Source organism: Pseudomonas sp. NS1(2017) (assembly GCF_002269425.1).
GTDB classification, from domain to species: Bacteria; Pseudomonadota; Gammaproteobacteria; order Pseudomonadales; family Pseudomonadaceae; genus Aquipseudomonas; species Aquipseudomonas reactans.
Map to the genome: position 1 here is coordinate 790,703 of NZ_CP022960.1, position 113,449 is coordinate 904,151.

107 protein-coding genes, 1 pseudogene and 1 riboswitch (2 of these 109 cut by a window edge) are annotated in these 113,449 nt (G+C 60.7%); of the genes and pseudogenes, 53 read left to right on the plus strand and 55 right to left on the minus strand.

The genetic code is table 11. From position 1 onward, the window contains the following. Positions 1-482: the 5' portion of a two-component system response regulator CreB gene (gene creB, locus CI807_RS03840; protein WP_028618212.1), read on the minus strand. The gene continues 187 nt to the left of window position 1, outside the view; the window shows 482 of its 669 coding nt (coding positions 1-482); the start codon lies at positions 480-482; its stop codon lies beyond the left edge, outside the window. A gap of 8 nt (positions 483-490) precedes the next feature. Next, positions 491-991, minus strand: a complete 501-nt coding sequence (locus CI807_RS03845) for an ATP-dependent zinc protease (RefSeq protein ID WP_095013790.1) — start codon at positions 989-991, stop codon at positions 491-493. A 173-nt stretch (positions 992-1,164) separates the two neighbouring features. On the opposite strand from CI807_RS03845, the gene CI807_RS03850 reads away from it, so the two are divergent. Beyond that, positions 1,165-2,049 (plus strand): acyltransferase, encoded by an 885-nt coding sequence (locus CI807_RS03850; RefSeq protein WP_095013791.1) that lies wholly within the window; start codon positions 1,165-1,167, stop codon positions 2,047-2,049. Here CI807_RS03850 and CI807_RS03855 read toward each other — a convergent pair whose 3' ends face one another. Next, on the minus strand, positions 2,050-2,622 hold the full coding sequence (locus CI807_RS03855; RefSeq protein WP_095013792.1) for a DUF2780 domain-containing protein: 573 nt from the start codon (positions 2,620-2,622) through the stop codon (positions 2,050-2,052). 151 nt (positions 2,623-2,773) lie between these two features. Here CI807_RS03855 and CI807_RS03860 point away from each other — a divergent pair, with 151 nt between their 5' ends. The 5 genes from CI807_RS03860 (at position 2,774) to CI807_RS03880 (ending at position 5,692) form a co-directional block, all read left to right on the plus strand. After that, positions 2,774-3,400: an RNA polymerase sigma factor gene (locus CI807_RS03860; protein ID WP_256578706.1), complete on the plus strand. Its 627-nt coding sequence runs from the start codon at positions 2,774-2,776 to the stop codon at positions 3,398-3,400. Beyond that, positions 3,397-4,074: an anti-sigma factor domain-containing protein gene (locus CI807_RS03865; protein WP_095013793.1), complete on the plus strand. Its 678-nt coding sequence runs from the start codon at positions 3,397-3,399 to the stop codon at positions 4,072-4,074. Before CI807_RS03860 ends, CI807_RS03865 begins: the two co-directional genes overlap by 4 nt. A gap of 76 nt (positions 4,075-4,150) precedes the next feature. After that, the gene (locus CI807_RS03870) at positions 4,151-4,609 is read left to right on the plus strand and encodes an anti-sigma factor domain-containing protein (protein WP_095013794.1); all 459 of its coding nucleotides are present in this window, start codon (positions 4,151-4,153) and stop codon (positions 4,607-4,609) included. 135 nt (positions 4,610-4,744) lie between these two features. After that, positions 4,745-5,146: a DUF3757 domain-containing protein gene (locus tag CI807_RS03875; protein ID WP_095013795.1), complete on the plus strand. Its 402-nt coding sequence runs from the start codon at positions 4,745-4,747 to the stop codon at positions 5,144-5,146. Between the two features lie 153 nt (positions 5,147-5,299). Further along, complete coding sequence (locus CI807_RS03880) at positions 5,300-5,692, plus strand: hypothetical protein (protein WP_256578707.1); 393 nt, start codon at positions 5,300-5,302, stop codon at positions 5,690-5,692. Between the two features lie 50 nt (positions 5,693-5,742). Here CI807_RS03880 and fdhA read toward each other — a convergent pair whose 3' ends face one another. The 8 genes and pseudogenes from fdhA to CI807_RS03920 all read right to left on the minus strand — a co-directional run bounded on the left by fdhA (position 5,743) and on the right by CI807_RS03920 (position 15,442). Beyond that, positions 5,743-6,942 (minus strand): formaldehyde dehydrogenase, glutathione-independent, encoded by a 1,200-nt coding sequence (gene fdhA / locus CI807_RS03885; RefSeq protein ID WP_016977809.1) that lies wholly within the window; start codon positions 6,940-6,942, stop codon positions 5,743-5,745. 196 nt (positions 6,943-7,138) lie between these two features. Then, on the minus strand, positions 7,139-7,996 hold the full coding sequence (purU, locus tag CI807_RS03890) for a formyltetrahydrofolate deformylase (protein ID WP_095013796.1): 858 nt from the start codon (positions 7,994-7,996) through the stop codon (positions 7,139-7,141). A gap of 10 nt (positions 7,997-8,006) precedes the next feature. Beyond that, positions 8,007-8,639, minus strand: a complete 633-nt coding sequence (locus CI807_RS03895) for a sarcosine oxidase subunit gamma (RefSeq protein ID WP_095013797.1) — start codon at positions 8,637-8,639, stop codon at positions 8,007-8,009. A gap of 56 nt (positions 8,640-8,695) precedes the next feature. Next, positions 8,696-11,713: a sarcosine oxidase subunit alpha gene (locus tag CI807_RS03900; protein WP_095013798.1), complete on the minus strand. Its 3,018-nt coding sequence runs from the start codon at positions 11,711-11,713 to the stop codon at positions 8,696-8,698. Continuing rightward, positions 11,710-12,012: a sarcosine oxidase subunit delta gene (locus CI807_RS03905; RefSeq protein ID WP_010207083.1), complete on the minus strand. Its 303-nt coding sequence runs from the start codon at positions 12,010-12,012 to the stop codon at positions 11,710-11,712. The genes CI807_RS03900 and CI807_RS03905 overlap by 4 nt, the downstream gene beginning before the upstream one ends. A gap of 15 nt (positions 12,013-12,027) precedes the next feature. Then, complete coding sequence (locus tag CI807_RS03910; RefSeq protein WP_010207084.1) at positions 12,028-13,278, minus strand: sarcosine oxidase subunit beta; 1,251 nt, start codon at positions 13,276-13,278, stop codon at positions 12,028-12,030. A gap of 22 nt (positions 13,279-13,300) precedes the next feature. Beyond that, positions 13,301-14,554, minus strand: a complete 1,254-nt coding sequence (glyA, locus tag CI807_RS03915; protein WP_016977805.1) for a serine hydroxymethyltransferase — start codon at positions 14,552-14,554, stop codon at positions 13,301-13,303. Positions 14,555-14,691: 137 nt separating this feature from the next. Then, a pseudogene (locus tag CI807_RS03920) lies at positions 14,692-15,442 on the minus strand (TraX family protein). A gap of 90 nt (positions 15,443-15,532) precedes the next feature. Here CI807_RS03920 and CI807_RS03925 point away from each other — a divergent pair. After that, the gene (locus tag CI807_RS03925) at positions 15,533-16,573 is read left to right on the plus strand and encodes a low specificity L-threonine aldolase (protein ID WP_028618222.1); all 1,041 of its coding nucleotides are present in this window, start codon (positions 15,533-15,535) and stop codon (positions 16,571-16,573) included. Positions 16,574-16,749: 176 nt separating this feature from the next. Next, positions 16,750-16,950 (plus strand): hypothetical protein, encoded by a 201-nt coding sequence (locus CI807_RS03930; protein WP_095013799.1) that lies wholly within the window; start codon positions 16,750-16,752, stop codon positions 16,948-16,950. Between the two features lie 74 nt (positions 16,951-17,024). Here CI807_RS03930 and CI807_RS03935 read toward each other — a convergent pair whose 3' ends face one another. Continuing rightward, positions 17,025-18,845 (minus strand): FAD-dependent oxidoreductase, encoded by a 1,821-nt coding sequence (locus CI807_RS03935; RefSeq protein WP_095013800.1) that lies wholly within the window; start codon positions 18,843-18,845, stop codon positions 17,025-17,027. A gap of 283 nt (positions 18,846-19,128) precedes the next feature. Here CI807_RS03935 and CI807_RS03940 point away from each other — a divergent pair, with 283 nt between their 5' ends. Both CI807_RS03940 and CI807_RS03945 read left to right on the plus strand, forming a co-directional pair. Beyond that, entirely contained in the window at positions 19,129-20,568 is a 1,440-nt protein-coding gene (locus tag CI807_RS03940) for a cytosine permease (RefSeq protein WP_095017496.1), read from the plus strand. Next, a complete protein-coding gene (locus CI807_RS03945) occupies positions 20,565-21,380 on the plus strand; it encodes a nitrilase family protein (protein ID WP_095013801.1) in 816 nt (271 codons plus the stop codon). Before CI807_RS03940 ends, CI807_RS03945 begins: the two co-directional genes overlap by 4 nt. Positions 21,381-21,383: 3 nt before the next feature. Here the strand turns inward: CI807_RS03945 and gbcB are convergent, their stop codons facing one another. After that, positions 21,384-22,484 (minus strand): glycine-betaine demethylase subunit GbcB, encoded by a 1,101-nt coding sequence (gbcB, locus tag CI807_RS03950; protein WP_028618224.1) that lies wholly within the window; start codon positions 22,482-22,484, stop codon positions 21,384-21,386. A 280-nt stretch (positions 22,485-22,764) separates the two neighbouring features. On the opposite strand from gbcB, the gene gbcA reads away from it, so the two are divergent. Together gbcA and CI807_RS31235 are read left to right on the plus strand one after the other, a co-directional pair. Then, on the plus strand, positions 22,765-24,060 hold the full coding sequence (gbcA, locus tag CI807_RS03955) for a glycine-betaine demethylase subunit GbcA (protein ID WP_095013802.1): 1,296 nt from the start codon (positions 22,765-22,767) through the stop codon (positions 24,058-24,060). Between the two features lie 163 nt (positions 24,061-24,223). After that, positions 24,224-24,478, plus strand: a complete 255-nt coding sequence (locus CI807_RS31235) for a hypothetical protein (protein WP_157741995.1) — start codon at positions 24,224-24,226, stop codon at positions 24,476-24,478. Between the two features lie 339 nt (positions 24,479-24,817). On the opposite strand, the gene CI807_RS03960 is transcribed toward CI807_RS31235, so the two are convergent. From CI807_RS03960 to CI807_RS03985, 6 genes are all read right to left on the minus strand, one after another. Then, complete coding sequence (locus CI807_RS03960; RefSeq protein ID WP_033898046.1) at positions 24,818-25,588, minus strand: electron transfer flavoprotein subunit beta; 771 nt, start codon at positions 25,586-25,588, stop codon at positions 24,818-24,820. 10 nt (positions 25,589-25,598) lie between these two features. Continuing rightward, positions 25,599-26,819: an electron transfer flavoprotein subunit alpha/FixB family protein gene (locus tag CI807_RS03965; protein WP_095013803.1), complete on the minus strand. Its 1,221-nt coding sequence runs from the start codon at positions 26,817-26,819 to the stop codon at positions 25,599-25,601. Beyond that, entirely contained in the window at positions 26,819-28,762 is a 1,944-nt protein-coding gene (dgcB, locus tag CI807_RS03970; protein ID WP_095013804.1) for a dimethylglycine demethylation protein DgcB, read from the minus strand. The genes CI807_RS03965 and dgcB overlap by 1 nt, the downstream gene beginning before the upstream one ends. Positions 28,763-28,894: 132 nt before the next feature. After that, the gene (gene dgcA / locus CI807_RS03975; RefSeq protein WP_016977794.1) at positions 28,895-30,955 is read right to left on the minus strand and encodes a dimethylglycine demethylation protein DgcA; all 2,061 of its coding nucleotides are present in this window, start codon (positions 30,953-30,955) and stop codon (positions 28,895-28,897) included. Positions 30,956-30,970: 15 nt separating this feature from the next. Further along, positions 30,971-31,501 carry a DUF5943 domain-containing protein gene (locus CI807_RS03980; RefSeq protein ID WP_033898043.1) on the minus strand — a complete coding sequence of 177 codons (531 nt, stop codon included), beginning with the start codon at positions 31,499-31,501 and terminating at the stop codon, positions 30,971-30,973. Positions 31,502-31,578: 77 nt separating this feature from the next. Continuing rightward, positions 31,579-32,556, minus strand: coding sequence for a dipeptidase (locus CI807_RS03985; protein ID WP_005792153.1), 978 nt, complete (start codon positions 32,554-32,556; stop codon positions 31,579-31,581). A gap of 219 nt (positions 32,557-32,775) precedes the next feature. Here CI807_RS03985 and CI807_RS03990 point away from each other — a divergent pair, with 219 nt between their 5' ends. Beyond that, on the plus strand, positions 32,776-33,177 hold the full coding sequence (locus CI807_RS03990; protein ID WP_095013805.1) for a lysozyme inhibitor LprI family protein: 402 nt from the start codon (positions 32,776-32,778) through the stop codon (positions 33,175-33,177). A gap of 3 nt (positions 33,178-33,180) precedes the next feature. Here the strand turns inward: CI807_RS03990 and CI807_RS03995 are convergent, their stop codons facing one another. After that, a complete protein-coding gene (locus CI807_RS03995; RefSeq protein ID WP_095013806.1) occupies positions 33,181-34,419 on the minus strand; it encodes a type II toxin-antitoxin system HipA family toxin in 1,239 nt (412 codons plus the stop codon). Further along, positions 34,416-34,712, minus strand: a complete 297-nt coding sequence (locus CI807_RS04000; protein WP_095013807.1) for a helix-turn-helix domain-containing protein — start codon at positions 34,710-34,712, stop codon at positions 34,416-34,418. The genes CI807_RS03995 and CI807_RS04000 overlap by 4 nt, the downstream gene beginning before the upstream one ends. 217 nt (positions 34,713-34,929) lie before the next feature. Between CI807_RS04000 and CI807_RS04005 the strand changes: the two genes are divergently transcribed. Next, a complete protein-coding gene (locus tag CI807_RS04005) occupies positions 34,930-35,346 on the plus strand; it encodes a DUF3010 family protein (protein ID WP_095013808.1) in 417 nt (138 codons plus the stop codon). Between the two features lie 99 nt (positions 35,347-35,445). Here the strand turns inward: CI807_RS04005 and CI807_RS04010 are convergent, their stop codons facing one another. Beyond that, on the minus strand, positions 35,446-36,630 hold the full coding sequence (locus CI807_RS04010) for an AAA family ATPase (RefSeq protein WP_095013809.1): 1,185 nt from the start codon (positions 36,628-36,630) through the stop codon (positions 35,446-35,448). A 68-nt stretch (positions 36,631-36,698) separates the two neighbouring features. After that, on the minus strand, positions 36,699-37,643 hold the full coding sequence (locus CI807_RS04015; protein WP_028618233.1) for a GlxA family transcriptional regulator: 945 nt from the start codon (positions 37,641-37,643) through the stop codon (positions 36,699-36,701). Positions 37,644-37,836: 193 nt separating this feature from the next. Between CI807_RS04015 and CI807_RS04020 the strand changes: the two genes are divergently transcribed. The 6 genes from CI807_RS04020 to CI807_RS04045 all read left to right on the plus strand — a co-directional run bounded on the left by CI807_RS04020 (position 37,837) and on the right by CI807_RS04045 (position 42,913). Beyond that, positions 37,837-38,781 carry a choline ABC transporter substrate-binding protein gene (locus tag CI807_RS04020; protein WP_028618234.1) on the plus strand — a complete coding sequence of 315 codons (945 nt, stop codon included), beginning with the start codon at positions 37,837-37,839 and terminating at the stop codon, positions 38,779-38,781. Positions 38,782-38,854: 73 nt separating this feature from the next. Further along, entirely contained in the window at positions 38,855-39,742 is an 888-nt protein-coding gene (locus CI807_RS04025) for a 3-keto-5-aminohexanoate cleavage protein (protein WP_038848894.1), read from the plus strand. Between the two features lie 30 nt (positions 39,743-39,772). Then, on the plus strand, positions 39,773-40,738 hold the full coding sequence (locus CI807_RS04030; protein WP_095013811.1) for an L-carnitine dehydrogenase: 966 nt from the start codon (positions 39,773-39,775) through the stop codon (positions 40,736-40,738). Between the two features lie 13 nt (positions 40,739-40,751). Continuing rightward, positions 40,752-41,231 (plus strand): thioesterase family protein, encoded by a 480-nt coding sequence (locus CI807_RS04035; RefSeq protein ID WP_095013812.1) that lies wholly within the window; start codon positions 40,752-40,754, stop codon positions 41,229-41,231. A 9-nt stretch (positions 41,232-41,240) separates the two neighbouring features. Next, the gene (locus CI807_RS04040) at positions 41,241-42,401 is read left to right on the plus strand and encodes a gamma-butyrobetaine dioxygenase (RefSeq protein WP_095013813.1); all 1,161 of its coding nucleotides are present in this window, start codon (positions 41,241-41,243) and stop codon (positions 42,399-42,401) included. 248 nt (positions 42,402-42,649) lie between these two features. Continuing rightward, a complete protein-coding gene (locus CI807_RS04045; protein WP_010207120.1) occupies positions 42,650-42,913 on the plus strand; it encodes a hypothetical protein in 264 nt (87 codons plus the stop codon). Positions 42,914-43,023: 110 nt separating this feature from the next. On the opposite strand, the gene CI807_RS04050 is transcribed toward CI807_RS04045, so the two are convergent. Both CI807_RS04050 and CI807_RS04055 read right to left on the minus strand, forming a co-directional pair. Further along, positions 43,024-44,127: a GlxA family transcriptional regulator gene (locus CI807_RS04050; RefSeq protein ID WP_005792167.1), complete on the minus strand. Its 1,104-nt coding sequence runs from the start codon at positions 44,125-44,127 to the stop codon at positions 43,024-43,026. Between the two features lie 508 nt (positions 44,128-44,635). Then, positions 44,636-46,012 carry an L-serine ammonia-lyase gene (locus tag CI807_RS04055; protein WP_095013814.1) on the minus strand — a complete coding sequence of 459 codons (1,377 nt, stop codon included), beginning with the start codon at positions 46,010-46,012 and terminating at the stop codon, positions 44,636-44,638. A gap of 405 nt (positions 46,013-46,417) precedes the next feature. On the opposite strand from CI807_RS04055, the gene CI807_RS04060 reads away from it, so the two are divergent. From CI807_RS04060 to choV, 3 genes are all read left to right on the plus strand, one after another. Continuing rightward, on the plus strand, positions 46,418-47,365 hold the full coding sequence (locus tag CI807_RS04060) for a choline ABC transporter substrate-binding protein (RefSeq protein ID WP_095013815.1): 948 nt from the start codon (positions 46,418-46,420) through the stop codon (positions 47,363-47,365). A gap of 66 nt (positions 47,366-47,431) precedes the next feature. Beyond that, the gene (gene choW, locus CI807_RS04065) at positions 47,432-48,277 is read left to right on the plus strand and encodes a choline ABC transporter permease subunit (RefSeq protein ID WP_016972877.1); all 846 of its coding nucleotides are present in this window, start codon (positions 47,432-47,434) and stop codon (positions 48,275-48,277) included. Then, entirely contained in the window at positions 48,274-49,452 is a 1,179-nt protein-coding gene (choV, locus tag CI807_RS04070) for a choline ABC transporter ATP-binding protein (RefSeq protein WP_095013816.1), read from the plus strand. The genes choW and choV overlap by 4 nt, the downstream gene beginning before the upstream one ends. 64 nt (positions 49,453-49,516) lie before the next feature. On the opposite strand, the gene CI807_RS04075 is transcribed toward choV, so the two are convergent. Then, positions 49,517-51,451: a BCCT family transporter gene (locus CI807_RS04075; RefSeq protein ID WP_256578780.1), complete on the minus strand. Its 1,935-nt coding sequence runs from the start codon at positions 51,449-51,451 to the stop codon at positions 49,517-49,519. A 379-nt stretch (positions 51,452-51,830) separates the two neighbouring features. Between CI807_RS04075 and betI the strand changes: the two genes are divergently transcribed. From betI to yccS, 10 genes are all read left to right on the plus strand, one after another. Next, the gene (gene betI / locus CI807_RS04080; RefSeq protein WP_016977777.1) at positions 51,831-52,424 is read left to right on the plus strand and encodes a transcriptional regulator BetI; all 594 of its coding nucleotides are present in this window, start codon (positions 51,831-51,833) and stop codon (positions 52,422-52,424) included. A 110-nt stretch (positions 52,425-52,534) separates the two neighbouring features. Beyond that, positions 52,535-54,007, plus strand: a complete 1,473-nt coding sequence (gene betB / locus CI807_RS04085) for a betaine-aldehyde dehydrogenase (protein ID WP_016977776.1) — start codon at positions 52,535-52,537, stop codon at positions 54,005-54,007. A gap of 130 nt (positions 54,008-54,137) precedes the next feature. Further along, positions 54,138-55,841 carry a choline dehydrogenase gene (gene betA, locus CI807_RS04090; protein WP_095013817.1) on the plus strand — a complete coding sequence of 568 codons (1,704 nt, stop codon included), beginning with the start codon at positions 54,138-54,140 and terminating at the stop codon, positions 55,839-55,841. Between the two features lie 140 nt (positions 55,842-55,981). Beyond that, positions 55,982-57,424 (plus strand): TldD/PmbA family protein, encoded by a 1,443-nt coding sequence (locus CI807_RS04095; RefSeq protein WP_095013818.1) that lies wholly within the window; start codon positions 55,982-55,984, stop codon positions 57,422-57,424. Then, the gene (locus CI807_RS04100; RefSeq protein ID WP_095013819.1) at positions 57,424-58,740 is read left to right on the plus strand and encodes a TldD/PmbA family protein; all 1,317 of its coding nucleotides are present in this window, start codon (positions 57,424-57,426) and stop codon (positions 58,738-58,740) included. The genes CI807_RS04095 and CI807_RS04100 overlap by 1 nt, the downstream gene beginning before the upstream one ends. 163 nt (positions 58,741-58,903) lie before the next feature. Beyond that, positions 58,904-59,752: an alpha/beta fold hydrolase gene (locus CI807_RS04105; RefSeq protein ID WP_095013820.1), complete on the plus strand. Its 849-nt coding sequence runs from the start codon at positions 58,904-58,906 to the stop codon at positions 59,750-59,752. A 37-nt stretch (positions 59,753-59,789) separates the two neighbouring features. Then, positions 59,790-61,217, plus strand: coding sequence for a multidrug transporter subunit MdtD (gene mdtD, locus CI807_RS04110; RefSeq protein ID WP_016977771.1), 1,428 nt, complete (start codon positions 59,790-59,792; stop codon positions 61,215-61,217). Between the two features lie 198 nt (positions 61,218-61,415). Continuing rightward, complete coding sequence (dbpA, locus tag CI807_RS04115) at positions 61,416-62,753, plus strand: ATP-dependent RNA helicase DbpA (RefSeq protein WP_232289440.1); 1,338 nt, start codon at positions 61,416-61,418, stop codon at positions 62,751-62,753. 152 nt (positions 62,754-62,905) lie between these two features. Beyond that, positions 62,906-64,084: an NAD(P)/FAD-dependent oxidoreductase gene (locus CI807_RS04120; protein WP_095017497.1), complete on the plus strand. Its 1,179-nt coding sequence runs from the start codon at positions 62,906-62,908 to the stop codon at positions 64,082-64,084. 105 nt (positions 64,085-64,189) lie between these two features. Beyond that, positions 64,190-66,364, plus strand: coding sequence for a YccS family putative transporter (yccS, locus tag CI807_RS04125; protein WP_095013821.1), 2,175 nt, complete (start codon positions 64,190-64,192; stop codon positions 66,362-66,364). Positions 66,365-66,454: 90 nt separating this feature from the next. Here the strand turns inward: yccS and CI807_RS04130 are convergent, their stop codons facing one another. Next, positions 66,455-67,192, minus strand: coding sequence for an ABC transporter substrate-binding protein (locus CI807_RS04130; RefSeq protein WP_095013822.1), 738 nt, complete (start codon positions 67,190-67,192; stop codon positions 66,455-66,457). A gap of 201 nt (positions 67,193-67,393) precedes the next feature. Between CI807_RS04130 and CI807_RS04135 the strand changes: the two genes are divergently transcribed. After that, a complete protein-coding gene (locus tag CI807_RS04135) occupies positions 67,394-67,846 on the plus strand; it encodes a GNAT family N-acetyltransferase (protein ID WP_095013823.1) in 453 nt (150 codons plus the stop codon). Here the strand turns inward: CI807_RS04135 and CI807_RS04140 are convergent. The 3 genes from CI807_RS04140 to CI807_RS04150 are packed head-to-tail and all read right to left on the minus strand — an operon-like array spanning position 67,843 to position 70,806. Further along, positions 67,843-68,139: a helix-turn-helix domain-containing protein gene (locus CI807_RS04140; protein ID WP_095013824.1), complete on the minus strand. Its 297-nt coding sequence runs from the start codon at positions 68,137-68,139 to the stop codon at positions 67,843-67,845. The two genes, CI807_RS04135 and CI807_RS04140, sit on opposite strands and share 4 nt — an antisense overlap. Positions 68,140-68,158: 19 nt before the next feature. Beyond that, the gene (locus tag CI807_RS04145) at positions 68,159-68,659 is read right to left on the minus strand and encodes a M48 family metallopeptidase (RefSeq protein ID WP_010207148.1); all 501 of its coding nucleotides are present in this window, start codon (positions 68,657-68,659) and stop codon (positions 68,159-68,161) included. Positions 68,660-68,700: 41 nt separating this feature from the next. After that, a complete protein-coding gene (locus CI807_RS04150; RefSeq protein ID WP_095013825.1) occupies positions 68,701-70,806 on the minus strand; it encodes a bifunctional diguanylate cyclase/phosphodiesterase in 2,106 nt (701 codons plus the stop codon). 310 nt (positions 70,807-71,116) lie between these two features. Here CI807_RS04150 and CI807_RS04155 point away from each other — a divergent pair, with 310 nt between their 5' ends. After that, positions 71,117-71,782, plus strand: coding sequence for a polysaccharide lyase family 7 protein (locus tag CI807_RS04155; protein ID WP_095013826.1), 666 nt, complete (start codon positions 71,117-71,119; stop codon positions 71,780-71,782). Between the two features lie 56 nt (positions 71,783-71,838). Here CI807_RS04155 and fba read toward each other — a convergent pair whose 3' ends face one another. From fba to tkt, 6 genes are all read right to left on the minus strand, one after another. After that, complete coding sequence (gene fba, locus CI807_RS04160) at positions 71,839-72,903, minus strand: class II fructose-bisphosphate aldolase (protein ID WP_003177554.1); 1,065 nt, start codon at positions 72,901-72,903, stop codon at positions 71,839-71,841. Positions 72,904-73,027: 124 nt separating this feature from the next. Continuing rightward, positions 73,028-73,363: an MliC family protein gene (locus CI807_RS04165; protein ID WP_095013827.1), complete on the minus strand. Its 336-nt coding sequence runs from the start codon at positions 73,361-73,363 to the stop codon at positions 73,028-73,030. Between the two features lie 47 nt (positions 73,364-73,410). Next, a complete protein-coding gene (locus CI807_RS04170; protein WP_095013828.1) occupies positions 73,411-73,638 on the minus strand; it encodes a hypothetical protein in 228 nt (75 codons plus the stop codon). Positions 73,639-73,667: 29 nt separating this feature from the next. Next, on the minus strand, positions 73,668-74,831 hold the full coding sequence (locus tag CI807_RS04175) for a phosphoglycerate kinase (RefSeq protein ID WP_095013829.1): 1,164 nt from the start codon (positions 74,829-74,831) through the stop codon (positions 73,668-73,670). 17 nt (positions 74,832-74,848) lie between these two features. Next, positions 74,849-75,904 (minus strand): erythrose-4-phosphate dehydrogenase, encoded by a 1,056-nt coding sequence (gene epd / locus CI807_RS04180; RefSeq protein WP_095013830.1) that lies wholly within the window; start codon positions 75,902-75,904, stop codon positions 74,849-74,851. 159 nt (positions 75,905-76,063) lie between these two features. Beyond that, on the minus strand, positions 76,064-78,061 hold the full coding sequence (gene tkt / locus CI807_RS04185; protein ID WP_095013831.1) for a transketolase: 1,998 nt from the start codon (positions 78,059-78,061) through the stop codon (positions 76,064-76,066). A 259-nt stretch (positions 78,062-78,320) separates the two neighbouring features. Here tkt and CI807_RS04190 point away from each other — a divergent pair, with 259 nt between their 5' ends. The 5 genes from CI807_RS04190 to CI807_RS04210 all read left to right on the plus strand — a co-directional run bounded on the left by CI807_RS04190 (position 78,321) and on the right by CI807_RS04210 (position 83,283). Continuing rightward, on the plus strand, positions 78,321-79,316 hold the full coding sequence (locus CI807_RS04190; protein ID WP_095013832.1) for a metalloregulator ArsR/SmtB family transcription factor: 996 nt from the start codon (positions 78,321-78,323) through the stop codon (positions 79,314-79,316). Between the two features lie 19 nt (positions 79,317-79,335). Beyond that, positions 79,336-80,526, plus strand: a complete 1,191-nt coding sequence (gene metK, locus CI807_RS04195) for a methionine adenosyltransferase (RefSeq protein ID WP_028618258.1) — start codon at positions 79,336-79,338, stop codon at positions 80,524-80,526. A 211-nt stretch (positions 80,527-80,737) separates the two neighbouring features. Continuing rightward, a complete protein-coding gene (locus tag CI807_RS04200) occupies positions 80,738-81,088 on the plus strand; it encodes a hypothetical protein (protein ID WP_095013833.1) in 351 nt (116 codons plus the stop codon). Positions 81,089-81,183: 95 nt separating this feature from the next. Beyond that, entirely contained in the window at positions 81,184-82,848 is a 1,665-nt protein-coding gene (ligB, locus tag CI807_RS04205) for an NAD-dependent DNA ligase LigB (RefSeq protein WP_095013834.1), read from the plus strand. A 39-nt stretch (positions 82,849-82,887) separates the two neighbouring features. Beyond that, a complete protein-coding gene (locus CI807_RS04210; RefSeq protein ID WP_095013835.1) occupies positions 82,888-83,283 on the plus strand; it encodes a DUF1090 domain-containing protein in 396 nt (131 codons plus the stop codon). A gap of 6 nt (positions 83,284-83,289) precedes the next feature. Here CI807_RS04210 and CI807_RS04215 read toward each other — a convergent pair whose 3' ends face one another. Then, complete coding sequence (locus CI807_RS04215) at positions 83,290-83,739, minus strand: cytochrome c (RefSeq protein ID WP_028618262.1); 450 nt, start codon at positions 83,737-83,739, stop codon at positions 83,290-83,292. A 129-nt stretch (positions 83,740-83,868) separates the two neighbouring features. On the opposite strand from CI807_RS04215, the gene CI807_RS04220 reads away from it, so the two are divergent. Then, the gene (locus CI807_RS04220; protein ID WP_095013836.1) at positions 83,869-85,053 is read left to right on the plus strand and encodes a murein transglycosylase A; all 1,185 of its coding nucleotides are present in this window, start codon (positions 83,869-83,871) and stop codon (positions 85,051-85,053) included. Positions 85,054-85,166: 113 nt separating this feature from the next. On the opposite strand, the gene CI807_RS04225 is transcribed toward CI807_RS04220, so the two are convergent. Continuing rightward, positions 85,167-85,553: an MAPEG family protein gene (locus CI807_RS04225; RefSeq protein ID WP_095013837.1), complete on the minus strand. Its 387-nt coding sequence runs from the start codon at positions 85,551-85,553 to the stop codon at positions 85,167-85,169. Positions 85,554-85,746: 193 nt separating this feature from the next. On the opposite strand from CI807_RS04225, the gene CI807_RS04230 reads away from it, so the two are divergent. Continuing rightward, positions 85,747-86,982, plus strand: a complete 1,236-nt coding sequence (locus CI807_RS04230) for a sodium:proton antiporter (protein WP_095013838.1) — start codon at positions 85,747-85,749, stop codon at positions 86,980-86,982. A 20-nt stretch (positions 86,983-87,002) separates the two neighbouring features. Here CI807_RS04230 and CI807_RS04235 read toward each other — a convergent pair whose 3' ends face one another. After that, positions 87,003-87,872: a LysR substrate-binding domain-containing protein gene (locus CI807_RS04235; RefSeq protein WP_095013839.1), complete on the minus strand. Its 870-nt coding sequence runs from the start codon at positions 87,870-87,872 to the stop codon at positions 87,003-87,005. Positions 87,873-87,963: 91 nt separating this feature from the next. On the opposite strand from CI807_RS04235, the gene CI807_RS04240 reads away from it, so the two are divergent. Together CI807_RS04240 and CI807_RS04245 are read left to right on the plus strand one after the other, a co-directional pair. Then, positions 87,964-88,377, plus strand: a complete 414-nt coding sequence (locus tag CI807_RS04240; RefSeq protein WP_095013840.1) for a VOC family protein — start codon at positions 87,964-87,966, stop codon at positions 88,375-88,377. A gap of 34 nt (positions 88,378-88,411) precedes the next feature. Continuing rightward, positions 88,412-89,701, plus strand: a complete 1,290-nt coding sequence (locus CI807_RS04245) for a cation:dicarboxylate symporter family transporter (RefSeq protein ID WP_256578710.1) — start codon at positions 88,412-88,414, stop codon at positions 89,699-89,701. A 55-nt stretch (positions 89,702-89,756) separates the two neighbouring features. Here the strand turns inward: CI807_RS04245 and CI807_RS04250 are convergent, their stop codons facing one another. The 3 genes from CI807_RS04250 to CI807_RS04260 form a co-directional block, all read right to left on the minus strand. After that, positions 89,757-90,641 (minus strand): formate/nitrite transporter family protein, encoded by an 885-nt coding sequence (locus CI807_RS04250; protein ID WP_095013841.1) that lies wholly within the window; start codon positions 90,639-90,641, stop codon positions 89,757-89,759. Between the two features lie 71 nt (positions 90,642-90,712). Continuing rightward, entirely contained in the window at positions 90,713-92,623 is a 1,911-nt protein-coding gene (locus CI807_RS04255) for a patatin-like phospholipase family protein (protein WP_095013842.1), read from the minus strand. A 100-nt stretch (positions 92,624-92,723) separates the two neighbouring features. Further along, on the minus strand, positions 92,724-93,116 hold the full coding sequence (locus CI807_RS04260) for an acyl-CoA thioesterase (RefSeq protein WP_016977737.1): 393 nt from the start codon (positions 93,114-93,116) through the stop codon (positions 92,724-92,726). A 198-nt stretch (positions 93,117-93,314) separates the two neighbouring features. After that, positions 93,315-93,420: riboswitch (S-adenosyl-L-homocysteine riboswitch) on the plus strand. A 21-nt stretch (positions 93,421-93,441) separates the two neighbouring features. Here CI807_RS04260 and ahcY point away from each other — a divergent pair. From ahcY to CI807_RS04285, 5 genes are all read left to right on the plus strand, one after another. Beyond that, the gene (gene ahcY / locus CI807_RS04265) at positions 93,442-94,851 is read left to right on the plus strand and encodes an adenosylhomocysteinase (protein ID WP_016977735.1); all 1,410 of its coding nucleotides are present in this window, start codon (positions 93,442-93,444) and stop codon (positions 94,849-94,851) included. Positions 94,852-95,023: 172 nt separating this feature from the next. Then, positions 95,024-95,869, plus strand: a complete 846-nt coding sequence (gene metF / locus CI807_RS04270) for a methylenetetrahydrofolate reductase [NAD(P)H] (protein ID WP_095013843.1) — start codon at positions 95,024-95,026, stop codon at positions 95,867-95,869. Positions 95,870-95,950: 81 nt separating this feature from the next. Beyond that, the gene (locus tag CI807_RS04275) at positions 95,951-97,033 is read left to right on the plus strand and encodes a hypothetical protein (RefSeq protein ID WP_095013844.1); all 1,083 of its coding nucleotides are present in this window, start codon (positions 95,951-95,953) and stop codon (positions 97,031-97,033) included. A 63-nt stretch (positions 97,034-97,096) separates the two neighbouring features. Further along, positions 97,097-97,888, plus strand: a complete 792-nt coding sequence (locus tag CI807_RS04280) for an ABC transporter substrate-binding protein (RefSeq protein ID WP_095013845.1) — start codon at positions 97,097-97,099, stop codon at positions 97,886-97,888. Between the two features lie 221 nt (positions 97,889-98,109). Further along, a complete protein-coding gene (locus CI807_RS04285) occupies positions 98,110-99,996 on the plus strand; it encodes a DEAD/DEAH box helicase (RefSeq protein WP_095013846.1) in 1,887 nt (628 codons plus the stop codon). A gap of 67 nt (positions 99,997-100,063) precedes the next feature. Here the strand turns inward: CI807_RS04285 and CI807_RS04290 are convergent, their stop codons facing one another. Together CI807_RS04290 and CI807_RS04295 are read right to left on the minus strand one after the other, a co-directional pair. Then, positions 100,064-100,642: a YceI family protein gene (locus CI807_RS04290; protein WP_021492687.1), complete on the minus strand. Its 579-nt coding sequence runs from the start codon at positions 100,640-100,642 to the stop codon at positions 100,064-100,066. A 32-nt stretch (positions 100,643-100,674) separates the two neighbouring features. After that, the gene (locus CI807_RS04295; protein WP_028618276.1) at positions 100,675-101,226 is read right to left on the minus strand and encodes a cytochrome b; all 552 of its coding nucleotides are present in this window, start codon (positions 101,224-101,226) and stop codon (positions 100,675-100,677) included. Positions 101,227-101,498: 272 nt separating this feature from the next. On the opposite strand from CI807_RS04295, the gene CI807_RS04300 reads away from it, so the two are divergent. Further along, positions 101,499-102,905, plus strand: coding sequence for an adenosylmethionine--8-amino-7-oxononanoate transaminase (locus CI807_RS04300; RefSeq protein WP_016976075.1), 1,407 nt, complete (start codon positions 101,499-101,501; stop codon positions 102,903-102,905). Between the two features lie 120 nt (positions 102,906-103,025). Then, positions 103,026-103,745: a 16S rRNA (uracil(1498)-N(3))-methyltransferase gene (locus tag CI807_RS04305; protein WP_095013847.1), complete on the plus strand. Its 720-nt coding sequence runs from the start codon at positions 103,026-103,028 to the stop codon at positions 103,743-103,745. A 3-nt stretch (positions 103,746-103,748) separates the two neighbouring features. Here the strand turns inward: CI807_RS04305 and CI807_RS04310 are convergent, their stop codons facing one another. The 3 genes from CI807_RS04310 to CI807_RS04320 are packed head-to-tail and all read right to left on the minus strand — an operon-like array spanning position 103,749 to position 106,270. Next, positions 103,749-104,651 carry a transporter substrate-binding domain-containing protein gene (locus CI807_RS04310; protein ID WP_095013848.1) on the minus strand — a complete coding sequence of 301 codons (903 nt, stop codon included), beginning with the start codon at positions 104,649-104,651 and terminating at the stop codon, positions 103,749-103,751. Between the two features lie 25 nt (positions 104,652-104,676). Then, complete coding sequence (locus tag CI807_RS04315) at positions 104,677-105,027, minus strand: RidA family protein (RefSeq protein ID WP_095013849.1); 351 nt, start codon at positions 105,025-105,027, stop codon at positions 104,677-104,679. Positions 105,028-105,037: 10 nt separating this feature from the next. Next, positions 105,038-106,270, minus strand: coding sequence for a D-amino acid dehydrogenase (locus CI807_RS04320; protein WP_095017499.1), 1,233 nt, complete (start codon positions 106,268-106,270; stop codon positions 105,038-105,040). Between the two features lie 99 nt (positions 106,271-106,369). Here CI807_RS04320 and CI807_RS04325 point away from each other — a divergent pair, with 99 nt between their 5' ends. Next, a complete protein-coding gene (locus CI807_RS04325; protein WP_095013850.1) occupies positions 106,370-107,272 on the plus strand; it encodes a LysR family transcriptional regulator in 903 nt (300 codons plus the stop codon). Here the strand turns inward: CI807_RS04325 and CI807_RS04330 are convergent. Continuing rightward, on the minus strand, positions 107,267-107,884 hold the full coding sequence (locus CI807_RS04330) for a hemolysin III family protein (protein ID WP_010207192.1): 618 nt from the start codon (positions 107,882-107,884) through the stop codon (positions 107,267-107,269). The two genes, CI807_RS04325 and CI807_RS04330, sit on opposite strands and share 6 nt — an antisense overlap. 144 nt (positions 107,885-108,028) lie before the next feature. Between CI807_RS04330 and CI807_RS04335 the strand changes: the two genes are divergently transcribed. Further along, positions 108,029-108,943, plus strand: coding sequence for a LysR substrate-binding domain-containing protein (locus CI807_RS04335; RefSeq protein ID WP_095013851.1), 915 nt, complete (start codon positions 108,029-108,031; stop codon positions 108,941-108,943). A 56-nt stretch (positions 108,944-108,999) separates the two neighbouring features. On the opposite strand, the gene madM is transcribed toward CI807_RS04335, so the two are convergent. From madM to CI807_RS04370, 7 genes are all read right to left on the minus strand, one after another. Further along, positions 109,000-109,764: a malonate transporter subunit MadM gene (gene madM, locus CI807_RS04340; protein WP_010207194.1), complete on the minus strand. Its 765-nt coding sequence runs from the start codon at positions 109,762-109,764 to the stop codon at positions 109,000-109,002. Position 109,765: 1 nt separating this feature from the next. Continuing rightward, the gene (madL, locus tag CI807_RS04345; RefSeq protein ID WP_095013852.1) at positions 109,766-110,170 is read right to left on the minus strand and encodes a malonate transporter subunit MadL; all 405 of its coding nucleotides are present in this window, start codon (positions 110,168-110,170) and stop codon (positions 109,766-109,768) included. Between the two features lie 67 nt (positions 110,171-110,237). Beyond that, complete coding sequence (mdcH, locus tag CI807_RS04350; protein ID WP_095013853.1) at positions 110,238-111,137, minus strand: malonate decarboxylase subunit epsilon; 900 nt, start codon at positions 111,135-111,137, stop codon at positions 110,238-110,240. Next, positions 111,134-111,721, minus strand: a complete 588-nt coding sequence (locus CI807_RS04355) for a malonate decarboxylase holo-ACP synthase (protein ID WP_095013854.1) — start codon at positions 111,719-111,721, stop codon at positions 111,134-111,136. Before CI807_RS04355 ends, mdcH begins: the two co-directional genes overlap by 4 nt. Next, positions 111,715-112,485 (minus strand): biotin-independent malonate decarboxylase subunit gamma, encoded by a 771-nt coding sequence (mdcE, locus tag CI807_RS04360; protein WP_095013855.1) that lies wholly within the window; start codon positions 112,483-112,485, stop codon positions 111,715-111,717. The genes CI807_RS04355 and mdcE overlap by 7 nt, the downstream gene beginning before the upstream one ends. Further along, complete coding sequence (locus CI807_RS04365) at positions 112,482-113,324, minus strand: biotin-independent malonate decarboxylase subunit beta (protein ID WP_095013856.1); 843 nt, start codon at positions 113,322-113,324, stop codon at positions 112,482-112,484. Before CI807_RS04365 ends, mdcE begins: the two co-directional genes overlap by 4 nt. Further along, positions 113,317-113,449: the end of a malonate decarboxylase subunit delta gene (locus CI807_RS04370; protein WP_095013857.1), read on the minus strand. It continues 167 nt past the right edge of the window; 133 of the gene's 300 nt are visible here — the last part of the coding sequence; the start codon falls outside the window, past its right edge; its stop codon occupies positions 113,317-113,319. Before CI807_RS04370 ends, CI807_RS04365 begins: the two co-directional genes overlap by 8 nt.

Here is a 113,449-nt window from a genome sequence, read left to right on the forward strand (position 1 = left end):
GGTTGTTCCAGCAGGCTTTGCAGCAGGCGGAACTCGTGTCGTGTGAGGCTCAACGGTTGGCCGCGATAGCTGATCTGCATACGCTCCAGATCCACCTGGAACACCGCGGGCGCAGCACCTGGACCAATACGTTTCAGGATCGCCCGGACCCGTGCCGTCACTTCGCGTGGGCTGAAGGGCTTGACCACATAATCGTCGGCGCCGATCTCCAGGCCGACCACACGGTCGATCTCGCCATCCCGCGCGCTGAGGAACATCACCGGCACTTCACTGAACCGGCGCAGTTGCTTGCAGGTTTCAAAGCCGGTGATATCCGGCAGGCCGATGTCGAGGATGATCAGGTCGGCAGGCGTCTGGCGCTGATGCTCCAGCGCCGCCTGGCCGAGGGTCAGCCAGGTGGTGGTGAAGCCCTCGCCTTGCAGGGCGAAAATCAGCGTGTCGGCTATCGCCGCTTCGTCTTCGACAATCAGGATATGCGCCATGTGGTCCGTCAGCAGTCCGGTTTGTCGGCAGTGTAACGACGGGCAGGGTTTACCGCAGCGCCGAATTCACGCAGGGCCTTGGCGCCGATCAGCAACGGGTAGTTGAAGCTGCTGCGGTCGGTGAGGTTGACCTCGACAGTGCGCTTGACGTCGCCCAGGCACATTTCCAGGTCGATCACCGGGCGCTTGGCCACAGTGGCTTCGTCCTTGTCGTCGTCTTCGTCGGCGCGGCTCTTGATCTTGCTGATGCGCGAGACTTTGTGTTCGTAGACTTTGTTGGAGGCATCCTTGCCGCCGAGGCGGAAGCGCACCCAATCGTCGCCGTTACGGGTGAAGGTCTGGATGTCGCGGGCCGACAGCGAGGCGGTCAGCGCGCCAGTGTCCATCTTGGCCTTGAAGGTTTCGCCGATTTCCGGCAATTGGATGTATTCGTAGCGACCGTAGAGGGTCGGTTCGGCGGCCATGACCGGCAGGGCAACCAGGGCGAGCGAGGCAAATAGCAGTTTCACGAAGTGATTTCCTCGAAAAGAAGTAGGCGGATTCTAGACCGCAAAGGCAGTACTTAGTTAGCTCGCCCCAGCATAGCCGGCACATTGTGAAACATTCGTCCGGCGAATTGGGATTTGGCCTCTAGACTCAAGCTGCTTATCATGGCCCGCCCACAGGATTTCAAGAGTTACTTATGCGCCGCCTGCTCACCGGCTGTTTTGTCTCATTGCTACTGCTGCTCAACACCCTGATCCTGATCGGGCCGTTGATGGTGTTTGCCCTGCTCAAGCTGGTGGCTCCCGGCCGCTATCGTGACTACATGTCGTGGGCGGTAATGTGGATCGCCGAGACCTGGGCCGAGATCGACAAGTTGATCTTCGCGCTGTGCATCCCGACCCAATGGGATATTCGCGGCGGAGAGGACCTACGGGGCGATACGTCCTACCTGGTGATCAGCAACCACCAATCCTGGGTGGATATACCGGCACTGATCCAGGCCCTGAACCGCCGCACGCCGTTCTTCAAATTCTTCCTGAAAAAAGAGCTGATCTGGGTGCCCTTCCTCGGCCTGGCCTGGTGGGCGCTGGATTACCCATTCATGAAGCGCTATACCAAGGCCTTCCTGGCCAAGCACCCGGAACTGGCGGGGCAGGATTTAAAAATCACCAAGGAAGCCTGTGAGTTGTTCAAGCGCCAGCCGGTAACGGTGGTCAATTACCTGGAAGGCACGCGCTTCAACGAAACCAAGCGCAAGCAGCAGGATTCACCCTTCACCCGCTTGCTCAAGCCCAAGGCGGGCGGCGTGGCGTTCGTATTGGCGGCGATGGGTGAGCAGCTGGATGCGGTGCTCGACGTGACCGTGGTCTATCCGCAGCAAAAGATTCCGGGGTTCTGGGATTTGATCAGTGGCGATGTGCCCAAGGTGATCATTGATATCCGCACCCGCGAACTGGATCCGGCGTTGTGGCAAGGGGATTACGAGAATGATCCGGCGTTTCGCCAGACCGTCCAGAACTGGGTGAACCAGCTCTGGATGGAGAAGGACGCGCGCATCGAGCAACTGCGCGCGGAACGTTAGTTAGCCGCCAGTGCCCCAGGCCGAGGCCAGCTTGCCCAGCACCGACTGGTCGGCGCCCTGACCGCCCAGGTATTGCAGGATCACGGGGGCAAATTTGCCAACCATGCTGTTGTCCATGCCCAGTGCGCTGAAGGCGGTGTTCAGGTCGTTAGTGTTCTTCACGTTACCCAGCAAGCCATCCAGGCCGCTGGTCTTGCTGCCGCCGGTCTGGCCGAGCATCCCGCTCAAGGCGCCGAGGCTGCCCAAGGCGTTGTTGCCCGACAACTGGTCGAGGCCCGGCACGCTGTTGCCCAGTTGTGAATAATCGTTGCCGCTCAGTTTGTTCTTGGCCAGGCCCAGCATGGCGCCCGTACCGCCGACCGCTTGTTCGGGGGTGATGTTCAGTTGCGAGGTCAGTGCGCTCAACAAGCCGGCCGTCTCGGACGACGGTGCCGCAGCGGCTGCCTTGTTGTTGCCGCCCTGCATGCCGGAAATCGCATTGGCTGCGTCGCCAAGGCTGAAGCCTGCAGCGAATACCGGGCCGGCTGCCAGGGTCATCAGGCAGGAAAGGGCGAAACCGCGTGAAATCTTCATCGAAACAACCTCTGGGTGTAGGAGCTGAAAGCAGGCGTTTGACTGACAGTCTGGAACGATTGTTCCCACACCAGGGTTAGTTCAGATTTTTCTGCATCCGAATGGCCTCGGCCCGCGTATAGCCTGCATACGCCACTCGGAGTTGGATGGAATGAATGCCCAGGCTGAACTACCCTCCGCTTACCGCGTGCCGTCCCGTCACCCTCGAACGAGGGTCTGGAGAAGCCCTATTAGCGCCGATGATGCTGACCCCTTGCGCCCTTTGCTGGCGCAATGTGCCCTGGGTAACCGCCAAGCGTTCGAAACCCTCTACCGCAGCGTTTCGCCGCGCCTGCACGGCGTGGCCCTGCGCTTCATGGGCCGTACGGACCTGGCCGAAGAAGTGCTGCAGGAAGCCTTCGTGCGTATCTGGTACAACGCTTCGCGCTACGAGGCGCACCTGTCTGCGCCGATGACCTGGATGGTCAACATCACCCGCAACCTGGCCATCGACCAGTTGCGCAAGCACCGCGAACAGCCGCTGGCCGACGGTCAGCAAGACGCCTTGGTCGACGACGCCCCCAGCGCCCACGACCAACTCGACCATGAACGCCAAGCCCACGCCCTGAACCGCTGCCTGGACACCCTCGACGGCATGCAACGCCGGTCGATCAGCGTGGCGTACTTCCAGGGCCTGTCGTACTCGGAGCTGGCGACACAGTTGGCAGCGCCCCTGGGCTCGGTCAAATCCTGGATCCGCCGCGGCATGGAACGCCTGCGCAGGTGCCTTGAATCATGAACTACCAGACCACCGCCCGGCGCCGCGCCCTGGCCGCCGACTACGCCATCGGGCTGATGCCCGCCACGGCGCGTCGACGCTTTGATGCACTGTTGCTGGAGGATGCCGCGCTGCGCGTCGAGCTCGGCCATTGGCAGGACGCGCTCGCCAGCCTGACCGGCGCCGTGCCCGAACGGCCGGTGCCGGCGCACGTATGGGCAGGTATCAAGGCACGCATCGAGCCGCAGGTATTGCATGTGCCGGCGAAGCAAGCGTTCTGGAAAAACATCCGTGTCCTGTCCGCCGCCTGCGCGGTGCTCGTCGCCATTACCGTAGGTGTGCTGTACCAACGTGACACGGGGGCGCAATACAACGCCACCCTGGTCAACGCCAGCCAACAGCCAGCCCTGCAGATCAAGGCATTCGCTGACCACCTGCAAGTGGAACCGCTGACACTGGCCGCGATAGCACCGACGCTGAGCCTGGAATTGTGGGCGATTGCGCCGGGTGGCAAACCGATCTCACTGGGCCTGCTGCCCGCTGCGGGCAAAGGCCGGATTCAACTGAGCGAGGCACAGCGAGCCTTGCTCACCGCACCTGTAACCCTGGCCGTGAGCTTGGAGCCCCAGGGTGGTTCGCCTAGCGGCCAACCCACCGGACCGGTGTTGTATCAGGGCCAATTGGCATCACTTTGAGCTGAACCGGGGCCAGGAACCCATCGCGCATACCAGGGTCCATGGCAGGACTGAAAGCCTTGCCAGGAATAGCCCCATGAGTGCGACCCGCCCCCCTGTGATTGAGCCAAAGCCCCCATTCTGGAGCCGCCCACGCCTGTTTATCGGCGTCTGCGTGGCCATCGTCACCGGCCTCGGTGCCGCGCTCTACACCCAGGACAACGTCAAGTCCGCCGCCACGCTGGTGACCACCGCCCAGCAGCCGGCCGCGCAGATAATGGCGCACAAGGACTACCTCGAAGTCGAACCGATCGCGACGGGGGCGCCTGAGCCCGACCGCAGCCTGGAACTCTGGGCCATGCCCGAAGGTGGCGCGCCGGTTTCGCTAGGGCTTTTACCGGAGGATGGCAAAGGCATTATCGGCCTCAACCCGCGCCAGCAGAAAAGCATTAGCGAGCCGGTGGAGTTGATGGTGAGTTCGGAAACCAAGGGCGGGTCGTTGAGCAAGCAGCCCACGGGGCCGACGGTTTACCAGGGAGCGTTGGCCGCTCGCTGAATCGATGCGCTGCATCTCGGAATGAAAACCCGGTTGCTAATCACGAATCACTCTAGATAACTGTCACTTTTAACAGTTGCCGTCACTGAATATTCACTTGCAGCATGATTCCTCCCAGCCCCACCGGAGGTCGTCATGAAAAGTGCAATGCTTGCAGGTGTATTTGCCGCCACGGCACTGCTGAACACATCGTATGCAGCGACCTCCACCTGTCCGACACCCCAGCAGATCAAACAGAACCCCATGGACAACGGCGGCTATCGCTACGAGATGCGCCAGCCTGATGGACACACGTGGTCAGGTGAGAACCCGCAAGCTACAGCGTCCTACCTGACTGACTCAACATTCCACGATGCCCGTTACACAGCAGAGGACCACTCCGTCACCTGCACCTACAAAGGACCGATGAATAACGACGCGAGCTTTTCGGTCACGCTCAAACCTGTCTTGAATTGGAACCTTATCCCTAAAGGCGATTGGAGAGGCACGTATTGCGAAGCGCTGGAAATTGCCAAGTGCTCATTCACGCATCAGTGAAAAACGCCACCGAATAATTCCTACAGTGACTGTCCACACGTCCACGACCCGCGGTCCAGGTTCTGATGGAACTCACCCATCGATACAGCCCACCCAAGCTAGCCTTCCCATTCACATTCAACGGGTAGGCTCACCACACTACAAGGAGCTGTAATGATCACGATCGGATTGATTCCCAATTTTTATGTTGCCTTCAGCGCACTCAACCATTTGCCATCTCGCAGCCAAACCCAGGCTCCACAGCCCCTGGCTACCGGCATCGACCAATGCCCTTCCCCCCGCGACATCCAATCCAAACCCTACACAGACCCTGATGTTCCCGCGCCCTATGGCGAGGGCTACCAATACACTGCCACCACCAACGGCAAGCCCTGGACAGGGCAAACGGCAGCCACTCAGGATGACTACCTGGCGCCGGAGTACGAACTCAAGGCCGAGGCCATCAATGAACGAAACGGCAAGATCCATTGCGACTATGGTGGCAAACGCCTGATCAAGAACGGTGAGGTGGCCGATCCCAACCTGCGACTCACAACCACCCAGTAACCCATAAAAAATGGCGACCTCCAGGGTCGCCATTTATTCAGCCTTGAACCTTACGCCGCACTGAACAGCTTGTGCGGATCAATCACAAACTTCTTCGGCACACCCGCATCGAACTCGCCATACCCACGTGGCGCATCATCCAGGCTGATGACCTGCACGCCGACGATTTCGGCAATGTTGATACGGTCCCACATGATCGCCTGCATCAGCGCGCGGTTGTACTTCATCACCGGGGTCTGGCCGGTGTGGAAGCTGTGGGACTTGGCCCAGCCGAGGCCGAAGCGAATGCTCAGGCTGCCCATCTTGGCAGCGGCATCCACCGCACCTGGATCTTCGGTGACGTACAGGCCCGGAATACCGATCTTGCCGGCCACGCGCACCACGCCCATCAGCGAGTTGAGCACGGTGGCCGGGGCTTCGGCTTTCACGCCTTCATGGCCGTGGCCACGGGCTTCGAAACCAACGGCGTCGACGGCGCAATCCACTTCCGGCTCGCCCAGCAGCGCAGCGATCTGTTCGTGCAGTGGGGTATCGGTGGACAGGTCGGCCACTTCAAAACCTTGGGCCTTGGCGTGAGCCAGGCGGATCGGGTTGACGTCGCCGATGATCACCACCGCCGCGCCCAACAGGCGTGCAGAAGCCGCAGCGGCCAGACCAACCGGGCCAGCGCCCGCGATGTACACGGTGCTGCCTGGGCCAACGCCAGCCGTGACGGCGCCGTGGTAGCCCGTCGGGAGAATGTCGGAGAGACACGTCAGGTCGCGGATTTTCTCCATGGCCTTGTCGCGGTCCGGCAGTTTCAGCAGGTTGAAGTCGGCATACGGCACCAGCACGTATTCAGCCTGGCCGCCGGTCCAGTCGCCCATGTCGACATAGCCGTAGGCACCGCCGGCACGGGCCGGGTTGACGGTCAGGCAGACGCCGGTGTGTTGCTCTTTGCAGGAACGGCAGCGGCCGCAAGCCACGTTGAAGGGAACCGAAACCAGGTCGCCGATCTTCAGGTTCTCGACGTCGCTGCCCTTCTCGATCACTTCACCGGTAATTTCATGACCGAGCACCAGGCCGGTCTGGGCAGTGGTGCGGCCGCGCACCATGTGTTGGTCGGAGCCGCAGATGTTGGTGGAGACCACGCGCAGGATGACGCCGTGCTCAATCTTCCTGCCACGGGGGTCCTGCATTTTGGGATAGTCGATTTTCTGTACTTCGACCTTGCCGTTGCCGAGATACACGACACCACGATTACCAGACATGCTTTCACCTCGCTGTTGTTTTTATGGAACTGCGTTGCCCGTTGGGTGGGCAGCGCGTTAAGTGCTCGGGTACAGATGCTGTTTTTGCGTTGTTTGTTAGAGCCTCTTCGCGAGCAAGCCCGCTCCCACATTTGGATGCATTCCAACTTTGGAACACGGTCGAATGTGGGAGCGGGCTTGCTCGCGAAGGCGTCCATCAGAGCACCACTGTTCTATTGGCGTTAAGAAACACCCGCCGCTCAATGTGATACCCAACGGCTCGGGCTAACGTCAGCCCTTCAATATCCCGCCCCTTGGCAATCAAATCCTCGGGATAGTGGCTGTGATCCACCACCTCCACGCCCTGGGCAATGATCGGGCCTTCGTCCAGATCGTTGTTGATGTAATGCGCCGTGGCGCCCACCAACTTCACGCCCTTGTTGTACGCCTGGTGGTACGGCTTGGCGCCCTTGAACCCCGGCAACAACGAGTGGTGAATGTTGATGGCCTTGCCATCCAACTTGCGACACAGCTCCGGCGACAGCACTTGCATGTAGCGCGCAAGGATCACCAATTCCGCGCCGGTGTCTTCCACCACCTGCCACACCTGACGCTCCTGGGACGGTTTGTCGTTGGGGTCGAGGGGGAAATGGTAGTAGGGAATCTGGTGCCAGTCGGCCAAAGGCTTCAAATCAGGGTGGTTGGACACCACCGCGACCACGTCCATCGACAGTTGGCCGATGCGCTGGCGATACAGCAGATCGTTCAGGCAGTGATCGGCCTTGGAGACCATGATCACCACTTTTGGTCGGTAATTCGGCGCCGTCAGCTCGAAGATCATGCCGAAGGCGTCACCACGCGTGGCCAGGCCATCGCGGAAACCTTGTTCGTCAAAACCGTCGGGCTGGCGGAACTCCACACGGATGAAGAACCGGCCCGAAAGCCGGTCATCGAACGAGTGGTGCTCGGTAACGTAGCAACCCTGCTCGAACAGGTAGCGGGTGACCGCGTCCACCGTGCCGAGCACGCTGGGGCAGTCGGCGGTCAAAATCCATGTATCAGGTGCGCGGCTCATGGGGTATTCCTCAGGCTTGGACGCTCAGGCCGAATTCGGCGGATGCATCCTGTAACCACAACCACCAGTAATCCGAGAAGCTGCGACGGATCAGCAGTTCCCAGGTGTCTTCAGCCGTGTGGCGGATCACCAGTTGCGACTTGGCGAACACCGTGCCCACCGCCTTGCCCACCGGGAAGTTGTTGGGGTGCACGTCGTAGCTGGTGGACTTCATCAGCACGTCGCGTACGTTCGGGCCGCTCAGTTCAAGGATCTGCTGGCCGCCGCTGACGTTGACGACCTGGATGTGCAAATCACCCAGGGCGGCACGCAGGTTTTGCTCGGCGGCGAACTCTTCACCGCTTGGCACGATCAGCAGCCACTCATCCGGGCCGAGCCACTGCAGGCTGGTTTCACCCTTGACGATCACTTGCAAGGCGCCGGGCAACTCAATGCCCAGGGCCTTGTGCACGCCGGCGGCGAACGCTGCGTCATGGCCGTCGCCCCGGATAGTCAGGTGACCCAAGAGTTTCTTTTCACGCACGGTCACGCCGGCGTTCTTGCGACCCTTGCCAACCAGGCTGGCGAGGTCGGCATGGTGCAGCGACGACTCGGCCTGGGCGCCGGTGGTGGGGCGTTGTTGGTAAACATTGGCTGCTGTCATAAAGCACCTATCCAAATTCTGTTGTGAGGCTACTGGCGTCTTCGCGACACGGTCCGTCAGATATTTTGACGATCGCCCTTAGGATCGAAGAACACCGAAGACACAATCTCCGCCTCGATCACGCTGCCATCCGCCTGCGGTGAAAACACCCGCTCGCCGATGCGCTTCAAGCCACCCTTCACCACCGCCATCGCAAACGAATAACCCAGGGAGTTATGCGCATAGCTCGATGTCACGTGGCCGACCATCTTCATCGGAATCGACTGCTTCGGATCAAACACCAACTGCGCGCCTTCCGGCAGCCAAACGGTCGGGTCGATCGGTTTCAAGCCCACCAGTTGCTTACGCTCCTCACGCACGCAGTCTTCACGGTTCATGCCGCGCCAGCCGATCCACGAGAACGGTTTGGTGCGACCCACACACCAGCCCATGTTCAGGTCATCCGGGGTCATCGAGCCGTCGGTGTCCTGGCCGACGATGATGAAGCCCTTCTCCGCCCGCAGCACGTGCATGGTTTCGGTGCCGTACGGGGTCAGGTTGTACTTCTTGCCGGCGTCGACGATTTTTTCCAGTACGCCCATGGCGTAGTCGGCCTGCACGTTGACTTCGTACGACAGCTCACCGGTAAACGAGATCCGGAACACACGGGCCGGTACGCCACCGACCAAACCTTCCTTCCAGGTCATGAACGGGAAGCCGTCCTTGTCCAGGTCGATGTCGGTGACTTCCGCCAGCAGCTTGCGGCTGTTGGGGCCGGACAGGGTCATGGTGGCCCAGTGGTCGGTGACCGAGGTGAAGTACACCTTGAGGTCTGGCCATTCGGTCTGTTGGTAGATTTCCAGCCACTGGAGTACGCGGGCGGCGCCGCCGGTGGTGGTGGTCATCAGGAAGTGGTTGTCGGCGAGGCAGGCGGTCACGCCGTCGTCGAAGACCATGCCGTCTTCCTTGCACATCAGGCCGTAACGCGCCTTGCCCACGTCGAGCTTGGTCCAGGCGTTGGAGTAGATGCGGTTGAGGAACTCACGCGCGTCCGGGCCCTGGATGTCGATCTTGCCGAGGGTCGACGCATCCAGCAGGCCGACGCTGTCGCGCACGGCCAGGCATTCGCGTTTCACCGCCGCATGCAGGTCTTCACCGTTGCGTGGGAAGTACCACGGGCGTTTCCACTGGCCGACGTCTTCAAACTCGGCGCCGTTCTTCACGTGCCAGGCTTGCAGCGCGGTGTAGCGCACCGGTTCGAAAATGTGCCCACAGTGACGACCCGCGACGGCGCCGAACGTGACCGGCGTGTAGTTCGGGCGGAACATAGTGGTGCCCATCTGCGGGATGGTCACGTTCAGCGAGCGGGCAGCAATCGCCAGGCCGTTGACGTTGCCCAGCTTGCCCTGGTCAGTGCCGAAGCCCAGCGCGGTGTAGCGTTTGACGTGCTCTACCGACTCGAAACCTTCGCGGGTCGCCAGTTCGATGGCGGCGGCGGTCACGTCGTTTTGCAGGTCGACGAATTGCTTTGGCGCCCGTGCGGTTGGCTTGTCGTGCGGCACTTGGTAGATCGCCAGCGTCGGCTCTTCCAGGCGGCTGAGGGCTTTTGGCAGGGTGCCTTCCACCGGCGCGAAACCGGCTTCGCTGGCTGCGCGCACGCCGCCTTCAAAACCGTCAGCCAGGGAATCGCCAAGGCCATAGACGCCGTTGATACCACCGACGCACACGCGTTTCTGCGGTGCTTCGCCCGGCACAAAACCGAGGATGTCTTCACGCCAGGTCGGCTTGCCGCCCAGGTGCGAAGCCAGGTGGACCACCGGGCTGTAGCCGCCGGAGCTGGCGACCAGGTCGCAGTCCAGCCACTCGCCAGGGCTGGTGACTTTATGCGCTTTCACATCGATCGCAGCAACGCGAGCGGCGGTGACGTGCTTGCTGCCACGCGCCTCGATCACAGCGCTGCCGGTGAGGATTCGAATACCTTTGGCACGGGCTTCTTCAACCAGTGCGCCGCGTGGGTTGTGGCGCACATCGGCCACGGCCACCACTTGCAGACCAGCGTCGAGCCAGTCCAGCGCAACGCGGTAGGCGTGATCGTTGTTGGTGGACAGCACCAATTTCTTGCCCGGTGCCACTCCGTAGCGGCGCACGTAGGTAGAGACTGCGCCGGCCAGCATGTTGCCTGGTACGTCGTTGTTGCCGTAGACCAGTGGACGCTCGCACGCACCGGTCGCCAGCACCACACGCTTGGCCCGCACACGGTGGATGCGTTGGCGCACCACACCAATCGGCGCACGGTCACCGAGGTGGTCGGTGAGGCGCTCGTGAATGGTCAGGAAGTTATGGTCGTGGTAGCCGTTGACGGTGGCGCGGGGCAGCAGCACCACGTCCGGCAGGGCTTTCAATTCAGCAATGACGCTGGCAACCCATTCCGCCGCCGGCTTGCCGTCGAGGCTTTCGCGCGAGTCCAGCAGCGAACCACCGAACTCTTCCTGCTCATCGGCGATGATCACGCGGGCACCACTGCGTGCGGCGGCCAATGCTGCGGCCAAACCCGCAGGGCCCGCGCCGACGATCAGCACATCACAGTGACGGTTGAAGTTGTCATAGGTGTCCGGATCGTTCTCGGTCGGCGAGCGGCCAAGGCCAGCGGCCTTACGGATGTACTTCTCGTATGTCATCCAGAACGATTGCGGGTACATGAAGGTTTTGTAGTAGAAACCCGGCGGCATCAGCTTGCCGCCGACCTTGCCAAGAATGCCCATCACGTCATTGTTGACGTTCGGCCAGCCGTTGGTGCTGGTGGCGACCAAACCTTGGTACAGCGCCTGTTGCGTGGCGCGCACGTTAGGAATCTGGGTGGCTTCGGTAGCGCCGATCTGCAGCACCGCGTTCGGCTCTTCGGCGCCCGCAGCGAAAATGCCGCGAGGGCGCGAGTACTTGAAGCTGCGGCCGATAATGTCGACGCCGTTGGCCAGCAGCGCTGCGGCCAATGTGTCGCCTTCAAAGCCTTTGTAGCTTTGGCCGTTGAACGTAAACGTGAGGACTTTATTACGGTCGATCCGGCCACCGTTGGACAGGCGATTGGTCTGGCTCATACCTTCTCTCCAGAGGCCTTGGCGGTGAATTGTGGCTTCTCACCGATCTTGTAGGTTTCAAGAATTTCGTAGGTCAGGGTGTCGCGGGTCGCGTTGAAGTACTGGCGGCAACCGGCGGCGTGAATCCACAGTTCGTGGTGCAGGCCACGGGGGTTGTCGCGAAAGAACATGTAGTCGCCCCACTCTTCATCGGTGCAGGCGTTCGGGTCCAGCGGGCGCGGTATGTGCGCTTGGCCGGACGCGTGGAATTCCTCTTCGGAGCGCAGTTCGCCACAGTGAGGACAGAAGATATGCAACATAGGGAATTTCTCCTGTTAGTGGGCGACGGCCGCAGCGCCGTGTTCGTCGATCAACGCACCGTTGTGGAAACGGTCGATGGAAAAAGGTGCCGCCAACGGGTGCATCTCACCCTTGGCCAGGCTCGCGGCAAACACGTTGCCTGAGCCCGGCGTGGCCTTGAAGCCACCGGTGCCCCAACCGCAGTTGAAGAACATGTTCGGCACCGGCGTTTTGGAGATGATCGGGCACGCATCCGGCGTGGTATCGACGATGCCGCCCCACTGACGGTTCATGCGCACGCGCGACAGCACCGGGAACATCTCGACGATGGCCTGGATGGTGTGTTCGATCACCGGGTACGAGCCGCGCTGGCCGTAGCCGTTGTAGCCGTCGATACCGGCGCCGATCACCAGGTCGCCCTTGTCGGATTGACTGATGTAGCCGTGCACGGCGTTGGACATGATCACGCTGTCGATAATCGGCTTGATCGGCTCCGACACCAACGCTTGCAGCGGGTGGGATTCGATCGGCAGGCGAAAGCCCGCCAGCGAGGCCATGTGCCCGGAGTTACCGGCAGTGACCACACCGACGCGCTTGGCGCCGATGAAGCCCTTGTTGGTTTCCACGCCGATGCACACGCCATTTTCCTTGCGGAAGCCGATCACTTCGGTCTGCTGGATCAAATCCACGCCGAGGGCGTCGGCGGCACGGGCAAAGCCCCAGGCCACGGCATCGTGACGGGCCACGCCGCCGCGACGTTGTACAGTGGCGCCGAGGACCGGGTAGCGAGTGTTCTTGGAGCAATCGAGGTACGGGATCTCGTCGGCCACTTGCTTGGCGTTGAGCAGTTCGCCGTCCACGCCATTGAGGCGGTTGGCGCTGACGCGGCGCTCGGAATCACGGATGTCTTGCAGGGTGTGGCACAGGTTGTACACGCCACGCTGGGAGAACATCACGTTGTAGTTCAGGTCCTGGGACAGGCCTTCCCACAGTTTCATTGCGTGTTCGTACAGGTGGGCCGACTCATCCCACAGGTAGTTGGAACGCACGATGGTGGTGTTGCGCGCGGTGTTACCGCCGCCCAGCCAGCCTTTCTCGACCACGGCCACATTGGTGATGCCGTGCTCCTTGGCCAGGTAGTAGGCGGTCGCCAGGCCATGCCCGCCGCCGCCGACGATGACCACGTCGTAGACCTTTTTAGGGGTCGGCGTGCGCCACATTTTCTGCCAGTTTTCGTGGTGGCTGAGTGAGTGCTTGAAGAGGCCGAAGCCCGAGTAGCGTTGCATAGTCATTACTCCAAAACCGCGCTCAGCGATAAACCGGGAAATCAGCGCACAGGGCAGACACGTGCTTGGCCACGTTGGCCTCGACATCGGCGTCGCCGAGGTTGTCGAGGATGTCGCAGATCCAGCCAGCCAGTTCGATGCATTGCGGCACCTTGAAACCACGCGTGGTCACCGCTGGGGTGCCGATGCGCAGGCCCGAGGTCACGAACGGCGACTGCGGGTCATTCGGCACCGCGTTCTTGTTGACGGTGATGTGGGCGCGACCGAGGGCGGCGTCCGCCTCTTTGCCGGTGAGGCCCTGACGGATCAGGCTGACCAGGAACAGGTGGTTATCGGTGCCGCCGGACACCACGTCATAGCCGCGCTTGATGAACACCTCGGCCATGGCCTGTGCGTTGTCGATCACTTGTTGCTGGTAAGCCTTGAAGCCTGGCTCCAGCGCTTCCTTGAAGCACACGGCCTTGCCGGCGATGACGTGCATCAGCGGGCCGCCCTGGGCACCTGGGAATACCGCAGCGTTGAGTTTCTTTTCGATTTCTTCGTTGGACTTGGCCAGGATCAAGCCACCACGCGGACCGCGCAGGGTCTTGTGGGTGGTGGTGGTGACCACATCAGCGTAGGGCAGCGGGTTCGGGTACAGGCCAGCGGCAACCAGGCCGGCGACGTGGGCCATGTCGACGAACAGCAGTGCGCCCACCTTGTCGGCGATCTGACGGAAACGTGGAAAATCCAGCGTCTTGGAGTAGGCAGAGAAACCGGCTACGACCATTTTAGGTTTGTGCTCCACCGCCAGGCGCTCGACTTCGTCGTAGTCGATCAGGCCGGTGTCGGTGTTGATGCCATATTGCACTGCGTTGTACAGCTTGCCCGAGGACGACACTTTGGCGCCGTGGGTCAGGTGACCACCGTGGGCCAGGCTCATGCCCAGGATAGTGTCGCCGGCTTGCAGCAGGGCCAGGTACACCGCGCTGTTGGCGGACGAACCGGAGTGTGGCTGCACGTTGGCGTAATCGGCACCGAACAGTTGCTTGGCGCGTTCGATGGCCAGGGCTTCTACTTTGTCCACGTGCTCGCAGCCACCGTAGTAGCGCTTGCCTGGGTAACCTTCGGCGTATTTGTTGGTAAGGCCGCTGCCTTGAGCTTCCATCACGCGTTTGCTGGTGTAGTTCTCTGACGCGATCAGCTCGATATGATCTTCCTGGCGCTGCTCCTCGGCGTTCATGGCCGCCAGCAGTGCGTCGTCATATCCCTGAATCTGGTCTTGTTTGCTGAACATCGCGTCTCTCCCAGCCTTTCGTATTGTTGAGGCCCGTGCAGGGCCCTTTGATGCGATGGTAGGGCTGGCGTCAGCAGGTCAAATGCCTACGCACGCCACGCAAAGGTGCGTTTACGACATGGAATGAATTCTGCGACTCAAGCAAGGCTGTGGCGCAGAGCCAGCAGTAGCAGGAAATGCGCGGGATAGAGGGCGTACGCCCAGCGGCGCATAGGCGGCGGGGAGGCGGCGGGGAGGCGGCGGGGAGGCGTTTTTGGCGTGTCGCAACAGGACCAGGCCGAGTAGTGGCGCAATCAGGCAAGTGGCCAATCCCGCCAACGCGACGAGGGAGCCACTAGCGAGCAGAACCTGCCATTGATTGGCCGCGACGCAGACCACGCCAGGTAATACGCTTAAATACCAGGGACGACGGAACACCAGCAGCATCGCCAGCGGCAGTAATACGCCAAAAAAACCGAACATCAGCTGCGTGGAAAACACGGCGGCAATCGTGACGGCAATCAGCGCCAATCCTCGATCAAAAAACGCTTTCTGCTGCCATCCTCGGGCAACCAACAAACCCAACGCCAAGGTCGGCAATACGTTCAACGTATCGACATCCTCGATAAACATCCGATACGGCACTTCACTGATCACACTAAACAGCAACAGCCAGCCCAAGTAGCGCCATTGGCCTGTCACAGGCGCGCTCCTGACCCGGTGCAGATTCGCCGCAATCGCCAGGCAAAACCACGGGAACGCCAGGCGCCCCGGCACATACAGGCCATCCAGGCTCAAACCGACATAGCGCAAGTGGTCCATCACCATGCTCAACAGCGCCAGCCACTTGAGCAAATCCAAAGCGCCATCACGGACACGTCCGACAGGAATTGTTTGAGTACCGTGCATAATTCCCCAGTGACTTTGCATTTACAGTACGTGCGCACCCGCGACAATCTTGGTTACAGTGCGCACCAACATCGACCACAGGAATGGGCCATGACCGACAAGAGCCAACAATTCGCCAGTGACAACTATTCGGGTATCTGCCCGGAAGCCTGGGCCGCCATGGAACAAGCCAACCAGGGCCATCAGCGCGCCTACGGCGATGATGAATGGACCCACCGCGCCGCTGACGGTTTCCGCAACTTGTTCGAAACCGACTGCGAAGTGTTCTTCGCCTTCAACGGCACCGCCGCCAACTCCCTGGCGCTGTCGTCCTTGTGCCAGAGCTACCATAGCGTGATTTGCTCGGAAACCGCCCACGTCGAGACCGACGAATGCGGCGCGCCGGAGTTTTTCTCCAACGGTTCCAAGCTGCTTACCGCTCGCACCGAAAACGGTAAGCTGACCCCGGAGTCGATCCGCGAGATCGCCCTCAAGCGCCAGGACATTCACTACCCCAAACCACGCGTGGTCACCCTGACCCAAGCCACGGAAGTCGGCAGCGTGTATACCCCGGATGAAATACGCGCCATCAGCGTGACCTGCAAAGAGTTGGGGCTGAACCTGCACATGGACGGCGCGCGCTTCTCCAACGCCTGCGCGTTCCTCGGCTGCTCGCCCGCCGACCTGACCTGGAAAGCTGGCGTGGACGTGCTGTGCTTTGGCGGCACCAAGAACGGTATGGCCGTGGGTGAAGCGATCCTATTCTTCAACCACAAGCTGGCCGAAGACTTCGACTACCGCTGCAAACAGGCCGGCCAACTGGCCTCGAAAATGCGCTTCCTGTCCGCGCCGTGGGTAGGCCTGCTGGAAAACGACGCCTGGCTCAAACACGCGCGTCACGCCAACCACTGCGCTCAACTGCTGAGCAGCCTGGTGGCGGATATTCCTGGCGTGGAGTTGATGTTCCCGGTGCAGGCCAACGGCGTGTTCCTGCAACTCTCGGAACCGGCGATTGCCGCGTTGACCGCCAAGGGCTGGCGTTTCTACACCTTTATCGGCAAAGGCGGCGCACGTTTCATGTGTGCGTGGGATACCGAGGAAGAACGTGTAAGAGAATTGGCGGCGGATATTCGGAAAGTGATGGAAGCCTGAAAACACGGGGCTTTCAGCGCTTCTTCAGAGACTGTTTGTACGTATTTCTGACAGTATCTATCTACCCCCTGTCTTGGATAGGATCTTGTCACCCCGAACAAACGGACGCGTTACTTCGGGGCTGACTGCCTGCCGAATAATCGGTCGGAAATGGAAATCCAGCAGAGGGTTACATCATGGAATATCAGAACAACGGCAACAGCCTGCAGAGCGACGGCACGATCAGCACCACCGTCATTGATTGGGATGAGTTCAGGAAATACGCAAAAGTCGGTGACACCATCCGAGAGCCATCAAGGACATTGAGGATCTACGAAAAAGCCTATGAATTGACAGCATCAGGCCAGCACTTCGTAATCCATATCTACGCCCAATAACCTTTAACGCCTAAGGCCCGCGCCGGAGACTCATGACCTCCGACGCGGAACCGAAATGGCTTACAACGCCTTACTTACAACGCCTTCGGCTGGAGCGCCGTCCATTGTTCGATGGGGCCGGGGTTTTCGAGAGGGGTTCCACCGTTGAATTTCACCGCCAGTTTATTTACGGCGTTCAAGGCTGTCGTCACCGCCCCTTCCGCCCACCCCCCTGTCCACGAAACGTCGTCACCCGCGAGAATGAACCCGTCGGGATTCGAGCTCGACACACCGTTCATGAACTGAGAAAACAACAGGCGCTGGTATTCATACTGCCCCGGTAGGTTCATTTTGAAAGCGCACAGAAAGAACGGCTGCTCTTCCCAGTTGATTTCGACAAAGGGGTTGGTCATGCCGAACTCATTCGCCAGGTCCAACTGATGAGGGGCATACATACTGTCCAGCAGGGTTGTGCACAGTTGCACGTGGGACGGCAGCGGCGCACTGCGATCCCCCTGGAATTTGAGGCTGTCGTCATTCCAGGTGTATGACAAAAACATGCCGCTCCCCCTGTAAGGTCCAAGGCTTTGGCCATAGTCCAGCAGGTAGGTGCCACGGGTGATTCGATCCGATAAGGTCACGCTCATTTTGTGTTGAACATCACTACCGACATCGGTCCAGAACGGCCGTTTTGTCTGGGCGAAGATTTTTGCTGACTGCATGTAATGGGTATACATCACCGCTTCCCATTCCTTTGGGGATAACAGGTCATTCATTTGGTCGAAGCGCGCCGCGCCATCCATATAGCGGAATTTGTCGAGGATCCGTTTATGAGGCGTGTAGACCACGGCAGGAAAAGTGTATTGACGGGCGCCTCCGATATTATGGTCATACACCCACACGTCGAACTCGCCATCCGGCCGCCTTATGATCTGCCGCACTTCCTGTTTGAAAGGCTGGGCAATGACCTCGGTAGTCAGACTTTGGACGGTGGTGTCTGCAGGCCAATGGACCATAGCGTCGCCGAGGGCATCCGGGGCACGGTTCCACAGTCGTGTAGGCAGCTCGCTGGAGCCGTCGTACATCAGCTTGTGGTTGGTATCCAGCCCGGTATACAGCACCCGCAACACTTCCAGGAAACAGTTCGGATAGTCGGTGTTCCAACCGCCGGTGCCGAAGCCGATCTGACCGAACAGATCGATGTCTTCACGACTCCAACCAGCTTGTTCGACCATAGCAGCAAAAAAGCTGAGGTTGTCCCAACCTGCATCCAGAATGGCATTCCACAAGGTCTTGATCTTGACCTGATCAATGCTGCCCTCGGACATCGCCGTTTCCATTTCAGTGAAATTAATCGGGTCCTGCTCAAGGAAAACCTTGAATAACTTGTCCTCGATATCGGCATACTCCAGCGGCAGGTTATCGCCTTCGTAATAGACTTGTCGTTGCTGATAGTCCACCACGGTACTGGGGGTTGCAGGCGAACCTGGGTTGGGAAAGTCAGTCGAGTTGGCCGTCATGCCAACCTTGTCGAAATAGTGCATCAACGCCTTGCCTGACACAGGAAAGCGCATGGCACCCATTTCGCAGATCATACTGTTGTCGGGATCTTGCGGATCGCCCGTCACGTAGGCATACAGCCGCCCACCGATGCGGTCACTGGCCTCCACCACCACGGGGTGCAACCCCATGCGCATGGCTTCATAGGCCGCGACCATTCCCGCGACGCCGGCGCCGACGATCAACACCTTGCTGCCATACGCCAGACTGGAAACCCGCGCCAACGGCGTGCCGTTGCTGGAGGCGGTCTCTAGGAACTTGGCGTAATGAAAAGGAAAGTCTGGGGGAAGTGCAGTGACATCGTTGGCAAGCAAGCGCGCAGCGCCTTTACCACTGCGGGAGGGAATAGCAGACATGGTAATCATCCTTGAGATTTAAATAGGATGTCCACCTACTGCTTCACTGCGAAGGGCGACTACGACGAATCTGTTCACGAGCGTAGTCAATCGTAGGAGATTTCTCTATATCATTTAGGAATAAAAAATGAATCCGTAAGGCAAGCCTCATTCCAGGGGTGTTTGCACGCTCAGTTCAAAGATTCATGAAGTGATTATTTGAGAATGCCGATTCAATTGTTTTTTTTCTTACAGGACTCTGCGCAGCTCACTCAATAAAAAACAGACCGTGATACCTATGAACATGCCCTCTGACCGATCGGCTGCTCCCCCTTCCAGCACGCTTAAAATCGAAACCCGCTCCATCGACTACGTGCCGCGCAATGAACGCCACGGCAAGGTCTGGCACCAGGCGCCGTTCTGGTTCACCGGCAACTTCGTACTCACCACCATGGTCACCGGGTTTACCGGCGCCGCCTTGGGGCTGAGCCTGGTATACGCGATCCTGGCGATCGTAATCGGCGTATGTCTGGGCACGTTTGCCATGGCGTTCCACGCCAACCAGGGACCGCGCATGGGCTTGCCGCAGATGATCCAGTCGCGCGCCCAGTTCGGCCTGCGGGGTGCCATCGTGCCGTTTATCGCGGTGGTCTTCGTATATATCGGCTTCAACGTGTTCAACGTGATCCTGGCCACGGACGCCATCAATACCGTGCTGCCGGGCAACCGCGCGCCTTGGTATGCGTTGATGATCATCCTCGCCGTGGTGATCGCGGTCATCGGTCATGACCTGCTGCACACCGTGCAACGCTGGCTGACCTACGTGATGATCAGCGTGTTCGCGGTCCTGACCGTTGCGGCCTTGCTGCACCTGCAAGCCGATTCAGCCGTGGTCGACGCACATTTTTCCTGGTCCGCCTTCTTGATCCAGTTGTCAGCCGCTGCGGGTTACCAGATCAGCTACGCCGTGTATGTCTCGGATTATTCGCGCTACCTGCCCCATAACACGCCGTCGCGCAGTGTCATCCTCTGGACCTACCTGGGGGCAGCCGGGTCGGCGCTATGGTTGATGTCGCTGGGCGCCCTCCTCGCCTCGGCGCTGCCCTCGCCCGACGCTATTGGCAGCGTGCAGGCCGTGGGCAACCAGCTGCTACCTGGGTTTGGCACCTTTACCGTGCTGATTGCAGTGCCGGCGCTGGTCGGGATCATGGCCGTCAACTGCTATGGCGCGATGCTCACCGGGATCAGCGCCATTGACGGCTTTGTACCGATCAAGCCACGCATCAAGAGCCGCATCGTCGGGATCAGCCTGGTGGCCGCCGTCATTTTCGTGATCGCCTTGAGCATCCCCGAAAGCTACTTGCACAGCTTCAACACCTTCGTGCTCTTGATGCTGTACTTCCTGGTGCCCTGGACGGCAGTCAACCTCGCTGACTTCTACGTCGTGCGAAAAGGGCGCTACGCCATCAGCGACATTTTCAACCCGGCCGGCATCTATGGCCGCTGGTCGAGTGCCGGCCTTGTTGCGTATTTCCTAGGCCTGGCGGCAATGATTCCGTTTATGTCGCTGGGGTTTTATCAAGGCCCGATCAGCGTGAGCCTGGACGGCGCGGATGTTGCGTTCGTGGTCGGCCTGGCCGTCTCGGCAGTGATTTACTGCGTGATGAGCCGCCGACTCGATCACGCCGCGGAGTCACGGGCCATGCAAGCCAGTGAGCGCGTGCTGGAAGGAGACATGTCGTGACACAGCTGCGCGTCGTTTGCCATCAACTGGCGCCGCGTATCGGCGATGCCGAGTACAACCGGGCACTGACCGAACGCGCGATTCGTGAAGCGGCCAGCCTAAAGGCTCAGTTGATTATCCTGCCGGAACTGATCCAGAGCGGCTACGCGTTCACCGACCGGAAGGAAGCCCACACGGCCTCCGAAGCACTCGACGGACCGACCTTGAGCCTGTGGAAAACCCTGGCGCGCGAACTTGGGATCATCATCGTCGCAGGGTTTTGCGAGCGCTTGAGCGGCGGACATGTCGCCAACAGTGCGGCGCTGATCGAACCCACCGGCCGGTTGACGGTGTATCGCAAGGCCCACCTGTGGGACCGCGAGAAACTGATCTTCACCCCCGGTGATGCGCCACCTCCGGTGGTCGACACCGCCATTGGGCGGATCGGCATGATGATTTGCTACGACCTGGAACTGCCCGAATGGGTGCGCCTGCCGGCGCTGGCGCAAGCCGACCTGCTCTGCGTCCCGGTAAACTGGCCCGACGGGCCGCGCCCCGTGGGTGAGCGCCCGGCTGAGATCGTAAGAATCCAGGCCAACGCGGCGGTCAACCGCATGTTCATTGCCGCGTGCGACCGTTATGGCGAAGAACGTAGCGTCAACTGGGTGGGCGGCTCGGTCATTGTCGACGCTGATGGCTACCCGCTGGCCGGGGCAGCCTCACACCCAGAGGAACAGCGACTGGTGGCGGACCTGCCGCTGGAACAGGCCCGGAACAAGTCAATCAGCGCCCGCAACAATGTCCACCAGGATCGTCGTCCAGAACTCTACTGAGGGTCAGAACTCGATGCGCACATCCCCCTTCGGCACACTGCAGCACGACAGGATGTAACCCTCGGCTTCGTCTTCCTCAGTGATGCCGCCGTTGTGGTCCATTTCAACCTCGCCGCCCAGCTTCATCACCTTGCAGGTGCCGCAGATGCCCATGCCGCAGGCTTTCGGGATCAACAGGCCAAGCTTGGCGGCTGCGGCATGCACGGTTTCACCGGGGGCGACGCGAATGCTTTTGCCCGACGCGATGAACTCCACTTGGTGCAGATCCGCCAAGTCGATTTCCGGCGCGTCGGCGGCTTGTTCGGCTTGTTCGACCGCATCCGCACGGGCTTCCGGCGGCGTAGCGCCGAAGGATTCCTCGTGGTAACGCGTCATGTCGAAACCCGCCACTTCCAGCAGGCGCTTTACAGCGTTCATGTACGGCGTAGGGCCGCAGCAGAACACTTCGCGCTCCAGGAAGTCCGGCACCATCAGTTCGAGCATCTTGTGGTTCAGGTAACCGCGATACCCCGCCCAAGGCTCACCCAAGCCGTGTTTCTCACAGATCAGGTGCAGGCTGAAGTTGTCGATCCGCGACGCCATGTGCTCCAGCTCGCGGTGGTAGATGATGTCCTTGGGCGAACGGGCGCTGTGGATAAACGTCATGTCGACGTTGGCGTTGGTGTCGTAGAACCAGCGCGCCATGGACATGACTGGCGTTATCCCCACGCCGCCGCTGAGGTACAACACTTTCGGGCTTGGGAAATCGATGGCATTGAACAAGCCTACCGGCCCGTGCACCGCAAGCTCTTGCCCTTCATGCAGAGTGTCGTGCAACCAGTTGGACACCTTGCCGCCTGGCACGCGCTTGATGGTCACCGAGAAGCTGTAAGGCACCGACGGTGAACTGGAAATGGTGTAGGAGCGCATGATCGGCTGGCCTTCGATTTCCAGCTCCAGGGTGACGAATTGCCCCGGCTTGAAAAAGAACAGGATCGGCTGGTCAGCCATGAAACAGAAGGTGCGCACGTCCCAGGTTTCCTGGATGACTTTGACGCAACGGACAATGTGCCGGCCATTGGCCCAGGTCTGGGTGGTTACCGGATTCAGGAAATTATTGGACATGTTGTTCTCCACCGCCGACATCGGCCTTATGGTGGCGATTCTGCGTAACGCCAGAACCACCCATTTACCTATCTGCGACATTCACATACTTATCGCGACCAGCCCCCAACGACCTAGGGTTGCGCGTCGGGAACAGATTGGGCCATGTCGCCCATGGATAAGGTTCGGCCCATCGCCGGCCCCACACTCGCTCCCAACACAGACGCTTTTTTTACGCCTTGCTGCAAACCTGATTAGCCACTTATCTCGGCCACACAGAATGGCCATGAGGACACACACGATGGACGTCACCGCAACCTTAAGCTTGGGCGATCCGCTGGAACCCGCACGCAAGGCCACCGCGCAAATGCTGCAAGAGCGCGAGCGCACTTTCTCGCTGCCGCAGCCGTTCTACTCTGATGAGCGGTTGTTTGATATCGACATGCAGGAGATCTTCCAGAAAGAGTGGTTGATCGCCGGCATGACCTGCGAAATCCCCGCCAAGGGCAACTACCTGACCCTGCAAATCGGCAAGAACCCGATCATCGTGATCCGGGGCGCCGAAGGCGTGGTGCACGCGTTCCACAACGTGTGTCGTCACCGTGGCTCGCGCTTGTGCACCAGCGACAAGGGCAAGGTCGCCAAACTGGTCTGCCACTACCACCAGTGGACGTATGAGCTTGATGGCCGCCTGCTGTTCGCCGGCACCGAGATGGGCGCCGACTTCGACATGAAGCAGTACGGCCTCAAGCCGGTCAACGTGAAGACCGCCGGCGGCTATATCTTCATCAGCCTGGCGGAGAACCCGCCGGCCATTGATGACTTCCTGTCGACGCTGAACCATTACATGGAACCGTACGACATGGAGAACACCAAGGTGGCGATTACCACCACCTTGATGGAGAAAGCCAACTGGAAGCTGGTGCTGGAAAACAACCGCGAGTGCTACCACTGCAACGCGTCGCACCCGGAACTGCTGAAAACCCTGCTGGAATGGGACGACGTCACAGACCCCCGCGCCGACCAGGCGTTCAAAGACCATGTTGCCGCCTCTGCTGCTGCCTGGGATGCGGAGAAGATCCCTTACGCCCACGCCAGCTTCGGCCTGCGTAACCGCATCGTGCGCATGCCGTTGCTCAAGGGCACCGTGTCGATGACCCTGGACGGCAAGCAAGGCTGCGCCAAACTCATGGGCCGCATCAAGAACCCGGACCTGGGCTCGATGCGCATCTTGCACCTGCCGCACTCCTGGAACCACTGCATGGGCGATCACATCATCGTGTTCACCGTGTGGCCAATCAGCGCCCAGGAAACCATGGTCACCACCAAGTGGCTGGTGCACAAGGACGCCGTGGAAGGCGTGGACTACGACGTGGAACGCATGCGCCAGGTGTGGGACGCCACCAACGACCAGGACCGTCGCCTGGCCGAAGAAAACCAGCGCGGCATCAACTCCACCGCCTACCAGCCAGGTCCGTACTCCAAGACCTATGAGTTCGGCGTGGTGAACTTCGTGGACTGGTACAGCGAGCGCCTGTTGAACAACCTGGGGGCTGAACCAGCACCGTATCTCAAAGGTGTTGCAGTTCACGAGTAACCTTTAGATCTTCAGGGGGCTGGATTGTACAAAAAACACCCAACCCTCTGATAACCCTTGATTCTCCTGCCCTCCAGCCTTTACCCAACAACTTATCCACAAAGCCACCCACAGCAATTGTGGGCAACTACGCTTGCCTTCTGAAATTAAGTGAAGAAAATCCGTGACTTATTCAAGCCAGTCGGTTTTAACCGGCTTTGTTCATTTATTGACCAATCCAGCACAAGCCACGACTTACGTGGCCTGTCGCGGTACGCGAACACCTTATCCACAGAAGCACCAACAGACTTTGGGGGCAACTTGGACAGTGCTGTGGAAAACCACCTCAAACCTTCACAAATCGGGGTTTCCAGGGTTTTTAGCCGGTAAAAAACCAAATCGATCACATTTTGATCAATTCGGTGAAAGCCTTGATTAATAAGGGCTTCAGCCGAGAGCGAACATGTTATCCACAGAAGCGCCAACAGACTATGGGGGCAAGTCGGACCGGAGAAATGCACAGGAACAGCGAAAAACCCGAGTAAAAACCGTCAGTTAGCTTGGTTATTTTTCGTACAGAGGGCTGCAGGGCTTGATTCACAGGGGGTGTGGACAACCGCGAACAGGTTATCCACAGACGGATCAACAGGGATTGTGGGTAAGCCACATTTCCTTGTAGGAGCGAGCTTGCTCGCGAAGAACCTGAGGGCGCCGCGTCAAATCGGGCACGTTGCGTTATCGTTAACGTTCTTCGCGAGCAAGCTCGCTCCTACAAGGTTCAGCGAACCACACCCTCCTCAACCAGCAGCTTGAGGATGGCTTCGGCGCCCGCTTCCGGGCTCAGGCCCTTGAGCACTTGCCCACCACCACCACTGGCCTTGGCCGTGGCGGCTTTCATGCGATCAGCACCGCTCTTGGCCTTGATCACCTTGAGGCGCTTGGGGCGCGGCTTGGCCGGTTGCAGCACGGCGCCTGTGAATAACTCGTCTTGTTCGATTTCGACTTCATGGGCCGCCAGCTCACCGCGCTGCGCTGGGCCGTACGCACTCTGCCGAGGCTTGGGCGCGGCGTTATCAACTGTCGCCAGAAACGGCAGGCGCACCTTCAGGCGTCGCCGCTGGCCGCGTGGCAAGGCTTGCAGCACATGGGCCACGCCGCCGTCGATGGACTCGACCTGCGCCAGCCCGACAATCAACGGCCAACCCAATTGCTCGGCCAGCAGGTACGGCAGCATGCCCGAGCCCTCGCCGGTTTCGGCCTGGCTGCCGGCAAGCACCACCTGGGCACCGGCGTCGCGCAGGTATTCGCTGAGCACGGGCAAGGCATCGCTGCCCGCCGGTTGCTCCAGTACGTGCAACTGCGGCAACCCCATGCCCAGGTAGCTGCGCAGGGTCGGCTCAGCAATGTTGCCGGCGTGCAGCACCTGCAACTTATCCCCAGCCATTTGCAGGCCCAATTCCACTGCGCGCGCGTCTTGCTCGGCGCGGCGCGGGCGACCGGAGGTCGGGTGGGCGCCGATGGATACCAGGCTGATAACATTCGTATTCATGCTCATATCCTCAAGCCGCATCGCGCTTGGCGCCGTTGCGGTAGGCCTCTACCGCCGCGATCAAGGCGTGCAGAATCGCGGCGCTTTCGCCGATGACCGAGAGATCGGCCCGCTTGATCATGTCGCAACCAGGGTCGAGGTTAATCGCCACCACCTTGTCGCAGGCACCGATGCCTTGCAGGTGCTGGATCGCGCCGGAAATACCCACAGCCACGTAGACCCGCGCCGTCACCCAGGTGCCGCTGGCGCCGACTTGGCGATCACGCGCCATGAAGCCATCGTCCACCGCCACCCGCGAGGCGCCTTCGGTGGCGCCCAGGGCCGCAGCGGTCTGGTGGAACAGGGCCCAGTCCTTCACGCCGTTGCCGCCGGAGAAAATGAATTCTGCCTCGGCCATGGGAATCGCCGCCGGGTCCACCGCCACTGCGCCGAGGTCTTCGATGCGTGGCAGGCTGCGCGCCAGGGGTGTGGATAACTCCACGGGCAACACTTCATGCCGTGTCTCACTGACAGGGTCGGCGCATTCAGCGGCGGCCAGAATCAGGCGTGGCAGCGGACGAGCCAAGTCTTCCTGGCCCGCACCGGCGCGGCCGATGCATTCGTTGCCCTTGATCTGCCAAACCCGCGTAGCCGGGCGTTCCTTGAGGCTGGCAGCAAAACGTCGGCCCAGTTCGCCACCACCGCTGCGGCTGTCGGGCAGCAACCAGTGGCGCGGGTTGAACTGGTTATCCACAGCACGCAAACCCTGCACGCGTTGCTCCGGTGAATAACCGTCGAATTCGTGGCCTTCCAGCACCAGCAGGCGATCAACGCCTGCGGTGGCGAACGTGCCTTCCTTGTGTTCGCCAAACACCACCGCCAGCACCGCACCGTCGCTGCCCGCCAGTTGTCGGGCCAGGCCGAGCAAGTCACGGTCGTGGCTGCTCAAGCGGCCACCGACCATGTCCGGCACCACGTTGATGTAGAACGCAGGCGCCGCCACCTGATGCAGCGGCAACTGCACTTCCACTGCCGCCGTACGCTTGGCAGCGCCGCCCTGTTGGGCGCCGCTGCGGTCGATACGCTTGATGCCATTGGGGCCGATGAAACCGATGCCATGGACGTTCTTGCGGATGACGCCGTTGGGGCCCATCCAACTGTGTAGTACCGGTTGCATCGCTGCGTGCAATGGGTGCAGACGGTTGCGGGCGATCCACTCAGCGCGTGGGTCGCGGCGGATAATGTCGCTCATTAATGCACCTCCGCAGGTTCACGCTTGATAGGGGTTTTGACCGGTGCGGCGTCTTCAAGCAACGCGTCGGCAACCAGCTCGGCGATATCCTTGATCAGCGGACGTGGCTCAACCACACCCTCAAGCATCGCCGTGCACTGTGGACAACCCACCGCCACCAGCTCGGCGCCGGTTTCGCGGATGTCTTCCATGCGCATATCCGGGATCCGTTGCTTGCCGGGAATGTCGGTGATCGGCGCACCGCCGCCGCCACCGCAGCAGCGTGAACGGAAGCCCGAGCGTTGCATCTCCTTGACCTCGATGCCCAACGCCCGCAGCACTTGGCGCGGCGCCTCGTACTCGCCGTTGTAGCGGCCCAGGTAACAAGGGTCGTGATAGGTCACGCTGTTGCCCTTGTGCTGGCCCAGGTTCAGCGCGCCTTCGCCGATCAGCTCGGCCATAAAGGTGCTGTGATGCTGCACCAGGTAGTTGCCATTGAAGGCACCATATTCGTTTTTCAGCACATGGAAGCTGTGCGGGTCGCAGGTGACGATGCGCTTGAAGCTGTATTTGGCCAGGGTCTGGATATTGCGCGAAGCCAGCAACTGGAAGGTCGCTTCATCGCCAAGACGACGGGCCACGTCGCCGCTATCGCGTTCTTCCAGGCCCAGCACCGCAAAGTCGACCTTGGCGGCTTTGAGCACTTTGACGAAGGCGCGCAGGGTACGTTGGTTACGCATGTCAAAGGCACCGTCACCGACCCAGAACAGCACCTCGGCGCTGCCTTTTTCGCTGAGCAGCGGCAGGTTCAGGTCGGCCGCCCAGTTCAGGCGACCACCTGGTGCGAAACCGCCCGGGTTGTCGGTGGCGATCAGGTTTTCCAGGACTTCCGCGCCCTTGTTCGGCGTGGCGCCTTTTTCCAGGGTGAGGTGGCGGCGCATGTCGACGATGGCGTCGACGTGCTCGATCATCATCGGGCACTCTTCCACGCAAGCGCGGCAGGTGGTGCACGACCACAGGGTCTCGGCGTCCACCAGGCCATTGACGATCGGCTGGTGCGGGTTGCCGCTGTGTTCGCCCACCGGTTTGCCGGGATAGGGGCTACCGGCGAATTTGGCATCGGTGCCACCGGCCAGGCCGACCACCATGTCCTGGATCAGCTTTTTCGGGTTCAGCGGCTGGCCGGCGGCGAAGGCCGGGCACGCAGCTTCGCACTTGCCGCACTGCACACAGGCGTCGAAACCCAGCAGTTGGTTCCAGGTAAAATCCTTAGGTTTCTCCACGCCCAGCGGCGCGGATTTATCGCTGAGGTCCAGCGGTTTCAAGCCGGTGGAACGGCCGCCGCCAAAGCGCTCGGCGCGACGGTGCCAGGCCAGGTGCAAGGCACCGGCGAAAGCGTGTTTCATCGGGCCGCCCCAGGTCATGCCGAAGAACATCTCGGACACGCCCCACAGCACGCCCACGCTGAGCAACGCGGCGAGCAACCAGCCGCCGAAGTCCGCCGGGAGGATTCCGGCTACCGGCAGGGTCACCAGGAAGAAACTCACCGAGAACGCCATCAGGCTTTTCGGCAGGCGCATCCATGGGCCTTTCGAAAGACGTGCAGGCGGATTGCGGCGGCGCAGGTAAACGAAGGTGGCGCCGACAAACATCAGTACCGAGGCCAGCAGCAAGGCGTAACCAAGGATGCGATTCTGCAGGCCGAAGCCATGGACCAGAATGGCGAGCAACGCCGACAGCACAAAACCCAGCGCGGTGGCGACGTGGGTATTGGCGATGTATTTGTCGCGGGCGACCACGTGGTGCAGGTCGACCATGTAGCGCTTGGGCATGGCCAGCAGGCCGCCCAGCAGGTCGACCTTGGACGCGCGGCCACGGCGCCACATGTTCACCCGGCGCAGGGCGCCGAGGACAGCAAGGCCCAGGGCGGCGAACAAGAGAATAGGCAGCAAGGTGTTCAACATGGTGAAGCTCCCGCAAGGCTCCTGTAGGAGCGAGCTTGCTCGCGAAGGTCGTCAACGATTACGCGTCCATCCTGGATGAACACGTTGTCCTGGCGTTTTTCGCGAGCAAGCTCGCTCCTACAGGGAGGTTGCCTAGAAATCCTTGCACAAGCGCAGGGCGTCATAGATCGCAGCGTGGGTATTGCGCTGCGCCACACAGTCACCAATGCGGAACAGCAAGTACCCATCCCCCGCCTCGCTCAGGCACGGCTGCGGCTTGATCGCAAACAAGGCTTCGACGTCGATCTGGCCCTTGTTGCGCGAGCCTTCCTTGAGTGCGTAGTAGATGGCTTCATCCGGGCGCACGCCGTTCTCGACGACCACCTGGTCCACCACCCGCTCCTCTTTGGCGCCGGTGTATTCGTTCTCCAGCACCGCCACCAGCTTGTCGCCTTCGCGGTAGACCTTTTCCAGCATCATGTCGCCGGTCATGATCACTTCCTTCGGGTACATGCTGCGGTAGTAGGTCGGGAACGACGTACCGCCGATGGCCACGCCCGGCTTGATGTCGTCGGTGACGATCTCAACCTGGCTGCCTTTGTCCGCGAGGAAATCCGCCACCGACATGCCGGTGAATTCGCAGATGGTGTCGTACACCAGCACGTTCTTGCCCGGCGCGACTTTGCCGTCGAGCACGTCCCAACTGCTCACCACCAAGCCTTCGGCTGCGCCCCAGTGTTCGTTCTGTTCCACGTTCGGATGTCCGCCTACCGCCAGCACCACCACATCCGGACGTACGTCCAGGATAGTGTCGGCATCGGCGGCCACGCCCAGGCGCAGGTCGACCTTCAACCGCGCCAGTTCCAGTTGGTACCAGCGGGTGATACCGGCGATCTGGTCACGCTGCGGCGCCTTGGACGCCGTGGTGATCTGCCCGCCAATAAACTCTTTCTTTTCGAACAGGGTCACGTCATGGCCGCGCTCGGCCGCTACGCGTGCAGCCTCCATCCCGGCCGGGCCGGCACCGACCACCACCACCTTGCGTTTGACGCCGGTGGTTTTTTCGATGATGTGTGGCACGCCCATGTATTCACGAGAGGTCGCGGCGTTCTGGATGCACAGCACGTCCAACCCTTGGTACTGGCGGTCGATGCAGTAGTTGGCGCCGACGCACTGCTTGATCTGGTCGATCTGGCCCATCTTGATCTTGGCGATCAGGTGCGGGTCGGCGATGTGCGCACGGGTCATGCCGACCATGTCCACATAGCCGCCTTCCAGAATTCGCGTGGCCTGGTTTGGGTCCTTGATGTTCTGCGCATGCAGCACCGGAACCTTGACCACCTCCTTGATACCGGCGGCCAAGTGCAGGAACGGCTCCGGTGGATAACTCATGTTGGGGATCACGTTGGCCAGGGTGTTGTGCGTGTCGCAACCCGAGCCCACCACGCCGATGAAATCCAGCATGCCGGTGTCGTCGTAATACTTGGCGATCTGCTTCATGTCCTCATGGGACAGGCCGTCCGGGTGGAACTCGTCACCGCACAGGCGCATGCCTACGCAGAAGTCGTCACCGACCTCGGCGCGTACGGCTTTCAATACTTCCAGGCCGAACTTCATGCGGCCTTCGAAGGTGCCGCCCCACTCGTCAGTACGCTTGTTGACCCGCGGGCTCCAGAACTGGTCGATCATGTGCTGGTGCACAGCGGACAACTCAACACCGTCCAGGCCACCGGCCTTGGCGCGTTTGGCGGCGCTGGCGTAATTACCGATCACGCGCCAGATTTCTTCCGGCTCGATGGTCTTGCAGGTCGCACGGTGCACCGGCTCACGCACGCCGGACGGCGACATCAGCGTCGGCCAGTTGAAGCCATCCCAACGCGAGCGACGGCCCATGTGGGTAATCTGGATCATGATCTTGGCGCCATGCTTGTGCATGGCGTCGGCCAGGTTCTGGAAGTGCGGGATGATGCGGTCGGTGGACAGGTTGACCGAACTCCACCATTCCTGCGGGCTGTCGATGGCCACCACCGAGGACCCGCCGCAGATCGCCAGGCCGATACCGCCCTTGGCTTTCTCTTCGTAGTACTTCACATAGCGGTCAGTGGTCATGCCGCCGTCGGTCGCGTAGACCTCGGCGTGGGCGGTGCTGAGCACGCGGTTGCGGATGGTCAGTTTGCCGATCTGGATCGGCTGGAACATTGCTTCGAAAGCCATGGCACGGTCCTCGGCTTACAACGGCTTGACGGTGAACAGGCCGTCATCGTGGCCCTCTTCGGAGCCTCCGTAGACTTGTTCGGCGACAGTGCGGATCTGGCTGCCGCGCGCTTGCAGAATCTGGTCCATGGCACCGGCAAACCAGCCAGTGAACATGTAGTCGACTTTGCGCCCGACCTTGCCGTACACGTACACAAAGGCGGAGTGTTCCAGCTTGACGCTGCAGGTGCCCTTGTCGAGGTCGATGTCCTGGATCTTGAACAGGCCCCAGCCGCGTTGCGACAGGCGCTTCATGTAGTGCTCGAACACCGCAACGCCTTCCAGGCCGTGGCATTCGGCTTCTTTTTCACACCAGTGCCAGGCGGACTTGTAGCCGGCCTTGTAGAGGATTTCGGCGTAGGCATCGGCGCCCAGTACTTCTTCGATACCGATGTGGTTGTTGACGAAGAAATGGCGCGGCACGTACAGCATCGGCAGGGCGTCGGAGGTCCAGACACCGGTTTCGCTGTCGACTTCGATAGGCAATTGCGGGGCGATCTTGGCCATGGAAACTTAACTCCAGAAAAATTCTTGTTAATGCCCCCGGCGCGAACGGCCGGGGGAAAAGATGCGTTGGCGGTGGCTTATTCGCCCCAGACGTCTTTCAAGACGTTGACCCAGTTTTCGCCCATGATCTTGCGTACCACGCGCTCGGGGTGGCCGCGCTTGAGCAGGGTCTCGGTGAGGTTGGGGAACTCGCCCACGGTGCGGATGCCCAGCGGGTTGATGATCTTGCCGAAGCTGGTCAGGCGGCGGGCGTAGCCCTTGTCATGGGTCAGCATTTCGAAGAAATCCTGGCCATGGCCCTGGGTGAAGTCAGTGCCGATGCCGATGGCGTCTTCGCCGACGATGTTCATGGTGTATTCGATGGCTTCGGCATAGTCGTCGATGGTCGAATCGATGCCCTTGGCCAGGAACGGCGCGAACATGGTCACGCCGACAAAACCACCGTGGTCGGCGATGAACTTGAGCTCTTCATCGGACTTGTTGCGCGGGTGCTCTTTAAGGCCGGACGGCAGGCAGTGGGAGTAGCACACCGGTTTCTTCGATTCGAGGATGACTTCTTCGCTGGTTTTGGAGCCGACGTGGGACAAGTCGCACATGATGCCGACGCGGTTCATCTCAGCAACGATTTCACGGCCGAAACCCGACAGGCCGCCATCACGCTCGTAGCAACCGGTGCCGACCAGGTTCTGGGTGTTGTAGCACATCTGCACCACACCGACGCCGAGTTGCTTGAAGATCTCGACATAGCCAAGCTGGTCTTCGAAGGCATGGGCGTTCTGGAAGCCGAAGATGATGCCGGTCTTGCCCTGCTCCTTGGCGCGGCGGATGTCGGCGGTGGTTTTCACCGGGATCACCAGGTCGCTGTTTTCACGGATCAGGGTCTGGCTGGCCACGATATTGTTGATGGTGGCCTGGAACCCTTCCCACACCGACACGGTGCAGTTGGCAGCGGTGAGGCCGCCTTTGCGCATGTCCTCGAACAGGTCGCGGTTCCACTTGGCAATAATCAGCCCGTCGATAACGATGCTGTCGGCGTGCAATTCGGCTGGGCTCATCAGGCGTCCCCTTATTGGCGATTCATGCGCCGAATCGTCTGCCGGCGCTTTGGGGCCAGCATATGCCCAGGGGCCGACAGAGCCGGGTGCAAAAACGACAGGGGAATTGCCGAAAGCGTCAAACCGCGACAAAGGCTGCTATGACGCGTCTGACTGACGGCTGTTCTTTGTCTTACGCTTGAGCCAGAATTCCCGCATCACCTGATATGAGACGGCGCAATGAAATCGATTTTCCTGGCTTTGGCACTCATCGCAACCGGCGTCCACGCGGCCGAAGACACCGACAGCACGCCGTGCGACGGCATTGAAAACGACAAGCAAACCCTGGAATGCGCCTCCTATAACAAAACCACCGCCGAGCAATTGCTCAAGGATAACTATCAGGGCCTGTTGGAACGCATGGCTTCCACCTATGGCAGCGACAAGACCAAGCTGGCGGACATTACCGCTCGTCTGAAGGATGCCCAGCAGAAGTGGGAAAAATTACGGGATGCCGATTGCGCCGTGGACACCTTCCCGGCAGTGAACGGCACCAAGGCGTATGCGATTGAGCAGAATGATTGTTTGGCACGGATGAGTGATGAGCGGTCGGAGTTTTTGGAGTCGATCGGGCAGGAGTGACGGCTAGAAGGCTTTCCCGATTGAGTTGAAGGCCATTTGCACGCGATCCCGCTGGGCTTTGTCGATATTGAGGTCAGCGCAATGCTGGTTCCACTGCGATAGGGCCTCCAACGTCTGCTCGATGTAGAGGTCAGGCTCAAGAAAGCTGAAGGGCGCACAGACCTTCTTGATTACCGTACGTGATGGCTGACCTGCGCCTGCAAAAGCGCTGGTGTGCTCATTCCCCCGACCGCTGGTATTGGCAAACGTCAGGTCGTAGGCCGGCGCCATCTGCCAGCCTGCCGATGAGCCAAAGAAAGAGAAGTTTTTTGCATGATCGTCACGGTTGTGGGCCAGCGCGTTGAACACCATCAGCCGCGCCATTTTTTCTACATCCCTGGCGTTTTTGGTGATGGTGAAGGTCAGGCGCAACAGGTCACCATAATCCAGGCTCGGCATACGGAAGTCGGCATACAGAATCGCCGCGGCGGTGAGCATATGTCGCTTTGTAAGACCCACGCGATCAAAACGCCGTGTGACGAAAAACCTCTCTATTGCGGTAGCTGTCTCTATCTCAAGTAACGCTGAGTCAGAGATTTCGACCCCCGCCATACGGGCCGTCATAGCGTAGGCCTGTTCGATAGCGCCACTGTCACGATGCTCTTCCTGGCTACGGAATTTGATCAACCAGTGTTCATAACCTTCCGGCATCTCACCAAATGAAGAGACAGCTTGCGTCTTGTCGGATGAAAGCCCAATGACTGCCTTAGGACGTGCCCCCCCGGGGGAGCCACCCGCGAGGCGCAGTGATTCAATCACCTCTTTCGCTTCACCGGACAGCACCTCCTGTGAAGCCTGGTAAAGGGAGGCCAGGTCAAGTTCGTGCTGCTCTGGCCCCTTTTCGAACACCGGTTTGTACTCCAGCGCCCCCATACCCCGATTACCCATATAGGCGAGCCGGTCCAATGGGCCAATCGCGCGGCGCTCAATGCCCAATTGCGTGCGAAAGAAACGGTCCATCAACAAGAGCCCCCAACCATCGGGCAGCGAATCGCTGAACACCCCTTGCAGGCCACCAAACATCAGGGTGTCTGCCGCCAACTGAGGCGCGGAAGAAAAGTCCATGTACAACGGCGCCAGGTTGAAGCCGTTAGCCAGCCAACTCGGATCATACGAAAAATAAATGCCCCGGCCAGGCTCATCTACCAGCTCTCCCACTCGTGAACCCTGCAACATCACGTGCAGTGCAGAAACTTTTTTCATCGACGTCCTCGCAGCCTGGTTTGGCTTTTCAGTTCCTGAAGACTGAGTGGTGGCGGTGCACTGAACAGATTCGCCATTTGCTCCCCTACTCCCAGACTCATCGCGATCAGTAACAAAGCATCCAGTGACACCTTGCCGGTCGTTTCAAACCGCTTGAGTGTGGATTCAGCCACTCCGGACTGGGCTGCCAAGGCTCGGCGAGAAAGGTTTTTTCTCAGCCGCAGAGCCTTGGCATTACCGGCGATCTGCAAGGCAATCTCGCCAGGGGCGTAGAGAATATGAGTAAGGGCCATGGTTCGACCTCGAATGAGTGTTGCCAAGTGTAGCAGGCATGAAATAATCAGATTAAACAATGGATACCAGGTTATCCAATAAATGAGAAAAAATCCTATAACGGACAATATATAGCCCTTTATATCAAAAAGTCCTTGACCTGATTTGCAGCATCTTTGACCCCCATCGAAAGGTAAGCGACCATCTGCGCCATCTCACCTCCTTCAAGGCCAAACCATGAAAACCTGCGGCATCGAAATCAAAGGCAGCGAAGCCATCATCGCCGTCGCCTCCCTGGACAACCAGGCGCTGAGCCACGTTGCCCTGGCGACCAAGAAAATCGCCCTGGACGACGACGATGAAGCGGCCAACGTCAAAGCCTTCGCCGCTCATGTGAAAACGTTCGTGCAGGAAAACGCCATCACCCGTATCGCCATCAAGAAGCGCAGCAAGAAGGGTGAATTCGCCGGCGGCCCGACCACGTTCAAGATTGAAGGGGTGTTTCAGTTGCTGGACGGTGTTGAAGTGACGCTGCTGTCGCCGCAGACCATTAATGCGCAGAACAAGAAGCACAATTTTGATCTGCCCGCGACACTGAACAAGTACCAGCACGAAGCCTACAAAGCGGCGTGCTCGGCCCTGTTAAAGAAATAAGCCACACACAACCCTTGTAGGAGCCGGCTTGCCGGCGATAGCGGTGCGTCAGCCAACAGATACAGGGCTGACTGGACGCCATCGCCGGCAAGCTGGCTCCTACAGTGTTGTGGCGTTTTTGCGTTTTTGCCGCAACCAGTCACCAAAGGTCTTGTCCTCCAGGGCATACCCTCCCCGGCTCGACTTCCACACCAGTTCCTTGTCACGCAGGGCATCGATGCAAGCCTGAATCGTCTGGGTACCTGGCACCACATCGCTGCCCATGTTTTCCAACGCTTTGCTGACCGCCGTGAGGGTGCTGTCGGTGAACGGCGCGAAGGGTTCGTTCGTTTGCGAGCGCTCTACCATCACTTCCAGCACGGCACGCTGGGGAATGGTGAGCGTGTTCCAGGCGCTTTCGAATTCGGTCCACACACCTGCGCGCAACAATTCGGCTCGGCTGTGCAGCAGTTGACCCAAATTGCTCGCCTCGCCCAGCTCCAGCGCCACTTCACCGATGATCGTGCGCAACATCTCGGGGCGCCGGCCAACCAGCTCAAACGCCTCATCAATATCGGCCGCGCTGAATTGGTTGGTTTTCGCCAAGTGCGCGTTGAGGTGCGCGGTATAGGCCTGGGTGAACGCTTTGCCCAGCAACGGGAACGGCGTAATGCTGGAACCGAAGAATGGCTGGCTTTTTCCCAATACCAAATGGGCAAGCTTGTCGCGATTGGAGCCGGTGAACACCAGATGCAAACCACTGCCTTCCTCGTCACGCCCCTGGTTGAGCTGATCCCGGGCAGCCTTCAGCGCGAACATCGCATTGATGCCTGAATCGCTGGTCAAGGCGTGCTGCGCTTCGTCAATCACCAGCACGACGGTTTTTTCCGCCGCGTGATGGAGCAGCTCCAAGGCCTGGGTCAGCGTCGCGCCGACGGGCAATTGAGGCTTGCTGAAGTCCCAGGACAGCGTGCGCAGAAAGCTCAGTTTCTCGATCCCAAGGTTCTTGGCGAGCTTGCGAATGCCCTTTTCATAGGGCACCAGCGCTGCGGCAATGGCGTTTGCAATCAACTCCGCGGGGTCTTTTTCTTTGTCAGCCCACAGATCGACGTACACCGCCAGCCATCCTCGAAGCTGACATTCCGGGATCAGGTCTTCGCGCAAAAAAGTACTTTTGCCCGTGCGACGCGGCGCCGCGAGAAACAGGCCAGAGGTGAAATCCTGGATACCGGCCCCCACCAGACCATCGGCAATACTGGTTGCCAGCGTGGGACGGCGGAATACAAAGCCGCTGTGCTTGGACATGGTTTTATACTCAATTATGGAAATGACTATAAATTATAGTCGCAAGTATAATTGACTATAATTGGCCGTCAAACCACCTCTCGTCGCCGATCCTCCCGTGGACACTTGGCAAACCGCGCCCGATAACTGCGGGTGAAATACGACGGCGATTCAAACCCGCACGCAATACTCACTTCCAGCACGCTCATACCGCTTTGACGTAAGAGCTGCCGGGCTTTTTCCAGGCGCAGGCCGAGGTAGAAGTTGCTGGGGGTGTCGTTCAGGTGCAGACGGAACAGGCGCTCCAGTTGGCGACGTGTCACTTTGATCGCCTCGGCCAGGGCTAATGTGCTCAGGGGCGGCTCAGTGTGCTGCTCCATCTCGCCGATCACCTGCACCAGCTTCTTGTTGTTAATGCCGTAGCGCGTGGCGATCTGCATGCGCTGGTGGTCTTTGCGTGGGCGGATGCGGCCGAGCACGAATTGTTCGGAGACCTGGATCGCCAGTTCGGGGCCGTGGGCCTGGGCGATCAGGTCGAGCATCAGGTCGATGGAGGCTGTGCCGCCAGCGCAGGTGATACGGCGGCGGTCTATCTCGAACAGTTCCTGGGTCACGGTGAGCTGTGGATAAGACTCCTTGAAGGCGTCGATGGCTTCCCAGTGCAAGGTCAGGCGGTGGCCGTCGAGCAGGCCCGCTTCGGCGAGGACGCAGGCGCCGGTGTCGATGGCGCCGAGGGTCACGCCGTCGTGGTCGAGGCGGCGCAGCCAGTGTTCCAGCGCGGGGGTAGCGAATTGCAGCGGTTCGAAGCCCGCGACCACCAGCAAGGTCGCGCCTTTCTTCAGCGGTTCCAACGCGGCATCGGCGTTGACCGACATGCCATTGCTCGCCAGCACCGCGCCGCCATCGGCACTCAACACATGCCAGCGGTACAGCTCGCCACGAAAGCGATTAGCCACCCGCAGCGGTTCCAGCGCGGAGATAAAGCCGATGGCCGAGAAGCCCGGCATCAGCAGAAAGTAGAAATCCTGGGACATGGTGGCGCTCTCGTCGTGCGGGCAGCGTGGCACTGTGATACTCCCGTTCTCGGGTGGATTCAAGGGGGCAGGTCGCTGCAGTGCAAGAGCTGGTCGCCGCCGTGCGTTTTGTCGCCCCCAAAGCTACGTAACTTGGCTCCACGGTGCACAAAGACACCGGACCCCACAATAACGACCTGCCGAGGGATCCACCATGAACCGACTGATCAGCCGCTGTGTGCTTGCACTCAGCGCCAGCGCCATCTTGAGCACGAACGTACTGGCTGCCGATGCGGCATCTTGCCAGAACGTGCGCATGGGCGTGGTGAACTGGACCGACGTAATCGCCACCAGCGCCATGACCCAAGTGTTGCTCGACGGCCTCGGCTACAAGACCAAACAGACCAGCGCCTCCCAGCAAATCATCTTCGCCGGCATCCGCGACCAGCGCCTGGACTTGTTCCTAGGCTACTGGAACCCGCTGATGACCCAGACCATCACACCGTTCGTCGACGCCAAGCAAGTCAAGGTCCTCGACAAACCCAGCCTGGAAGACGCGCGCGCCACCCTCGCCGTGCCGACTTACCTGGCGGACAAGGGCCTGAAAACCTTCGCCGACATCGCCAAGTTCGAAAAAGAACTGGGCGGCAAGATCTACGGCATCGAGCCAGGCTCGGGCGCCAACACCCAGATCAAGGCGATGATCGCCAAGAACCAGTTCGGCCTGGGCAAGTTCCAGCTGGTGGAATCCAGTGAGGCCGGCATGCTCGCCGCTGTCGACCGTGCGGTACGCCGCAAGGAAGCCGTGGTGTTCTTCGGCTGGGCGCCGCACCCGATGAACGTCAACGTCGCCATGACCTACCTCACCGGCAGCGACGACGCCCTGGGCCCGAACGAAGGCATGGCCACCGTGTGGAGCGTCACCGCGCCGAACTACGCCGAGCAGTGCCCCAACGTGCACAAACTGCTGACCAACCTCACCTTCACCGCCGCCGACGAGAGCCGGATGATGCAGCCGTTGCTGGATCACAAGGACGCCATCGAGTCCGCCAAGCAGTGGCTCAAGGATCACCCGCAAGACCAGGCGCGCTGGCTGGAAGGGGTGACTACCTTCGACGGCAAGCCGGCCGCGGCCAACCTGCAACTGACCAGCAAATAACCTTTTCTGAACCACCGTTTCGCAGCTCAACCGGGCTGCGAACGGCACCACCACGCCTGTAAGGAACCGCCTAATGAACCACGACGTCATCATCACCTGCGCACTCACCGGTGCTGGCGACACGACCAGCCGCAGCCCACACGTGCCGGTCACCCCCAAACAAATCGCCGCCGCCGCCGTGGAAGCTGCCAAGGCCGGCGCCACCGTTGTGCACTGCCATGTGCGCGACCCTGAAACCGGCAAGTTCAGCCGTGACGTTGCCCTGTACCGCGAAGTGATGGAGCGCATCCGCGAGGCTGACATCGACATTATCGTCAACCTCACTGCCGGCATGGGCGGCGACCTGGAGATCGGCGGCGGCGAGAACCCGATGGAGTTCGGCCCCAACACCGACCTGGTCGGCCCGTTGACCCGCCTGGCTCACGTCGAAGAGTTGCTGCCGGAAATCTGCACCCTGGACTGCGGCACGCTGAACTTTGGCGATGGCGACACTATTTACGTCTCCACCCCGGCGCAACTGCGGGCCGGCGCCAAGCGCATCCAGGAACTGGGCGTGAAGGCCGAGCTGGAAATCTTCGACACCGGTCACCTGTGGTTCGCCAAACAGATGATCAAGGAAGGCCTGCTCGACAACCCACTGTTCCAACTGTGCCTGGGCATCCCATGGGGCGCACCGGCAGACACCACCACCATGAAAGCCATGGTCGACAACCTGCCCGCCGACGCGGTGTGGGCCGGCTTTGGTATCGGCCGTATGCAAATGCCGATGGCGGCGCAAGCCGTGCTGCTGGGCGGCAACGTGCGGGTCGGCCTGGAAGACAACCTGTGGCTGGACAAAGGCGTGCTCGCCACCAACGGCCAGTTGGTGGAGCGCGCCAGTGAAATCCTCAGCCGTCTGGGTGCACGGGTCATGACCCCGGCCGAGGGCCGAATCAAGATGGGTTTGACCAAGCGCGGTTGATTGCAGCCACCACTATTTTAGGAATTTGCCATGAGCTTTATCACCGAAATCAAAACCTTCGCCGCCTTGGGCAGCGGTGTCATCGGCAGCGGCTGGGTATCCCGCGCCCTGGCCCATGGCCTGGATGTCGTCGCCTGGGACCCGGCGCCCGGTGCCGAAGCCGCACTGCGCAAACGCGTCGCCAACGCCTGGGGCGCTCTGGAAAAACAAGGCCTGGCGCCGGGCGCGTCCCAGGATCGCCTGCGCTTTGTCGCCACCATTGAAGAGTGTGTGAAAGACGCCGACTTCATCCAGGAAAGCGCCCCGGAACGCCTGGAACTGAAACTCGACCTGCACAGCAAGATCAGCGCTGCGGCCAAACCGAATGCGTTGATTGGGTCGAGCACGTCCGGCCTGTTGCCGAGCGAGTTCTACGAGGGCTCGACCCACCCGGAGCGGTGCGTGGTCGGCCACCCGTTCAACCCGGTTTACCTGCTGCCGCTGGTGGAGGTGGTCGGCGGCAAGAACACCGCGCCAGAGGCAATCCAGGCCGCGATCAAGGTGTACGAATCCCTCGGCATGCGCCCCCTGCACGTGCGCAAGGAAGTCCCAGGCTTTATCGCCGACCGTCTGCTCGAAGCGCTGTGGCGTGAAGCCCTGCATCTGGTCAATGACGGCGTGGCCACCACCGGCGAAATCGACGACGCGATCCGCTTTGGCGCGGGCTTGCGCTGGTCGTTCATGGGTACCTTCTTGACCTACACCCTGGCCGGCGGCGGCGCCGGCATGCGCCACTTCATGGCGCAGTTCGGCCCGGCGCTGCAATTGCCGTGGACCTACCTGCCGGCGCCGGAGCTGACCGACAAGCTGATCGACGATGTAGTCGACGGCACCAGCGATCAACTGGGCACACACAGCATTTCGGCGCTGGAGCGCTATCGTGATGATTGCCTGCTGGCGGTGCTGGAGGCGGTGAAAACCACCAAAGCCAAGCACGGCATGACTTTCGCCGAATAACGGAACCCCTGACATGCCCGCACTCACCACCTACACCACCCAGGTCCACCCCGACTGGGTGGACTACAACGGCCACCTGCGCGACGCGTTCTACTTGCTGATCTTCAGCTACGCCACCGACGCGCTGATGGACACCCTGGGCCTGGACAGTGAAAACCGCGAAGCCAGCGGCCATTCGCTGTTCACCCTGGAGCTGCACCTCAACTACCTGCACGAAGTGAAACTGGGTGCCGACGTGGAGGTGCATACCCAACTGATCGCCTTTGATGCCAAGCGCCTGCACCTCTATCACAGCCTGCATTTAGTGGGCGATGAAAAGGAGCTGGCGGGCAACGAGCAGATGCTGCTGCACGTTGATCTGGCCGGCCCGAATTCGGCGCCGTTCACCGAGGCCACGCTGGAAAAACTTACGGCTATCAGTGCGCAGCAGGCTGACCTGCCGCGCCCTGCCCTGCTTGGCCGAGTGATTGGACTGCCCCCCAAGAAGCAATAAGGAGCCACCATGCAAACTGCCGCCGCTGTCGCCGATTTCCGTACCTACCCGAAGATCTGCGACATCGCGGACGTGCGGGTGCTGGAAGATCAACTCCTTGTGCATTGGGCCGATGGGCGGGTCAGCCCGTTTCATCATCAATGGCTGCGGGACAACTGCCCCTGTGCAGAATGCGTGTACAGCGTGACCCGCGAACAAGTACTGGAGATTGTCGACGTGGACGCCAATCTCAAGGCTGCCTCGGCCCGTCTTGATCAAGGCAATCTGTGGGTGGAATGGAGCGGCGGCCACCGCAGCCAGTACGATCCCGGCTGGCTGCGGGCTCATGCCTATGACGACGAATCCCGTGCCGAACGCCGTGCGGCAAAGCCCCATTCGCAGCTGTGGGACAGTCGCTTCCAGCTGCCGGTGTTCGAATACAAGGCAGTCATGGAAAACCCGAACGCGCTACTGCAATGGTTGCTGGCGCTGCGCGATTCAGGCCTGACGCAAATCCGGGGCGTCCCAACCGAGCCCGGCTCGCTAGCGTTGGTCGCCAAGCGCATATCCTTCATCCGCGAGAGCAACTTCGGCGTGCTGTTCAATGTGCAATCCAAGGCCGACGCCGACAGCAATGCCTACACCGCTTTCAACCTGCCCTTGCACACCGATCTACCCACAAGGGAGCTGCAACCGGGCCTGCAATTCCTGCATTGCCTGGTGAACGATGCCAGCGGTGGCGAGAGCATTTTTGTCGACGGATTTGCCATCGCCAATACCCTGCGTGCGGAAGATCCCGAAGCGTTCCGGGCGCTGTGTGAAATCCCGGTGGAGTTCCGCAACAAGGACCGGCACAGCGACTATCGCCGCCTGGCGCCGATCATTGCGCTGGATGCGGTGGGGGATGTGGCGGAGATTCGCATGGCCAATTTTTTGCGTGGGCCTTTCGAGACCAGCGTTGCACAGATGCCGCTGCTGTATCGCGCGTATCGACGTTTTATCGCCATGACGCGGGAAGATCGCTTTCGTGTGGTCAAGCGCTTGAATCCGGGGGAGCTGTGGTGCTTCGACAACCGCCGCACCTTGCATGCACGTAATGCCTTTGACCCCACTTCAGGGGCGCGGCACTTCCAGGGTTGCTACATCGATCGGGATGAGTTGCTCTCGCGGATCCTGGTATTGCAGCGTTAAAAAAAAGCCCCGATCCAGCCGTGACTGGATCGGGGCAGAGTGCCTTGTGTGAGCGTTACATCCTGAGGGTGACCAAACCTTCAAGCTGAGTGCTTGAGTTCAGTGTGCCCATTAATGCGTTCGGTAAATGGCCCGAAAACGACATGCTCATAGCCATCTGAGGCATTCGTGCAATCTGCCCTTGCCGACCCCTCGGGCGGCTACCAGAATCGAGGTCAAACCCCGTTCCCTTCACCAGGATAAACGTCATGATGCACGCGGATTTGATTGACCAGGATGACCTGCTGGGCCAGCTGCGCTCACTGGGTTTTGAAGTGTCCAGCGGCGCCACCGCCGAACAGGCCTGCGAGTGCGCGGTGCGTGGTTTGAGCGAGGCGCGAGCCAAGGCGCTCAAGGGCATGGTTGAGCAGATGTACACCGGCAGCGCGACGATTCTGCCGGCGGTGCGGCAGGCGATCGATAAGCAGTTGTTGCCGGCGTTGGTGCAATTCAAGCAGAACTCTGGCGCCTGACAACGACCCTGTAGGAGCGAGCTTGCTCGCGAAGATCGCCAATGATGGCGCGGGCATTCAGGATGTCCACAGCGCTCTTGCGTTTTTCGCGAGCAAGCTCGCTCCTACCGTTACAGCCTTACGCTGGCAAACGTCGACTCATTACGCGCCTGACTCAACGCCGACATCGGCCCCGACAACGGTGACAACACCAGCGCCTGCGGAATCGGCATCATCGCCACTTGCTGGGTGGTGTTGGAACCCACACGCTCATCCCGTGGCGGAATGCCGAAGTATTCGCGGTAGCACTTGGAGAAGTGCGGCGTGGAGACAAACCCGCACACCGACGCCACTTCGATGATCGACATCGGCGTTTGCTTGAGCAACTGCCGTGCACGGATCAGGCGCAGCTTGAGGTAGTAGCGCGACGGCGAACAGTGCAGGTATTTCTGGAACAGGCGCTCCAACTGGCGACGCGACACGGCGACGTACACCGCCAGTTCGTCCAGGTCGATCGGCTCTTCCAGGTTGGCTTCCATCAGCGCGACGATTTCCTGCAGCTTCGGCTGGTTGGTGCCGAGCATGTGCTTGAGCGGCACACGCTGGTGATCCTGTTCGTTGCGGATGCGTTCGTACACAAACATCTCGGAGATCGCGGCCGACAGCTCACGGCCGTGGTCGCGGCTGATCAGGTGCAGCATCATGTCCAGTGGCGCGGTGCCGCCGGAGCTGGTGAAACGGTTGCGGTCGAGGGTGAACAGGCGTGTGCTCATGGCCACGCGGGGGAAGGCTTCCTGCATCGAGGCCAGGCATTCCCAGTGCACGCTGCAATCAAAGCCATCGAGCAGACCGGCGCAGGCCAAGGCCCAACTGCCGGTGCACACCGCGCCAAGGCGACGGGACTGACGCGCCTGGCTTTGCAGCCACGACACATGTTCACGGGTCACAGTACGTTGGATACCCACGCCGCCGCACACGATCACGGTGTCCAGGGCTGGGGCTTTGTGCATGGAAGCATCGGGGGTGATTTGCAGACCGTCGCTGGCCCACACCTGGTTTCCGTCGACGCTCAAGGTCGTCCAGCGATACAGCTCGCGGCCGGAGAGCTGGTTGGCCATGCGCAGGGGTTCGACTGCGGAGGCCAGGGAAATCAGCGTGAAATTGTCCAGCAGCAAAAAGCCGATGGATTGAGGCGCACGGTTCTGGGGTTGGGCCCCGGAGTTGAACGACGTCATCGCGGTATCTCCTCACACAAAGCGGGTGATGGCCTCAGGCGAGGCTCTTGTTATTGCGCTCTTCATCCAGCGAGGAGAGAGGCTTTGAATTGATAGAGCAAATGCCATGCCTAAAATTGAATGGCCGTCCAATAACTCCTAAAAACGACCTGATGACGCGTCTAGATAAGCCCGCGCCGCGAGTACGGATATAGCCGAAATCAGCCGTAGGAAGGAGTCTGCCCACGGGGCGTGAGCAGATCGGTAGCACTTGTGGGAAGGCGCTTTGCGGGTGTGGGAGAAGTCTGTCACCCCAAGCACGGGTAACCGGTGGTCAGGAGGGAAATCGTTCGGTAGCTACTTATCTGTTTGCGACGCGCCAAAAGGTGGCGTGCTCGTCGGGTGATGTTCAATGTAGGAGCGAGCTTGCTCGCGAAGGTGGTTAACGATAACGCGGGCATTCTGGAGGGACGCGGCGCTCTCGGGTTCTTCGCGAGCAAGCTCGCCCCTACAGAGGGATGGGGTCAGCTCAACATTCGACGGCGCTGACCGCCAACCCACCCCGCGATGTCTCTTTGTACTTGTCATGCATATCCGCCCCAGTATCGCGCATGGTGCGGATCACCCGGTCCAGGGAGATAAAGTGCTGGCCATCGCCACGCAGCGCCATTTGCGCCGCGTTGATCGCCTTCACCGCCGCAATTGCATTGCGCTCGATGCACGGCACTTGCACCAGCCCACCCACCGGGTCGCAGGTAAGGCCCAAGTTGTGTTCCAAGCCGATTTCGGCGGCGTTGCACAGCTGTTCCGGCGTGGCGCCAAGGATCTCGGCCAAACCAGCAGCCGCCATCGCGCAGGCCGAACCCACTTCACCCTGGCAACCGACTTCAGCACCGGAGATCGAGGCGTTCTTCTTACACAGGATGCCCACCGCCGCCGCACCGAGCAGGTAGTCGACCACATTGGCTTCGGTGACTTCCTCGCTGAACTTCATGAAGTAGTGCAACACCGCCGGGATGATCCCCGCCGCGCCGTTGGTGGGTGCGGTGACCATGCGTCCACCGGCGGCGTTTTCCTCGTTGACTGCCAGGGCGAACAGGTTGACCCACTCCATGGCACTCAAGGTCGAGCCGATCACGTTCGGCTTACCCAACTCTTGCAGGCTGCGATGCAACTTGGCGGCACGGCGGCGCACGTTCAGGCCGCCAGGCAGGATGCCTTCGTGCTTGAGGCCCTGCTCCACGCAATCCTGCATGGCGCGCCAGAGTTTCATCAGGCCGCTGCGGATTTCTTCTTCGGAGCGCCAGGTTTTTTCGTTAGCCAGCATCAATTCGGCGACGCGCAGGTTGTGGGTCTTGCACAACTGCAACAGTTCGACCGCGCTGGAAAAGTCGTAAGGCAACACGGTTCGGTCCATATCGGCCACGCCGCTTTGCGCCTGGGCTTCATCCACCACGAAACCGCCGCCCACCGAATAGTAGGTGTCGCGGTGCAATTCACCGCTGTCGCCGAACACCACCAGTGTCATGGCGTTGGGGTGGAACGGCAGGTTCTCGTCGAGCAGGCGCATGTCCCGCGCCCAGACGAAGGGCACCGGCAAACGACCATCCAGCAGCAATGTATCGGTCTCGCGCAGAGTGTGAATGCGCAGGCCAATCTGCGACGGATCGATAGCGTCAGGCCATTCGCCCATCAGGCCCATGATGGTCGCTGTGTCGCTGCCGTGGCCGATGCCGGTGGCGGACAAGGAGCCGTAGAGCTGAACTTCGACGCGCCGCACTTGTTCCAACAGTTCACGTTCACGCAAGCCTTGAACGAACAACGCCGCGGCGCGCATGGGGCCGACGGTGTGAGAACTCGAAGGCCCGATGCCGATCTTGAACAGGTCGAAAACACTGATAGCCATTGCCGTGGAACTCCTCGATAAGCACGGGCCAGCTGCTACGCTCAAATCGCCCAGATGGCGGCATCATCAGCCTTTTGTTCGTCATCACGGCGTCTCACACCGACGTAACCATGCTCACCAGCGTCGCTTGCGTACGATCACCTGTTTTGGCCGTTTTTAGCGGTGCAGATAGACGAAAACTGCAGTTTCGCCTTAAGAAAAATCTGTAAGCGACGTCACCGACACTGGATACGACCATCCCTGTACTGGATACGACGCCCCCTGTAGGCGTCAGATTTTCACTGGTACATGATCAGTCTCGACTCGTTTGCAAGGCACCGTGCCAGAGCTGTTGTCGCACGCACCAACCGCAACACTTATAAAGCGCGGCGAATGCCGCCAGAAAAAACACAGGAGTCTACCCAGATGAAAGGTTCACCCCAGTTGTTGTTGGCCGCCATGCTGAGTCTGCCAGTCATGGCGCACGCCGCAGAACCGGCACAATGTCAGACCGTCAACTTCTCCGATGTCGGCTGGACCGACATCACCGTCACCACCGCGACCACCAGCGAAATCCTCAAGGGCCTGGGCTACAAGCCGCGCACCACGATGATTTCGGTACCCGTGACCTACAAGTCACTGGCCGACGGCAAGAACATGGACATCTTCCTCGGCAACTGGATGCCGACCATGGAAAACGACATCAAGCAGTACCGTGATGCCGGCACCGTGGAAACCGTGCGCGCCAACCTGGAAAACGCCAAGTACACCCTGGCCGTCCCGGAAGCGCTGTACAACAAGGGCCTCAAGGACTTCGCCGACATCGCCAAATTCAAGGATGAGCTGGGCGGCAAGATCTACGGCATCGAGCCAGGCAACGACGGCAACCGCACCATCCAGACGCTGATCGACAAAGACGCCTTCGGCCTGAAAACCGCCGGCTTCAAAGTCGTCGAATCCAGCGAAGCCGGCATGCTCTCCCAGGTCGAACGCGCCACCAAGCGCGACCAGGCCATCGTGTTCCTTGGATGGGAACCGCACCCGATGAACACCCGCTTCAAGATGAAGTACCTGACCGGCGGTGACGACTCGTTCGGCCCCAACTACGGCCAGGCCACCATCTACACCAACACCCGCAAGGGCTACACCCAGGAATGCAGCAACGTCGGCCAGTTGCTGAAAAACCTGGTGTTCACCTTGGACATGGAAAGCACCCTGATGGGTAAAGTCCTGGACGACAAACAAAAGCCTGACGCCGCCGCCAAGGCCTGGCTGAAAGCCAACCCGCAAGTGCTCGACACCTGGCTCGCCGGTGTCACCACCGCAGATGGCAAACCAGGACTCGACGCCGTTAAAGCCTACCTCGCCAAGTAATGTTGTCCCCGGGGCGGTGCGCTGCCCCGGGATGTTTTCCCTCTTCGCATGTGGACATTCACTACCATGCTGACTGAACAGAAAATCCCACTAGGCCAGTACATCGCTGCCTTCGTCGAATGGTTGACCCAACACGGCGCCAACTACTTCGACGCAATCGCATCGACACTGGAAACGATGATCCACGGCGTGACGTTCGCGCTGACCTGGTTCAATCCGCTGGCATTGATCGGTCTGATTGCGCTGCTGGCTCACTTTATCCAACGTAAATGGGGACTGACTGTTTTTGTCATCGCCTCCTTCCTGCTGATCCTCAACCTGGGGTACTGGCAGGAAACCATGGAGACCCTGGCGCAAGTGCTGTTCGCCACCCTGGTCTGCGTGGTCATCGGTGTGCCGCTGGGCATTGTTGCCGCGCACAAACCGTTGTTCTACACCATGATGCGGCCGGTGCTCGATCTGATGCAGACCGTACCGACCTTCGTCTACCTCATCCCTACCCTGACCCTCTTCGGGCTGGGTGTGGTGCCTGGGCTGATTTCCACGGTGGTGTTCGCGATTGCCGCGCCGATCCGCCTGACCTACCTGGGTATCCGTGATGTACCGCAAGAGTTGATGGACGCCGGCAAGGCCTTTGGCTGCTCGCGCCGTCAGTTGCTCTCGCGCATTGAACTGCCCCACGCCATGCCGAGCATTGCCGCCGGCATTACCCAATGCATCATGCTGTCGTTGTCGATGGTGGTGATCGCGGCCCTGGTGGGCGCCGACGGCCTCGGCAAACCCGTGGTCAACGCGCTGAACACCGCCGATATCGCCCTGGGCTTTGAAGCCGGCCTGGCGATCGTGCTGCTGGCCATCATGCTCGACCGCATCTGCAAACAACCCGACGCTAAAGTAGGGGGTGATGCATGAGCATTATCCGATTCGACAATGTCGACGTGATCTTTTCAAAAGACCCACGCGAGGCGCTCAAGCTGCTGGACCAGGGCATGAGCCGTAACGAAATCCTGAAAAAGACCGGGCAGATTGTCGGCGTTGAAAAAGCCAGCCTGGATGTCGAGAAAGGCGAGATCTGCGTACTGATGGGCCTGTCGGGCTCCGGCAAATCCAGCTTGTTGCGCTGCATCAACGGCCTCAACACCGTGAGCCGTGGCCAACTGTTCGTGGAGCATGAAGGTCGCCAGATCGACATCGCCTCCTGCACACCCGCCGAGCTGAAAATGATGCGCACCAAACGCATCGCCATGGTGTTCCAGAAGTTTGCCCTGATGCCATGGCTGACAGTGCGCGAAAACATCAGCTTCGGCCTGGAAATGCAGGGCCGGCCGGAGAAAGACCGACGCAAGCTGGTGGATGAGAAACTTGAGCTGGTAGGCCTGACCCAATGGCGCAACAAGAAGCCGGACGAACTCTCCGGCGGCATGCAGCAGCGCGTCGGCCTGGCCCGTGCATTGGCGATGGACGCCGACATCCTGCTGATGGACGAACCCTTCTCCGCCCTCGACCCGCTGATCCGCCAAGGCCTGCAGGACGAGTTGCTGGAACTGCAACGCAAGCTGAGCAAGACCATCGTGTTCGTGAGCCACGACCTCGACGAGGCGCTCAAACTGGGCAGCCGCATCGCAATCATGAAAGACGGCAAGATCATCCAGTACAGCGTGCCGGAAGAGATCGTGCTGAACCCGGCGGACGACTATGTGCGTACCTTCGTCGCGCATACCAACCCGCTGAACGTGTTGTGCGGCCGCAGCCTGATGCGCACGCTGGACAACTGCAAGCGCGTCAACGGTTCGGTGTGCCTGGACCCGGGCGGCGACTCGTGGCTGGACCTGGCCGAAGGCAACACCATCAAGGGCGCCCGCCAGAATGGTGCGGTGATGAACCTGCAGAACTGGGCACCGGGGCAAGCGGTAGAAGGTTTGGGCCGGTTGCCGACGCTGGTGGACTCGAATATCGGCATGCGCGACGCGTTGCAGATCCGTTATCACACCGGGAACAAGCTGGTGTTGCATGACAACAACCAGGTGGTGGGGATTCTCGGAGACAGCGAGTTGTACCACGCCCTGCTGGGCAAGAACCTGGGGTAATCCCCCAGGTACAAAAACGCCGCGAGGATCGCGGCGTTTTGTTTTACAGGTGGATGATCAACCTTCAGCTATAGACACGGCCAAGGAGCTGCCGATGGCTTTCAAACTGATCGAGCACGTCCCGGGTGATCTGTTCCTGGGCGAAGCCCATCAGGTCGTATTCCTGAGGTCCGTTGTGCAGGTAGACCTCGGCGCGGTAGTAACGCGTGCGCTCTTCCTCGGGCAGGTCGCTCGGTGCCGACGAGTAAGCATCCAGGCTCACTTCGTAGACAAACGGGTTGCCCTCTTCCATCTCGATGCGCACACCGATGCAGCGCTTGGATTTACCCAGCAGTGTCTGCACCTCCAGCCCCTGTTCACGCAACGCCGTCGCCGCTTCCTCCAGCGCTGGCGTGACGTGCTTGTCCATAAAGCGTTGCACGGTGCCTTGGCTCGGCTGCAGGTCCAGCGCGGTCAAACGCTCGCTGAAACCACGGCGGCCACGCTCGGCCAGTTGCGCCTGCTCCTGTTCGATAGCCACGTCCTGGCGCATCGCCTTGTGCAAGCCGAACATAAAGAAGATCAACACCACCGAGAACGGCAGCCCCGCCAGCACCACCATGGTCTGCATGGCTTCGAAGTTGCCGGCGAACAACAGGCCGATGGTCACCAGGGTGATCACCGCCGACCAGAAGATCCGCAGCCAGTGCGGCGCGTCTTCATCCACGTTGCCGCCTTTGCACGACAGGTTGGCCATCATCACCGCGCCGGAATCCGCCGGGGTCAGGAACAGCACGAAGCCCACGAAGATCGACACACCGATGACGACTTTCGACGCCGGGTAATGCTCAAGCAACTGGTAGATCGCCATGGACGGCTGTTCCAGTGCGGTCTTGCCCAACTCCACCGCACCGTGGTTCAGCACCAGGTCCAAGGCCGAGTTACCGAAGATCGACAACCACGCCAGGGTGAAACCCAGCGGGATCAGCAGCACGCCAGCCACCAGTTCACGCACGGTACGACCACGGGAAATACGCGCGATGAACATGCCCACGAATGGCGCCCAGGAAATCCACCAGGCCCAGTAGAACAGGGTCCACAGGCCCATCCAGCGCTCGGTCTTGTCGGCGTCGCCTTCGTACACGTAGAGGTCGAAGGTTTTCAGGATGATGCCGTTGAGGTAGTCACCGGTGTTCTGCACCAAGCCGTTGAGCAAGTGCAAGGTCGGGCCAAACAACAGCACGAAGATCAACAGGCCGCTGAACAACACGATGTTGAGGTTGGACAGGCGACGAATGCCATTCTCCACACCCGACACGGCGGCGATGGTCGCCACGGTGCTCATCACGATGATCACGATCAGCAGGTTGGTGTTGCTATGTTCCATGCCGAACAGGTTTTCCAACCCGGACGACACCTGCATCGAACCAATCCCCAGGTTCGTCACCAGGCCCAACAGGGTCACGAACATGCCGAAACCGTCCACTGCGTGGCCGGCCGCGCCTTTCACCCAACGCTCGCCCACCAGCGGGTACAACGCCGAACGCAAGGCCAGCGGCTGGTTATGGCGATACGCGAAGTACGCCACGGCCAGGCCGACCAGGGCATAGATCGCCCAGCCGTGCAGGCCCCAGTGCAGGAAGGTCAATTGCAGCGCCTGGCGTGCGGCGCCATTGCTGGCGGCGGCGCCTTCGGGCGGGTTGAAGTAGTGGTCCAGCGGCTCGGAAGCGCCGAAGTACAGCAGCGAAATGCCGATACCCGACGAGAACAACATGCCGGCCCAGGCGCCGTAGCTGAAGTCCGGGGTGTCGTCCTTGCTGCCCAGTTTCAATTTGCCGTAGGAGGAAAATGCCAAGCCGACCACAAACACCAGGTAGGCGGCGATGACCACCATGTAGTACCAGCCGAAGCTTTTCGACAGCCACGCCTGGGCGACACCGAGCATGCGCCCGGCCTCCTGCGGGGCGATGATCAGGATGGCAGTCAACAACAGAATCAACGCGGTGGAGGTGTAGAACACCCAACCGTTGACCCGCACCTTTTCCGGCGGGGTCTTTATAAGAGAGGCAGAACTCATGGCGCAGATGCTCCGGGCAGTGCGAGAGAGAAACACAAGGCAACGGTTATCCCGGGACATCGATTTTTCGGCAGTCGACGGACGGGTGTTATAAAGACACCCCTTAAATCCCTGCACCCCGTGAGCGCAGTGCCCAGGGACGTTTCAGGGGTTTAACCAGGTGCCAGATGTCGTGCCTACGTGTAGGAAATACCTGTAGGACGCGACCATTTGTCGCAGATCTTATTCTTTGTTGATTGAACGTTCAATCAAAACAAAATAGACTGGCCCTCAAGCCGACGGACGTTGATCGCCCATCGGCAGGCCTAAGGAGAGGTGCTACATGCCCAAGGTCGGTATGCAACCCATACGCCGCCAGCAGTTGATCGAAGCCACGCTGACGGCCATCGATCAGGTCGGAATGGGAGATGCCAGCATTGCGCTGATCGCCCGTTTGGCCGGCGTCTCGAACGGCATCATCAGTCACTACTTTCAGGACAAGAACGGCCTGATCGCCGCGACGATGCGGTACTTGATGAATGCGTTGATCGAGAACGTCCACGAACGCAGGCGTGCCCTGAAGGATGACAGCCCACGGGCGCACCTCCAGGTGATCATCGAAGGCAACTTCGACGCCAGCCAGGTCAACGGCCCGGCAATGAAAACCTGGCTGGCCTTCTGGGCCACCAGCATGCATCACCCGTCATTGCACAGGTTGCAGCGGATCAACGATCAACGTCTGTATTCCAACCTGTGCTGCCAGTTCCGCCGAGTGCTGCCGCTGCCGCGCGCACGCAAAGCAGCCCGAGGCCTGGCGGCCCTGATCGACGGTTTGTGGTTGCGCGGCGCCCTGTCGGGAGACGCTTTCGACACGGAGCAGGCGCAACGGATCGCTTACGAATACATGGATTTCCAATTGGCCAAGCAGGTGAGTTAGAGCACACATAACCGCTCAACCCCTGAACTGCTGTCGCTCAGTGTTGCCACACCTTTATGGCCCACTGTTCGGCGGTTAACGCCAACCACTTATGCACTTGCGAGGACTTTATGGCCCGTTTCGACCTGCAAAAACTCTACATTGACGGCGGCTACAGCGACGCTGGCAGCGATGCCACCTTCGAAGCCATCAACCCGGCTAACGGTGAAGTTCTCGCCCAAGTGCAACGCGCCACTAAAGAAGACGTTGAACGTGCCGTGGTCAGCGCCGAAAAAGGCCAGAAAATCTGGGCCGCCATGACCGCCATGGAGCGTTCGCGCATCCTGCGTCGTGCCGTCGACATCCTGCGCGAGCGCAACGATGAACTGGCCGCCCTGGAAACCCTGGACACCGGTAAATCCTTCTCCGAAACCAAGTACGTCGACATCGTCACCGGCGCTGACGTGCTGGAATACTACGCAGGCCTGGTGCCAGCCATCGAAGGCGAGCAGATCCCGCTGCGCGACACATCTTTCGTCTACACCCGCCGCGAGCCGCTGGGCGTGGTCGCCGGTATTGGCGCGTGGAACTACCCGATCCAGATCGCCCTGTGGAAATCCGCGCCAGCGCTGGCTGCCGGTAACGCGATGATCTTCAAACCGAGCGAAGTCACCTCGCTGACCACCCTGAAACTGGCCGAGATCTACACCGAAGCCGGCGTTCCGGCAGGCGTGTTCAACGTCCTGACCGGCAGCGGCCGTGAAGTCGGCACCTGGCTGACCGAGCACCCGCGCATCGAGAAAGTCTCGTTCACCGGCGGCACCGACACCGGCAAGAAAGTCATGGCCAGCGCTTCCAGCTCTTCGCTCAAAGACGTGACCATGGAGCTGGGCGGCAAGTCCCCGCTGATCATCTTCGACGACGCCGACCTCGACCGCGCCGCCGACACCGCGATGATGGCCAACTTCTACAGCTCCGGCCAGGTCTGCACCAACGGCACTCGCGTGTTCGTACCGAAGCACCTGCAAGCGGCGTTCGAAGCCAAGATCGTTGAGCGTGTCGCGCGCATTCGCGTCGGCAACCCGGAAGACGAAAACACCAACTTCGGTCCGCTGGTCAGCTTTGCCCACATGGAAAGCGTGCTGGGCTACATCGCCAAGGGCAAAGAGCAAGGCGCCCGCCTGCTGTGCGGCGGCGACCGCCTGACCGACGGCGACTTCGCCAAAGGCGCCTTCGTGGCCCCGACCGTGTTCACCGACTGCACCGACGACATGGTCATCGTGCGTGAAGAAATCTTCGGCCCAGTGATGAGCATCCTCACCTACGAAACCGAAGAAGAAGTGATCCGCCGCGCCAACGACACCGACTTCGGCCTGGCCGCAGGTCTTGTGACCAAGGACCTGAACCGAGCCCACCGCGTGATTCATCAGCTGGAAGCGGGTATCTGCTGGATCAACGCCTGGGGCGAATCCGACGCGAAGATGCCGGTCGGCGGCTACAAGCAATCCGGTGTGGGCCGTGAGAACGGCATCAGCTCGCTGAACAACTTCACCCGCATCAAATCGGTACAGGTTGAGCTGGGCGACTACGCCTCGGTGTTCTAACCGCGGCGCCGCCAATCGCCCGCAAGCGGGCTCCTACAAGGATTGCGCATGACCTGTAGGAGCCCGCTTGCCGGCGATCGAGGGCAACGCCCTCGCCTGACCTGACCACACTTCAAAGAGGGTGCATCCAATGTCCCAAGAATACGATTACATCATTGTGGGTGCCGGCTCCGCCGGTAACACCCTGGCGACACGTCTGACCGAAGACGAAGGCGTCACCGTCCTGCTGCTGGAAGCCGGCGGCCCCGACTACCGCTTTGACTTCCGCACACAAATGCCTGCGGCACTGGCCTTCCCACTGCAAGGCCGCCGCTACAACTGGGCCTACGAGACCGATCCAGAGCCACACATGGACGGCCGTCGTATGGAGTGCGGTCGCGGCAAGGGCCTCGGCGGCTCTTCGCTGATCAACGGCATGTGCTACATCCGTGGCAACGCCATGGATTACGACAACTGGGCGAAATTGCCAGGCCTGGAAAACTGGACCTACCTCGACTGCCTACCCTATTTCCGCAAGGCCGAAACCCGCGACATCGGCCCGAACGATTGGCACGGCGGCGATGGCCCGGTCAGCGTGACCACGCCGAAAGCCGGCAACAACCCACTGTTCCACGCCATGGTTGAAGCCGGCGTGCAGGCCGGTTACCCGCGTACCGTTGACTTGAACGGCTACCAGCAAGAAGGCTTCGGCCCGATGGACCGTACCGTCACGCCTAAAGGCCGCCGTGCCAGCACCGCGCGCGGTTACCTGGACACCGCCAAGAAGCGTTCGACGCTGACCATTGTCACCCACGCCCTGACCGACAAAGTGTTGTTCGAAGGCAAGCGTGCCGTGGGCGTGCGTTACCTGATCGGCGCCGCCGAAGAGCGCGTTGAAGCTCGCGCCCGTAAAGAAGTGCTGGTGTGCAGCGGCGCAATCGCGTCGCCGCAATTGCTGCAACGCTCCGGTGTTGGCCCGGCCAAACTGCTGGAAAGCCTCGACATCCCGGTGGTCCACGACCTGCCAGGCGTCGGCGAAAACCTGCAGGACCACCTTGAGCTGTACCTGCAATACGCGTGCACTCAGCCCGTTTCGCTGTACCCGTCGCTGCTCTGGTACAACCAGCCGGCCATCGGCGCCGAATGGCTGTTCAACGGCACCGGTATCGGCGCCAGCAACCAGTTCGAAGCGGGCGGTTTCATCCGTACCCGTGAAGAATTCGAATGGCCGAACATCCAGTACCACTTCCTGCCGGTGGCGATTAACTACAACGGCAGCAACGGTGTGAAAGAGCACGGTTTCCAGGCGCACATGGGTTCCATGCGTTCGCCGAGCCGTGGTCGCATCCAGCTGAAGTCGAAGAATCCACGGGACTACCCGAGCATCCTCTTCAACTACATGGCCACCGAACAGGACTGGCAAGAATTCCGCGACGGCATCCGCCTGACCCGTGAAATCATGCAGCAGCCGGCACTGGACCAGTACCGTGGCCGCGAGATCAGCCCGGGCATCGACGTGCAAACCGATGAGCAACTGGACACGTTCATCCGCGAACACGCCGAGACTGCGTTCCACCCGTCCTGCTCGTGCAAGATGGGCACCGATGAGATGGCCGTGGTGGACGGCGAAGGCCGCGTGCATGGCATGCAGGGTCTGCGTGTGGTCGATGCGTCGATCATGCCGATCATCACCACCGGCAACCTGAACGCGCCGACGATCATGATCGCCGAGAAAATCGCCGACAAGATCCGTGGCCGCCAGCCGCTGCCACGCAGCACCGCCGACTACTACGTAGCAGGCGATGCGCCAGTGCGTGGCAAGCCGATGCGTGAAGTGGGGCCTTCGGCGCAATAACCCCGCGCATGGGCCTGTAGGAGCGAGCTTGCTCGCGAAGATCCCGAGAACGCCGTGTTAAATCAGACACGCTGCGTTATCGTTAACCTTCTTCGCGAGCAAGCTCGCTCCTACATTTTTAAATGCGAGGGCCTAGCCCTATGTTTGAACAACATGCCACGCTGAAAAAACACTTCGCAGCCCTGCGCACCTGCGCCGAATTCTTCTCCCTGCGCTACGTACGCGAATCCGGCCAATACCTGGCCGTACGCAAAAACGTCGCCGAACCACCCCACCTGAACCACGACGAAGGCGCCATGCTCACCGTGCGTCTCAACGGTGTGGAAGCCTACGCCGCAACCAACGACATTTCCCTGCCCGGCCTGCAAGCCGCCCTTGAGCGTGCCGAACAGCAAGCCCGGTTGATCAAGCCCCACGCCCTGCTCGACCTGCGCGACCAGCATGTCTCCAGCGATGTGGCGGACTACCTGTCCCCCGAGCTCAACCAGCCCTTCCCGTCCTTGAGCGACTGCTACCAACTGCTGGGCGACGAATCCGCCGCTGTGCCCAAGGACGAGCGCCTGGTGAGTTGGGAAGTCAGTCTCGGCCTGACCCACGTCGAGCAGATCTACCTCAACAACGCCGGCGCTGAGCTGCGCCAGGCCCAGCGCTTCGTGTTCCCCGGCGTCAACGTGACCGCTTACGACGGCAACGACAGCCAGAGCCGCACCCTCGGCGGCAGCAACTTCGGTCAGCAAGGCGGCTTTGATGTGATCAGCCGCTTCGGCCTAGTCGGTGCCGCGCCACGCATTGCCGACGAAGCCCTGCAACTGCTGCTCGCGCCCAACACGCCCAACGGCCCGCGCGACCTGTTGCTGATGCCTGACCAGATGATCCTGCAGATCCACGAATCCATCGGCCACCCGTTGGAGCTGGATCGCATCCTGGGTGACGAGCGCAATTACGCCGGCACCAGTTTTGTGAAGGCCAGCGACTTCGGCCATCTGCACTATGGCTCCAAGTTGCTCAACGTGACGTTCGACCCGGACATCCCCGAGCAACTCGCCAGCTACAGCCATGACGACGACGGCACGCCCGCCAGCAAGCAGTTCCTGATCCGCGAAGGGCTGCTGCTCAAGCCGCTGGGCGGTGCGCTGTCGCAATTCCGTTCGGGTATGAGTGGCGTGGCCAATAGCCGGGCCAGCAGTTGGAACCGTGCGCCCATCGACCGCATGGCCAACCTGAACATTGAGGCGGGCGACAAGAGCCTGGCGCAACTGATCGGCGGTATCGAAAACGGTGTGCTGATGTCGACCAACCGTTCATGGTCCATCGACGATGCGCGCAACAAATTCCAGTTCGGCTGCGAATGGGGTCAATTGATCGAGAACGGCGAGTTGAAAGGTGTGGTGAAGAACCCCAACTACCGCGCCATTTCTGCCAACTTCTGGCGCAACCTCAGCGCGGTCGGTGACGCCAGCACCTTCAAGGTCCTGGGCACGCCGAACTGCGGCAAAGGCGAACCCAATCAGGTGATCCGCGTCGGCCATGCGTCGCCGGCCTGCGTATTCAGTGATGTCGACGTATTTGGGGGAGACGCCTGATGAACAACTTCAAGGCATTGGTGGACTGGCTCAAGCACGCCATCACCGACAGCGAACAATTCCACCTGGGCTATGCGGATGAAGCGTCCGAATTCGTGCGTTTCAATCACGCCAAGGTGCGCCAGGCCGGCCAGGTGCAACAGGCCAGTCTCAACCTGAAACTGATCAACGACGGCCGCCACGCCGACCTCGGCATCACCCTGGCCGGCGAGCCCGAACTGGACCGCCAACGCTTGGCCGACGGCCTGCAACAGTTGCGCGAAACCCTGCCGCTGCTGCCACAAGACCCGTACCTGCTGCTGAACCACAACGCCTGGCAAAGCAGCAACGAACAAACCCGCCCGCTGCCGGAACTGGCCCAGGTACTGGAAGACATCAGCCAGGCCGCCCACGGCGTGGACCTGGTCGGCTTTTATGCGGCCGGCCCCATCAGCCGGGGCTTTGCCAGTTCGTCGGGCGCCTTCGGCTGGCACCAGGCCAATAGTTTCAACTTCGATTTCAGCCTGTTTCACGCCAATGGCGAAGCGGTGAAAGCCAGCTACGCCGGGCACACCTGGGACAGCGCCGAGTTTGCCGCGCGCTTCCAGCAGGCCCGCGAGCAGCTTGAGTTCCTCGGCCGGCCACTGCACAAGCTAGCCCCTGGGCAATACCGCGCCTACCTCGCCCCGGCGGCGATTGAAGAGATCATCAGCATCATCACCTGGGGCGGGTTTTCCGCCCAGGCCATCGCCAGCAAGGGCAGTTCGCTGCAAAAGCTGTACGCCGGTGAACAGTCCCTGAGCCCACTGGTGACGGTAGCGGAACAGATCAGTGGCTCCCTGAGCCAGGCGTTTTCCACCGAAGGTTACCCGCGCGGCGACGTCACGCTGATCAAGGCGGGGAAAGCCGACGGCCAATTGATCAACTCGCGCAGCGCAGCCGAATACGGCTTGAGCACCAACGGCGCAAGCAGCGACGAATCGCCCAGTGCCTTGCAGATGGCCGCCGGCAGCCTGGCCCAGGCCGATATCCTCAAGCAATTGGGCACCGGGTTGTACATCAGCAACCTGTGGTACCTGAACTATTCGGACCTGCCGGCGGCCCGCCTGACCGGCATGACACGCTTTGCCACCTTCTGGGTGGAAGACGGCGAGATCAAGGCGCCGGTTAGCACCATGCGTTTTGATGACAGCGTCTACCACCTGCTCGGTTCGCAGCTCGAAGCCCTGACCGCCGATCGGGAACTGCTGCTGTCGGCCAGCACCTACAGCCAGCGCAACACCGCCTCCAACCTGTTGCCGGGAGCGTTGGTAAAACGCCTGACGCTTACTCTGTAAGCGTCTTACGCCTGTAGGCAGAGGCATTCCTACAGGCGTTTCTCCTCCACCGTAGGACACCTTCCTTTCCTCCAGAATCCTCGTTATAAGGGTTAATGGCATCCCGCCACCCCCACCCACGAGAGCACGACCTTGCCCGGGAAGGGCAAGCTGGAGCGTTGACATGAACCATGGAAGTTTTGTCATTGAAAAGCTGTTCAAGCACTACAACGTTCATGTTGAGCAGCTAGGAAACGATTCTGGAAAAAAGACCGTCTTGATGGTCAACGGCGCGCTGTCCACCACGCGCTCCTTCGCCCGCACCAGCAAATGCCTGGCCGAGCATTTCAATGTGGTGCTGTTCGATCTGCCGTTCTCCGGCTACTCCCGCGAACACAACACTGAGCTGGACCTGGTGACCAAGGACGACGAAGTGCAGATGCTGCGCGCCCTGGTCGAGCGCTTTCAGGTCAACCACCTGGTGTCGGCCTCCTGGGGCGGCATCTCGACGTTGCTGACCCTGGCGCACAACCCACCCTCCATCGAAAGCTCAGTGGTGATGGCCCTCGCGCCCAACCTCAACCAAGCCATGCTCGATTATGTGGAACGCGTACGTGTATTGATCGAGGCCGACGACAAGTCCGCCGTCGGCCACTTGCTCAATGAAACCGTGGGCAAATACCTGTCACCCCGGCTCAAGCGCAACAACCACCGGCACCTGTCGACCATGGCCACCACCGAATACCGCCAGGCGCGTTTTCATATCCACCAAGTGTTGGCCTTGGGCGATGGCAACTACCTGCCGGCACTGCGTCAGATCGAAACGCCGGTGCACTTCCTCAACGGTGCCCTCGACGAATACACCCCCGCCGCCGAGGCCCAGTTGTTCAAGCAATACGTGGGGCGCAGCAGTTTCGCTGTGGCCGAACATACTGGCCACTTGCTCGACCTTGAATCCAACGAAGCCGCCGTGGCGGTGCACCGTGAACTGCTGGATTTCCTGGTGGGAAAACGCGCGACGAATGGCGCATAATCGCCAACACATAGCCTGCTAACCAAAAAGGGTTTCCATGCCGAACCGCGTCCCGCTCGATGCCAAGACCGCCCGCTGGCTCCCCTGGGTGGTCGCGATTGCCTTCTTCATGCAGTCGCTCGACGGGACGATCCTCAACACGGCATTACCGGCGATGGCCCGGGACCTCGCGGAAAACCCGCTGCGCATGCAAGGGGTGGTGATCGCCTACATGCTCACCGTCGCCTTGCTGATCCCGGCGTCGGGCTGGATCGCCGACCGCTTCGGCACCAAGAAAATCTTCTTCGGCGCAATCATGCTGTTCAGCATTGGCTCGCTGCTGTGCGCGCTGTCCAGCAGCTTGACCATGCTAGTGGGCGCTCGGGTGATCCAAGGCCTGGGCGGTGCGCTGATGCTGCCCGTGGGCCGGCTGGTGGTGCTGCGCGCTTACCCGCGCTCCGAACTGGTGCGCATCATGGGCTTCATCACCATTCCCGGTTTGCTCGGCCCGTTGCTCGGCCCGACCATGGGCGGCTGGATGGTGCAATACCTGACATGGCACTGGATCTTCCTGATCAACCTGCCGGTGGGCATGATCGGCTGCTACGCCGTGTGGAAATTCATCCCCGACTTGCGTGGCAGTGAACGCACGCGCTTCGACGGGATCGGCTTCCTGCTGTTTGGCGCCGCGATGGTGCTGATCACCATCGCCATGGAAGGCCTGGGCGAACTGCACTTGCCGCACTTGCGCGTGATGTTGCTGCTGTTCGGCGGCCTCGCGTGTCTGGCAGCCTATTGGCTGCGCGCCGGGCATATCGATAATCCGCTGTTCTCGCCGGTGCTGTTCAAGACCCGCACCTTTGCCGTGGGCATCCTCGGCAATCTATTTGCGCGGTTGGGCAGCGGCGCCCTGCCGTTCCTGGTGCCGTTGCTGTTACAGGTGGCGCTGGGGTATTCACCGTCGGAAGCCGGCATGAGCATGTTGCCCCTGGCGGCGGCGGCGATGTTTGCCAAGTCCGTGGCACGCCCGCTGATCGAACGCCTGGGTTACCGCATCGTGCTGACCGGCAACACCCTGGCCCTGGGCATCATGCTGGCGAGCATGGGATTGGTCACGGAACACACGCCCTACCCGCTGCTACTGGGGATGCTGGCGGTGCTCGGGGCGATCAACTCGCTGCAATTCACCGCGATGAATACTGTCACCCTGATTGACCTCGATGACGCCCAGGCCAGCAGCGGCAACAGTTTGCTGTCGGTGGTGGCTCAATTGTCGTTGAGCCTCGGGGTTGCGTGTGCCGGCGCGCTGCTCGGCGGATTTACCGCCGAAACCGGCAATGACGGCGTGAGCACAGTACTCGGCGCGTTCCAACTGACCTTCCTCACGGTAGGCATCATGGCGATGCTGGCGGCGGCGATCTTCCTGCAACTGTCGCCAAAAGACGGCAAACGCGCAGCCAGCCCCGAGCAGCATATTGAGCATTGAGGCAGCGGCAAGCTTCAAGCCTTAAGCTTCAAGCTTGCCGCTTGCAGCTCATAACTTGCCGCTGGCCCCCTACGCCTCGTCGAGAACATACAAATAAACCCGAGGGGGCCTGTTACACTGCGCGACATTTTGTTTTGCAGAGCCAGTCCCGTGACTACCATCGCCACCGCTTTTAATACTTTGCCCCTGTCCGCCGCCATGCTGGCTAACCTCGACTCGCTGGGTTATGTCGAGATGACGCAGATCCAGGCGCAAAGCTTGCCGGTGATCCTCAAGGGGCTGGACCTGATTGCCCAGGCCAAGACCGGCAGCGGCAAGACCGCCGCCTTCGGCATCGGCCTGTTGAACCCGATCAACCCGCGTTACTTCGGCTGCCAGGCGCTAGTGATGTGCCCGACCCGTGAGCTGGCCGACCAGGTCGCCAAGGAAATCCGCCGCCTGGCCCGTGCCGAAGACAACATCAAGGTACTGACCCTGTGCGGCGGCGTGTCCCTTGGCCCGCAGATCGCTTCCCTGGAACACGGCGCCCACGTCATCGTCGGCACGCCGGGCCGCATCCAGCAGCACTTGCGCAAGGGCTCGCTGGTCCTCGACGGCCTGAACACGCTGATCCTCGACGAAGCCGACCGCATGCTCGACATGGGCTTCTACGACGCCATCGAAGACATCATCAGCAAAACCCCGCCACGCCGACAGACCCTGCTGTTCTCGGCCACTTACCCGGTGAGCATCAAGCAGCTTGCTTCCAAATTCATGCGTGCGCCGCAGCAAGTGAAGGCCGAAGCGTTCCACTCCGATGACCAGATCGAGCAGCGTTTCTATGAGATCTCGCCGGAAGAGCGCATGGACGCGGTGACCAAGGTGTTGGCGCACTTCCGCCCAGCGTCTTGCGTAGCGTTCTGCTTCACCAAGCAGCAAGTGCAGGAAACCGTGGATCACCTGACGGCCAAGGGCATTTCCGCCGTCGGCCTGCATGGCGACCTGGAACAGCGCGACCGTGACCAGGTACTGGCAATGTTCGCCAACCGCAGTACCTCAGTGTTGGTCGCTACCGACGTGGCTGCCCGTGGCTTGGACATTGATTCGCTGGACATGGTGATCAACGTTGAACTGGCCCGCGACTCGGAAATCCACATCCACCGCGTCGGCCGTACCGGCCGTGCCGGTGAGACCGGCATTGCGATCAGCCTGGTGGCGCCGTCCGAGGCGCACCGCGCCCAGGCCATCGAGCAACTGCAGAAGTCGCCGCTGAACTGGGACCAACTGGACAACCTCAAGCCGCAAAGCGGTGGTCCGTTGCTGCCGCAGATGAGCACCTTGTGCATCGCTGCAGGCCGTAAAGACAAGGTTCGCCCAGGCGACATCCTCGGTGCACTGACCGGTGAAGCCGGCATCCCGGGAGCCCAGGTCGGCAAGATCGCGATCTTTGACTTCCAGGCTTTCGTGGCCGTGGAGCGCGGGATCGCCAAGCAGGCGTTGCAGCGTTTGAACGACGGCAAGATCAAAGGCCGTTCGTTGCGCGTGCGGATCCTGTAAGAACACCACCGCCCCCCCTGTAGGAGCGAGCTTGCTCGCGAAAAACCTAAGCGCGCCGCGTTTAACCAGACAACACGCGTTTTCGTTGACGTTTTTCGCGAGCAAGCTCGCTCCTACAGTGATCGTATCGATTCATGTATGAGGACACCGTTTTGCGCTCGACCGAAGTTGTGATCATTGGCGCCGGCGCCGCAGGCTTGATGTGCGCACTGACCGCCGCCGGACGTGGCCGCAAGGTGATGTTGATCGACCACGCGAACAAGGCCGGCAAGAAGATCCTGATGTCGGGTGGTGGCCGCTGCAACTTCACCAATATGTATACCGAGCCGGCCAACTTCCTCTCGCACAACGCGCATTTCTGCAAATCCGCCCTGGCCCGCTACACCCAGTGGGACTTTATCGGGCTGGTGGCCAAGCACGGCGTGCCGTACCACGAGAAAAAGCTCGGCCAGCTGTTCTGCGATAACAAGTCCAGCGACATCCTCGGCATGCTGCTGGACGAGTGCATCCAGGTCGGCGTAAGCCTGCACCTGGACACCTCGATCCAGGAAATCGCCAAGCTCGACAGCGGCTACCAGTTGCAGACCACCCTGGGTGAGCTGCGCAGTGAATCCCTGGTGATCGCCACCGGCGGCCTGTCGATTCCCACCCTGGGCGCCACAGGCTTTGGTTATCAGGTGGCCAAGCAATTTGGCCACGAACTGCTGCCGACGCGCGCCGGGCTGGTACCGTTCACCATCACCGATCAGCTCAAGGACTTGTGCGGCGAGTTGTCGGGCACGTCGGTGGATTGCCTGGTGAGCTGTAACGGCCAGAGCTTTCGCGAAAACATCCTGTTCACCCACCGCGGCCTGAGTGGGCCGGCGATCCTGCAGATTTCTTCGTATTGGGAATCCGGCGACACGGTGGAAATCAACCTGCTGCCCGACCATGACGCCCACACCTGGCTGCAACAGCAACAGGTCGAGCGTCCCAACAGTGAGCTGAAAACCCTGCTGGGCGAGATCTTCACCAAGAAGATGGCCAACCTGCTGGCGGACACCTGGTTTGCGTCCAAGCCGATGAAGCAGTACACCCACGCCGAAATTGCCGACATCGCGCAAAAACTCGGCAACTGGCAATTGGTGCCGGCAGGTACCGAGGGTTATCGCACGGCCGAAGTGACCCTGGGCGGTGTGGACACACGGGAAGTGTCGTCCAAGACCATGGAATCCCTGAAAAGCCCCGGACTGTACTTTATCGGTGAAGTGCTGGATGTGACCGGTCACCTGGGTGGCTTCAACTTCCAGTGGGCCTGGGCTTCGGGTTACGCGGCGGCGCAGTACGCCTGATCGGCGCAGTGGAATAAATTTTGCTGTTGGATGTGATCGCCACGCTTGCCGTGGCGTCCTTGATAGCTCAATTTAGCGGCATCGTCCCGGAAGACTCCAGACTTCATGTCATCGACCTCGTTCAAGCAGTCCATGCGGCGCCTGTGGGCGCTGGATAAATTCAGTTACAGCATCCGAGTGTTCATCGCCCTCACCGGCAGCATGGCGCTGTGCTGGTATCAGGATGAGATGACGCTGCTGATCCCGTTGTTCCTGGGGATTATCGCCAGCGCCCTGGCCGAGACCGATGACAGTTGGCAAGGCCGTCTCAATGCCCTGGCGGTGACGCTGGTGTGTTTCAGCATCGCCGCGCTGTCGGTGGAGCTGCTGTTCCCTTATCCCTGGATCTTCGCGATCTCCCTGGCCCTGGCCACCTTCTGCCTGACCATGCTCGGCGCCTTGGGCGAACGTTATGGCGCGATTGCCTCCGCGACGCTGATCCTCTCGGTGTACACCATGATCGGCGTGGACCAGCGCGGTGGCGCGGTCTCGGATTTCTGGCATGAGCCGTTGCTGCTGGTGGCCGGTGCCGCATGGTACGGCGCGCTGTCGGTGCTGTGGCAAGCGTTGTTTTCCAACCAGCCGGTGCAGCAAAGCCTGGCGCGGTTGTTTCGCGAACTGGGGCGCTACCTCAAGCTCAAGTCGTCGTTGTTCGAACCAATTCGCCAACTGGATGTGGAAGCGCGTCGCCTGGAACTGGCCCAGCAAAATGGGCGAGTCGTTGCCGCGCTAAATGCGGCGAAGGAAATCATCCTGCACCGCGTGGGCAATGGCCGCCCTGGCTCAAAAGTCAGCCGCTACCTCAAGCTGTACTTCCTCGCCCAAGACATCCACGAACGCGCCAGCTCGTCCCACTACCCTTACAACGCTCTGGCCGAAGCCTTCTTCCACAGTGACGTGCTGTTCCGCTGCCAACGCCTGCTGCGCCAGCAGGGCAAGGCCTGTCAGGCCCTGGCCGAGTCGATCCAGCTGCGCCAGCCGTTCATCTATGACGACAGCTTCGCCGAGGCCTTGGGCGATTTGAACGCCTCCCTGGAACACCTGCGCATCCAGAGCAACCCGGCCTGGCGCGGCCTGCTGCGCTCGTTGCGCGCGCTGGCGGCCAACTTGTCCACCCTGGATCGCCTGCTGGGCGACGCCAGCAACCCCGACAGCCTGGCGGACGCCACCGACAGCAACCTGCTGGACCGCGCCCCGCGCAACCTCAAGGAAATGTGGACGCGCCTGCGCACGCAGATGACGCCCACCTCCTTGCTGTTCCGCCATGCCCTGCGCCTGTCCCTGGCGCTGACCGTGGGCTACGGCATGTTGCATGCGATTCACGCCTCCCAAGGCTACTGGATCATCCTGACCACGCTGTTCGTGTGCCAGCCGAATTACGGCGCCACACGGCGCAAGCTCGGCCAGCGAATCATCGGCACCGCCATCGGCCTAACCGTGGCCTGGGCGCTGTTCGATCTGTTCCCGAGCCCGCTGGTGCAGTCGATGTTCGCCATCGCCGCTGGCCTGGTGTTCTTTATCAACCGCACCACCCGCTACACCCTGGCCACCGCCGCCATCACCTTGATGGTGCTGTTCTGCTTCAACCAGGTGGGTGACGGCTACGGGCTGTTCCTGCCGCGTCTGTTCGATACCTTGCTCGGCAGCTTGATTGCTGGCCTGGCGGTATTCCTGTTCCTGCCGGACTGGCAGGGCCGGCGCCTGAACAAAGTGCTGGCCAACACCCTGACCTGCAACAGCATCTATTTGCGCCAGATCATGCAGCAGTACGCCGCCGGCAAAAGCGACGATCTGGCCTACCGCTTGGCGCGACGCAATGCACACAACGCCGATGCGGCGCTGTCGACCACCCTGGCGAACATGTTGATGGAGCCTGGGCACTTCCGTAAGGAGGCGGATGTGGGCTTCCGCTTCCTGGTGCTGTCGCACACGTTGCTCAGCTATTTGTCGGGGCTGGGCGCGCACCGCGAAACCCAGTTGCCAGCGGAGGTGCGCGAGCATCTGATCGATGGCGCCGGGAATACCTTGGCGGCGAGTATTGATGAAATCGCCACGGGGCTTGCGAACAAGCAGCCGATTGCGATTCAGAGCGATGCAGAGGAAGCGTTGGCGGCGGATCTTGAGCAAATGCCGGATGAGATTGATGAAGGGCAGCGGTTGGTGCAGACGCAACTGGCTTTGATTTGTCGGCAGTTGGGGCCGTTGCGCACGTTGGCGGCGCACCTGATCAAAGAAGTGTAGGAGCGAGCTTGCTCGCGAAGATCGTCAACGATGACGCAGCGCATCTGGTTTTACGCGGTGCTGTCGGGTTTTTCGCGAGCAAGCTCGCTCCTACATCCCATGCTGCTTCATCAACCGCGCATAACTGCCATCCGCCTTCATCTTGGCAATCTCCCGGTCAAAGCTGGCGACGATCTGTTCATGCTCGGGGTTCTTCAAGCTCACTAAGATATGCAGACTGTTTTCACTCAAGGGCTTGGGTAAAAACTCCACCGAATTGCGCACCCGCGCCGACTCGCGGGAAAGGTAATAACGCGCCACATATTCATCCTCCACGGTCAGCCGCACCCGCTGCGCCGCAAGCATGCGCACCGCCATGGCGAAGTTATGCACCGGCACTTTCTGCAACTGCGCATCGCCATCGAACGCCGCCGAATAGGCATATCCACGCACCACGGCGATGGGGTAGTCGTGCAGTTGCTCAAGGTTCTGGAATTCAATGGGATCGTCACGCCGCTTGATGAAACGCACGCGATTGAGCAGGTATTCGCTGGAGAATTGCCCCAGTTGTGTGCGCGCATCGTCGTACCAGGCATTCACCAAGACGTCATAACGACCGTCGCCCACGCCCATCAACGCCCGGGCCCAAGGCACCTGTTCGAAATCACTGGCATAACCCGCGCGGGCCAGGGCGGTGCTGACGATATCAGTGGCCAGCCCGCCATTGATCAAGGTGGCGTCGGTAAAGGGTGGCCAGGCGTCCGCTACCAGGCGCAGACGCTGTGCGAGGGCCGGCTGGGCCAACAACAACACTCCAATCAAAGCAACGGCACGAGAGAATCGCGGCATGCTCAAAGTCCTTGGCAGGCAGGCGGTGGCCTTAGCTCAGGCGGGGCCTGAGGTTCTAACAGTAGCTCAGATTACACAAAGAAACCGGCGCAGGACGCACTCAGTGATGGCAATTTGATTTCACTCACAAAAATAGCCGATTTAGACACAAACGCCTGCCGCGCTTACTATCCGCAACAGACATCTATAAGAGAACATGCCATGACCGTTGAATGGGTTTGCAAGCACCACGATGACCTGGGCAAGGAGCAGCTTTACGCCATCCTGCGCCTGCGCAACGAGGTCTTCGTTGTCGAGCAGAAATGCGTCTACCAGGATCTCGACGGGCAGGATCTTTCCGGCGACACCCACCATTTGATGGCCTGGCAGGATGACCTGTTGGTGGCCTACCTGCGCCTGCTGGACCCAGAGACTCAAGGCGGTGACGTGGTGGTCGGCCGCGTGATTGTGGCACCGGTGGCGCGTGGCACCGGGCTGGGGCATCGGATGATGGAAGAAACACTCAAGCGGATTGAGGACATCTGGCCTGAAACACCGATATTCCTGTCAGCCCAGGCGCATTTGCAGGGCTACTACGGGCGTTATGGGTTTGTGGTGGCCGGAGAGGAATACCTGGAAGATGATATTCCGCACATCGGCATGAGAAAGGATTAGGGGTAACCCAGCACTTGCTTGATCTGCGCGAGATTGGCCTCGATCCAGCGCCGATCAATCGCTCCCCAGTCGCGAATCCGATAGTGCCCGGCGTGGTTGCGGGCACCGTCCTCCTGCTCGAATTCACACACAATGTCCAAGTCGGCCAACGCCGCTATCGTGTCCTGCGCCGTGCGCCGGGGCATGCCGGTGGCGTCGGTCAGCGCCGGGACATTACTGGCCTGCCCGCTGTCGATCAGGTAAGCCACATACAGGCGGCGATAGAAGCTGCTCTTGGTCTTGCTCACATCCATGGTCGGTCGCCTTGTACGGTCAGGGTTTGCCCTGCAGGTCGCGGTACGTGAGGTAGACGCGCAGGTCGAATTCCACCTGATGGTAGCCCGGCATCATGTACTCACAGAGTTTGTAGAACGCTTTGTTGTGGTCCGATTCCTTGAAGTGCGCCAGTTCGTGCACGACGATCATGCGCAGAAACTCCGGCGCGGCCTCCTTGAACAACGCGGCAATGCGAATCTCTTTCTTGGATTTAAGGTTGCCGCCCTGCACCCGGGAGATCGTTGTATGCAGGCCGAGGGCGCGGTGCGTCAGGTCCAGGCGGTTATCGAACAACACCTTGTCGATGGCCGGTGCATTGCGCAGGTGTTCCTGCTTCAAGGCCAGGGCGTAGGCGTACAGGGCCTTGTCGCTCTGTACGGCGTGGCGTTCGGGGTAACGTTGTTCCAGATAGGCACCCAACTGGTCCTTGGCAATCAGTTGGCGCACTTGTTCCTGGAGGGCGGCGGGATAGGCCTGGAGGTATTTCAGCGCGGTCATGGGGTCTGCAACAGGTTCGGATGGCCGTCAGTGTAACGAATTCAGCCCAGACGGGCGCGGCTCCAGCCCGTCACTTCCTCGGCCATCAACGGCTGCGCCGCCAACGGGCCCTGGATAAACGGGCAACCGTTGGCCTTGAGCCATTGGGCTTGCTCCTGGGTTTCGACACCTTCAGCGACTACCACAACCTCAAAATGCCCGCACAGCTCGATGATGCTGCGTGCCATCACCGCGTCCCGTGCGGAACCCGGCAGGCGCGCAACCAATTGCGGGTCGAGTTTGAGCGTATCGAACGCCAAATCGCGCAGATGCGCCAGGGAGCAATTGCCCAGGCCAAAGTCATCCAGAGCGGTGCGCACGCCGATCTGGCGCAACAGTTTGAGCTGCTTGGTCGACTCCTCAAGGTTACTCATCAGGCAGTCTTCACTGATTTCCACCTCCAGTTGTCGACCCTGCAACCCATGTCGCTCCATCACCTGCTGCAGTTGGCTGGCCAGGTTGGGCATATTGAACTGGTTGCTGGAGAGGCTCACGCTCAGCACCAGTTCATCACCAAATGTTGCCTGCCACACCTGGCGCTGCGCGGCGACCTGTTGATAAATCCAGGTGCTGAGCTGGCTGATCAACCGCGCCTCTTCCAGCAACGGCAGAAACAACCCCGGCGGCACATCGCCAACACTCGGATGCTGCCAGCGCAATAGCGCTTCAACGCCACGCAGGCGGCCGTCCTCCAGACAAACTTGAGGCTGATAGACCAGGGTGAAATCCTTGTTCTGAATCGCCGTGCGCACACTGTCTTCGAGCATCAGGCGCGAGCGGGCGCGGCCGTTCATTTCCTGGTCGTAATAGCGATATTGCTGACGGCCCGCGCGCTTGGCTTCGTACATGGCAATGTCGGCGGCGCGCAGCAGGCCATTCAAGTCCGAGCCACAATCCGGGAACGTGGCGATACCGATGCTGACACCCAGCATCACATCCAGGCCATCGATCTGCTGGCACACCGACACCCGTTCGATCAGTTTTTCCGCAATCTTCGCGGCTTGCTCCGGGAATTCCAGTTCCAGCAGCGCCGTGAATTCATCCCCGCCCATGCGCCCGAGCATATCGCCAGATCGCAAACAGGCCTGCATCTGTTCCGAGACCCAGCGCAACACCCGGTCGCCTGCGTCATGTCCCAACGAGTCATTAACCCGCTTGAAGCCATCCAGGTCCAGATACAGCAACACCAGAGATAGCTCATTACGCTCGCTGCGCAGCAATGTGTTCTCTGCTGCCTGGTGGAAACCACGCCGGTTCAACAACCCGGTCAACGGGTCGGTGACGGCCTGGAACTCCAGTTGCTGGTGCAGATGACGCACTTCGGACATGTCCAGCACGGTCACTACCATGGCCTTCTGCTCGGCAGGCAACGGCGCGCAAGACAGCGCCACCGGTACCTGCTGACCGCGACCGGTGCGTAAGATAGCGTCGTGCTGGCGCCACGTTTCGCCTTTGCGGTACGCCTCGAACATCGGGAACCCCAGCCAGGCCGGCACATGGGGTTTTTGCAGGAAACTCAGGAAGCTCTCTCCCTGCAATTCCGTCATGGTGGCATTCAGCAGCCGCGAAATAGCCGGGTTGGCGTACTCGATCACACTGCCCTCACCCACCACCAGAATGCCCTCGGCGGCGTTATCCAGCACCGATGCATTAAAGGCACGGGCGGACTCCAGGTCATGGCTCAGCCGCTGCAAGGCGCGACGATTACGCTGGTGCTCCAACAGGGCCTGGACCTTGGGCTTGAGAATATTCGGGTCAAACGGCTTGAACAGGTAATCGACGGCGCCACTGGCATAGCCCTCCAGCACTGCGGCGGGCGACTGGGCGTTGGCCGTAAGGAAGATGATCGGTGTCATGCGCGTGCGTTGGCTGCCGCGCATCAGGCGAGCCACTTCGAAGCCGTCCATGCCGGGCATGCGCACGTCCAGCAAGACCAGATCGACGTCGTGGGCGAGCAGCAACTCCAAGGCTTCCAGGCCAGAACCTGCGGTGATCACCCGCCAGTCTTCACGCTGCAAAAGCGCACGCATACTGACCAGGTTTTCCGGGTAGTCATCGACGACCAAAAGAACTGAACTGCCATCGGCGTGGTGTGGAGCGCATTCCATGCTACGTCTCTTCCTTGGGAGCCACTCCGGTCAATTCTGACAGAAAACCCGGACAAACTCTGAGGCCTCACTCTAGCCCCGCTTCCAAAAAAGCAGAAGTAACGACGGTGCCATCATTGCGCCAATTTTCAGGAAGCCGACTAACGGTCAACCGCTACAGCCCACGATTCACGGGAAACATGGCTTTTTGGCATTCATTTGACGCCAATAAGTTGCCATCAATCATTTAACAAGACGGTTAACACCACCTATAAAGAACCTGACTGGCCCACGGGCCAAAGCCTTCACCTTCTGTAAAAAGGCAAATGCCATGATCGACCTTTCAACCTGGAACCTCAGCATCCCGGTCGGCTCCCCGCCCGCGACCATCGACACCCCGAAGCTGATGAACGGCTTCAAAGACCAGTATTTCCAGGCCGAAGGCAGCAACGTGCAATTCTGGACACCCGTCACCGGCACTCGCACCGAGAACGCCGTGTACCCGCGCAGCGAATTGCGTGAAACCTACGCCGATGGGCGGCTACGCAACTGGACCTACCCCGACGCGGACAACTTCCTGCGCGCCACGCTGGCGGTCAATCAGGTGCCCTCCTCCGGCAAGATCGTCATCGGGCAGATTCACGCCTATGACAGCCAGAAACCGCTGATCAAGCTGGAATATCAATTCAAGGAAAAGACCCAGACCGGCAACATCGTCGCCAAAGTGCGCATGCGGCCGGACGAGGATGAAGGACGGGTGATCATCGTGGCGTCGAATGTGCCGCTGGAGAAGAGCTTTACCTATGTGATCAACCTCAACAAAGCCGGACTGCTCAGCGTGTATGCGGCGGATGGGGAGTGGAATGAGCGCATTGGTGCCGCGTGGGGGGCGAAGCCGTTGTATTTCAAGGCAGGCGCCTATGTGCAGGACAACAGTGGGGACAGCAAGGAAGGCGCACGGGTGACGTTTGCCAAGCTGGATATTGACCACGATTGAATTGCAGCCACAAAAAAGCCCGCATCGCTGCGGGCTTCTTTTATAAACGCTGAGGTTTAGTTCACCTTGGCGTTCAACTCACCTTTCAAATAACGCTGGTACATCGCTTCCAACGAGATCGGCTTGATCTTCGAAGCATTACCGGCAGTACCAAAGGCCTCATAACGCGCGATACACACATCACGCATCGCGGTCACGGTCGCGCCGAAGAACTTACGCGGGTCGAACTCGCTTGGGTTGGTGGCCATCAGGCGACGCATCGCACCGGTGGACGCCAGGCGCAGGTCGGTGTCGATGTTGACCTTGCGCACGCCGTACTTGATGCCTTCAACGATTTCTTCAACCGGCACGCCGTAGGTTTCTTTGATGTCGCCGCCGTACTGGTTGATGATCGCCAGCCACTCTTGCGGCACCGAGGAAGAACCGTGCATCACCAGGTGGGTGTTGGGGATGCGCTTGTGGATTTCCTTGATGCGGTCGATGGCCAGCACGTCGCCGGTAGGCGGCTTGGTGAACTTGTAGGCACCGTGGCTGGTACCGATGGCGATGGCCAGGGCGTCGACCTGGGTCTTTTTCACGAAGTCTGCGGCTTCTTCCGGGTCGGTCAGCATTTGGCTGTGATCCAGCACGCCTTCGGCGCCGATGCCGTCTTCTTCGCCGGCCATGCCGGTTTCCAGGGAACCCAGGCAACCCAGTTCGCCTTCAACCGATACGCCGCAGGCGTGGGCCATGGCCACGGTTTGTTGGGTGACGCGTACGTTGTACTCGTAGTCGGTCGGGGTCTTGCCGTCTTCGCCGAGGGAGCCGTCCATCATCACCGAGCTGAAGCCCAGTTGGATGGAGCGCTGGCACACGTCCGGGCTGGTACCGTGGTCCTGGTGCATGCACACCGGGATGTGCGGGAATTCTTCGATCGCGGCGAGGATCAGGTGACGCAGGAACGGGGCGCCAGCGTATTTGCGCGCACCGGCCGAAGCCTGGACGATCACGGGGGAGTCGGTCTTGTCAGCGGCTTCCATGATGGCGCGCATCTGCTCAAGGTTGTTGACGTTAAAGGCTGGGACGCCGTAGCCGAACTCGGCTGCGTGGTCCAGCATTTGACGCATGCTGATAAGTGCCATTGTGTTGTCTCTCCCGGTCGAGGGTCGTTAATCGTGCAAGCCTGCCGTAGCGGCGGCTGCTATTCAAGTTATTGCCGGCCAGGTTTTCAATACCTGGCCTGCTGAATCGTTATTGCTGTCAGGCTTACTGCGCTTTGCAGCCACGCCCGATCAAATCATCGGTGGCGACCCAGTAAACCAGGCCTTCCTCACCTTTTGTGTGAAACGCCAATTGGCCGTCGCTGTACAGCACGCCCGAGGCGGCAACGTCCTGCTTGAGGCGGTAAACCTGGTCGGAACCGCCCAAACGGACATCCACCTCGGATTTGGCCTGATTAGCAAAGCGCCAGTTCACCTCAGCCTTGCTGTCGCAGCTCCAGGTGGTCCACTTGTCGGCAGTTTCTGCCTTGTTGCTGAACATGTTCATGCTGCTGCAGCCGGCCAACAGGGCCAGGGCTGCCAGGGCGAAAACGCCTTTCATTGCCAATCCTCGTGAGGCGACCGATGGCCGCCAGTTGATCAGACCCGTCAAGGGCAACCCTGTTCCTGACCGTTGGGCGCGGCGTCGTATTTCTCCAGCCGTTCGTTGCCGATGCGCTTGTTGATCACCGGCATGGTCTCGGCTTGCCAGTCCGCCTGGTAGCAGCTCTTTTTTTGCTGCGCCGCAGGCTTGCCAGCGTCCGGCTCTGCGCTTGGCGTGCTGCCGCAGCCAGCCAACAGGCCCGCTGCGATCACCATTGCCAACGACTTGATCATGGGAACACTCCTTTTCCGGATCACGAGCCTCAGCCTTTGGCTCGGGTTTCCAACACTTCCACGGCCGGCAGAACTTTGCCTTCGACGAATTCAAGGAATGCGCCGCCACCGGTAGAAATGTAGGAGATTTGGTCAGCAACGCCATATTTATCGATGGCCGCCAGGGTGTCGCCGCCGCCGGCGATGGAGAAGGCCGAGCTTTCTGCGATGGCCTTGGCCAGCACTTTGGTGCCGTTACCGAACTGGTCGAATTCGAACACACCCACTGGACCGTTCCACAGGATGGTCTGCGAGGCTTTCAGCAGTTCGGCGAAGTTGGCTGCGGTTTGTGGGCCGATGTCCAGGATCATGTCGTCAGCGGCCACATCAGCGATCAGCTTGACGGTGGCTTCGGCGCTTTCGGCAAATTCCTTGGCGACCACGACGTCGACTGGCAGTGGCACGCTGACTTTGGCGGCGATGGCACGGGCCGTGTCGAGCAGGTCCGGTTCGTACAGGGACTTGCCCACCGGGTGACCGGCTGCAGCCAGGAAGGTGTTGGCGATACCGCCGCCAACGATCAGTTGGTTGCAGATCTGGCTCAGGCTGTTGAGCACGTCCAGTTTGGTGGACACCTTGGAGCCGGCCACGATGGCAGCCATTGGCTGAGCCGGAGCGCCCAGCGCCTTGCCCAGTGCGTCCAGCTCAGCAGCCAGCAGCGGGCCAGCGGCGGCAACCTTGGCGAACTTGGCCACGCCGTGGGTCGAACCCTCAGCACGGTGAGCGGTGCCAAACGCGTCCATCACGAACACGTCGCACAGCGCCGCATATTGCTGGGCCAGTTCGTCGCTGTTCTTTTTCTCGCCCTTGTTGAAGCGTACGTTTTCGAACAGCACGATGTCGCCAGCTTTGACGTCCACACCGCCCAGGTAATCAGTCACCAGCGGCACGTCGCGGCCCAGGGCCTTGCTGAGGTAATCGGCGACAGGCTTGAGGCTGTTTTCGGCGGAGAACTCACCTTCGGTCGGACGACCCAGGTGGGAGCAGACCATCACGGCCGCGCCTTTTTCCAGGGCCAGCTTGATGGTCGGCAGCGAGGCCAGGATTCGCGCATCGCTGGTGACAACACCGTCCTTGACTGGGACGTTGAGGTCTTCGCGGATCAGTACGCGCTTACCTTGCAGATCGAGGTCGGTCATCTTCAACACGGTCATGGGTCGCAGTTCCTGAATTACTGTTGAGGTTGTTTAGAGGCGATGTGCAGATAATGTTCCGCAACATCCAACATTCGGTTGGCAAAGCCCCATTCGTTGTCGAACCAGGCCAGGATATTCACCAGCCGTGGGCCGGAAACGCGGGTCTGGCTGGCATCGACAATCGCCGAATGCGGGTCATGGTTGAAATCACAACTGGCGTGGGGCAACTCGGTGTAGGCCAGCAAGCCTTTGAGCGGGCCGCTGGTGGCGGCGTCGCGCAGGATCCGGTTGACCTCCATCGCATCGGTGTCGCTGACGGTTTGCATGGTGATGTCCAGGCAGGACACGTTCACCGTCGGCACCCGTACGGCTTTGGCCTGGATTCGCCCGGCAAGTTCCGGCAGCAGTCGCTCGATACCGCGCGCCAGGCCGGTGGACACCGGAATCACTGACTGGAACGCCGAGCGCGTACGACGCAGGTCTTCATGATGGTAGGCGTCGATCACCGGCTGGTCGTTCATCGCCGAGTGGATCGTGGTGATCGACACGTAGTCCAGGCCGATCGCCTGATCCAGCAAGCGCAACAGCGGCACGCTGCAGTTGGTGGTGCAGGAGGCGTTGGACACCAGCAACTCGGCGCCGGTCAGGCAATCCTGGTTGATACCGTAGACGATGGTGGCGTCGACGTCCGACTCGCTCGCCATCGGCTGGGAAAACAGCACACGCGGTGCGCCGGCGTCGAGGAAACGCTGGCCATCGGCGCGGGTGTGATAGACACCGGAACATTCCAGCACCAGGTCGACGCCCAGTGCTTTCCAGTCGATGCCTTCGGGAGTGGCACTGCGCAGGACCTGCACGCAGTTGCCATTAATGTGCAGACAATCGCCTTCGACCCGCACTTCGCCAGGGAAGCGGCCGTGGGTGGAGTCAAAGCGTGTCAGGTATTCGATGCTGGCCATGTCGGCCAGATCATTGATCGCGACAATTTCAAACCCGGCCGCCGCCCCTCGCTCGAACAGAGCACGCAAGACGCAACGACCAATGCGGCCGTAGCCGTTGAGTGCAACTTTGTAGGGACGCGGTTGAGGCATGGGGTTCTCGATTACCTTGGGTAAAGGGGTGGCTGTCACACCGCTTTCGCGAGCAAGCCCGCTCCCACATTTTGACCGCATTCTCATGCTGGAACTCGGTCAAGTGTGGGAGCGGGCTTGCTCGCGAAGGCGTCAGTACAGCCACCCCGATTTACAGCCTTAGTCTTCCAGCAGCTCTTCAGCCTGACCCAGGATGTTTTCCAGGGTGAAACCGAACTCTTCGAACAACGCTGGCGCCGGCGCCGACTCACCGTAGGTGGTCATGCCGATCACGCGGCCTTCCAGGCCCACGTATTTGTACCAGTAGTCGGCGTGAGCCGCTTCGATAGCGATACGCGCGCTGACCTGCAACGGCAGCACCGATTGCTTGTAGCCGGCGTCCTGGGCTTCGAACACGCTGGTGCACGGCATGGACACAACGCGTACGTTGCGGCCTTGGGCAGTCAGCTTGTCATAGGCTTGAACGGTCAGGCCCACTTCGGAACCGGTGGAGATCAGGATCAGCTCCGGCTCGCCGATGCAGTCCTTGAGCACGTAGCCGCCACGGCTGATGTCGGCGATCTGCGCGTCGGTACGCACTTGGTGCTGCAGGTTCTGACGCGAGAAGATCAGCGCCGAAGGGCCGTCCTTACGCTCGATGGCGTGCTTCCAGGCCACGGCGGATTCCACCGCGTCGGCTGGGCGCCAGCAATCCAGGTTCGGCGTGGTGCGCAGGCTGGTCAGTTGCTCGACCGGCTGGTGCGTCGGGCCGTCTTCACCGAGGCCGATGGAGTCGTGGGTGTAGACGTGGATCACGCGCTTCTTCATCAGCGCGGCCATGCGTACGGCGTTGCGGGCGTATTCCATGAACATCAGGAAGGTCGCGCCGTAAGGCACCAGGCCGCCGTGCAGGGATACGCCGTTCATGATGGCGCTCATGCCGAACTCACGTACGCCGTAGTACATGTAGTTGCCGCTGGCGTCTTCCGCCGACACGCCTTTGCAGCCTTTCCACAGGGTCAGGTTGGAACCGGCCAGGTCAGCCGAACCGCCGAGGATCTCCGGCAGCAGCGGGCCAAAGGCGTTCAGGGTGTTCTGGCTGGCTTTACGGCTGGCGATGGTCTCGCCCTTGGCCGCGACTTCGGCGATGTAGGCCGAGGCTTTTTCCGAGAAGTCGGCAGGCAGGTCACCGGCAAGGCGACGGACCAGCTCATTGGCCAGCTCAGGGAATTCGGCGGAGTAGGCCGCGAAACGCTGGTCCCACTCGGCTTCGGTGGCCAGGCCTTTTTCCTTGGCATCCCATTCGGCGTAGATGTCGGCCGGAATTTCGAACGGGCCGTGGTTCCACTTCAGGGCTTCACGGGTCAAGGCGATTTCCGCGTCACCCAGCGGGGCGCCGTGGCAGTCTTCTTTACCCTGCTTGTTCGGCGAACCGAAACCGATGGTGGTCTTGCAGCAGATCAGGGTCGGCTGCGCGCTCTTGCGGGCGGTGTCGATGGCGGTCTTGATCTCTTCCGGATCGTGGCCGTCGACGTTGCGGATCACCTGCCAGTTGTAGGCTTCGAAACGCTTAGGGGTGTCATCGGTAAACCAGCCTTCGACTTCGCCGTCGATGGAGATGCCGTTGTCATCGTAGAACGCGATCAGCTTGCCCAGGCCCAGGGTGCCAGCCAGGGAAGCGACTTCGTGGGAAATGCCTTCCATCATGCAGCCATCACCCAGGAACACATAGGTGTGGTGATCGACGATGTCGTGGCCAGGGCGGTTGAACTGCGCGCCCAGGACTTTCTCAGCCAGCGCGAAGCCAACGGCGTTGGCCAGGCCTTGGCCCAGGGGACCGGTGGTGGTCTCAACGCCTGGGGTGTAGCCGAATTCCGGGTGGCCCGGGGTGCGGCTGTGCAGTTGACGGAAGCTTTTCAGGTCGTCGATGGTGACGTCGTAGCCGGTCAGGTGCAGCAGCGAGTAGATCAGCATCGAACCGTGGCCGTTGGACAGCACGAAGCGGTCGCGGTCGGCGAACGATGGATTGGTCGGGTTGTGTTTCAGGTAGTCACGCCAAAGCACCTCGGCGATATCCGCCATGCCCATCGGGGCACCGGGATGGCCGCTGTTGGCTTTTTGCACGGCATCCATGCTGAGGGCACGAATGGCGTTGGCACGCTCACGACGGCTGGGCATCGCTGATCTCCTGGGGTTTGCTGAAAAGAAACGGAAAAAAGGACCGGCATTTTCCCTCAGCCACCGCCTGTGGGCAATGACAGATAGTCACTTGAGGACGTTTTTCCTGTGCTTTGGGCATCAATCCCTTGCAGAAACCTTTAGCCGGTTCGTCTAAAGGTTATAGCGGCGGCTTATAACCGCCACTTATCGATCAATATCAAAACTTTTTGATATTGGCCTTGCGATGCACTCGACCCGTCACTAGACTGCTGGCCTTATGAATCTACCCATGCCCTCACTGCGCCCCGACGACGGCGATGAACTGGCAGCCTTGTGCAAGGCCGCTGGCGATCCGTTGCGTCTAAACGTGTTGCGCGCACTGGCCAACGATTCCTTCGGCGTACTGGAACTGGCGCAGATCTTTGCCATTGGCCAATCCGGCATGAGCCATCACTTGAAGGTGCTGGCCCAGGCCGACCTGGTGGCCACCCGCCGCGAAGGCAATGCGATTTTCTACCGCCGCGCCCTGCCCCATACCGAGCTGCTGGGCGGCAAGCTGCACGCAGCCCTGCTTGAAGAAGTGGATAACCTGAGCCTGCCCAGCGACGTACAGTCGCGCATCGGCCAGGTGCATGGGCAACGCGCCGCCGCCAGCCAGGATTTTTTCGCACGGGTTGCCGAGAAATTTCGCGCCCAGCAAGACCTGATTGCTGGCCTTGCCCAATACCGCGACAGCGTATTGGCGCTGCTCGACAAATTGAGCTTCAGTGATGACGCCACGGCACTGGAAGTCGGCCCTGGCGACGGCGGCTTCCTGCCAGAGCTGGCGCGGCGCTTCCAGCAAGTCACCGCACTGGACAACAGCCCGGCGATGCTCGAACTGGCACGCCAGCTCTGTGAGCGCGAGTCGCTGGGCAATGTCAGCCTGCAGTTGGCCGACGCATTGAACAGCACAACGATCAAGGCCGACTGCGTGGTGTTGAACATGGTCTTGCACCATTTCGCCGCCCCCGCTGACGCCCTCAAGCAAATGGCCGGGCTGCTGCACCCCGGCGGTAGCCTGCTGGTTACGGATTTATGCAGCCACAACCAGAATTGGGCCAGGGAGGCCTGCGGTGATCTCTGGCTGGGTTTTGAACAGGATGATCTGGCCCGTTGGGCCACCGCTGCGGGACTTGTTCCCGGGGAAAGCCTCTATGTAGGTTTACGTAATGGTTTCCAGATTCAGGTCCGCCATTTTCAGCGGCCGGCTGGCGACACTCACCATCGGTAAATATCAGGAAAACATCGAGATGAGCGAATACTCCCTTTTCACCTCCGAGTCCGTGTCTGAAGGGCATCCGGACAAAATCGCCGACCAGATTTCTGACGCGGTGCTGGACGCCATCATTGCTGAAGACAAGTTCGCCCGTGTGGCGTGCGAGACTCTGGTGAAAACCGGTGTAGCGATCATCGCTGGCGAAGTGACCACCACGGCCTGGGTTGACCTGGAGCAGATCGTTCGTGACGTGATCACCGACATCGGCTACACCAGCTCCGACGTCGGTTTCGACGGCGCGACCTGCGGCGTGATGAACATCATCGGCAAGCAATCCCCGGACATCAACCAGGGTGTCGACCGTGCCAAGCCTGAAGATCAAGGCGCCGGCGACCAAGGCCTGATGTTCGGCTATGCCAGCAACGAAACCGACGTGCTGATGCCTGCGCCGATCACCTTCTCGCATCAGCTGGTGCAGCGTCAGGCCGAAGCGCGTAAATCCGGCTTGCTGCCGTGGCTGCGCCCGGACGCCAAGTCACAGGTGACCTGCCGTTACGAAGGCGGCAAAGTCGTCGGTATCGACGCTGTCGTACTGTCGACCCAGCACAACCCGGACGTGTCCTACGCCGACCTGCGCGAAGGCGTGATGGAGCTGATCGTCAAGCACGTGCTGCCGGCCGAACTGCTGAGCAAGGACACCCAGTTCCACATCAACCCGACTGGCCAGTTCATCATCGGCGGCCCAGTGGGCGACTGTGGCCTGACCGGTCGCAAGATCATCGTCGACAGCTACGGCGGCATGGCCCGTCACGGCGGTGGCGCGTTCTCGGGTAAAGATCCATCCAAGGTTGACCGTTCGGCAGCCTATGCAGGTCGTTACGTGGCCAAGAACATCGTCGCCGCCGGCCTGGCCGAGCGTTGCGAGATCCAGGTTTCCTACGCCATTGGTGTGGCCCAGCCTACGTCGATCTCGCTGAATACCTTCGGCACCGGCAAGATCAGCGATGACAAGATCGTGAAGCTGGTGCGTGAGATCTTCGACCTGCGCCCTTACGCGATCACCACCATGCTCGACCTGCTGCACCCGATGTACCAGGAAACCGCAGCCTACGGCCACTTCGGGCGTACCCCTGCGCAGAAGACTGTCGGCGACGACACCTTCACCACCTTCACCTGGGAAAAAACCGACCGCGCCAACGACCTGCGCACTGCCGCCGGCCTGTAATCGCTCTCGATGCACAAGAGCCCCGCCGGGTTATTCCGGCGGGGCTTTTTTATTGCGCGACGACCTTCACGCTTTTTGGATCCAAAGCTTGCAGGCCCAATGATGGCCCCTTAGAATCCGCGCCCTCTCGGGCCCGTCACCTTATTTGGATATTGCCCTGCGCCAGCCCGGGATTCATCAGCGCGCAGGCAATCGAACATTGAGGTTTTTCATGCGCATTTCCACGCTCGCCCCTGCCGCCCTTCTGCTCAGCCTGTTCGCCCTGCCGGTCAATGCCGCCGACCTGAGCGCACTGAGTGGCGCCCTGAGCGCCCAACTGGGTGGCGGCAACTCCGGCGATTGCCAGAAACAAGCCAACGACCTGCAAGCCAAGATCGATGCCGCCGAAGCCCAGAAAGACACCCTGAAAGTGAAGGCCTTCAAAGCCGCCCAGGACCAGATCAACAAAGGTTGTGACAAACTTTCTGAAGCCCAGGCCAAAGCCGACGCCAAGCAGCAAACACAGGAGGCCAAGGCGGATAAGCCCGACGCCGTGAAAGCCTTGGGTGGTCTGTTCAAGTAAATAGAAACACCCAGTAAAAAGCCCCGCAGCGTCGGGGCTTTTTTGTGCCTGAGTGGATCATTTAGGCTGGGCACCCTTTTCGAGCAAGGATGCTCATGATGCATTTACTGCTAGCACTTTTACTCAGCATTTTACCCAGCGTGGGGTGGGCCGAGGAGTGTCCCGACACAGACCGGGCACAGGTCAACACCCTGGCCGAACAGATACGCTTGTGGGACGACAGCTACCACCGCCTCAACCAATCCCCCGTCAGCGACGAACTCTATGACCAGGCGCGTCAACGCCTGGCCCGCTGGCGCCAATGTTTCCCCGATGCCCTCACGAAACCCGACAAGCCACTGGCGAGTTCACGCGGCACCCGAGCTCACCCCATTGCCCATACTGGTCTTGAGAAGCTGCCAGATGAACAGGCGGTCGGTACCTGGCTGCAAACACGCGAAGAGGTATGGATTCAACCCAAGGTGGATGGCGTGGCGGTGACGCTGGTCTATCAACGAGGTCGCCTGCGGCACGTCATCAGCCGGGGCGACGGCTTGATGGGCCGCGACTGGTCAGTGTCCGCGCGCAAGATCCCCGGCATTGTCCAGCAACTGCCGGAGCCTATCGACCTGGTGCTGCAAGGCGAACTCTATTGGCGACTCGACGACCATGTGCAATCGGCAAACGGCGGGCTCAATGCCCGCAGCAAGGTGGCCGGGCTGATGAACCGCCTGCAACTGAGCGACGCCGACGCGGCCGGCATAGGACTGTTCGTGTGGGCGTGGCCGGAGGGGCCTGACTCGTTTACCGAGCGCCTGGCCACACTGGCACGCTGGGGTTTTACCGATAGCCGACGCTACAGTCAGCCCATCCGGGATATCGCCGACGCCACGCACTGGCGCGCCTATTGGTACAACCATCCATTGCCATTCGCCAGCGATGGGGTGGTGCTGCACCAGGCGCAGCGCGCACCCGCCCAACGCTGGCAGGCCAGTGAACCTTATTGGGCGGTGGCCTGGAAGTACCCGGCGGCCAAGGCCCTGGCACTGGTGCGCAACGTGCAATTCAAGATCGGCCGCACCGGACGCATCACGCCCATGCTTGAGCTGGAACCCGTGCGGTTGGATGACCGGCAGATCAGCCGGGTGAGCACCGGCTCATTGAAGCGTTGGCAAGCGCTGGATATCCGACCTGGCGACCAGGTCTCCATCAGCCTGGCGGGCCAGGTGATCCCGCGACTGGATGAAGTCATCCTGCGAAACCCTCATAGGGCAGACCTGAAAGTGCCTGACCCACGGGACTATCATGCTTTGAGCTGCTGGCAACTGGACCCTGGCTGCGAAGAGCAGTTACTCGCACGCCTGACCTGGCTGAGCAGCAATCAAGGCCTTGCATTACCCCATATAGGGCGTGAGACCTGGAACATATTGATCCAGGCCGGTCTAATCGCAGGCTTTCTCGATTGGTTAACCCTGGATGCGGCAGAGCTTGCTAACATTGATGGCTTGGGTGATCGCAGCCGCGCGCGCGTGCTCGAAAGCCTCCATAACGCGCGGCAACAGTCCTTTGCTCAATGGCTCAAAGCCTTAGGCGTACCGCCTGCGGCACGCAACAACCTGGAAGGCGACTGGCAGACGCTGGTCGCGCGCGACACCCAGGCCTGGCAGGCCATTGATGGCATCGGCCCGGGCCGTGCGGCGCAACTGAGCGCTTTTTTCCGCGACCCGCAAGTACAGGCCTTGGCAGACACATTACACGTGGCCGGCATCGACGGTTTTTGAACCCGAGCCGACCATCAGATTACGACCTTGGAGTCCCACATGAAATTTCTAGCACCCTTTGCCCTGTTGACCTTGGCAAGCTTCATGGCGACCCCCGTGCTGGCCGCCGAAGAGGCGCCTCAGCTCACCGGCTGCGCCGCCAAGCGCCAAGCCATCAGCGCCCAGATCGAACAGGCCAAGGCCCACGGCAACAGCGCCCAGCAAGCCGGCCTGGAAAAAGCCCTGAGCGAAGTCACCGCCAATTGCACCGACGCGTCCTTGAAGAAGGAGCGCGAAAACAAGGTGCTGGATGCCAAGCATGAAGTCAGCCGCCGTCAGGCCGACCTCGACAAGGCCATGAAAAAAGGCGACGCAGACAAGATCAACAAACGTAAGGACAAACTCGCCGAGTCCCGCAAAGAACTGCAGGACGCGGTGGAAGAACTCGATCAGTAAAACCGGTCAGTGGTCCCGGAACTGCTTATGGCAGGCGCTGCAGGCATCTTCGACTTTCTGCACCGCCGGCCCCAGGTTGCTGGCCTTGTAAGGCTGAACCTGGCTCGCGGTCACCAATTCACCGGTGGCCGCTTCCAGGTCGCGGGCCAGTTGCTGGAATTGCGCCTGCTTCTGCCAGACATCATCCTTGGCACTGGTGTGATCTTCTTCGCGCACGCTCGGAAAATGCTTCCAAGGCTCATGGGACAACGCGTCCAACTTGACCGCGCCTTCGGCAAATTTGGCGCCGTCGAACGGGATGCGCCCGCGCAGCATGCCACCCAGGTCTTCGCCTGTCTTGAGCATCTGTTTGAAGATCGCCTTGCGCTGGCCCAGCGGCGAATTCGGGTCTACGCCGCCACAGGCGGACAATGTCAGGCAGGCCAGCAATACAACGGTCAGTCTTTTAAAAGTCATGGTGGCTTCGAGGTCACGGGAAACGGCGGCCAGTATCCTCGCCCCGCCCGCAAAGACCAATAGCCCTATTAATAATAAGGGTTGCCCAGCAGCGTTGCGACGCGGGCAACCGCTTCAGGAAGTGTTTGTATGAACCTCAGCTTGAAACCCTGGAGCCGACGCCTGGCGTGGGCTCTGCCGATGATCGCACTGCTGGCCGGCTGCGACGCGGGCAAAGAAACAGCCAAAGATGAAACACCCAAGCCTCACGCCGTCGCCACTTATGTCAATGCGCCGTGGGAAGCGTTGCCGGCGGTGTCCGACAGCGACTTGCTGGCGGGATTTGAATCCTGGCGCAGCGCCTGCCAACGCCTCAAGGCGGACCCGATCTGGGGTGCGACGTGCGCAGCCGCTGCGACCGTGCCCGCTAATGCTGCGGCGGTGCGGGGCTTCCTCAAGGAGCGTCTGGATGTGTTCGGCCTGCGCTCTGCCGACAACACGCCCAACGGCTTGATCACCGGCTACTACGAACCGGTCTACCCCGGCAGCCTGACTAAAACCGCCAAAGCCAACGTGCCGGTATACGGCGTGCCGGACGACCTGATCATCGTCAACCTGGAAAGTATCTACCCCGAACTCAAGGGCAAGCGCCTGCGCGGTCGCCTGGAAGGTCGTGTGCTCAAGCCTTACGACGATGCCAGCGCCATCAACGGCCAGGGTTCCACCGCCAAACCGATTGCCTGGCTGACGGACCCGATGGACCTGCAGTTCCTGCAAATCCAGGGCTCGGGCCGCATCCAACTGGCCGGCGGGCGCCAACTGCGCGTCGGTTATGGCGACCAAAACGGCTACCCCTATCGCCCTATCGGCCGCTGGTTGGTGGAGCAAGGCGAGCTGAAGAAAGAAGACGTCACCATGGGTGCCATCAGCGCCTGGGCCAAGGCGCACCCGCAACGCATTCCGGAACTGCTGGCGAGCAACCCGAGCTATGTGTTCTTCAGCGCGCGCCCCGACAGCAACGAAGGCCCACGTGGCTCCTTGAACGTGCCATTGACCGCCGGCTACAGCGTGGCGGTGGATCGCAAGGTGATTCCGCTGGGCAGTCTGTTATGGCTGTCGACCACCAAGCCCGACGGATCGCCAATCGCACGCCCCGTCGCTGCACAGGACACCGGTGGCGCGATCACGGGTGAAGTGCGTGCAGATTTGTTCTGGGGCACCGGCGATGCGGCGGGTGAACTGGCCGGGAACATGAAGCAGCAGGGGCAGATCTGGATGTTGTGGCCAAAGGGTGCAGCGTTGCCCCAGGTGCCGGATGCGCCGGCGGGGAACTGACCTTCGCTGAAACCCCACTGTAGGAGCGAGCTTGCTCGCGAAGACCCCAAGTGCGCCGCGTTAAATCTGGAAGGGTGCGTTATCGTTGACGTTTTTCGCGAGCAAGCTCGCTCCTACATCGAGACAAAGAAGAAACTCGCAATCAACGCCATCCCCACGAACCACACCAGCGAACGCAGCATCGCCCAGTCTGCCAGGTAGCAGATGATGTACAGCAGGCGGCTGGTGATAAACAGCACAGCCAGAACATTGATGGTCACCAATTCGGCCGTGCCGGCCAGGTGCGCGATGATCACTGCCGCCGCGAAGGCCGGCGTGACTTCAAAACTGTTGAGCTGAGCACTGTGGGCACGCTTGGCAAACCCTTCAAGGGTGTCCAGGAAAGCACGCGGGTCATGATTCTGCCGTGGGCCGAACTTGCCACCGCTGAACTTGGCCACACCTGTGCACAGGTAGGGTAGAAAAATTGCGATCAACACACACCAGAAAGCGACCGTCATCACACATTCCTTTTGTAGTTTTAAATAGCGATTAGAGTTTTAGCACTAAAAATACCAAACCGCACTCACCCGCTATGAGCCCTGGCTCGCCCAAAGGTTCTATGGCGTTTTATCCAATGCCTTGCAACATCGCGCCGCTGGCGCGGTCCATCCCCCCAACAATGCACTGCCACCCAACTTCCAAGGACCCCGGATGCTTGAACTTGTCGCCGCCTTTATTTGCCTCACCACCCTGCTCACTTATGTGAACTTCCGCTTTATCGGCCTGCCACCCACCATCGGAGTAATGGTCACGGCCCTAGTGTTTTCGCTGATCCTGCAAGGGTTGAGCGTTCTCGGTTACCCAGGCCTGGAAGAGCGTATCCAGCAGTTGATCGGCCAGATCGACTTCGGCGACTTGCTGATGAACTGGATGCTCTCGTTCCTGCTGTTCGCCGGCGCCTTGCACGTGAACCTGAACGACCTGCGCAGCTACCGCTGGCCCATCGGCCTGCTGGCGACCTTCGGCGTACTGATCGCAACCGTAGTGATCGGCAGCCTGGCGTACTACATCTTCGCCCTGTTCGGCTGGCATGTGAGCTTCCTTTACTGCCTGCTGTTCGGCGCGCTGATCTCGCCTACCGACCCGATTGCGGTGTTGGGTGTGCTGCGTACAGCCAACGCCTCGAAACCGCTGAAAACCACCATCGTTGGTGAGTCGCTGTTCAACGATGGCACCGCCGTGGTGGTCTTCACCGTATTGCTGGGCATCGCTCAATTGGGTGAAGCACCGACCGTCGGGGCCACTGCCATGCTGTTCGCCCATGAAGCCATCGGCGGCGTGGTATTCGGCGGACTGATCGGCTACCTGGTCTACCTGATGATCAAGAGCATCGAGCAGCACCAGATCGAAGTCATGCTGACCCTCGCCCTGGTGATCGGCGGTTCAGCAATGGCCACCGAGCTGCATGTCTCTGCGCCGATTGCAATGGTGGTCGCCGGCCTGATCATCGGCAACCTGGGCCGCAAGCTGGCGATGAACGACATGACCCGTCGCTACCTCGACGGCTTCTGGGAGCTGCTCGACGACATGCTCAATGCGCTGCTGTTCGCGCTGATCGGCATGGAACTGCTGCTGTTGCCGTTCAATTGGCTGCATGTATTCGCCGCCAGCCTGCTGGCCGTGGCAATCCTGCTGTCGCGCTTGCTGACGGTGGCTCCGGCAATTCTGCTACTGCGGCGTTGGCGCACCGTGCCACGCGGCACCATCCGCATCCTGACTTGGGGCGGTTTGCGTGGCGGCGTCTCGGTGGCACTGGCACTGGCTTTGCCGCTGGGTCCGGAACGTGACCTGCTGCTTAGCATCACCTACATCGTGGTGTTGTCATCGATCTTGCTGCAGGGCTTGACCATTGGTCGAGTCGTAAAACGCGTAGCCGAGCCGCAGTGAGCCCGTGAGACTCCACGTTGCTAGTGCGCAGACGCTCTGCGCAGGTGTTCAAGCAGATGCCCCATCGCCACCGGGCGGCGCGGCGTCGAGCTATGCATGACAACCAAGTCCCGCGCATAGCGAGGCGCGTCGTCGACCGGCAAGACGGATAGGCCACTGCATGACATCCCCGCCCACTGCGGTACCAGTGATACCCCCATGCCTTGGGCAACGAGTATGGCAATGGTTTCCAAGGCATCCAGCTCGCACAACACCTGTGGATCAAAGGACTGGTCCTCCAGGTAACGCTGGGCAATCTGCCCACCCCACGACCGAGCGTCGTAGCGGATCAGTGGCTGTTCACGCAGCAATGCTTCCAACGTCCGCGTCCCCCACTCCGTGGGCGCAATCAGAACCAACGGTTCGACCCGCAACAAAGTCGCCGCCAACGCCTTGGGTGGCTGAAACGGTGGCCTGACAAGCAGCACCGCGTCCAATTCTTGGGTCAGCAATCGTTCATAGAGGCTTCTGGAGTCTCCTGGTGTGATCTTTAGCCTGAGCCTCGGTGCCGACAGCGCCATTCGCTCGATCGCCTCTGGCAGGACGCCGGTTAATGCCGTTGAAACAGCACCGACCTTGATCTCTCCCGATAAGCCATCCTGGCTCAGGTCCTCCTGCAACTCACGCGCCTGCTCAATGACGGCCTGAATTTTTGGTAACAACAGCAGGCACTGGTCCGAGGCACACGCACCGTGCGCCGTGCGCATAAGCAGCGTGCAACCCAGTGTCCGCTCAAGCGCCTTGATCCGTTGGCTGATCGCCGCCGCCGTACGGTTTTCACGTCGTGCGGCCGCAGCAATGGAGCCGGCTTCAATGACGGCAACCAGGCTTCTCAGGAATCGAACATCCATAAGTTTTCCTTTCGCTCAGACCAAGGCGAATCCGTTTTACCCGGATACACGGCCTGTTTAATTTGAGGGCTCCCCCACCCGGAGATTCCCCATGAACAGACCTTTCCACGCTGCATACCATGTTTATGACCTAAACCAGGCGCGCATTTTTTATCGAGATGTTTTGGGCTGCACGGAAGGCCGTAGCAGCGAGACCTGGATCGACTTCGATTTTTTCGGCAACCAGCTTTCACTGCACCTGGGCACGCCCTTTCCCACCACGCGTACCGGCCTGGTAGGTGAGCATCATGTCCTGATGCCGCATCTTGGCGTCGTGCTGCCGCTTGATGAGTGGACGGTACTGGCCGAACGCCTCACCCAACTGGGTATGCCCTTCGAGATCCCGCCCGTGATCCGCTTCGCCGGCGAGCCGGGCGAACAACGCACCCTGTTTTTTCTCGACCCCAGTGGCAACCCCATCGAAGTAAAAGGCTTCAAGGACTTCGCAGGATTGTTCGCGCAGTAAATCCCTGATAACGAAAACAATAAAGGGCAACCCCATGACCATCAGAAAACCAACCAGCCTTGTCACCCGCATCATGATCGGCCTCGCGGCCGGGATAATTGTCGGCATCCTGCTCAACCAGTTTCCCGAACATAAGGCCTGGTTCATTGACAATCTGCTGCAACCGGCAGGCGACTTGTTCATCAGGCTAATGAAGATGATCGTCGTACCTTTGGTCTTCGCTTGCATGACGGTCGGCATTGCCGGCATGGGCAATCCTGCCGCCCTGGGGCGCGTCGGCATCAAGACCTTCGTGTATTTCTTCACGATCACCAGTATTGCAATCGTGTTCGGCCTGGTGGTTGCCAATGTCGTCGAGCCAGGCGCAGGTGCCGAGTTCGCCAGCACGCTGCAGACGCCGGTAACAGGGCTGGTCGCCAACGGCACGACGCAGAATCTGGGTCAAACGCTGCTGGCGATTGTGCCGGATAATGTCGTCCTGGCCATGTCACAGGGCAAGCTGCTCTCGGTGCTGTTTTTCGCCATTCTGTTCGGCTGTGCGCTGTCCCTGCTGCCGGAGGAGCGCAAAGCACCGTTGATCAGCGTGATGCAAGGCGTCTCCGACACCATGTTCAAAGTCACCCACCTGGTCATGCACTACTCGCCGATTGGCATTTTCGGGCTGATCGCGGTCACTGTCGCCAGCTATGGCCTCAATGCCTTGCTGCCATTGGCCAAGCTGATCGGCACGACGTATGTGGCGGTGCTGTTATTTGCACTGTGCGTGTTGGGCGCCGTCGCACGGCTGGCGGGGGTACGCTTTTTCCACTTGGTGCGAGAAATACGCAGTGAGTTGCTGCTGGCCTATAGCAGCGCCGCCTCGGCAACGGTGATGCCTCAACTGATCGAGAAGATGGAGCGCTATGGCGCGCCACGCCCTATCACCAGCATGGTTATCCCGCTGGGCTACTCGTTCAACCTGGACGGTGCATCGCTGTTTGCCGCCCTGGGCACATTGTTCATCGCCCAAGCGTATGGCATCGACTTGAGCCTGGCAGATCAGGGCATGCTGATATTGATCATGGTGTTGACGTCGAAGGGTGCCGCCGGCGTACCCGGCTTCATGTTTATCATCCTTACTGCGACCTTGACCACGGCAGGGCTCCCCGTGGAGGGCGTGGCGATCATCGCAGGGGTCTATCGCCTGATGGATATGCCGGTCACGGCATTGAACGTGTTGGGCAACGCGTTGGCCCCTCTGGTGATTGCCCGCTGGGAGGGTCAATTGAAGGCGCCTGACAGTACAACAGCGGTCGAGCCCGCCAGCGCACCGTTCAACGCCTGAAGGCTCTAAACCATGTACTCCGCAGAGAATGTGCTGGATTCTTTGCGGGGCAAAATCACCTCTTTTCCCTACGCTGAAGCCCTTCTTGGCTGGAGTGAACAGCAGAAGGCACCTTGCTTTCGCTGCGAATCTGCGCATGGCTGATCAGCGCAAAGATAAAGCTGCCACCAATGATATTGCCCGCCAGTGTCGGCCCGGCGAATACCAGCCAGAAGTCCTTCCACGGCAACTCGCCGGCAAACACCAGGTATGAAACCTCGGCCGAGCCGACAACGATGTGGGTGAAGTCGCCCAAAGCCATCAGGTAAGTGATGAGGATAATGATCCACATCTTGGCGCTTTCCATGGACGGAATCATCCACACCATGGTGGCGATCATCCAGCCGGAGACGATGCCCTTGGCGAACATCTGGCCAGCGTCGTTCTCCATGATCTTACGGCCGATTTCGAGGAAGGCCAGGTCGGTCTTGGTGTCGAATATCGGCAGGTGCAGCATCACATAAGCCACCAGCAAAGTGCCGCACAGGTTGCCCACCAGCACCACTGTCCATAGCCGCAATAGTCGCCCGGCGTTGCCCAGCGTAGGCTTGCTCATCACCGGCAGTACGGCCGTCAAGGTGTTCTCGGTGAACAATTGCTGACGCGCGAGGATCACCGCAAGAAAGCCTGCGCAGTAACCAAAGCTGGCGATCACCTTAAAGGCTTCGCCATCCGGCAGGCGCGAGTTGAGCAACCCCATGGCCATCAGCGACAATCCCATGGTCAGCCCGGCGGCGAGCGCCGACCACCACAAGGCCGCGACACTGCGCTCCAGTTCCTGATCGCCCTGGGTGCGGATGATTTCATGCAGAACCGCCGCGCGAGGCGGCTGGTTCTTGTCGACGTCCTGCTGCTCTTCCTGCGACAGGTTGGGGGTCTTGCCGTCTGCTTGAGTGGCCATGATGTTCCAGAGTCCGAGGGGTGCCTGTAGCTACGACACGCCGCGACGGTGGCTGTTCAGTGGCCAGGCAACTAAACCGGGATGCGCCAGGCCTTGGCTGCTTCCACAGTGGAAGAGCTGAACGGGACACTCCAGGGTTTATTGCGCGCCTTGTAGTATTTGACGATGCCGTCGAGCACGTTGTTGAACGCCTGTGGTGTCTTGGCATCCGCCAAGTCACGTGCCGCCCGTCCTAGCAGCTCGACGTTGGCCGCTGGCTGGCCCGGGCGGTAAAGCGACGGGTAGATGACCTCACGCGTAAAGTTCTCGGCTTTCACCGCGATATCGCGCCGCTTCATTTCAGCCACACCACTGGCCACGACTTTGGACGGGGGGGAAGCCGTGTCTTGCTTGGCGGCCACCTGCAACAGTTGCTGGAAATTGTGTTGCCCTGCCGCGTTGAGCCGCCGCCCCAACCACTCGATGTGCTCCGGCCGATGGGCGAGTACATCGAGATTGCGCAATGCAGCCGCCAACTTCGGCGTGATCTTCAGCGAGTCGCTGGCTTGATTCGCTTCAGCAATCGCACTGTCCAAGGCCTGCAACACTTGCAACGCAGTCTTGCGAAACAGCAGCACATCGGCAGCCGCCGGATCTTTCGCCAACTGACCCTGCACACTGGCCAGCATCTCGTCGTCCATCGCCAGCACCGCGTCCTCCAATGAAGCAAACGGATATTGCTCACGCACCTCCCCGCGTTTTTCCAGATGCACCGCCACCGCCTGACGGGCCTTTGCCTGCAGGTGTTCTTTCTGCTCGGGCGTCATGGTGAAGTTGACGGTGCCGTTGAGCATGCCGCGAAAGTCGCCTTTGTCCGTGTTCAGCGGCAAGGTCACCGTTTGGTCGGCATAGGCTTTGAGCCGTTCGTCCTGATACGCCTCGGCGGCCGAGTGTGGCGTGCCGGTGATTTTGTCGACGATGCTGCTGATAAATCCGCCGCTTTTTTTCGGCGTGGCTTCCTCGGACTCAAACTTGACGACCAAGGACTCAGGCTGGTTCAACGGACCTTGCGGCGGTGGCTGCCCGACCACGCCAGGTGCGGGCGTATTGGCGAGCAGCCCACCGTCCTGGAAAGCCGTGACCTCAGCCACTTGCTGGAACCCATGGCCTTGCTCTTGCGGGCTCTTGAACAACCCCGGCAGCGCGCCTGAAATACGGGCGGCGCGGGCGATATCCATGTCCGGTGTCAGGCTGGCGTTGAACACCACCAATTGCGGGCGGCCGTCGAACATGCCGGTGCCGGTGATGTTGAGTTGCTTGATCGCGGGAATATGGCGGCTCAACACGTCAAGGTCACGAAAGGTCGGCGCACCACCGGCGCTCAGCCTGTCGGCAATCTTCATGACTTCGGCGGGCCGGGTTTCCCTGGGCATGTCAGCGATATGGGCAAGGATAGATTTGCGCGACTCATTGCGCATCATCTCTTCAAGGGGAGACGCCTCGGTTTGCAGGCGCGGCAGCATGGTCAGCAACAGTTGGGAAATGTTGCCGGCCGCGCCAGGCAAACGTCCGGCTAGTTGCCCGAGTTTGGTGCTGATCGTTTGCAGCCAGGCCGTCACCGGGTCTTTGCTGTTGAGCAGGCTGGGCAGGTCGATGCTGTTCGACAGCTCGCCGAACGCCTTGGCGTCCATGCCACTGGCCAGCAGCGTTGCGGAAATCGCCCCGGCGGACGAGCCGGAAATCACCTTCATCCCTTGCAGCTTCTTGCCCTCTTCCAGCGCCTGCACCATCCCCGGAAAAGCGATGCCCTTGGCGCCGCCGCCGCTGAGCACCAGATGGCTGGGCGGGGGCGTTGACACTGCCACCTCCACTCGCCCATCGCTATGACGATAAAGGCTCAACTTGCGTGGGCCTACGCCTGCGACCAGAGGCGTCTTCACGTCCTGGTCGATTTTTCGAGGCGACAGCGGTTGGATCTGGACAGGCGAACTGGACACTTTCATACACAGGCTCTCTCTTCAGGATGTAGCCCTGAGTGATGAGAGCGCCTGGGAAAGATCCGTGCGGAATGATTTGGTAAAGCAAATCAAACCCGCGCAGGGGTTACTCGTCCTGAAACTGATCCTTCACGTATTTGATCTCGGTACGCCCATGAGGCGCTGGCAAGCCGTCTTCACCAAGATTGACGAAGACCATTTTCTCCACGGTCAGGATGCTTTTGCGGGTGATCTTGTTGCGCACTTCGCACGTCAGGGTGATGGAAGTACGGCCAAACTCGGTGGCGGTGATGCCCAATTCGATGATGTCGCCCTGGCGCGAAGCGCTGACAAAGTTTATTTCGGAGATGTACTTGGTCACCACGCGCTGGTTGCCCAGTTGTACGATGGCGTAGATCGCCGCTTCTTCGTCGATCCAGCGCAGCAGGCTGCCACCGAACAGGGTGCCGTTGGGGTTGAGGTCTTCGGGTTTTACCCATTTGCGGGTGTGGAAGTTCATGGTCACTCCAAAGCGTCTTGCCGAATGATGGGCAACATCATGGCAGAGCCTGGGCCCAAGCTCTATGCGCCATTGCCTATCAACCCCATCGGCGATCTTCATATGGCCGACGGAAAGGCTTGGGAAGTCTGGCGCACACAGCTATAATCGGCGCCGTTTCAAAACGGTCATCTCTAGTTGATACCGTTCTCCCGCCACCTGTCCGAGGGGCGCTGCAGCAGGTTCAACCTGTCAGGCTCGGATGGGGCGTTGTCCGGCCTGGTTAGCCAGCTGGATACTAAACGCACAACGGCGCCCATTCGCACACTACGAATGGAGGCTCTTCATGAGCGCAGTAAACACGCCTGCAGATTTCAACGACTACAAAGTCGCCGACATGTCCCTCGCTGCCTGGGGCCGTCGCGAAACCTTTATCGCCGAATCCGAAATGCCAGCCCTGATGGGTCTGCGCCGCAAGTACGCCGCTGAGCAGCCGCTCAAAGGCGCGAAGATCCTCGGCTGCATCCACATGACCATCCAGACTGCCGTGCTGATCGAAACCCTGGTTGCCCTGGGTGCCGAAGTGCGTTGGTCGTCCTGCAACATTTTCTCGACTCAAGACCAGGCCGCTGCCGCTATCGCCGCTGCCGGTATCGCCGTATTCGCCTGGAAAGGCGAGACCGAAGAAGAGTACGAGTGGTGCCTGGAGCAAACCATCCTCAAGGATGGCGCACCTTGGGATGCCAACATGATCCTTGACGACGGTGGCGACCTGACCGAGCTGCTGCACAAGAAGTATCCGCAGATCCTGGACCGCGTCCACGGTGTGACCGAAGAAACCACCACCGGCGTACACCGTCTGCTGGACATGCTGGCCAAGGGCGAGCTGAAAATCCCGGCCATCAACGTCAACGACTCGGTGACCAAGAGCAAGAACGACAACAAGTACGGCTGCCGTCACAGCCTGAACGATGCTATCAAGCGCGGTACCGACCATCTGCTGTCGGGCAAGCAAGCCCTGGTGATCGGCTACGGTGACGTGGGCAAGGGTTCGTCCCAGTCCCTGCGTCAGGAAGGCATGATCGTTAAAGTCTCCGAAGTTGACCCGATCTGCGCCATGCAAGCCTGCATGGACGGTTTCGAAGTGGTTTCGCCGTTCATCAACGGTCAGAACGACGGCACCGAGGCCAGCATCGACAAGGCGCTGCTGGGCAAAATCGACCTGATCGTGACCACCACCGGCAACGTGAATGTTTGCGACGCGAACATGCTCAAGGCCCTGAAGAAGCGTGCTGTTGTCTGCAACATCGGCCACTTCGACAACGAAATCGACACCGCTTTCATGCGCAAGAACTGGGCATGGGAAGAAGTGAAGCCACAGGTACACAAGGTTCACCGTACCGGTGCAGGCGATTTCGACCCGCAGAACGACGACTACCTGATCCTGCTGGCTGAAGGCCGCCTGGTTAACCTGGGCAACGCCACTGGCCACCCAAGCCGCATCATGGACGGCTCGTTCGCCAACCAGGTACTGGCGCAGATCTTCCTGTTCGGCCAGAAGTACGCCGACCTGTCGCCTGCCCAGAAGGCCGAGCGCCTGACCGTGGAAGTATTGCCGAAGAAACTCGACGAAGAAGTGGCCCTGGAAATGGTCCGCGGCTTCGGCGGCGTAGTGACTCAACTGACCAAGACCCAGGCCGACTACATCGGCGTGACCGTCGAAGGCCCGTTCAAGCCGCACGCTTACCGTTACTGATTTGCCTGCTGCCCGCCCTCCGTGTGAGGGCGAGCTTTTGTAAGAGCTGGCTTGCCGGCGATGGTTTCACCTCGGTTTTGCTGAGCCACCGAGGCGCCTGCATCGCCGGCAAGCCAGCTCCTACATGAATTGCGCACGTCTTTCAGGCCTTTGAGTTTCCAAGGATACGACCATGTCCCAAGATCGTCGCTACAGCTTCGAGTTCTTCCCGACCAAGACCGATGCTGGGCATGAAAAACTGATGGCCACGGCCACCCAGTTGGCCAGCTACAACCCCGACTTCTTTTCCTGCACCTACGGCGCCGGCGGCTCGACCCGTGACCGCACGATCAACACCGTCCTGCAGCTGGAAAGCCAAGTCAAAGTTCCCGCCGCTCCGCACTTGTCGTGTGTGGGCGACAGCAAGGCCGACCTGCGCGGCCTGCTGATCCAATACAAAAGCGCTGGCATCAAGCGCATCGTCGCCCTGCGCGGCGACCTGCCGTCCGGCATGGGCATGGCCAGTGGTGAGTTGCGCCACGCCAATGACCTGGTGAGCTTCATCCGTGAAGAAACCGGCGATCACTTCCATATCGAAGTGGCGGCTTATCCGGAGATGCACCCCCAGGCACATAGTTTCGAAGACGATCTGCAGAATTTCGTGCGCAAGGCCAACGCCGGCGCCGACAGCGCGATCACCCAGTACTTCTTCAACGCCGACAGCTACTTCTATTTCGTCGAGCGCGTGCGGGCGATGGGCGTGAATATCCCGATCGTGCCAGGCATCATGCCGATCACCAATTACAGCAAGCTGGCGCGCTTCTCCGACGCCTGCGGTGCCGAGATCCCACGCTGGGTACGTAAGCAACTGGAAGCCTATGGCGACGACGTCAAGAGCATCCAGGCGTTTGGCGAGCAGGTCATCACCACAATGTGTGAAGAATTGTTGCAAGGTGGCGCACCCGGCTTGCATTTCTATACCCTGAACCAGGCTGAGCCGAGCCTTGCTATCTGGAACAACCTCAAGCTGCCGCGCTGAGGTCGTTCCAGCTACATCCGGCCCTCGTTTATACGGGGGCTTTTTTTGTTCAAACACTCCCGGAATGGAAGCCAGCAGTAAATGAATACAGCATCCCCGACTCCTCGCCCGCAGCTGGTTTACCTGGTATTCGGCGCCGAGACCTATCATCAGGAAGCGGTATTCAGCATCGCCAGCGCACTTGCGCATCTGGGCACTACACAGAACATGCCGTTGGATATCCAGGTGTTCAGCGATAACCCAACGCCCTACGCGGGCTTGCCGGTGCAGGTCCATACACTGGACGATGCCACGCGCAAACGCTGGAGTGAGCCCCATGGTTACCATTTCCGTACCAAACATGTGTTATTGCGCAAGGTACTCGAAACCGCAGAACGCGCGCTGCTGATCGACACGGACACGTTTTTCCACGATTCGCCCATGGCGCTGTTTGAACGCGTCGCCCCCGGCACCTTGCTGTGCAACGCGTTCCACTCCAAATACGGCGACAACTGCGAAAGTGTGCTGTATGAAGCCCTGGCCGAATACCTGGCGGACAAGGGTGTCGCCGACGACGATATGTGGCTGCTCAACTCCGGCGTCATGGGCCTGGGCCGGCAGGACGCGCACCTGCTGGATCAGTCGATCGAGCTGATGGACGAGCTGTTTCCAATGGCCCAAGGTGCCTACACCCTGGAAGAGTTCTGCCTGTCGGTGGCCGCGTACCGCCAAGTCAACGTGCGCCAGTGCCCGGACCTGATCCACCACTATTGGAGCCGCAAACAGCTGTTTCGCGCCAAGGTCAAAGCGTGGATCACCAAGCACGCCGCCGCGCCCATCAGCGCCGAGGCGCTGGCCGATACACGCAAGGTTTCCGCCCACCTGCCCCGCCCACCGCGCCTGCAGCGCCTGATGTACAAGCTGATCACCCTGGCACTGCCCAAGCGCAAGCAGCAATTCATCCGCGAGATTCTCTACGGCTGCTACGAACACGAAAATGAATTCGACCAGGCCTGTGGCCCGGTTTGGTGGGACAAGGCGCGGCAGAACCAGGAAGAACGCCAAAAATGCCCGGTGGACGCGCACCAACTGGAGCATTGGTTCGCCAACCCCCTGGTGCGTCTTATTCTCGGCGAGCGGCGCACCGCTATCTATGAGCACCTGATGACCTCAGAGGCGAAATAACATCGCCCGCAGATGCGTGTGCCAGAGCTTCTCTTTAAGGCAGGAGCATCGTAACCTCAGGGCATGCCCATCATTCTGAAGCTTGTGACCGCTGCCCTTTTTACTTGCCTGAGCCTGGCCGCTTACGGCGAGAAACTGCGCATTGTCACCGAGCCCTGGGCGCCCTACGTGTATGAACAACAGGGCACCATGCAGGGGCTGGACTACGAAGCCACGGTGATCGTGTTCCAACGCTTGGGCGTGGAAGTGCAATGGCAGTTCCTGCCCTGGAAGCGCTGCCTGGCGATGCTCGACCAAGGCCATGCCGACGGAGCGCTGGATATTTTCCATAGCCACGAGCGCGACGCCTTGCTGCTGTACCCCAGCGAACCGCTGTCGGAGGTGGAATTCGTACTGTTCTACGCCAACGAGCGCCCCCACCCCGCCCAAAGCCTCGAAGACCTGCGCGGCCTTACCGTCGGCACATCGCCGGGCTACCTGTACGGTGCCGGGTTCACTGAATCCACCCTCTTCAATCGCGAACCGGCCCCCAGCCATGAGGCCAACTTCGGTAAGTTGATGCTCGGCCGTATCGACCTGCTGATCACCGACCGTCGCGTGGGCCAGCATGTGATCAAGGCGCTGGGGCTGGAGGGTAAGGTCAGCCAGGCGCCGGTCGTGATCAGTCGCCAGCAGCAGTTCCTCGCTGTGCGCCGTGGCGCGGGCATGGACCTGCTGGTGCAACGCTTTGCGGCCGAGCTCAGGCGCTTCAAACAAGAGCCGGCCTATAGCGCCTTGAGTGCCAAATATGGTGGAATCCTGACAATTACGGCACCTGGACGCACCGTTGAGCAGCAGGAAAGCAGCGCGCCGTGATTGCTCTGTTATACTCCGGCCTTTCCGCCAGGCTCACGCCCGGCCGCTGAGGTCTTGAAAAAGGCACCCAACCCCGCTACAGCGCAGCTTTCAGCCCGCGCGAGCCGGTGGAGTGCCCGCCAGACGCAGCAGGACCGGACGGGGTTGCGCTCCCCTAAGCGCCATTCACGCCCGGCAAGATTATCCCTTTGGGCCAAGCCCTAACTAAAACAGGATTACTCATGTCCTTTGCTTCCCTCGGTCTCTCCGAGGCTTTAGTCCGCGCCATCGAGGCAGCGGGCTATACCGAGCCTACTCCGGTGCAACAGCGGGCCATTCCCGCCGTGTTGCAAGGTCGCGACCTGATGGTTGCGGCTCAGACAGGTACTGGTAAAACCGGCGGCTTCGCCCTCCCGATTCTGGAGCGGTTGTTCCCCAACGGTCACCCGGACAAATCCCAGCGTCATGGCCCGCGCCAACCACGCGTACTGGTCCTGACCCCAACCCGCGAACTCGCCGCCCAGGTGCACGACAGCTTCAAGCTGTATGCCCGCGACTTGAAGTTCGTCAGCGCCTGCATCTTCGGCGGTGTCGGCATGAACCCACAGGTTCAGGCCATGTCCCGTGGCGTCGACGTACTGGTGGCCTGCCCTGGTCGCTTGCTCGACCTGTGTGGCCAAGGCAGCGTCGACTTGTCCCACGTGGAAATCCTCGTGTTGGACGAAGCCGACCGCATGCTCGACATGGGCTTTGTCCATGACGTGAAAAAGGTCCTCGCCCGCCTGCCGGCCAAACGTCAGAACCTGCTGTTCTCTGCAACGTTCTCCCAGGACATCACTGCCCTGGCCGGCAAGCTGCTGCACAATCCGGAGCGCATCGAAGTCACGCCGCCGAACACCACGGTCGAGCGTATCGAGCAACGTGTGTTCCGCCTGGCCGCCAGCCACAAGCGTGCGCTGCTGGCCCACCTGATCACCGCCGGCGCGTGGGAACAGGTGCTGGTCTTCACCCGTACCAAGCACGGCGCCAACCGCCTGGCCGAGTACCTGGACAAGCACGGCCTCACCGCCGTCGCCATCCACGGCAACAAGAGCCAGAACGCGCGCACCAAGGCCCTGGCTGACTTCAAGGCCGGCACCGTACGCATCCTGGTCGCCACCGATATCGCTGCCCGCGGCCTGGATATCGATCAGTTGCCACACGTGGTCAACTTCGAGCTGCCGAACGTCGATGAAGATTACGTGCACCGTATCGGCCGCACCGGCCGTGCCGGTCGTTCGGGTGAAGCCATCTCCCTGGTTGCGCCGGACGAAGAAAAACTGCTGAAAAGCATCGAACGCATGACCAAGCAGAAAATCGCCGACGGCGACCTGATGGGCTTCGACGCCAGCGCCGTTGAGGCCGAGAAGCCTGAAGCGCGCGAGCGTCCGGACGTGCGCAACCCGCGCAACCCACGCGGTCCGAAGGGCGATGGCCCGAACGGTGGCGGCGGCGGCGGCGGTCGTCGCGACAAGGGCAAGGACAAAGGCGGTAAGGAAAAAGCGCCCACAAATGGCCGTGGCGAGCGTCCAGCCCGCGAGCAAAAGCCACGTGAAGGTACCCCAGCCCGCGAACAGCGCCAGCCGAGCCAACCGCCACGCGCCGCTGCCGACCGTGCACCGGACGAGTTCCTCGACGACGACGTGGATAACTTCGGTAACCGCGTTGACTACGTGCCACAGGCCAAACCGGCCCAAGGCCGTGGCCGTCGTCCAGGTGCTCCGGCACAGGGCGCTGGCACTGGCGCTCCACGTGGCGGCCAGCCACAAGGTGGTCGCCAGAACGGCCCGCGCAACAGCAGCGGCGGCACCACCGGTACGCCACCTGCCAAGCGCAACGGCCCGCGTAACGGTGCCCCCCGTGACGGCCAGGCTCGCCGCGAAGACTCGCGCAGCAACAACCGTCGCCCAGCCCGTGACGACCAGCCTCGCTCGTCCGAACCGGCCGTGCAGAACCCACGCGGTGGCCCGGCGCCAAAGATCATCCACAAGGAGTCGAAGGCGGATCGCTTCCCGACACCCGAGCAGTTGGATCAACTGCCAGGCCGTCCTCGTGGTGAAAAGCCAGCACTGCTGACCCGCAACCGCTGAGTTTTGTAGCCCAATAAAAAATGCCCTGTATCTTTCGATGCGGGGCATTTTTTTGTGCAGGCAGAAATTACTTCTGCTTCACACCTTCCAGCGAGATGTCCAGGTCCACAGTCTGCGAGGACGGGCCTGGGCCTTTGATGCCAAAGTCGTTCAGGTTGACAGTGGTCTTGGCGTTGAAGCCGGCACGCTCGCCGCCCCACGGGTCTTTGCCCTCACCGTTGAAGGTAGCCTTGAAGGTCACCGGCTTGGTCACGCCGTGGAAGGTCAGGTCGCCGGTCACGTCAGCAGTTTTGTCGCCGGTGGACTTGACTGCGGTGGAGACAAACTTGGCGTCAGCGAACTTGGCCACGTCCAGGAAATCTTTGCTGGCGATGTGCTTGTCACGCTCGGCGTGGTTGGACCACAGGCTGGCGGTTTTCACGTCGACCGCGATTTTGCTGGCCTCAGGCTTGGCGGCATCCCAGCTAAAGGTGCCATCCCAATCCTTGAAGGTACCGTGGATGAAGCTATAGCCCAGGTGGCTGATTTTCCAGTCGATGAAGGCGTGCTGGCCTTCTTTATCGATCTTGTAGTCAGCAGCCATCACCTGGCCTGCGGACAGCAGGGCAGTACCGATTGCCAGAGCGGCGAGGGTCTTTTTCAACATGCGTTCTATTCCTTGTGAGTCGAGGTTGAACATCAGGCTTTGCGCCCCAGCATACGAACCAGGGTCGCATCACGGTCAATGAAGTGGTGTTTCAACGCAGCAACGCCGTGCAAGCCGGCGAAGACCACCAACACCCAAGCGAGGTACAGATGCACCAAGCCGGCGTTATCTGCCTGGTCCGGTAGTCCGGAAACAACGGCAGGAATCTCAAACAGGCCAAACACCGGGATACCGACACCGTCTGCGGTGGAAATCAGGTAACCGGCGATCATCACGGCAAACAACCCGAGATACAGGAACCCGTGGCCGAAGGCAGCGCCGATACGGGTCATGCGGCTGTAGCTGGCCAGCGGTGGCGGCGGCGGGCTCACCAGGCGCCAGACAATACGCACCAGCATGATGGCGAACAGCGTGATGCCAATGCTCTTGTGCAAATCCGGCGCGTCTTTACGCCAGGCGCTGTAGTAGTCGAGACCGACCATCCACAAGCCCAGGGCGAACAAGCCAAACACCACCAGGGCCACGCCCCAGTGCAAAACCATGCTGACCCAGCCATAGCGGGCCGGAGAATTGCGTAACTGCATGTACTTAATCCCGTAGTAGTGCGCCCAAGACTAGCGATTTACCTATCGAATTAAAGCGGAAAATTTCGCTTTGAAATATCGAGAAATACGATCTTGAGGGTATGAAGCGTAAATTAACATCGGATTAAGGACTATCCAGAAGAAACGTGACAGACCGTCCTGCCTTTACCGTCAATTCATAGGTAATGGCTTGTGACACAGCCATGCATTGCATAGGCTTGCGCGATTGTTTTACCTGCGCCCGCCGCAGGACCGCTTCGAGGAGATGACCGATGGGCTTGAACAACCAGTGGATGCAACGCGACCTGGCGGTGCTGTGGCATCCCTGCACCCAGATGAAAGACCACCAGCAACTGCCGCTGATCCCGATCAAGCGCGGTGAAGGCGTGTGGCTGGAAGACTTCGAAGGCAAGCGCTACCTCGATGCCGTCAGTTCCTGGTGGGTCAACGTGTTTGGCCACGCCAACCCGCGCATCAACCAGCGCATCAAGGACCAGGTCGACCAACTGGAACATGTGATCCTGGCCGGTTTCAGCCACCAGCCGGTGATCGAGCTGTCCGAGCGCCTGGTGCAAATGACGCCTGAAGGCCTGACCCGCTGCTTCTATGCCGACAACGGCTCGTCCTGCATCGAAGTCGCGCTGAAGATGAGCTTCCACTATTGGCTCAACCGCGGCCTTCCAAATAAAAAGCGCTTCGTCACCCTGACCAACAGCTACCACGGCGAAACCATTGCCGCGATGTCGGTAGGCGACGTGCCGCTGTTTACCGAAACCTACAAGGCGCTGCTGCTCGACACCATCAAAGTGCCAAGCCCCGATTGCTACCTGCGCCCCGAAGGCGTGAGCTGGGAAGACCACTCGCGCACGATGGCCCAAGTGATGGAACAGACCCTCGCCGAGCACCACGACACCGTCGCCGCCGTGATCATCGAACCGCTGATCCAGGGTGCCGGCGGCATGCGCATGTACCACCCGGTGTATCTCAAATTGCTGCGCGAAGCCTGCGATCGCTACGGCGTGCACTTGATACACGACGAAATCGCCGTAGGCTTCGGTCGCACCGGCAGCATGTTCGCCTGTGAGCAGGCCGGCATCCGCCCGGACTTCCTGTGCCTCTCCAAGGCCCTCACCGGCGGTTACCTGCCGTTGGCCGCCGTGGTCACCACCGATGACGTGTACGACGCGTTCTACGACGACTACCCGACTCTGCGCGCCTTCCTGCACTCCCACAGCTACACCGGCAACCCGCTGGCGTGTGCGGCAGCCTTGGCGACCCTGGATATCTTCGAAGAAGACAACGTCATCGAGAACAACAAGGCCCTGGCCCAACGCATGGCCACCGCCACCGCGCATCTGGTGGACCACCCGCATGTGTCGGAAGTACGCCAGACCGGCATGGTGCTGGCCATCGAGATGGTCCAGGACAAAGCCACCAAGGCCGCCTACCCCTGGCAGGAACGCCGTGGCCTGAAGGTGTTCGAGCACGCCCTGGAGCGCGGCGCGCTGTTGCGGCCTCTGGGCAGCGTGGTGTACTTCTTGCCGCCCTATGTGATTACGCCGGAACAGATCGACTTCCTCGCCGAAGTGGCCAGCGAAGGCATCGATATCGCCACCAATAGTAGGGTCAGCGTTGCCGTGCCGAAAGATTTCCACCCAGGCTTCCGTGATCCGGGCTGATTGCCGAACTCCTTGTAGGAGCGAGCTTGCTCGCGAAGGCACTCCAGGCGCATCGCTGCGTCGGATGTACGTTCTTCGCGAGCAAGCTCGCTCCTACATAAACCTCTTCAGAGAACAGAAATGAGACTGTCCCGCTTTTTCACCGACACCCCGCTGAGCATTGGCGATCACGAACTGCCGGAAGCCCAGGCGCACTACATCAGCCGTGTGCTGCGCATGGGCGAAGGTGACGCCGTGCAATTGTTCGACGGCTCCGGCCAGGAGTTCCGGGGCAGCCTGCTGGAGGTCGGCAAGAAACGCGTTACCGTGCAACTCACCGAAAGCTTTGCGGGCCAAGCTGAATCGCCGCTGCATATCCACCTCGGCCAGGGCCTGTCCCGTGGCGAGCGCATGGATTGGGCGATCCAGAAAGCCACCGAACTGGGCGTCAACGCCATCACGCCGATTTTCAGCGAGCGCTGCGAAGTGCGCCTCAAGGACGAACGCGCCGACAAACGCCTGCTGCACTGGCGCCAGGTGGCGATCAGCGCCTGCGAGCAATGCGGGCGCTCCACGGTGCCGGTGATTCACCCACCGCTGCTGCTGACGGATTGGTTGAAACAGACCGAAGCGGACTTGAAGTTGGTGCTGCACCCGGTGGCCGAGCCGATGGTCAGCCACGCCAAGCCTTCCAGCCTGGCCTTTCTGATCGGCCCTGAAGGTGGGCTGACCGACAATGAAGTCGACATCGCCCAAGCTGCCGGCTACCACGCCGCCCGCCTCGGCCCGCGTGTATTGCGCACCGAGACGGCGCCGGTGGTGGCGTTGGCAGTCGCCCAACAGTTGTGGGGCGACTTCTAGGGTTTACTCCACCGGGTCACTGATCGGCTTGGCAATGATCGCCTTCAATTCGCTGGTCATCGGGAATTCCAGGTTCAGGCCCTTGGGCGGAATCGGCTGCTCAAACCAGCGCTGGTAAATCCCGTTGATCTCGCCACTGCGGTACAGGTCGGCGAGTGTTTCGTTGACCACCGCCAGAAACTGCGGGTCGTCCTTGCGCACCATGCAACTGTAGATTTCTCGCGATTGCTCCTCGCCCACCACGACCCAGTTGTGTGGGTCCTTGGCCTTGGCGCGCTCGCCGTAGAGCAACGCGTCGTCCATGTAGAACGCCGCAGCGCGACCGGTCTCAAGCATCTTGAACGCTTCGCCGTGGTCCTTGGCGCTGATCACGAACATGTTGGTCTTGTGCTCGGCGTTGTAACTCTTGAGGAAGCGCTCGTTGGTGGTGCCCGCGGTGGTCACCACGTTCTTGCCTGCCAGGTCGGGAAAGCCTTTGATGCCGCTGTCCTTGGCCGTGAGCAATTGCCCCTTCACGTAGATAAACCCGTAGGAAAACGCCACCTGCTTCTGCCGCTCGGCGGTCACGCCGGTGGAGCCGCATTCCAGATCGACCGTGCCGTTCTGCACCAGCGGGATGCGGGTCTGGGAAGTCACCAGGTTGTACTTCACATTGAGCGTGGCCACCCCGGTTTTCTGCTGGATGCGCTCGACGATCTTGTTCGCCAGCTCCACCGAATAGCCCATGGGCTTGCCACTGTGATCCCCCACGTAGGAAAACGGCACCGACGCATCGCGATAGCCCAAGGTTATGGACTTGGCGCTGGCGATCTTGGCCAGCGCACCGTCCAGGAGCGCTTGATTCGCATAGGCCTGTGCGCTGAACAAAAGCCCCAAGGTGCAGCCGGTCAACAGGATCTTTTTCATTGTTATTCTCCGTTGGTCTTTGAAGTTACTTACGTACAGCGATCACACTGATTTCCACCAGCACACTCGGGCGCGCCAGTTCTGCTTGCAGGGTGGTGCGCGTCGGCGCCATGCCGGGCGACAGCCAGGCCGACCACTCGTCGTTCATCGGCGCAAAACCTGCCCGGATGTCTTTCAGGTAAATCGTCGCGTTGAGCAGGTGATCCTTGTCGCTGCCTGCCTGGGCCAACAGCGCATCGATCTTGGCCAGCACTTCGCGGGTCTGCGTGGCCACATCCTGGCCTTCACCGGGCACTTGGCCCGAGAGAAACACCAGGTCCTTGAAAATGGCCGCGCCACTCAGGCGTTCATTGCTGCTGATTCGGGTGATGGTCATCGGTGCATCCTTATGCAGCGCGGGGCGCAAGGCCCTGCATATCAATCGAAGGGGCGCGCTGGCTGATCAGCTCGGCCAGCAGTTGGCCGCTACCGCAGGCCAGGGTAAAACCGAGAGCGCCGTGGCCAAGGTTCAGCCACAGGTTGCGGCAGGTGCTGGCGCCAATCAGCGGTACGCCTGTCGGCGTCGCCGGACGCATGCCGGCCCATTCCACCGCGCGGGCGTAGTCGCCGGCGTCAGGAAACGTCTCCAGTGCCTGGCGCTTCATCAACGCCAGGCGTTTGGGCTCAAGGCTGGCGTCGAAGCCAACGATATCCACCATCGCGGCTACCCGCAGTTGCTCACCAATACGCGCATACACGATCTTACGGTCGTAATCGGTGATGCTCACATTCGGCGCCTGATGTTGCGTGCCAATCGGCACGCTGAGGCTGTAGCCCTTGAGCGGGTACATCGGCAACGGCACCCCCAGCTCGGCGCTGCGATACCCGGCCGCCAGCACCAGATGTTCGACAGGCATCACCTCATCGCCCAACTCGATGGCCTGCACTGTGCCCTCGGCGTGGCGAATACCGGTGACCTTGCGGCCCAGCAAAAAGCGGCATCGTCCCGACGCTTCCAACCGCGCCGCCAACTGCTGGCAGAAGGCGTGACAATCACCCACTTCTTCATTGGGCGTGTAGATCCCCCCGACAAAACCACCACCCGCCAGCGCGGGTTCCAGGCGTGCGCAATCGGCGGCCGAAAGCACTTGCTGTTGCAGGATATCGGCGACCTTGCTGCGCGCCTTTTCAAAAGAGCCGGCATTGCGAAAGGTCACCAGCTTGCCGTTGCGCCGCCAATCGAAGCCATCCAGGTGATCTTCGTCACGCCACCGCTGCAAGGTGTCCTGGCTCAGGGACGCCAGGCGCAACAGGTGAGCGGCATTGCGTTTGTTCACCGAGCCACGGCAAGCACCGAGAAACGCCGCCATCCAGCGCCACTGTTGCGGGTCGAGACGCGGGCGCAGCTTCAAGGGAGAGTCACCGCGCAACAACCAACCAATGGCTTGCAGCGGCACACCGGCATCGGCCAGTGGCGCGACGTAGCGATAAGACAGCTGCCCACCGTTGGCAAAGCTGGTCTCGCTGCCCAGGGTCCGGCGCGCATCGATCACCGTCACCTCATGACCTGCACGCACCAACGCATAGGCGCTGGCCAGACCAATCACTCCACCCCCGATGATGCACACCATTGCCGCCACCCGCCGTTGAATCAAGAGGCCTCAAGCCTAGGGGCAGGTGACAGGTCGCCGACAATGAATAAAGATGGCTCACCTATAAACAAAGGTTATGGACTCGCCATGCGCTTGCGTCATATCGAAATCTTCCAGGCCATCCGCCAGACCGGCTCCGTCAGCGCCGCCGCGCAGTTGTTGCACGTGTCGCAACCGGCGGTGACCAAGGTGCTGCAACACGCTGAATTGCAACTGGGCTTCCCGCTGTTCCTGCGAGTGCGCGGCAAATTACAGCCCACCCCGGAAGCCCTGGCGCTGGAAAGCGAAGTGGAGAAAGTCACCGAAAGCCTGCAAGGGGTGCGGCGCCTGGCCAAGAGTTTGCGCCGTGCACCGGGCCAGAGCGTGCGCATCGGCGCGATCCCGGCGCTGGCCCTCTCGTTGCTGCCACCGGCGATTCTGGAATGGAAGCGCGACTATCCGGACATGGCCTGCGAGCTGTCCAGCGACCACAGCCGCGAGTTGGTGCAAAAGCTGCTGATGCGCGAGATCGACCTGGCGCTGACGCTCAACTTCTCCGGCCATCCGGGGTTGACCACGCAGGTGCTGGCCAACGGTGTGCTGGTGGCGCTGGCATCCAAAGGCTATTGGTCCGACGCCGAGCTGAGCCAGCCGCTCCCCCTGACGGACCTGGCAGGCACCGCATTGATTGGTCTTTCCAGCGCCGACCCGCTGGCAGCGAAACTCGACAGCTACCTGGAAAACGTCGACCCACCGCCGCGGGTGACGATCTCCGTACAAACCTACTCCCTGGCCCGTGCCATGGTGGAGTCCGGCGCCGGCCTGACGGTGATCGACCCCTTCACTGCCCTCGGTGCCTCGACAGCCACCACGTGCATCCGCACACTCACCCCGCCGCTGCCGATTACCCTGTACGCCCTCACCCGCGCCGATGAACCACCGCCGCACATGCTGGCCAATCTGCTGCAGATTTTTGGCCACCGAGCCCGTGAGCTTCTGGAGCGTTTATAGGACGTAATGCATGATCGCCACGAAGTGCAACAAACTCCCGCCGATCACAAACAAATGCCAGATCCCATGGGAATGACGCAGGCGGTCCTCCAAGGCAAAAAAGATGATGCCGACGGTGTATAAAACGCCGCCCGACGCCAGCCAGATAAACCCCGCCGTGCCCAATGCGGCGAGCAGCGGCTTGACCGCCACCAGCACGATCCAACCCATCACCGCGTAAATCACGATCGACAGGATGCGTGCCTCGGAGCGCGGCTTGATCTCCTGCAGGATGCCAATCACCGCCAGCCCCCACACGATGCCAAACAGCGTCCAGCCCCACGGCCCTCTCAAGGTCACCAGGCAAAACGGCGTGTAACTGCCGGCGATCAACAGGTAGATCGAAAAGTGATCAACCTTTTGCATGATCTCTTTTCGACGCCCACGCACGCTGTGGTACACCGTGGACGCGCTGTACAGCACCATCAGCGTGAAGCCGTAAATCGCTACGCTGACGATCTTCCAGGGGCTGCCGTCCAGGCTTGCCACTACCAACATCCATACGGCGCCAATACACGCCGCGACTGCACCGAGCAAATGGCTCCAGGCGTTGAATCGTTCCCCGTGGTACATGTGCCGCTGACCTCCTGTAACCATTAAGGGCTGAGCGGCAAGCGTCCAGCCTTGCGCATAAGAGTGCAAGTGGCGTGTGACGTTCCGGGGACGGCGCGCGGTTTTGCGGGCACAATCGAGGGTAATCGAACAAGAGCCACGGCCATGCTGATCGACGAAGAATTCACCCTCAAAAAGCTCGAGATCTTCCTGGCGTTCATGCGCACCGGCAACCTGGCCCGCGCTGCCGCCGAGCTGCAGACCAGCAACGTCAGCGTGCACCGCGCCATCCATTCCCTGGAAAATGCCCTGCGCTGCCCGCTGTTCAAACACGAAGGGCGCAACCTCACGCCGCTGGAAAGCGCCTACGTCTTGGAAGAACGCGCGCAGAAGCTGGTGGCCGATGTGGTCGACAGCGTGCGCCTCACCCGAGAAGCCGCTGGCTTCTCTGCCGAGCGCTTCAAGCTCGGCTCGCTGTATTCGCTGACGGTGAAGACCGTGCCGCAATTGATCATGGGCCTGAAGATCCGCCGCAGCGAACTCAATATCGACCTGATCCTGGGCTCCAATTTCGACCTGCTCTACAAGCTCAAAAACATGGAAGTGGACGCTATCCTCATCTCCCTCGACGAACACGCCAACGACCCGGACTGCGAACAGATCGCGCTGTTCTCCGACGACATATTCCTCGCCACCCCGGCTGACTCACCGTTCGACCGCGATCAACAGATCGACCTGGCGGATGTGCGCGATGCAACCTTCATCACCCTCACCCAAGGCTTCGCCACGCACCAGGATGGCAATCGTGTGTTCAAACAGGCGGGGTTCGAGCCGAAGGTGGCGATGCAGGTCAATGACATCTTCACGTTGCTGAGCATGGTCAGTTCGGGCGTGGGTTATGCGCTGCTGCCGGGCAGGATTGCGGCGGTGTATGAGAACCGCGTGAAATTGATACCGCTGCAACCCCGGTATCGGTTGCAGCAGCATATTGGCGTGGTGTTCCTGAAGGCCAAGGAGCGTGATCCGAACTTGCTGGCGTTGTTGGCGGAGTGCCGCATGTACGCCAATCGGCAGGCTTGAGACATTCCTTGTGGTGAGCGGGCTTGCCACAAAAGCGGTCGATCGCATGGCAGAGGTTAGCCGACCAGACCGCGCACGATGAAGTACAGCAACGAAGGCCCAAGCAAACACCCAAGCCCGGTATGGAACGTCGCCGTCAGCGCGCCATACGGCACCAAGCGCCGATCTGTCGCCGCCAAGCCAGCCGTCACACCACTGACAGTGCCGGCCAACCCACCAAATACCATCGCCGAACGCGGGTTATCCAAGCCCATCCAGCGCGCCGCCACAGGCGTGCCGACCATCACCAGGATCGCCTTGATCAACCCGGTGGCAATCGACAGCGCCATCACATCCGAGGTCGCACCAATCGCCGCACCGGTCACTGGGCCGACGATATAGGTCACGGCACCCGCGCCAATGGTGGTCATGCTGATCGCATCGCGATAACCAAAGGCCCAGGCCATGCTCGCGCCGACGATAAACGGCAGGATCGTGCCCAGCAGCAACGCGATCACACCGATCATTCCGGCTTTGCGCGCCTCGGTGGCTTGCACTTCAAACGCCGTGGCGACGATGGCGAAGTCGCGCAACATCGCGCCACCCATCAAGCCGATGCCGGAGAACAGCGCCAGGTCCGCCAGGCCTTTCTGGCCGCCGGTGATCGTGCCGCCGACCCAGGCCAGGACCAGGCCGATGACAATGGCAATTGCCGAGCCATGGATGCGCCCGAAGGTCAGCCGCTTGGACAGCACCACCGAGATCCACATCACCACACCAACGAAGGCAAACGCGGTAATCAGGCCGTTGTGTTCCAAACCTTTTTCAATGAGATCCCACATATCAGCGACCTCCTACTGGCGCGATCATCGGCTCTTCATCGGGCAGCGGTTCACCCTTGTGGGTACGGCTGATCAGCGCGATGGTGCAACCACACACCACCACAGAACCAATCGCCGCGAGCACCGCCACCGGCCCACCGTGCAGGGCGGTGACCACGTTTTGTTGCGCGGCCATCGCCACCACCACCGGGATGTACATCGCGCCCCAGAAGCCCACGCCCATTTCGCAGTCCTTGGTCATGCCGCCGCGCTTTTGCATCCACAGGCGGGCGCAGATCAACAGGATCATCGCGATCCCCACCCCGCCCACATTGGATTTGACGCCCAGCAACACGCCGAGCATGTCGCCCATGATCACGCCCGCAAGCGTGCAGATCGCCAGCAATGCCACACCGTAGATAATCATTGTTGTTGTCCTCAAAGTGCTCGATCGAAATTGTTGTTGTTGTGCTTCGAAAGCCTTGGGTGCTGCTTTATCGGTGGCGGCGCTCCTCCTCTTGCAGCAGGGCCTGCAAGGTGTCCAGGCGTGCGCCTTCGCAGGCGATCGCCGTGCCTTGTTCGAATACGCGGCGTGACAGGCCGGTGAGCACGGCGCCCGGTGGCAGTTCGATCTGCAGGCGCACGCCACGCTCGTAGGCGCTTTGCACGGTGCCGCGCCAGTCGACGATGCGGCACATGTTGAAGGCCAGGTCGTCGCGCAATTGTTCGGGGTTGTGGATCGGCCGCGCACGGGTGCTGCTCAGGTAGGTGATGCGCGGAGCCTTGAGCGGCACGAAGGCTTGCGCCAAAGCCTGGGCCGGTTGCTCCAGCAACGCGCAATGAGACGGCACGCTGACGGCCAGGCGCTTGGCGATGCCGTTGCCTTTGATGCGACTGGCGACAAGCTTCATGGCTTGGTCGCTGCCGGCGATCACCGTCTGGTTGTCGGCGTTGATATTGGCCAGGTACACCGGGGTTTCGGGGCTGTGGATTTCGGCCAGCAGGCTTTCGACGGTGGATAACTCCGGGCCGATGATCGCGGTCATGCCATAGCCCTGTGGATAAGCGTTTTGCATCAACTCGCCGCGCAGGCTTACCAGTGTGAGGGCGTCGGCGAAATCCAGCGCACCGGCAATCACTGCCGCCGGGTAGGCACCGATGGACAGCCCTGCGACGTAATCCGGGGCGTGTTGCAGCAGGCGGGCGTGGGCCACGCCGGCGATCAGCAGGCAGAGTTGTACCGCGCGGGTATTCGCCAAGGCCTCAGCCGAATCCAATGCCCGAACGTCTTCACCCAAGGCATCGCTGGCGTGTTCCAACACATCGGCCGGCAACGCCTGGAGCATGCCCGGACGTTGGGCGCCCTGGCCGGGGAACACTAAAAGGCTGCTCATGCCACAGCCTGCCAAGGATCAATAACGAGGTGCGCACCGCTGGCGGTTTTCAACAGCACCCGCCGCGATGGACCGGCCCATTCGCGCAGGGCGATAGCGCCGAAAGGTGTTTGCAGTTGCATATCCACAGCGCACGCGGCTTTGTCCAAGGCTGCCAGCAAGTCGCGTGCATCGTTGCGATCCAGCGGCTCGGGCGTGCGCAGCATCAGGTCCAGATCACTCTGGGCATGCAGCGCTTCAATGCCCGTGGCCAGCTCAAAACCCGCGCTGCCGGTGACGCCCCAATTCAAGGGCGTCAGCACTGGCCGCAACTGTTCGAGCGCCTGCAAGGCCGGTAAGTCCCGTGTCGAGACAACGTCACGCAGCGCTTGCGGCGTGACTCGCCGCTGCACCGCGGCAATCGGCATCTCGGCAGCAAACCGCTGCTCGCGCAAACGCCCGCGCACGCCCACCGCGACCCAGCCCGGCGTGACGGTGGCGCGACGCACCACCACAGTGCCTACTGCCTCCACCGCCCACGCCGGAGCATCAGCAGGCAGATGCGCCGGGGTCATGCCCCAGAGCAAGTCGTGGGCGTTCACCACTGTTCCCGCAGCAGTTGGCGTACGTGGCTGGAAGCCGCGCGGTTGGTCGCACCAAGGCGGACGCTCAAGTCGGTGCTGCCAATATCCTTGATCGCACTCACCAGGCAATCGCTGACCCGCGCCACATCCTCCGGCGTGGGTTGTTCAATCTGGTTGACCGACAAGGTTTCCCACAGCAACCCCAGACTGGCGTAACTGTCGATGTCGTAGGCCATGGGCGGCACGCTGGCGGCCAGGGCTTCCAGCTCTTCAACGCTGCGCAGCGTCACGCGCGCGGCCGAGGCCTTGCCCATGGCGTGCACCATCACACCGGGATCGCGCAGGGCAATCAGGCGATTGGCTTGATACCCATGGGCGAGAAACGCACCGGACATCGCCTTGCCCACCAACAGCGCAATCACCGGGTGCCCCGCCAGACGCGCGCGGGCATAGCTGTCGGCGGCGGCGGCCAGGGCTTGGTGGATGCCGAGGGCTTCTTCGCGACGGCCATAGGCTTGGCTCGGTACATCGACGATGGCGATGATCGGGCGCTTGTCGCCACGGGCGATGGCTTCATCGACGGCCTTCGCCAGCCCCCAGCCTTCCAGCAGGCCGACTTCGCCGTTGCGGGCGCGGGGGAAGCGGTTTTGCGCGTCGGTGACCACAGCGATGTAGCGCACAGGCTGCTCACCCAGCACACCATCAGCGACTTTCAACGAGCGTGGCAAACCCTCAACGGCTGTCGCTCCGGCGCTCAATGCGTTGAACCACTGCAAACCTCTCATGAGCGTTCTCCTTGATACAGCGCAAGTACCGTTGCCGGGTCGATCTGCGGCGTGGCGTCCAGTTCGGCCAAGCGCGCCAGGTAATAGTCGGCCTGGCGGCTGCGTTGTTGGGTGGGCAGGCCTTTTTGTAGTAATGCGCTGACGGTCTGTTGAATCTCGGCCACATCGTCCGCGACATAGCGATCGGCCAAGCCGCTGTTGAAGCGTTGCTCACCGCCCGTAAGGCTCCAGATGAAAGGCCGGTCGCGGGAGTCGTACTCCTCAAGCCCCGCTTCCTGTTCGATGACTTGCGGGCCATTCAAACCCAGGCGCGCTTCGCGGGTGACGACAAGGTAACTGCACAATCCAGCCGCAATGGACATGCCGCCAAAGCAACCGACACTGCCCGCCACCACGCCGATCACCGGCTGGTATTGGCGCAGGTCGACAATCGCCGCGTGGATATCCGCGATGGCCGCCAGTCCCAGGTTGGCCTCCTGCAAACGTACGCCACCGGTTTCCAGCAGCAGCACGGCGCGGGTGGGAATGCCCTTGCGATTGTCCTCGGCCGCCAGCTCCAAGGCACCCGCAATTTTTGCGCCGCCGACTTCACCGAGGCTGCCACCTTGGAAGTTGCCTTCGATGGCAGCAACTACCACAGGCTTTCCGTCGATGCTGCCCTTGGCGATCACCACACCGTCATCGGCCTGCGGCACTACACCTTGGCGACTGAGCCACGGCGACATGACGCGCTGGAACGGGTCGATCAATTCGCGGTAGGAACCGACGTCCAGCAACGCCTTGGCCCGCTGCCGCGCGCCCAGTTCAACGAAGCTGTGTTTGGCGAGTAAGTCAGTCATGGCCGACCTCCTCGAAACCCTGCTCCAGGCGCAAGCGCACCACGCCGGGGGTAGCACCGAAATCGTGGATATCAATGTTCAAGGCCGGTGGCGTGTGTTCCTGGAAGATGCGTTCGAACAGATGC

What these genes read in the sequence shown, in the direction of transcription:
- CI807_RS03850 (WP_095013791.1), top strand. Translation starts at nt 1,165, where the DNA reads ATGCGCCGCCTGCTCACCGGCTGTTTTGTCTCATTGCTACTGCTGCTC.
- CI807_RS03855 (WP_095013792.1), bottom strand. Translation starts at nt 2,622, where the DNA reads ATGAAGATTTCACGCGGTTTCGCCCTTTCCTGCCTGATGACCCTGGCA.
- CI807_RS03860 (WP_256578706.1), top strand. Translation starts at nt 2,774, where the DNA reads ATGAATGCCCAGGCTGAACTACCCTCCGCTTACCGCGTGCCGTCCCGT.
- CI807_RS03865 (WP_095013793.1), top strand. Translation starts at nt 3,397, where the DNA reads ATGAACTACCAGACCACCGCCCGGCGCCGCGCCCTGGCCGCCGACTAC.
- CI807_RS03870 (WP_095013794.1), top strand. Translation starts at nt 4,151, where the DNA reads ATGAGTGCGACCCGCCCCCCTGTGATTGAGCCAAAGCCCCCATTCTGG.
- CI807_RS03875 (WP_095013795.1), top strand. Translation starts at nt 4,745, where the DNA reads ATGAAAAGTGCAATGCTTGCAGGTGTATTTGCCGCCACGGCACTGCTG.
- CI807_RS03880 (WP_256578707.1), top strand. Translation starts at nt 5,300, where the DNA reads ATGATCACGATCGGATTGATTCCCAATTTTTATGTTGCCTTCAGCGCA.
- fdhA (WP_016977809.1), bottom strand. Translation starts at nt 6,942, where the DNA reads ATGTCTGGTAATCGTGGTGTCGTGTATCTCGGCAACGGCAAGGTCGAA.
- purU (WP_095013796.1), bottom strand. Translation starts at nt 7,996, where the DNA reads ATGAGCCGCGCACCTGATACATGGATTTTGACCGCCGACTGCCCCAGC.
- CI807_RS03895 (WP_095013797.1), bottom strand. Translation starts at nt 8,639, where the DNA reads ATGACAGCAGCCAATGTTTACCAACAACGCCCCACCACCGGCGCCCAG.
- CI807_RS03900 (WP_095013798.1), bottom strand. Translation starts at nt 11,713, where the DNA reads ATGAGCCAGACCAATCGCCTGTCCAACGGTGGCCGGATCGACCGTAAT.
- CI807_RS03905 (WP_010207083.1), bottom strand. Translation starts at nt 12,012, where the DNA reads ATGTTGCATATCTTCTGTCCTCACTGTGGCGAACTGCGCTCCGAAGAG.
- CI807_RS03910 (WP_010207084.1), bottom strand. Translation starts at nt 13,278, where the DNA reads ATGCAACGCTACTCGGGCTTCGGCCTCTTCAAGCACTCACTCAGCCAC.
- glyA (WP_016977805.1), bottom strand. Translation starts at nt 14,554, where the DNA reads ATGTTCAGCAAACAAGACCAGATTCAGGGATATGACGACGCACTGCTG.
- CI807_RS03925 (WP_028618222.1), top strand. Translation starts at nt 15,533, where the DNA reads ATGACCGACAAGAGCCAACAATTCGCCAGTGACAACTATTCGGGTATC.
- CI807_RS03930 (WP_095013799.1), top strand. Translation starts at nt 16,750, where the DNA reads ATGGAATATCAGAACAACGGCAACAGCCTGCAGAGCGACGGCACGATC.
- CI807_RS03935 (WP_095013800.1), bottom strand. Translation starts at nt 18,845, where the DNA reads ATGTCTGCTATTCCCTCCCGCAGTGGTAAAGGCGCTGCGCGCTTGCTT.
- CI807_RS03940 (WP_095017496.1), top strand. Translation starts at nt 19,129, where the DNA reads ATGCCCTCTGACCGATCGGCTGCTCCCCCTTCCAGCACGCTTAAAATC.
- gbcB (WP_028618224.1), bottom strand. Translation starts at nt 22,484, where the DNA reads ATGTCCAATAATTTCCTGAATCCGGTAACCACCCAGACCTGGGCCAAT.
- gbcA (WP_095013802.1), top strand. Translation starts at nt 22,765, where the DNA reads ATGGACGTCACCGCAACCTTAAGCTTGGGCGATCCGCTGGAACCCGCA.
- CI807_RS03960 (WP_033898046.1), bottom strand. Translation starts at nt 25,588, where the DNA reads ATGAATACGAATGTTATCAGCCTGGTATCCATCGGCGCCCACCCGACC.
- CI807_RS03965 (WP_095013803.1), bottom strand. Translation starts at nt 26,819, where the DNA reads ATGAGCGACATTATCCGCCGCGACCCACGCGCTGAGTGGATCGCCCGC.
- dgcB (WP_095013804.1), bottom strand. Translation starts at nt 28,762, where the DNA reads ATGTTGAACACCTTGCTGCCTATTCTCTTGTTCGCCGCCCTGGGCCTT.
- dgcA (WP_016977794.1), bottom strand. Translation starts at nt 30,955, where the DNA reads ATGGCTTTCGAAGCAATGTTCCAGCCGATCCAGATCGGCAAACTGACC.
- CI807_RS03980 (WP_033898043.1), bottom strand. Translation starts at nt 31,501, where the DNA reads ATGGCCAAGATCGCCCCGCAATTGCCTATCGAAGTCGACAGCGAAACC.
- CI807_RS03985 (WP_005792153.1), bottom strand. Translation starts at nt 32,556, where the DNA reads ATGAGCCCAGCCGAATTGCACGCCGACAGCATCGTTATCGACGGGCTG.
- CI807_RS03990 (WP_095013805.1), top strand. Translation starts at nt 32,776, where the DNA reads ATGAAATCGATTTTCCTGGCTTTGGCACTCATCGCAACCGGCGTCCAC.
- CI807_RS03995 (WP_095013806.1), bottom strand. Translation starts at nt 34,419, where the DNA reads ATGAAAAAAGTTTCTGCACTGCACGTGATGTTGCAGGGTTCACGAGTG.
- CI807_RS04000 (WP_095013807.1), bottom strand. Translation starts at nt 34,712, where the DNA reads ATGGCCCTTACTCATATTCTCTACGCCCCTGGCGAGATTGCCTTGCAG.
- CI807_RS04005 (WP_095013808.1), top strand. Translation starts at nt 34,930, where the DNA reads ATGAAAACCTGCGGCATCGAAATCAAAGGCAGCGAAGCCATCATCGCC.
- CI807_RS04010 (WP_095013809.1), bottom strand. Translation starts at nt 36,630, where the DNA reads ATGTCCAAGCACAGCGGCTTTGTATTCCGCCGTCCCACGCTGGCAACC.
- CI807_RS04015 (WP_028618233.1), bottom strand. Translation starts at nt 37,643, where the DNA reads ATGTCCCAGGATTTCTACTTTCTGCTGATGCCGGGCTTCTCGGCCATC.
- CI807_RS04020 (WP_028618234.1), top strand. Translation starts at nt 37,837, where the DNA reads ATGAACCGACTGATCAGCCGCTGTGTGCTTGCACTCAGCGCCAGCGCC.
- CI807_RS04025 (WP_038848894.1), top strand. Translation starts at nt 38,855, where the DNA reads ATGAACCACGACGTCATCATCACCTGCGCACTCACCGGTGCTGGCGAC.
- CI807_RS04030 (WP_095013811.1), top strand. Translation starts at nt 39,773, where the DNA reads ATGAGCTTTATCACCGAAATCAAAACCTTCGCCGCCTTGGGCAGCGGT.
- CI807_RS04035 (WP_095013812.1), top strand. Translation starts at nt 40,752, where the DNA reads ATGCCCGCACTCACCACCTACACCACCCAGGTCCACCCCGACTGGGTG.
- CI807_RS04040 (WP_095013813.1), top strand. Translation starts at nt 41,241, where the DNA reads ATGCAAACTGCCGCCGCTGTCGCCGATTTCCGTACCTACCCGAAGATC.
- CI807_RS04045 (WP_010207120.1), top strand. Translation starts at nt 42,650, where the DNA reads ATGATGCACGCGGATTTGATTGACCAGGATGACCTGCTGGGCCAGCTG.
- CI807_RS04050 (WP_005792167.1), bottom strand. Translation starts at nt 44,127, where the DNA reads ATGACGTCGTTCAACTCCGGGGCCCAACCCCAGAACCGTGCGCCTCAA.
- CI807_RS04055 (WP_095013814.1), bottom strand. Translation starts at nt 46,012, where the DNA reads ATGGCTATCAGTGTTTTCGACCTGTTCAAGATCGGCATCGGGCCTTCG.
- CI807_RS04060 (WP_095013815.1), top strand. Translation starts at nt 46,418, where the DNA reads ATGAAAGGTTCACCCCAGTTGTTGTTGGCCGCCATGCTGAGTCTGCCA.
- choW (WP_016972877.1), top strand. Translation starts at nt 47,432, where the DNA reads ATGCTGACTGAACAGAAAATCCCACTAGGCCAGTACATCGCTGCCTTC.
- choV (WP_095013816.1), top strand. Translation starts at nt 48,274, where the DNA reads ATGAGCATTATCCGATTCGACAATGTCGACGTGATCTTTTCAAAAGAC.
- betI (WP_016977777.1), top strand. Translation starts at nt 51,831, where the DNA reads ATGCCCAAGGTCGGTATGCAACCCATACGCCGCCAGCAGTTGATCGAA.
- betB (WP_016977776.1), top strand. Translation starts at nt 52,535, where the DNA reads ATGGCCCGTTTCGACCTGCAAAAACTCTACATTGACGGCGGCTACAGC.
- betA (WP_095013817.1), top strand. Translation starts at nt 54,138, where the DNA reads ATGTCCCAAGAATACGATTACATCATTGTGGGTGCCGGCTCCGCCGGT.
- CI807_RS04095 (WP_095013818.1), top strand. Translation starts at nt 55,982, where the DNA reads ATGTTTGAACAACATGCCACGCTGAAAAAACACTTCGCAGCCCTGCGC.
- CI807_RS04100 (WP_095013819.1), top strand. Translation starts at nt 57,424, where the DNA reads ATGAACAACTTCAAGGCATTGGTGGACTGGCTCAAGCACGCCATCACC.
- CI807_RS04105 (WP_095013820.1), top strand. Translation starts at nt 58,904, where the DNA reads ATGAACCATGGAAGTTTTGTCATTGAAAAGCTGTTCAAGCACTACAAC.
- mdtD (WP_016977771.1), top strand. Translation starts at nt 59,790, where the DNA reads ATGCCGAACCGCGTCCCGCTCGATGCCAAGACCGCCCGCTGGCTCCCC.
- dbpA (WP_232289440.1), top strand. Translation starts at nt 61,416, where the DNA reads ATGCTGGCTAACCTCGACTCGCTGGGTTATGTCGAGATGACGCAGATC.
- yccS (WP_095013821.1), top strand. Translation starts at nt 64,190, where the DNA reads ATGTCATCGACCTCGTTCAAGCAGTCCATGCGGCGCCTGTGGGCGCTG.
- CI807_RS04130 (WP_095013822.1), bottom strand. Translation starts at nt 67,192, where the DNA reads ATGCCGCGATTCTCTCGTGCCGTTGCTTTGATTGGAGTGTTGTTGTTG.
- CI807_RS04135 (WP_095013823.1), top strand. Translation starts at nt 67,394, where the DNA reads ATGACCGTTGAATGGGTTTGCAAGCACCACGATGACCTGGGCAAGGAG.
- CI807_RS04140 (WP_095013824.1), bottom strand. Translation starts at nt 68,139, where the DNA reads ATGGATGTGAGCAAGACCAAGAGCAGCTTCTATCGCCGCCTGTATGTG.
- CI807_RS04145 (WP_010207148.1), bottom strand. Translation starts at nt 68,659, where the DNA reads ATGACCGCGCTGAAATACCTCCAGGCCTATCCCGCCGCCCTCCAGGAA.
- CI807_RS04150 (WP_095013825.1), bottom strand. Translation starts at nt 70,806, where the DNA reads ATGGAATGCGCTCCACACCACGCCGATGGCAGTTCAGTTCTTTTGGTC.
- CI807_RS04155 (WP_095013826.1), top strand. Translation starts at nt 71,117, where the DNA reads ATGATCGACCTTTCAACCTGGAACCTCAGCATCCCGGTCGGCTCCCCG.
- fba (WP_003177554.1), bottom strand. Translation starts at nt 72,903, where the DNA reads ATGGCACTTATCAGCATGCGTCAAATGCTGGACCACGCAGCCGAGTTC.
- CI807_RS04165 (WP_095013827.1), bottom strand. Translation starts at nt 73,363, where the DNA reads ATGAAAGGCGTTTTCGCCCTGGCAGCCCTGGCCCTGTTGGCCGGCTGC.
- CI807_RS04170 (WP_095013828.1), bottom strand. Translation starts at nt 73,638, where the DNA reads ATGATCAAGTCGTTGGCAATGGTGATCGCAGCGGGCCTGTTGGCTGGC.
- CI807_RS04175 (WP_095013829.1), bottom strand. Translation starts at nt 74,831, where the DNA reads ATGACCGTGTTGAAGATGACCGACCTCGATCTGCAAGGTAAGCGCGTA.
- epd (WP_095013830.1), bottom strand. Translation starts at nt 75,904, where the DNA reads ATGCCTCAACCGCGTCCCTACAAAGTTGCACTCAACGGCTACGGCCGC.
- tkt (WP_095013831.1), bottom strand. Translation starts at nt 78,061, where the DNA reads ATGCCCAGCCGTCGTGAGCGTGCCAACGCCATTCGTGCCCTCAGCATG.
- CI807_RS04190 (WP_095013832.1), top strand. Translation starts at nt 78,321, where the DNA reads ATGAATCTACCCATGCCCTCACTGCGCCCCGACGACGGCGATGAACTG.
- metK (WP_028618258.1), top strand. Translation starts at nt 79,336, where the DNA reads ATGAGCGAATACTCCCTTTTCACCTCCGAGTCCGTGTCTGAAGGGCAT.
- CI807_RS04200 (WP_095013833.1), top strand. Translation starts at nt 80,738, where the DNA reads ATGCGCATTTCCACGCTCGCCCCTGCCGCCCTTCTGCTCAGCCTGTTC.
- ligB (WP_095013834.1), top strand. Translation starts at nt 81,184, where the DNA reads ATGATGCATTTACTGCTAGCACTTTTACTCAGCATTTTACCCAGCGTG.
- CI807_RS04210 (WP_095013835.1), top strand. Translation starts at nt 82,888, where the DNA reads ATGAAATTTCTAGCACCCTTTGCCCTGTTGACCTTGGCAAGCTTCATG.
- CI807_RS04215 (WP_028618262.1), bottom strand. Translation starts at nt 83,739, where the DNA reads ATGACTTTTAAAAGACTGACCGTTGTATTGCTGGCCTGCCTGACATTG.
- CI807_RS04220 (WP_095013836.1), top strand. Translation starts at nt 83,869, where the DNA reads ATGAACCTCAGCTTGAAACCCTGGAGCCGACGCCTGGCGTGGGCTCTG.
- CI807_RS04225 (WP_095013837.1), bottom strand. Translation starts at nt 85,553, where the DNA reads ATGACGGTCGCTTTCTGGTGTGTGTTGATCGCAATTTTTCTACCCTAC.
- CI807_RS04230 (WP_095013838.1), top strand. Translation starts at nt 85,747, where the DNA reads ATGCTTGAACTTGTCGCCGCCTTTATTTGCCTCACCACCCTGCTCACT.
- CI807_RS04235 (WP_095013839.1), bottom strand. Translation starts at nt 87,872, where the DNA reads ATGGATGTTCGATTCCTGAGAAGCCTGGTTGCCGTCATTGAAGCCGGC.
- CI807_RS04240 (WP_095013840.1), top strand. Translation starts at nt 87,964, where the DNA reads ATGAACAGACCTTTCCACGCTGCATACCATGTTTATGACCTAAACCAG.
- CI807_RS04245 (WP_256578710.1), top strand. Translation starts at nt 88,412, where the DNA reads ATGACCATCAGAAAACCAACCAGCCTTGTCACCCGCATCATGATCGGC.
- CI807_RS04250 (WP_095013841.1), bottom strand. Translation starts at nt 90,641, where the DNA reads ATGGCCACTCAAGCAGACGGCAAGACCCCCAACCTGTCGCAGGAAGAG.
- CI807_RS04255 (WP_095013842.1), bottom strand. Translation starts at nt 92,623, where the DNA reads ATGAAAGTGTCCAGTTCGCCTGTCCAGATCCAACCGCTGTCGCCTCGA.
- CI807_RS04260 (WP_016977737.1), bottom strand. Translation starts at nt 93,116, where the DNA reads ATGAACTTCCACACCCGCAAATGGGTAAAACCCGAAGACCTCAACCCC.
- ahcY (WP_016977735.1), top strand. Translation starts at nt 93,442, where the DNA reads ATGAGCGCAGTAAACACGCCTGCAGATTTCAACGACTACAAAGTCGCC.
- metF (WP_095013843.1), top strand. Translation starts at nt 95,024, where the DNA reads ATGTCCCAAGATCGTCGCTACAGCTTCGAGTTCTTCCCGACCAAGACC.
- CI807_RS04275 (WP_095013844.1), top strand. Translation starts at nt 95,951, where the DNA reads ATGAATACAGCATCCCCGACTCCTCGCCCGCAGCTGGTTTACCTGGTA.
- CI807_RS04280 (WP_095013845.1), top strand. Translation starts at nt 97,097, where the DNA reads ATGCCCATCATTCTGAAGCTTGTGACCGCTGCCCTTTTTACTTGCCTG.
- CI807_RS04285 (WP_095013846.1), top strand. Translation starts at nt 98,110, where the DNA reads ATGTCCTTTGCTTCCCTCGGTCTCTCCGAGGCTTTAGTCCGCGCCATC.
- CI807_RS04290 (WP_021492687.1), bottom strand. Translation starts at nt 100,642, where the DNA reads ATGTTGAAAAAGACCCTCGCCGCTCTGGCAATCGGTACTGCCCTGCTG.
- CI807_RS04295 (WP_028618276.1), bottom strand. Translation starts at nt 101,226, where the DNA reads ATGCAGTTACGCAATTCTCCGGCCCGCTATGGCTGGGTCAGCATGGTT.
- CI807_RS04300 (WP_016976075.1), top strand. Translation starts at nt 101,499, where the DNA reads ATGGGCTTGAACAACCAGTGGATGCAACGCGACCTGGCGGTGCTGTGG.
- CI807_RS04305 (WP_095013847.1), top strand. Translation starts at nt 103,026, where the DNA reads ATGAGACTGTCCCGCTTTTTCACCGACACCCCGCTGAGCATTGGCGAT.
- CI807_RS04310 (WP_095013848.1), bottom strand. Translation starts at nt 104,651, where the DNA reads ATGAAAAAGATCCTGTTGACCGGCTGCACCTTGGGGCTTTTGTTCAGC.
- CI807_RS04315 (WP_095013849.1), bottom strand. Translation starts at nt 105,027, where the DNA reads ATGACCATCACCCGAATCAGCAGCAATGAACGCCTGAGTGGCGCGGCC.
- CI807_RS04325 (WP_095013850.1), top strand. Translation starts at nt 106,370, where the DNA reads ATGCGCTTGCGTCATATCGAAATCTTCCAGGCCATCCGCCAGACCGGC.
- CI807_RS04330 (WP_010207192.1), bottom strand. Translation starts at nt 107,884, where the DNA reads ATGTACCACGGGGAACGATTCAACGCCTGGAGCCATTTGCTCGGTGCA.
- CI807_RS04335 (WP_095013851.1), top strand. Translation starts at nt 108,029, where the DNA reads ATGCTGATCGACGAAGAATTCACCCTCAAAAAGCTCGAGATCTTCCTG.
- madM (WP_010207194.1), bottom strand. Translation starts at nt 109,764, where the DNA reads ATGTGGGATCTCATTGAAAAAGGTTTGGAACACAACGGCCTGATTACC.
- madL (WP_095013852.1), bottom strand. Translation starts at nt 110,170, where the DNA reads ATGATTATCTACGGTGTGGCATTGCTGGCGATCTGCACGCTTGCGGGC.
- mdcH (WP_095013853.1), bottom strand. Translation starts at nt 111,137, where the DNA reads ATGAGCAGCCTTTTAGTGTTCCCCGGCCAGGGCGCCCAACGTCCGGGC.
- mdcE (WP_095013855.1), bottom strand. Translation starts at nt 112,485, where the DNA reads ATGAGAGGTTTGCAGTGGTTCAACGCATTGAGCGCCGGAGCGACAGCC.
- CI807_RS04365 (WP_095013856.1), bottom strand. Translation starts at nt 113,324, where the DNA reads ATGACTGACTTACTCGCCAAACACAGCTTCGTTGAACTGGGCGCGCGG.